The sequence below is a fragment of the Collinsella sp. OM06-18AC genome (assembly GCF_003438785.1).
GTDB lineage: Bacteria > Actinomycetota > Coriobacteriia > Coriobacteriales > Coriobacteriaceae > Collinsella.
On record NZ_QSTX01000010.1, the window covers coordinates 1 to 95,539 of the forward strand.

The window sequence follows — 95,539 nt, forward strand, 5'->3', positions numbered from 1 at the left end:
AAAATACGTTGGTGAAAATGGTGAAAAATATATTGACGCTAACATCTTCTCCTCCAGCGGCAGCGCGAGCTGGAGCCTGCTGGGGCGGTGCAGCAGCGTGAGCAGGCAGGCGCCGTCCTCCCGGGCCCCCTCGACGGTGTCCATCTCCCAGGCCGCGGCGCACGCGTCCTCCCCGAGGGCGAGGAACGCGGCATGTGACCTGCGGGCGGAGTGGCGGGTCGCCGCCCGGCACGCGGCGCGCTTCCTCGGCCTGTAGCCGACCTTGCGCCTGAGCTCCATGTTGGTCATGCCGTCGTAGCCCGCCGAGACCCAGCGGTAGATGGTCGACGGCGACAGGTCCACCGGGCCGCCGTTGCGCGCCGCCATCTGCTCGGGCGACAGCCCCCGGCGCAGGCAGTCCCTTATCGCCTCCAGCCTGGCCGCCGCGGCGGGCTCGTCGGCGTCTATCCCGCGCCTGGACGAGACGAGGACCGAGTCCGCGCACAGCTGCGCGGCGCGGGCGTCGTAGAAGACGTGCGGGCGGCGCTTGCAGCCGATCGCGCGGTACCGCCCGCACCCGTTGCAGCAGCGCGGCCACGCGGCCAGGCGCGGGCATGCCGCAGACAGGTCGGCGGAGGCGTCCACGCGCTCGCCGCGCCTCTCCCTCGGCGCGGTCACGAACCTGTGCGACGCCACCTCCGAGCACACCGTCGAGGGCGACCTGCCCAGCTCCCTCGCGATCTGCCTGCACGAGGCCCCGCGCTCCAGCATCCTCTGGACCGTGTCCCGCTCGTGCCTCGTGAGCCTTCCGTAGGCCCTCGGGACCGCCCTTGCGGAGCCCCTTTTCTTCTTTCCGGACATGCCGTCCTCCGATCTCCCGGGGCCGGCCGATCCGGCCCTCAGGGTATCGGGTTCCCACATTCATCCGTACATGTACGGATGAATGTGGGAGGTGTTCGGATAAAGTCGATAATCAAGGTTCGTATGGACGGCCCGGTCGATGAGGTATGCAAGGCATACCGCGAACAGTTCAAGTAGGTTATACTTATTTGTGCTTGGCGGGCTCGCGCTTGCTTGGCGTGCGGTTATTTGCTCCATTAGCTCAGTTGGATAGAGCAGGGGACTTCTAATCCCAAGGTCGACGGTTCGAATCCGCCATGGAGCACCTTTTGTTTAATAAGCTCAGCTTTTGCTGGGCTTTTTTGTTCACAAATGCGAAGTTGAGCTACTCTGTTTCTGCGGGCTCCACGATTTATGAGTTATGTAGCAATTCCAGATTCTAAGACAGGGGTCGTTTGCGTTTGGCGGCTAGCCATCGACATCCTTACACTAACGCTGACTCGAAAGGCCTTATCTCCTGCCCATTTTTCTCTGCACAATTGAAGTCTGAAGTGGTTGGCTATAATGCTGCTAACTGAGAATTGACGCACGATTTTCCACTCGATTGGCTACTAACATAATTCACGGGAGGCTATCGTGAGCTTCGCTAACGCTGCGTTGCAAATTAAGAAACTGAAGATAACCAACTTCCGTAAGTTCGAATCATATTCAATTGAATTCGATCGTCAGCTTACCGTTTTGGTCGGCGATAACGGCACGGGTAAAAGCACGCTTATCGATGCAGCTTGCATTGCGCTGGGGACGTTGTTCCAGAAAATTCAGAACGCTGAAGCTCTGGGCATAGTCCCAGATGATTCTCGCGGAGCGGTTATCAAACAGGGCGACATGTTCGACATTCAGTCCCAGTACCCGGTGTCAGTTGAGGCATCGGGCATTGTCCTGGGGGAAGAGGTGGGCTGGCTGCGATCGTTGAAGAGTGCTAAGGGACGCACCACGCAAGCCGATGCCGGACGTGTGATTGATGCTGGCGAACACCTGCAAGAGCTTGTCGGTAAAGGTAATGAAGTCGTTCTGCCTGTTCTTGCCCGCTACGGGACTGATCGACTGTGGAAACAAGCGGCGTCAAAAGATAAAGCAACGCCCAATAGAACGCGCGGTTACGAGGGCGCTCTGCGGGCATCTGCGAATGAAGCCCGTATGAATGCGTGGTTTAAGTCTCAATCGATTTGGGAATGGCAGGATAGGCGAGAGAGCGCCTTATTCACTGCGGTTAAGAAGGCGCTCGCGTCTTGCTTTGATGCCGCCGCGACAACCAAGGGCGCCATGGTCGACTACGACGTCGAGCTTAACCAACTTGTGTTTATATACACCACTGCTGAAGGTGTTTATCACCGCAATAGAATGCATTCTATGAGCGATGGCTATCGTGGGACGCTGAGCCTATTCGCAGACATCGCGTACCGCATGGCAACGCTCAATCCGGCTTTGGGCTCTAATGTGCTCGAGACGCCCGGTGTTGTTATGATCGATGAGATTGACCTTCATTTGCATCCCCGCTGGCAGGCCAGGATTCTCGAGGACCTTGTTCGCATATTTCCCAACGTTCAATTTATAGTTACAACGCATTCACCTGTTGTGGTTGCGTCGGTGCCTCGCGGTAACATCCGCATTCTTGGAGAGGACGCTGCAACGGTGCCTGCTATGGAAACGCGTGGACGCGATGCCGGGGATATTCTCAACACCGTTCTGGGCGCATTCTCTCGACCTGAAGAGGCGGCTCGATTGTTCGATTTATTTAATTGCGCCGTTGATGAAGAGCGCTTTGACGACGCTAGGCTTGCGCTCCAAAAGCTTGAGGAGTTTGTGGGCGTGGACGACCCCGATGTTGTTGCCGCTAAGACGACCCTTGAGCTTGAGGAGCTGCTGTCGTGATTCCGATCGTTAAGGCTAAAGAGCCTCCGGCACTTACCAAGGCCAAGAGAGCCATACGCAATACCCCCGATACGACGTTTGATTACACAGCGTTGCGCGGAGAGAACAAGCGAGAGGTTCTGGAGGCCTTGCTTGCAGAGCAGGATCATCTCTGCGCTTATTGCACATGCAGGATCGGCGTTGGTGATCATCCGGCTACGATCGAACATTTGATTCCGCAAAATCCTGAGGACTCTGCAGCGGATGGCGAATTGAGTCTCGATTATCACAACATGGTTGCTGTCTGTGACGGACGTGGCGGGGCAACGTGTGACAAACGACGTGGTAACAAGTCTCTTACGGTTGATCCGATCAAGCCTTATACGCTCGACAGCATTTTCTATCATCGCGACGGGCGTATTGATGCTGCTGATAGGAGCGTGCGGTACGATCTTGAGGTTACGCTCGGGCTCAACGCGTCGGGTACCAACTTGTGCGGCAATCGTTCCAAATCTATGGAAGCAATTGAGAAATCCATCGACCGTGCTATCAAGCGCAAGGGTGCCGAGGAAAACAGAGCTGTAAAGAAGGCTATTTGCGTAAAGGTTCTCAAACTGTTTGAACATCAGGCGGATATGAAAGACGAGTATTTGGGCGCCAAGTTATATAAGGCGCGCAAACTCGTCTCAAAGTATGCTTAGTGTCCTTTTGCTGCTGTGGTGGCATGTGGCTCTCACATGACAGTGCGCCGCCCAGCCGTACCAGCGAGGCCGTCGGGGGGCTTTATTGTCCCCGAGCTGCACTTTATCTCGCGGTGTGTCCAAACTATTGTTTCGATGGGTTAATTTCGCCTGAATGTATTCTCTATTAACTGAATTCTCTTCAGATTATCGATTGTTTTTATAGCTATTTATAAAGTTTTATATAGCTATATAACTATTTATAAAGCTATATAAACGAAGCAGGGATGAGATTCTATCGAGGTATTAGAGCTCCGGAGCTCCAGATTAAATATTCGAGATTAAATGTACAGCGATTAAGGGCGATTCACGGTAACATGCCGTGAATCGCCCTGTTCGATTTGCTCTTGTTTGCGATAACCCGCTTTGTCTACTCCTCCGTCGGCTCCACACCGAGCTCGTTGCGCACCAGCTCAAATGCCGCGGCGATGGCCTTGTCCATGTCGTAGTATTTGTAGCCGCCCAGGCGACCGGCGAAGATCACGTCGCCTTCCTGTGCCGCTAGCTCCTCGTACTGCTTGTAGAGGGCCTCGTTCTTGGCGTCGTTGATGGGGTAGTAGGGCTCGTCGCCGGGCTTCCAGTCCGCCGGGTACTCGCGCGTGATGACGGTCTTGTCCTGCGTGCCGAACTCGAAGTGCTTGTGCTCGATGATGCGGGTGTAGGGGACCTCGCGCTCGGTGTAGTTGACCACGGCCACGCCCTGGTGGTCCTGCTCGTCGAGCGTCACGGTCTCAAAGCGCAGGCTGCGGTACTCCAGCGTGCCCAGCTTAAAGTCGTAGAACGCGTCGATGGGGCCGCAGTAGATCGTCTTGGCGGCGATATCGGGCTCGGCGGCGATCAGCTCCTTGTACTCCACGCCGCAGCGCACCTCGACGCCCTCGAGCATGTTGGCGACCATCTTGGTGTAGCCGCCCATGGGGATGCCCTGGTAGCGGTCGTTGAAGTAGTTGTTGTCGTAGGTGAAGCGGCAGGGGAGGCGCTTGATGATGCTCGCGGGCAGGTCGCGGCAGTCGCGGCCCCACTGCTTCTCGGTGTAGCCCTTCACGAGCGTCTCGAAGATGTCGCGGCCGACGAGCGACAGCGCCTGCTCCTCGAGGTTCTGCGGCTCGCCGATGTTCTCGGCGGCCACCTGCTCGGCGATCTTGGCCTTGGCATCGGCCGGCGCGACGACGCCCGGCCACATCTTGGCGAAGGTGTTCATGTTGAAGGGCATGTTGTACATGTCGCCATGGAAGTTGGCTACCGGCGAGTTGACGTAGTTGTTGAACTCGGCGAAGCGGTTGACGTAGTCCCAGACGTCCCTCATGGAGGTGTGGAAGATATGCGCGCCGTAGCGGTGGACCTGGATGCCCTCGACGTCCTCGGTGTAGACGTTGCCGGCGATGTGGTCGCGGCGATCGATGACCAGGACCGACTTGCCGGCGCGCCTGGCGGCATTGGCAAAGACGGCGCCAGAGAGGCCGGCGCCGACGACGAGGTAATCGTACTGGGACATGGATGTGCTCCTTTGTATGTAATCAAACAGTTACTTAAGATTTGGGACAAATAAACCTGATAATTCTGTTCCAAGGATTAGTGTACCAGGCGTGTTGTAGGCTTTCTTTCAGCGGCTTCAGCTCATGTGCATAGCCCCGGTTTCTAGATGATTTAAAGAATCTGCTAATTCGTCTTCAAACACTCCGGTAAGACTTTCGATACGGCATTCATTGCCTGCGGCTTTAGGTACTGCTCGTTGAGTCGCGCCTTTTTGTAAGCGTAGCGAGTGTCTGCTGAGTATTTGACCAGCACGTCGGTGAAGAACCGCTCCCAGCTTAAATAATCGCGACTTTCGATATAGCTTGAGGGGTCCTCGAGGATTTTGGGAATGTCGCTGCTGGGTATGAGCTCGGAGCGCAGGAGTGTCCACTCAAACGATTCCGGGAGGAATAGGCGAACGTTCTTGTAAACGCGCTGTCCGAGCACTTTTTCGATGTAGGGACCAAACGCTGCGCCGTCTCCTATGGCAAGAACGTTTTGCTCGGGGCATTCGTGAATCGTACGTTTTAGATTCGCAACGCCGGTGGCCGTATAGCAGGGGATTCCGAGCCGTTTGCAAAGAGCGTTGTAAAACTGATAACCAGACTTGCTGTCCTCCACAACCACGGCATCGGGTATTTCGAATCCAACATTTAGGTCCTGATATAGCATGCTTGCCGTGTGGCTGTATATCGGTTTTGTTACCGAGTAGAAGCGTTTATCGCTCTTTCGGCCATTGATTGTTTTACTCGTGGTGTTTACCAGCTTTAGGATTTCGTCGACACTGTAGGGGAGTTCGCTGGCGTCTCGACGAGATATCAGGACAAAATAGTTGGATGAGCCGTTTACGGCTTTGGCGAAGTCCTTTGAGTAGATAAACTCGTTGCCCTCATCTAGAAAGACGATTGAATCTTCGATGATCGACAGCTCGCGCTCCCAGCGTCTGCCGGAAAGCGTTTCGCAAGGCACGTCGGAGCTAAGTGCAACGCCGCTTTCCGGTCCTCGGTCGTTGTAGTCGCGAATCATCGAGATGAGCGTCGTTTTGCCCGTGCCGCTGTTGCCACGGATGAAGGAAATATTGCGTTTAAAGGTGAGCGTGTATTTGACTTTTGCGCGCTCCACGACAACAGTGTGTGTTCCCTTCATTACTCATCAACATCCAAAAAGTCATTCGTGGCGCCGACAAACTCCTGCATGTTTCTAACGATGCGGCCATCGTTATTAATGCGAATCTCAAAATGCCTCCAGGGGAATTTCATGATGTGGTAAAGGGTTACCAGCACATCCTGTTCTTTGCCAATTTTGAGCAGCCAGCGGGCGCAGTTATCTCCGCAAGTGGATGCATTGAACACCATGTTTGGGAGATTGCGCACCAGAAGTAGCGTTTTAACGCCGCCGGAAAGCTCGAGGGGCGTAATCGAACCGAGCTGTTTGCTGATGATGTTGTGGGGGCCGATGAGCTCTGAACCGTCAACGCCTTTAATCATCTGCGCTGCCATAGGGTCCTCGAACCAGGAATCCAGGTATGAGTTCCTAAAATAGGTTTCGGTATCGTAGATGGAACGGGGGTAATCTCCCAGATGGATGCTTAACATGAGCGTCTCCAGACGTTTTGTGACTGCAACGATTATATGTCAGTAATAAAGTGCCGCCAGTAGTGAGGTTGCTGCTGGCGGCACTGGCATTATTGGCGTGCGAATCGCGTTGATGGATTTGCTCGCGAGGCTACTTTTCGAGACGCTCTTTCAGCAGCTCCAACGCGTGGGCGTAGCCTTGGAGGCCTTCGCCGGTGATGGTGGCGAAGCAGGCCAGGCGTGCATAGCTCACCTGGCGGAAGTCCTCGCGTGTCTCTACGGCGCTGATGTGGACCTCCACAGCCGGGATGGCGACGGCCTTGAGGGCATCGAGGATCGCCACGCTCGTATGCGTATAAGCGGCCGGGTTGATGACGATGCCGTCGACCTTGCCGTAGGCCTCCTGGATCTTGTCGACGATGCTGCCCTCGTGGTTAGACTGGAAGACCTCGATCTCGTCGAAGCCCTGTGCGGCACCTGCCTCCTGGCAGATCTGCACTAAGCGGTCGTAGTTGTCGCTGCCATAGATGCCCGGCTCGCGAATGCCGAGCATGTTGAGGTTGGGGCCGTTGATGACGAGTGCTTTCATGGTTGCTTCCTTTGCGATTGGAAAACCACCACAAAGGCGCCTGTCCCCTTTGTGGTGGTTTTGGTTAGAGAGCGGGTGGGAGGGTGTCGAGGAGGGCTTGGGCGGTGTTGGCGGCGCAGTCGCGTGAGTCGATGATGTAGTCGGCCCAGGAGCGGTAGCGCGGCATGCGCTGCTCGGCGAGCTTGTCGATGCCATCGCGCGCCGTGATGGGGCGGCCCTTGTGGGCGAGCTCGTCGAGCTTGCGGTTGAGCATCACGATCTGGCTGTTCTGGTGCAGCAGCGGGTAGTTCTCGTCGCGCGTGACCACGCCGCCGCCGGTGGAAAGCACCAGGCCGCTGCGCTTGGAGATGTCGGCCAGCGCCGCCGTCTCCTGTTCGCGGAACGCCGCCTCGCCGCGCTCGACGATAAAGTCGGCGCAGGGCATGCCCAGGCGCTCCTCGAGGGCGCGATCCAGATCGATGTGCTCTCGCCCCGTGAGCAGGGCAATCTGCTCGCCCACACGGGTCTTGCCCGAGCCCGGCATGCCGATCAGCGCGATGTTCTGTTCGCGGCGTGACAGGCGCTCCGTTACGTCCAGAATGCGCTCACGCGAAGTGACCTGGCCGGTGTAGCGCTCAACGGCTTGCGCCGCCTGGGCCACGAGCATCAGCAGGCCGCCGATGCAGGGGATGCCGCGGCGCTCGGCCTCGAGCATGAGTCCCGTGCGAGCGGGGTTGTAGACAATGTCGATAACGCCCTCGAGCGCATTGAGCCCCTCGAGTGTGCAGGGGGCGTCGGGACAGTGGGGGAACATGCCGGCGGGCGTGCAGTTGACGAGCAGTGCGGCGTCGGACTGCTGCGCGATGTTGTCGTAGTTGACTTCGCTCGTGCGGCCGACCGGCACGACGATGGCGCCCAGGTCGCCGAGCACCATACTTGCCGTGGTGCCGGCGCCGCCGGTGGCTCCGAGCACGAGGGCCTTCTTGCCGGCAACCTCTACGCCCAACTCCTCGACCAGGCTCTGAAAACCGAAGTAGTCAGTATTATCGCCGCGCAGGCGCCCGTCGGGTAGGCGCGTGATGGTGTTGACGTTGCCCATGCGCTCGGCGAGCGGGCTCAGTTCGTCCAGGTAGTCCATTACGGCGCGCTTGTAGGGGATGGTCACGTTGGTGCCCTCCCACTCGTCGCCGGTCATAAAGGCCGCGAGGTCCTCGGGCTCGCGCTCAAACCGCACGTACTCGAGCCCCGCGAGCTCCTTGTAGATGGCCGGTGTGTAGCTGTGGCCCAGCACACGGCCCAGCACGCCGTAGGGACGGGTTGCAGCGATATCGGTCATCTAGAGCACCTCCGTGTAACTGCCAAAGTAGGTGAAGCTCTCGCACACGTCGTCGATGGAATCAAGCAGGTCGTCGAGGGCCTTGCTGCCAAAGGGGCAGTCCAGGTCAAAGTAGAACATAAACTCAAAGTCGCGGCAGGGGATGGGGCGGCTCTCGAGCTTGATGAGGTTGATATTGAGCGCGTAGAAGCGCTCGAGTACGCGATAGAGCGCACCCGGCTCGTTGGCCGTGGTGATCATGAGCGAGGTACGGTTGGCGCCGGGGTAGACGCGCGGCTCGCGGCTGATGACGACAAAGCGCGTGTAGTTGTTGTCCGAGTCCTGAATGTTGGGCTCCAGCACCTCCAGGCCATACAGCGTGGCACAGCTGCGCGAGGCGATGGCGGCGACGTCGGTGCGCTCGGAGTTGGCGACCATCTCGGCCGACATGGCCGTGTTTGGGTACTTGGTGGCGTGCAGGTCGTGGGACTCGATAAAGCCGGCACACTGGGCAATGGCTTGGCCGTGGCTGTAGACCTCGCGTATGTCCGCGAGCTTGGTGCCGGGCTTGACGAGCAGGTTGTGATCGATCTTGAGGCGCAACGAGCGCACGATATGGAAGTCGAACTGGGCGAGCAGGTCGTAGACGGCGTTGACTGAGCCGGCGGTGGAGTTCTCGATGGGCAGCACGCCAAACTCGCAGAAGCCGTCGCGCACGGCGCGCATAACGCCCTCGAAGGTCTCGAAGAACGCAATGTCGGGCACGTCGAAGAGCCTGCACGCGGCAATTTGGCTATAGGCGCCCTCGACGCCCTGGCAGGCGACGCTAGCCGTCTGGGGGAAAGGCGTGTCAAAGGCTGCAGCCGTGGCGTGGGCCTTTTGTGAGACGGTGATGCCCTTGAGCTCGTTGATGTAGCGCTGTTGCTCGGCCTTGCTCATGCTCATGAGGAGGCGGAACAGGGTGATGGCTTGGGCCTCGTAGCGCTCGGGCACGCGGCTGGCGAGATTGTTGAGCTTGGAGCGCTCACGGGCGGGGTCGAAGACGGCCTTGCCCATCTCGATTTTAGACTTGGCGACCTCGGTGGCAATGTCCATGCGCTCGACAAAACTGTTGAGGAGCGTGGTGTCGATGCCATCGATGGCCTGGCGGATGTCAGCAAGGTCCATGGAGACCCCTTTCACGTGTCGGGGGATGTTGAGGGGTGGGTAGTTAGCGCTGGGCGGCGTCTTCGAGGAGGGCGTCCCAGATGGCAAGGGCGGCGGCTGCCTCGGCTACGGGGACGGCTCGGGGGACGATGCAGGGATCGTGGCGGCCGTGGACCGAGAGCTCGGCATTTTCCATAGCGTCCATGTCCACCGTCTGCTGCTCGCGGCCAATTGAGGGCGTCGGCTTTACGGCCATGCGCCACATGACGGGCGCGCCGGTCGAAATACCGCCCAGGATGCCGCCGGCGTTGTTGGACTCGACCTCGATCTCGCCGGTCTCGGCATCGATGCGATACGGATCATTGTTCTCGCTGCCGCGCATGGCGGCCACGGCAAAGCCCATGCCAAACTCCACGCCCTTTACGGCGGGAATGCCAAACGCGATCTGCGCGATGCGGTTCTCGATGCCGTCGAACATGGGGTCGCCGATGCCCGCGGGAAGCCCATAAATGCCGCACTCCACGATGCCGCCGATGCTGTCGAGTTCGTCGCGTGCGGCTAGGATCTCCTCGCGCATGCGGCCGGCTGCGGCGGCGTCAATGCAAGGAAGATCGTTCGTTTGGATCGCTTTGCGGTCGGCCTCGCGATAGACCATATCGTCCATCGGCAGGTCGGAGATACCGCCGATCTGCGCGACGTGCGCCATTACTTTAATGCCGCGGGCCTCGAGTGCCTGCAGCGCAATGCCGCCGGCGATGCACAGGGGTGCCGTTAGGCGGCCGGAGAAGTGCCCGCCACCGGCGACATCGTGCATGTTGTGATACTTCACGCGCGCAGGGAAGTCCGCATGTCCGGGGCGGGGCTTGCGGCGCAGCTCGGAGTAATCCTTGGAGCGCGTGTTGGTGTTCTCGATAATCGCGGCGATGGGCGCGCCGGTGGTATGTCCATCGACCACACCGGCGATGATGTGGGCGGCGTCGGCCTCGCGGCGTTTGGTCGCGGTCTCGTCGCGACCGGGGGCACGACGGTCAAGGAAGGCCTGCAGCCGCCCCTGGTCAACAGCGATGCCCGCCGGAATGCCATCGAGGGAGCAGCCGATGGCGGGGGAGTGCGACTGGCCGAAGATGCTTAAGTGCAAGACGTTGCCAAAGGTCGAGGACATGCTATTCCTCCTCGAGTGTGACCTTGCCGCCCAGCAGGCGGTAGTGGTCGAAGAAATCGGGATAGGACTTGTTGACGGCCTCGGCGCCGTGGATCACGACCTCGCCGGTGGCGCGGCTCGCGGCGATCGCGGCCATCATGGCGATGCGATGGTCGTTGTGCGAATCGACTTCGCCGCCGGTGAAGGCATCGACACCCTTGATGATGAGGTCATCGCCGGCAATGCGCACCTGCGCGCCCAGCGCGGTGAGCTCGCGGGTGGTCGTGACCAGGCGGTCGGATTCCTTGATGCGCAGACGGGCGCAATCGCGGATAAAGGTGCGGCCCTGCGCCAGCGAGGCTACGGCCGAGATGACGGGCACCAGGTCAGGAATGTCGTGGGCGCTCATCTCAAAGCCGGCGAGCTTGTCGGACTTCACGGTGGCGGCGTTGGTGGAGCGCACGATGCGGGCGCCAAAGCGCGAAAGCGCGGCGAGCACGTTTCGGTCGCCCTGCGCGGAGCTTAGCGACACGCCCTCCACGGTGATGGGGTCGGCGCCGATAGCGCCGGCGCACAGCCAAAAGGCGGCGTTGGACCAGTCGCCCTCGACGGCTACGCTGCCGGGCGTGCGGTACGAGCCGCTGCTCACGCGGAAGTTCGTGACTTCGGGCTGGCCGTCCTTGGCCGGAATACGCTCGACGTTGACCTCGACGCCAAAGGCCTTCATGGCCTGGATCGTCAGGTTGATGTAGGGACGGCTCTCAATGAGGCCGGTTACCTGCACGCAGGAGGGCTGGGCCAGCAGCGGGGCTGCCAGCAGCAGGCCGGAGATATACTGCGAGCTCACGTTGCCCGGAAGCACAAAGGTGCCCGGGCGCATGCGTCCGCTCGTCTTGAGCGGAAAACCGCCCAGACCCTGTAGGTCGCAGCCGGCGGCGATGATCTCGTCCGAGAGCGGGGAGAGCGGGCGGGCGCCCAGGCGGCCCTGGCCTACGAAGGTGGCATCCGCACCCAGAGCGCAGACGACAGGCAGCATAAAGCGGAGCGTGGATCCACTTTCGCCGCAGTCAAGCGTGCCGCCGGCAAGGGCCTTGAGCAGGCCAAACTCAACACTCTTCATGGTGGGGTGGACCTGGAAGCCGTCCTCGACGGTCTCGATGCGAGCACCCAGGGCCGTAAGGCAACGCACCGTAGCCTCGATGTCGGCGCAGGTGGTATTGCAGGTGACGTGTGTCTCGCCGTTGGCAAGCGCAGCGCAGATGATCAGGCGATGCGCCATCGACTTGGACGCGATGGCGGGAACGGTGCCCTTGAGCGGGGACGGGGTGATGCGGGCTAGCATGCGGAAGCGTCTCCCTTCTGGCCGAGGCCCTCGGCAATTAAATCGTGGAAGGTGGAAAGCGGCGTGCGGTCGATGCTGCAACGGCCAATGCCGTGCGGAATTACCAGGTCAATCGTGTCACCGGCGCGCTTTTTATCGTGCAGTGCTTCGGCAAAGACGGCGTCGGCCGAAAGCTCGCAGCGGGTCTTGAGACCGTGGCGTGCGCAGAGCTCCTCGATGCGGCCCGGCAGCTCGGCGTCGCAGGTGCCATGAAGCGCCGCGGCGCGCGTGATGATACCCATGCCGATCGACACGCAGTTGCCGTGTCCCAGCTCAAAGTGCTCGCAGGCCTCGACGGCATGTCCGGCACTGTGTCCAAAGTTGAGGAGCTTGCGCTGGTTGGTTTCGCGCTCGTCGGCGACGACCACGGCGCGCTTGATGTCGATGTTGCGGGCGATGATGAGCGCTACGCGAGCCACGTCCTGGTTGAGCAGCTCCAGCGTGAGCGGGGTCTTCTCCAGCTCGGCGAAAAGCTCCGGGTCGGCGATTACGGCGTGCTTGACGACCTCGCCGCAGCCGTCGGCGAACTGCTCGGGCGTGAGGGTGGCCAGGCACCCCACGTCGGCGATAACCACGCTCGGCTGCCAAAAGGCGCCGGCCAAGTTCTTGCCGGCAGCCAGGTCTATGGCGGTCTTGCCTCCCACCGACGAATCCACCATGGCGAGCAGGCTCGTGGGGATCTGCACAAACTTGCAGCCGCGCATGTAGGTGGCGGCCACAAAGCCCGCCACGTCGCCCACGACGCCGCCGCCGAGTGCCACGATCACGTCGGAGCGCGAAAGCTCGTGCTCGGCCACAAACTCCAAAATGGCAACGTAGGTCTCGGCGCGCTTATGGGCCTCGCCGGCCTCGAAGGTGCAGATGCTCACCTCGTAGCCTGACGCCTCCAGGCTCTGCTTAACGGGCATCTGGTAGAGCGGGCCCACGTTGGTGTCTGTCACGATGACGGCGCGGGTGCCGCCGGCGGTGGCGCGCACGAGCGGCCCCGCCTGCTCCAGCAAAAACGTGCCCACATGCACCTGGTAGGGGCGTGCGGTGTCGATATCGATAGTAATCGCCATAAGCTTCGGTCCTTTCGACCTGGCGTGATGGGTGGTCTAGTGGGAGGCCTCGTCGTCGAGCGCGCGCTTAATGCGGTCGCCCTCGGCAAGGAGATTCTCCAGATAGCGCTGGTCGCGGTCCTTAAGGGCGCGGCTGTAGGCGCCAAGCGATTCGATCAGATGGTCGATCTCGAAGGCGAGCGCATCGGCGTCGTCGATCATGAGCTCGGACCACATCTGAGGATTGAGGTGTGCCACGCGGGTGAGGTCGCGGTAGCTGCCGGCCGAAAAGCCGTGGTGGACCTGAGCGGTCGGGCTCTTAACATAGGCGTTGGAGACGACGTGCGCGAGCTGGCTCGTAAAGGCGATGACGCGGTCGTGCTCGGCGGCGCTCGTTACGCTGAACTTGCCAAAGCCCAGGGGACGTACCATCTCGCGCACCTGGCCCAAAAGCTCCAGCTTGAGTGCGTCGTCCACTGCGGGCGGTACAAGCACGAGCGGTGCGTCCTGGAACAGGTCGGCGCGGGAATGCGCGTAGCCCGAGAACTGCGTGCCCGCCATGGGGTGCGCGCCCACAAAGTAAAAACCGTGCTCGCGGGCAAGCTCAAAGGCGCGCTCGCACACGATGCCCTTGACGCCTACGGTGTCGATCACCACGGGGCCCATGATGGCCTCGGTGTCAGTGGCGTCGGCGAGTGCCTGGGCGTGCGCCTCGAGCCACTCGATGCAGGCCTCGGGGTAGCATGCCAGGACGATGATGTCGCACTCGCCGAGCGTCTCGTCGTTGAGCTCGCCGGCAACGGTGCCCATGCTGGCGGCCGTCATGACGTCGTCATCGGGGTCCCAGGCCAGCACACGGACGCCCGCCTGCGCATAGCCGCGGGCAAAACTGCCGCCGATGAGGCCCAGGCCCACGATGCCGGCGCACTTGGGGCCACCCTGGTTAACGCGTGCGTTTCTCACCGTGCCCATGGGCTACTCCTGAACGGTCTCTTGGCAGACGACCTCGCGGATGGCGCGGATGCGGCGCATGGTGTCGTCGAACTGATCGGGGGTGAGGGCCTGAGCGCCGTCGGACCATGCGCGGCTGGGCTCGTCGTGGACCTCGATCTCTAGGCCGTTGGCACCGCAGGCGGTCGCGGCGAGCGCCATGGGCTCAACGTAGCGGGTGTAGCCGGTGGCGTGGCTGGGGTCGGCGACGACGGGCAGGTGCGACAGGTGGTGCAGCACCGGCACGGCATTGAGGTCGAAGGTGTTGCGGGTGCGGGTCTCGAAGGTGCGGATGCCGCGCTCGCACAGGATGACGTTGTCGTTGCCCTCGCTCATGATGTACTCGGCGGCCATGAGCAGCTCATCGATCGTGCCGGACATGCCGCGCTTAAGCAAGATCGGAGTCTTGGTCTTGCCGACCTCTTTGAGCAGGGGGAAGTTCTGGGCGTTGCGGGCGCCGATCTGCATGACGTCGATCTTCTTGTCCAGGAAGACCTGCACGTCGCGCGGGTCCATGATCTCGGTGACGATCGGCATGTCGAGCTCGGCAGACGCCTCGCACAGCAGGTCCAGACCGGCGGGGCCCATGCCCTGGTAGGCGTACGGGGAAGTGCGGGGCTTGTAGGCACCGCCGCGCAGCATCGTGGCACCGGCGGCCTTCACGCGGCGGGCGATGCGGATGAGGTTCTCGCCCTCGACGGAGCACGGGCCGGCGATGACCTGGAACTGATCGCCGCCGATCTTGACGCCGTGGCCGCAGTCGATGACGGAGTCCTCGGGGTGGAACTTGCGGTTGGCGCGCTTGAACGGCTCGGAGACGCGCTGCACGCGCTCGACGACATCCATGGACTCGAGCAGGAACGGGTCGATCTTGGTCGTATCGCCCACCAGGCCGATGATCGTCTCATTCTCGCCGCGCGAGACATCGGTCTTCAGGCCCTTTTTCTCAATCCAGCTGACGATATGGCTGACGGCCTCGTCGCTGGCGCTCTCTTTTAAAATTGCAATCATGGTGTGCCTCTCACCTCGATGGATAACCCTTGCAAAAACGGCCCGCATCGCGAGCCGTGTACATATGGTGCATGAGAGTTTATACTATCTGACTCGCTTTTGCCTTCTAAAGTGGGCCGTTGAGCCGCGTCTTCCTCGGAATTGCAAAGCTTTTTCTTTTATTTTGATAGCCCGTGGTGCACTTGGGTATAATGCCAAACGTTGGCCCTATTAGCTCAGGGGATTAGAGCGTCTGCCTCCGGAGCAGAAGGCCGTTGGTTCGAATCCAACATGGGGCACCATCGAACGTGAGACCGTCCGAACCTCGCATGGTCCGGGCGGTTTTTCTTATACCGACGCGACGTGATGGGACGTGGTATGGCAGCAACGGATATCGAGCGCGGACTCTCGACCGCCGAGGTCGAGGAGCGCATCGCCGCCGGTAAGATCAACCGCAACATGGAGCTCAAGACCAAGTCGGTCAAAGAGCTCATCATCGAGAACCTCTGCACGCTGTTCAATTTGATCAACGTGATTTTGGCGTTCCTAGTCATTTTGACCGGTTCGTTTAAGAATCTGACGTTCCTGTTCGTAGTGTTCCTCAATACTGCTATTGGCGTCATCCAGTCCATGCGTTCCAAGAAGATGGTCGATAAGCTCACGCTGCTGACCTCCAAGAAGGCCATTGCGGTGCGCGACGGCGCCGAGGTGGAGCTCGACCTGGACCAGATCGTGCTCGACGATATCATCCGCCTGGGGCGCGGCGACCAGATTCCCGCTGACGCCGTGGTGGTTTCGGGCGAGGCGCTCGTGAACGAGAGCCTGCTGACGGGTGAGAGCGACCTCATTAAGAAACAGCCCGGTTCCGAGCTCATGAGCGGCAGCTTTATCGACTCGGGCCTGCTGCGCGCCCGCGTGATCCATGTCGGCGCCGACAACTACGTGGCCAAAATTAATAACGAGGCGAAGTACGTCAAAAAGGTCAATTCCGAGATCATGAACGCGCTTAACGCCATCGTGCGCTTTGCGAGCATCATCATGATCCCGCTCGGTTTGACGTTGTTTGCCTCGAGCGTGAGCGAGCTGTGGGATGCCGCGGGAACCCCAGGCAACAGCGCGCTTTCGTGGTGCTTCTCCGAGCTGTTGGCTGGTCATGTGCCTTCGTCGGCGCTGCTGTCCACGGTGGGCGCCCTGCTGGGCATGATCCCGCAAGGCCTGGTGCTGCTGACCTCGTCGGTGCTCGCCATCGCCACGGTGCGCCTGGCCCGCCGCAAGGTACTCGCGCAGCAGCTCTACTGCATTGAGACGCTCGCGCGCGTCGACGTGCTGTGCCTGGACAAGACGGGCACCATCACGTCGGGCCGCATGGAGGTCGAGGGTACCTATCCGCTGCCGGTCGAGGGTATGGGTGCGGGGGAGGGCGACGCCGCCGTTCCCGTCGATACCACGGTGCTCGATTTTGCGCTGGCTAACGTCGCACGTGCGACCTCGGCCGATGCCAACGAGACCTGTCAGGCGCTGCTCAACTATTACGCCGACCGTCCGGTCGAGGTGTCCGAGCCGCTGTCGGTCATTCCGTTCTCGTCTTCCAAAAAGTGGAGCGGCGCGTCGTTTGCACAGGGCTCATATGTGATGGGTGCGGCGCAGTTTGTGCTCTCTGATCGTGCGTTTGCCCAGGTCGAGAACCGTGTCGCCGAGCTTGCCGATACCTGCCGCGTGCTCGTGGTGGCGCGCGTTGACGGCTTTACGCCCGATGGCGATATGGTGGGCGAGGCCGAGCCCGTGGGCTTTGTGACCATACGCGACGAGATCCGTACCTCGGCGGCCGAGACCATCGGCTACTTTAACGAGCAGGGCGTGACTCTCAACGTGATCAGTGGCGACGACCCGCGTACGGTGTCGTCGATCGCGCGCGTGGTGGGCGTGCCGGGGGCGGACGCTTATGTGGACGCCACGACGCTCGATACGCCGGCCAAGCTCGATGCCGCAGTGGACCGCTACCATGTCTTTGGTCGTGTGACCCCGCAGCAGAAGCGCGAGCTCGTGCAGGCGCTCAAGCGCCGCGAGCACACCGTGGCCATGACAGGCGACGGCGTCAACGACGTGCTGGCGCTCAAGGAGGCCGACTGCTCCGTGGCCATGGCGGCCGGCTCCGATGCCGCGCGTAACGTGGCCGAGATCGTGCTCGTCGACAACGACTTTGCCTCGATGCCCGCCGTGGTGGCCGAGGGCCGTCGCTCCATCAACAACCTGCAGCGTTCGGCTTCGCTGTTCCTGACTAAGACGCTGTTCTCGATGGGCCTGGCGGCGCTGTGCATCGCACTGCCGCCGTACCCTTTCGAGCCGATTCAGATGACGCTCATCAACTTCTTCTGCATTGGCGCGCCGGGCTTTGTGTTGGGCCTGGAGCCCAACAATGCTCGCGTGAAGGGGTCGTTCCTGACGAACGTGCTCAAGCGGGCACTGCCGGCGTCGCTTGCGGTCATTTTGGCCGCGGCGCTCGATATCTTTGTGGCGCGCGTGTTCGGCTTTAACCAGCTCACGCTGTCTACGATGTGCCTACTTACGTCGTGCGCGGCGAGTGTCAGCCTGATCTGGCGTATCTCGCAGCCCCTCACGCCCTTACGTGTGGCGCTCTTTGTGTTTGTAGTTGCCGGCATCCTGACGGGCGTTATCGGATTCCCGAAGCTGCTGTCTATTGCCAACCTGTCGATGGGCCAGATGGTTATCTTGGCTGTCATCGTGGTCATCACCTGCTCGGTGTTCTTTAAGCTCGCCACGATGATGGATTCGCTCAAGCCGCGTCGTCGTCATGCCGCAACTGGTTTTGGCCGCGGTGTGCGCGTCCGCTTGGGTCGCGGTGGCGGCAAGGTGAGCTCGACGGGTTCGACGGCCGAGCGTTTTGCCAAGCGCGTCGCCGCCGACATGGCGCAGCGCCGCGAAGCTCGCACCGTTCGTGAGGCCGAGGCCCGCGCACTCGAGGGCATGGCCCAGGCCCAGCCCAAGAAAAAGAAGAGTACCGGAGTCAAGCGCTCCCGCGTAACCAAGTCCGCCCAAGGCATCAAAGTCTCGATGTCGAGCAAAAAGAAGAAGTAACTACGCGCCCTGGCGATGTTGAATTGGTGCCTTGCTCCTGTGGGGCCGTGGCGATGTTATGCTCTAACCTCGATTATTTGAATTGCTTCGAAAAGAGGATGCCGTGATCTGCCCGCATTGCCTTAAGACTATCGAGGACGGCGCCTCGTTCTGCCCCTACTGCAACGCCTATGTGGGTCCGGGCGATGGTCCCGAGCACACCGAGTTCGTGTTCTGTGAGGGCTGCGGTGCCCGTCTTTCTCCGCATGATCGTACGTGCCCCAAATGCGGACGCCCCGCTCCGGGTATCCTCTCCGAGGATGCGGCAGCATCCGACCTGGCAGCGGGCCGCACGGCGGGCTTTCCGCGCCTAACGCAAGAGCAGATCGATACCGAGGTGCCGCATGCGCCGGCCTCTGCCGCTGCGGTGCTTTCGGACGCCGCCGACCCCAATGAGACCTGCGTGCTGCCGGCTTTCGATAAGGATTTCGGTATCCCCAAGGTCGATATTCCCATGCCCGTTTCCCTGCATGACGATGCTCAAAAACCCAAGCGCAAGATGCACCCCGACGAGGACGCCTATCACAAGCACAAGCGTCATATTCCCAAGCCGCTTATCGTAATCGCGGTCCTTGCCGTCGTTTGCGGCGGTGCCTATTGGTTCGTGACGACCGATCCCATGGGTGTTATGCCCGGCTTCTACGACCAGTTTGGCCAAGCTGCACAGACCACCTTCCCCACGCGCCAAAAGGGCGAGGCCACTGAGGACGATACCAAGCAGGACGATTCTGCGGAGGTGGTCCAGGAAGAAACCGTGCTCACCGATGATCAGCTCTATACCAGGCTCGACGGTCTGTATCAGACCATCGTGTCCTACGCTGACGAGGACCAGATCGGCGAGGTCATCGATTCCTTTAACAACGGCTATCTCCGAACGCCGCTGTCCACCCGTCAGGAGCTGTCGCAGAGTGCCTACGCCCTGCGCGACCAGATCAAAAAGACGCAAGATGAGCTTAACAACCTGAAAGTACAGGACGATACGGTCTATGCGGATGACATCGCCCACTTAAAGCAGCTTGCCGAGTGGATGTATGAGCGCGTCGACGTGATCTGCCAGAGCTGGGATATCTCGCTGGCCATTCCCGATGGCGAGTCGATGAGTTCCCACCAAAGCGAGATCCTGGCGCCCATCGCGCAGGGCGGCAACAGCGCGCTGAACCAGTACGATGCCAATGTGGGTTCCTGGAAGCCGCAGCAGCGTTCCTTAAATTAGTTCGCCATAGTCGGCATAACCTACGTGCGCAATTGATGTAAGCCCGTGCTTATTGCTACAATTCGTACAAATATGCTTTAAACGCACGAGGAAGGAACCACATGTTTGGTTTTAAGAAAGAGCTCTACACGCCCGGGTATCAGCTTGTCGGCGACGAGTGTGCCGTAATCGAGACGTCGAAGGGTACCATCAAGGTCAAGTTTGACGGCGAGGGCGCTCCCATTCATGTCGCGAACTTCTGCGAGCTTTCCACGATGGGCTTCTATGATGGCCTTAAGTTCCATCGCTATGTGCCCGGTTTTGTTATCCAGGGCGGGGACCCCAATACCCGCGACATGTCCGGCGCCGACGTCGCTGCCGGTCTTGAGGGCCCCGACGGCATGCCCGGTACCGGTGGCCCCGGCTACTGCATCAAGGGCGAGTTTGCCACCAATCCGCGCAACAGCCATGTCGATGGCGCCCTTGCCATGGCACGCTCCATGGACCCCGATTCCGCGGGTTCGCAGTTCTACTTCTGCCTGGGTGCCCAGCATAATCTCGATTCCGGTTACACCGTCTTTGGTACCACGGTCGAGGGTCTCGATGTGATTTCGCAGCTGCGTGCCGGCGACGAGATCGTTCATGTCGAGATCGTTCACGAGTAAAGGGGACTTCCTTGAATAGCCAGCTGATCCAACAGGGCCGCGCCGCTTACCGCGCGGGTGATTTTTCCGCTGCAGCCCAGATGCTTGGGGCGGCAAAGACTCCCGATGAGATTATGGGCGAGGCCGATCACCTTCGTGGCAACGCCTTGATGCACCTGGGCATGTATGCCGAGGCCGCCGAGGCCTATGCCGCCGCCCTCAACGACGGTACCTACGGCAAGCGCGGCGCGCTGCTCACCAACCGCGGCAAGGCGCTCGCCGCCGTGGGCGACTACACGACGGCCGCTCAGGCTTTCTCTGCCGCTACGCAGGATGCTTCCTATGCCACGCCGTTCAAGGCCTATCTGGGCCTGGGCAATGCGCTGTTCCAGTCGGGCGACTATGCCAACGCGGGAACCGCCTTCCGTCAGGCTGCCATCGACGGCGCCAATCCGGCTCCTGCCGCCGCACTCGGCGAGCTCGGTCGTTGCTTCATTAAGCTCGGCCGTCCGGCGGATGCCGTGGAGACCTACCGCACGGCTATCGACTTCGCCGGCCCCCGCGACGACACGCGTGCGCTCAACGCCGGCATGGGTCAGGCGCTTTCTGCCGCCGGCCGTCCCTCCGACGCACTCGACGCCTTTAACGCCGCTACTGCCGATGGCATCTACCAGCTCACCTCCGAGCAGGCCGATGAGCTTGCCCGCGTGCAGGATTCGCTTGCTGCGCTGTCTGCCCAGACGGCTATGGCCACGGCTCCGGCGCCCGCGATGGACGCTCCTGCCGTCGATCCGCTCGATCCTACGGGCGCGACCGGTCAGTTTATGCCCGATCCCTCGGACACCGGCTTCTTTACGCTGTCCGAGTCCGAGATGGTCCAGCAGGACCGTCAGGATCGTAAGCAGGCCAAGGTCCGTCGCCGCCATCGCCACACGGGCCTCAAAGTCTTCATCGTGCTGCTTCTGCTCATTTTGATCGCCGCGGGCGGTCTGGGCTTTGCCTACACGCGCGGCTTTGGCTTCCCGTCTCAGGAGTCTGTCGTTACCGATCTGTTCCAGGCTGCCGGTGACGGTGACACCGCAAAGGCCGAGTCTTGCCTGGCCTCGAGCCTGTCCGAGGACGCTAAGTCGATGATCATCTCCTCGATTCCGCAGGGTGCCACCGTGTCCGTCGAGGGCATGGATCAGTCCATGACCGAGACGACCGCTAAGGTGAAGGCATCGCTGTCCAAGGGCGGCGAGCAGGAGTACACCGTCAAATTCGTGCGCTCCGACAACCATATCGGCTGGGCCGTTTCTTCGCTTGATATGGATTTCTCGGCTGCTGACAACCAGTAGTGACCTTATGGGATTTAGCTTTGCCCGGCGCTTCACCGCAAGTGAGGTGCCGGGCTTGCGCTAGTATGATGAGCTAGTAGTTTTCCAGCAATCATCCAACACATCAGGAGTTGCGTTGTTTTCTTTGATGGATATGTTCTTCGGTAGCTATGCGGGCGATCTTGCCATCGACCTCGGCACCGCCAATACGCTTGTCTCCGTGCGCGGCAAGGGCATCGTCATTCGCGAGCCCTCTGTTGTCGCCATCGACAAGAACGACGAGCGCATCTTGGCGGTCGGTATCGAGGCAAAGCGCATGCTCGGCCGTACGCCCGGCAACATCGTGGCCGTTCGTCCCCTGAAGGACGGCGTCATCGCCGACTTCGATGTTACCGAGGCCATGCTTCGCTACTTTATCGACAAGGCGTCCGAGAAGCGCTATCCGTGGACTCCGCGTCCGCGTGTTGTCGTCTGCGTTCCCTCCGGTGTCACGTCGGTCGAGAAGCGCGCTGTCTTTGAGGCCACGATCCAGGCCGGTGCCCGCCAGGCCTATCTGATCGAAGAGCCCATGGCGGCTGCCATCGGCGCCGACCTGCCCGTCGAGGAACCCACCGGCTCCATGGTCATCGACATCGGTGGCGGTACCACCGAGGTTGCCGTTATCGCTATGGGCGGCATCGTCGTCTCGCAGTCCATCCGTATTGCCGGCGATGAGTTCGATCAGGCCATTCTCACGCACGTTCGCGATGCCTACAACCTGGCCATCGGCGAGCGTACGGCAGAGGACATTAAGATCAAGGTCGGCTCCGCCGTGCCGCTCAAGGACGAGCTCGACGTCGAGGTCAACGGCCGCGACGTGATCACCGGTCTGCCCAAGACCGTGCGCATCGAGAGCGAGGAGATTCGTCGCGCGCTCAACAAGCCGCTCGACGAGATGGCCAAGGCCGTCAAGGACGCACTCGACGCTACGCCTCCCGATCTTGCCTCGGACCTTATGTACTACGGCATTTTGCTGACCGGTGGCGGCGCGCTGCTGCGCGGTCTCGACGTGCGCCTGCGCGATGAGACCGGCGTTTCGGTCAACGTCAGCCCCACGGCGCTCGATAACGTCGTTAACGGCTGTGCCCGCGTGCTCGAGGCCAATGCGTTTGATGGCGGCTTCGTCCAGACCAATGCTTAATTTCCAAAAGGTGGATTCCATTTGGCACGATCTTCGGGTTTCTCCACAAATCTGAATACCAAGCGACAATCAACGGGTATGCGCCCGTTGATTGTTTTCAGCCTGATTTCGGTGTTGCTGCTCACGTTTTACATCCGCGAGGGCGAGGCAGGACCGATTCATGCCGTGCGCTCGGGCGTGACGACGATTACCTCGCCGGTGCGCTTTGTGGGCTCGGCTGTGGCGGCTCCCTTCAATGCGATCGGTAACGTGTTCTCTAACCTTACGGCGTCGCAGGACACGCTTGACGAGCTTAAGAAGCAAAACGAGGAACTGACCTCTAAGGTTGCCGAGCTCTCCGAGGCTCAAAAGACCGCCGAGCGACTGGAGGGGCTGGTCGGCCTGCAGTCGACCTACAACCTCAAATCAACCGCAGCTCGTATCGTCGGCGCTTCGGGCGATGCCTGGACCTCGACCGTCACCATCGATAAGGGTTCTGCCGACGGTCTTACCATCAACATGCCTGTGACGAGTTCTGCCGGTGTCATAGGCCAGATTATCGAGGTCTCGGCCAAGACGTCCACCGTGCGCCTGATTGGCGATGAGAACTCGGGCGTGTCCGCTATGGTGCAGGACACGCGCGCCCAGGGCATGCTGCAGGGTCAGGCTGACGGCACGCTGCGTCTTGAGTACGTGAGCGTCGATTCCGACGTTAAGGTTGGCGACATCATCGTGACCTCGGGCATTGGCGGTGTGTTCCCCAAGGGTCTACCGCTCGGCACCGTCTCGTCTGTTGAGAAATCGGCTAACGACGTGTACTACACCATTGTGGTGCGCGCCCAGACGACGGCCGAGAACAACGAGGAAGTGCTGGTCATTACCTCGCTGACCGACGAACAGTCGGCCTCGGATGAGGACGTGAACACGGCCAACAGCACGCCGCAGGGAACGTCGCGCGATGCTGCGACCAAGACGAAGGACGAGAGCCCGGATGACAGTTCCGACACGTCCGAGACGACCGATTCCGGCTCGAGCGAATAGGGGGCATGTCCATGGATCTACACGAGCAGGGGATGAGCTCCCGCACGTTTGTAATCGCCGCCATTGTGTGCGTGCTGCTGCAGGCAGGCCTGGCACCGCAGATCTCCATTGCGGGCGGTCGCGTCAACTTTATGATTATCCTGGTGTGCCTAAGCGTGTTCTCGGGCGACCCGACCCGTGCCGTCGTGTGCGGTTTTTGCAGCGGCTTGTTCTATGACCTTTCCGCTGCCGTGCCGGTGGGCGTTATGTCGCTCCTGCTGACCGTGGGTTCTTTTGCCCTGGTGCATAGCGCCGCCGGTCAGACGGGCGGTACCCCGAGCGCGCGCGGCATCACTGTGGGTGCCTTCGCGCTTGTCATTAATGTGATCTACAGCATCATCTTGCTGTTTATGGGTTTGGAGACGAGCTTTGTCGTGGCGCTCTTCGGCCATGCGCTGCCGTCTTCGATCCTGACGGGTCTGGTTGCCATTCCGTTTTTGATGTCCGGCGTCGTGCCGCAGTCCGGTTATGGATTCTCCGCACGTGGCGGACGCCAGACGGGCATGCGCTTTAAGCCCAAGACCCGTAAGCTCAAATAGGGGAGGCCTGTAGATGTCTTCCCAGATGACGGTTATTATCGCCGGTATCGTGCTGGTAGTGGCCATCGTGGTCGCGCTGGTCATCATGCGTCGCGGCGATTCTCGTTTTACCTACGATACGCAGCATGGAACGGCCCCGCGCGCCACCGAGGGCGAGGGCAATACCGCGGCGACCGCCTTTAAGGGCCGCTTCTCCATCCTCACCACGGGTGTGGGCGCGATGTTCGCGGCGCTTGCCGTCAAGCTGTGGGGCATGCAGATGGTCTCGTCGGACTATTACGAAAAGCAGGCTAATAGCAATCAGACGCGCACCGTTACCACACCCGCTGTGCGCGGCCGCATCCTCGACCGCAATGGCGTGGCACTTGTCCAGAACCGTCCCTCACTTGCTGTCGTGGCCTACCGCGACCTTGCCGAGGATGAGGTTCTGGTTCGCCATCTTGCCAACGTGCTCGGTATGCCCTACGTGGCGGTTCTGCGCAATATTCAGGACAATTCCGAGGGTGCTCAGAGCCTGCATACCATCGCGACGGACGTCCGTCGCTCCACGGTTGCCTATATTCAGGAGCACGCCGGCGAGTTCCCGGGCGTCAAGATTGCCGAGCGTACCGAGCGCCAGTATCCATATGGCGAGACGGCATGCCATATCTTGGGCTATACCGGCACCATTACCTCCGAGCAGCTCGAGGCCCAGAATAAGAAAACCTCTGGCGATGATGATGCTTCTGCTGGCCGGATTACGTACCAGTCGGGCGATATCGTGGGCCAGGCGGGTGTTGAGAGCTACTACGAAAACCTGCTGCAGGGTATTCGTGGCGAGCAGACCGTCAAGGTCGATGCCTCGGGCAATGTGACCGGTCAGGCCGGCGCCGTGCCTGCCAAGGCCGGCTCCGACATTAAGCTCACGCTCGACCTTAAGATCCAACAGGCCTGTGAGACGGCGCTGGCGAGCGCCATCGAGCTTGCCAAGACCACTGGCTACAGCAATGCCGGCAACGGCGCTGTGGTGTGTCTCGATCCCAACAATGGCGAGATCCTGGGCATGGCGAGCGAGCCCAAGTTCGATCCTTCCGTCTTTATCGGCGGCGTCTCAAATGACGTGTGGACCGAGCTCAATGATGACAAGGGTTCGCACCCGCTGCTCAACCGCGCCATTAGCGGACAGTACATGTCGGCCTCGACCATCAAGCCGCTCTCGGCACTGGCCGGTCTTGAGTTTGGAACCTACACTTCAACACAGACAACCAACTGCACGGGCTATTGGACGGGCTTGGGCAAGGCTTGGGGCAAGCGCTGCTGGTTGACGTCTGGCCACGGCACCATGACGCTGCAGTCGGGTATCGCCAACTCGTGCGACCCCGTCTTCTACGACATGGGCAAGGCGTTCTTTTATGACGAGCAACATTCCGAGGGGCTGCAGGAGGTCTTTCGTCGCTGGGGCCTAGGCAAGACCTGCGGTATCGATCTGCCGAGTGAGGGCGCGGGCCGTATTCCCGATGCCGAGTGGAAGGAGTCGTACTTCACCGACGCCTCTGCCGAGGACCGCAAGTGGAATGCCGGCGATATGACCAACATTGCTATCGGCCAGGGCGACATCCTGGTGACGCCCCTGCAGATGGCGTGCGCCTACATGGGCCTTGCCAACGGCGGCAAACAGTACGTGCCTCACGTGTTTTTGTCTGCCGTGTCGCGCGATGGCGACGGCGATGCCTATAAGTACAACGGCAAGGGCAAGAAGAAGCGCCTGGAGGCCAAGATCAACAGCGATTCGGATTTGGCTCTTGTTCGCAACGGCATGCACGACGTGATATACACGGCATCGACGTCCCTGGCGGCTCACTTTGGCACCCTGACGCCGCAGGTATACGGCAAGTCGGGCACGGGCGAGAAAAGCGGCGAGGACGAATACGCGTGGTTTTGCGCCTATGCACCGGCCGATGATCCCAAGTATGTCATCGCTACTGTCCTGGAGCAGGGCGGCGGTGGCTCAGATACCGCGATGCATGTCGTGCGCGACGTGCTCGGCGTGATTTATGACGAGCCCGATACCTCTTCGGCCTCGGGCGATTCTTCGGTTCGATAGGAGGTTGCGATGGATTTTTCTCCGGCGGATCTGTTCCGTTCAACCAAGACCGGCTCTCGCAGCAGCCTGGACCGCGTCAACAAGCAACTTTCGGCCTCGCGCGGCACGTTTCGCCAAAAGGTGCATATCGGTGTGCTCGTGGCTACAGTGGCGCTCGTCGCCTACGGTGCCATCATTATCTGGTCGGCTTCGCAGTTTAAGGCCGATGCCTCGTTCTCACGTCATCTTCTGGGAATTGGCATCGGGGCGGTGCTGGCGGTGCTGGTCTGGCGTACCGACCTGCGCGGTATTTCCAATTTCTCGACGGCGTTGCTCGTCATCGACCTGATCGTTATCTTCTCGCCCAAGATTCCGGGTCTGTCCTATACGGGCGGTCTGGGCATGACGGGCTGGATCAAGATTCCCGGTATCGGCTTGACATTCCAGCCGGTTGAGCTTGCCAAGCTCATCACCATCTTCTTTATCGCCACGCTTGGCTCGCAGTATAACGGCCGCATCGATACCGTTCGCGACTACGTCAAGCTCTGCGGCATGCTGTCCATCCCGTTTTTGGCCGTCGTTGCCATGGGCGACCTGGGCTCGGGCCTGGTCGTGCTGGTCTCGGGCGCCATCGTCATCTGCATGAGCGGTGCGCGCCGCGAATGGGTGCTGTCGACCCTGGCCCTGCTTGTGGGCCTGGTGGCCCTCGTCCTGGCGCTCGATTCGGTCTTTGATTCGTTGCTCGGCCACGATGTGCTCATCAAGCAGTATCAGATGAACCGTCTGACGGTCTTTATCGACCCCGATAATGCCGATTCGGACGATGCCTACAACCTGCAGCAGTCGCTTATCGCCGTTGGCTCGGGCGGCTTCTTTGGTAAGGGTTTGGGCCATGCGACGCAGTCGGCCGGCGGCTTTCTGCCCGAGTTCCACACCGACTTCGTCTTCGCCTTCCTGTCCGAGACCTTTGGCTTTTGCGGTTCCTTTTTGCTCCTGTGCCTCTACGTGCTGCTGATCTTTTCGACGATTCGCGTCGCCTTTAAGTGTGAGTCGCTGTTCTTGCGCCTATCGTGTGTGGGCATCGTTGGCATGTGGGCGTTCCAGACCTTCGAAAACATCGGCATGTGCATCGGCATGATGCCGATTACCGGTATTCCGCTACCGTTTATTAGCTTCGGTTCGTCTTCGATGATGATTCAGCTGCTGACGGTGGGTATCGTACAATCCATATGGCGGCATCGTTCGGGCGCCGCGTAACCGCTGGAGGGGTTTGCTATGAAAATTCCCGTAGATAAGCTGACGCGCGCTTTTAAGATGGGCGCGTCCGTTAAGAAGGATTCCGATACGCCGGTGCGCGTCTCGGTCTATTTGGATTCGTCCGCCTCGCGCTTTCTGGCCGAGACGGTGCGTGACGCCTTTGTACCGCAGACGACCTCGGGCATTGTGCGCGTCGAGCGTCTGGGGGAGGAGCGAATTGCTCCAAAGACCGATACCGATGTGGTGCTGGTGCTCTCGTGCGGCTCCGACCGCTTGGAGAGTGCCGTGCAGGAGCTCGTGATCGCCGGCGCCCCCGTGTGCGTGCTTGCCGAGTCTGCTGTGGAGGTGCCGTTTATCGAGGAGTCCACGCCTGTGCTCGGCGTGGTAGCGGCAACCGATAAGACGTATCTGCTCGAGACGCTTGCCCGCTGGATTCTCGATCGCACCGAAAAGGAAACGGCTTTTGCGGCGAACTTTGCCTTCATGCGTATCGCGGCGGCCAATCGTATCATCACCTCGTGCGCGCTCACCAATATGGCGACCGGTGCGCTGGTGTTTTTGCCGGGCGCCGATTATCCCGTTATGGCGCTGGCGCAGGTGGGCATGCTCTTTGAGCTCGCTGCCGTCTTTGGACGCGGCATTAAGCCTGAGCGCGGCTACGAGGTCGCGGGCGTGCTTGTCGGCGGTCTTGTGATCCGCGCGGTCACCCGCGCGCTCGTCAAGCAGACGCCGCATATTGGGTTTGCCGTCAAGGCGCTCACTGCTGCCGCGGGCACCTATGGCATGGGCCGTGCGCTCGTTTCGCTCTACGAGCGCGATGTCGACTACAGCCGTGCCAACGAGGTGGTTACTGCCACGTTCTCCCGCGTTCGCGATCTGGTGACCACGGTCGCGGGCGCTACCCGTCCTATGGCGTCCTATCAGGACGCATCCAATCTCGCTGCTTAGGGGTTTTCCGTTGCGCGTTCCGTATCAAGACTGTTTTCATTTAATTGAGCCGTTGCTCGCCAAGGTCGAAAAGCCGAGCCGCTATATCGATCACGAGTGGGGCACGCTTTCCAAGGCCGATGCCGACTACCGTTGCTGCCTGATCTACCCGGATGTGTACGAGGTTGGTCTGCCCAACCAGGGTATCGCCATCCTCTACAACATCCTTAACCAGGCCGAGGGCATCTCCTGCGAGCGTGGCTATGTGCCGTGGCCCGATATGGGTGACGCTATGCGCGAGGCAGGCATTCCGCTGCTCTCGCTCGAGGGTGCAGCGCCGGTCGCTTCGTTTGATATCGTCGGCCTGCATGTGCCGCACGAGATGGCGGTGACGAACTTCCTTGAGGCACTCGATCTCGCTGGCATTCCGCTGTTAGCGGCCGACCGAGGTGAAGACGACCCCATCATCATCGCCGGCGGCCCCTCGGTGTACAACCCCGAGCCGTACGCGGCCTTCTTCGATGCCATCCTCATCGGCGAGGGCGAGGAATCGCTGCTCGAGACCTGCCAGCTGCATCGCCGCCTGCGCGACGAAGGAGTCCCGCGCGCGCAGATTGTTGAGCAGCTTGCATCCATTGCCGGCAACTACGTGCCGTCGCTCTATGAGGTTCGTCACGACGAGCCCTGCTCGCCGCACGGCTACACCGTGCCGCGCGAGGGCAAGGATGCGCCGACCGTGGTCTACAAACGCGTCGTCGAGGATTTCGGCGCCACGAATCCGCTGTCGCAGTCGTGCGTGCCCTATGCGCAGCTGGTTCACGACCGCCTGTCTATCGAGATCCTGCGCGGCTGCGCTCGCGGCTGTCGTTTTTGCCAGGCCGGCATGACGTATCGCCCGGTGCGTGAGCGTTCGGCCGACCAGATCGTCTCGTCGGTGATTCAGGGTCTGGAAAAGACCGGCTATGACGAGGTGTCGCTGACCTCGCTCTCCACGACCGACCACTCCTGCATTCGTGACGTGCTTGGCAGGCTCAACCGTCGCCTGGAAGATACGGGTATTCGCGTGTCTATTCCGTCGCAGCGCTTGGATTCGTTTGGCGTGGATATGGCCGAGTCGGTCGCCGGCGAAAAGAAGGGCGGCCTGACGTTCGCGCCCGAGGCCGGCAGCCAGCGCATGCGCGACATCATTAACAAGAACGTGACCGAGGAGGACTTGGACCGTGCGGCCAAGGCGGCCTTCGAGGCCGGCTGGAACCGCATGAAGCTCTACTTTATGATGGGCCTTCCCGGCGAGCGCGACGAGGACATCGTGGCCATCGCCAATCTGGCCGATCACGTGCTTGAGCTCGGTCGTTCCGTGGTGCCCAAGGCTCGTCGCGGCTCGATCTCGGTGTCGATCTCGGTTTCGGTCTTTATTCCCAAGGCTGCCACGCCGTTCCAGTGGTGCCCGCAGCTCGACTACGACGACGTCAAGCGTCGCCAGAAGCTGCTTATCACGAGCGTTCGCAACCGTGCCGTCCGCGTGCATTACCACGATGCCGAGACCTCGCTCATCGAGGCCGCGCTCTCCCGCGCCGGTCGCGACATGACGCCCGTCATCATCGATGCTTGGCGCTCGGGGTCTCGCTTTGACGCCTGGGTAGAGCATTTCTCGCTCGATAACTGGAAGGAGGCTGCTGCCAAAAACGGCATCGACCTCAATGAGCTCGTGCACCTGCCCTACGAGTTGGACTGGCGTCTGCCGTGGGAGCATGTGAGCCCCGGCTGCACGCGCGGCTTCCTCGAGCGCGAGTACCGTCGCTCGCTCGAGGGTGTCACGACTCCCGACTGCACCCGCACGTCGTGCACCGGCTGCGGAATCTGCCTCACGCTCCACGCCAAGAATGTACTGATGGGTGATCGCGCATGAGTGAGCGCCTGACCGACAGCCCCACGCTCTTTAGACTTCGTGTTCGCTATGGCAAACGCGATCGCCTTAAGTACCTGGGCCATCTCGAAGTAATCCATACCATTGAGCGCATCGTGCGCCGTGCGGGACTTCCCTATGCCGTCACGCAGGGCTTCTCTCCGCACATGCGCGTGGGCTTCTCTTCGGCGCTACCGGTGGGTACGTCGTCGACCTGCGAGTGGTATGACCTGTTTATGACCGAGTTCGTGGCGCTCGACGAGGCGTTTGGGCGCCTGGCTGCGGCCTCTCCGGCCGATCTGGCGCCCATCGAGGCGGCGTACATCGACGTGCGCACGCCGGCGCTCACGGCTCAGCTTACGCGTCTGTCGTACCGTATCGACTTGCACCTGGACCCCGAAGCCCCCGTGAGCGCCGACGAGGTGCGTCGTGCGATCGACACGCTGCGCGCGGGTCATGGTATTGACTATGCGCGCGGCAAAAAGAGCAAGCGCTTAGACCTTGACCACACACTGGTGGGCTATGAGATCACGGCGGGGGAGCGTCCGGACCATCTGGTGCTCATGCTCGACACCCATGCCGACAACGAGGGCTCCATGCGTCCGGAGATTTTGCTTTCTGCTGCTGATGTTTTGTTGCAGGGCTTGACCCCGGGCGTCGATGCACCTATTGTTTCCACCGGTATGCAAGACCTCGTGACCATCTGCTCCTACGATGTCGAGCGTCAGAATCAAGCATGCGAGGACGACGAGGGCCGACTCGTCAGCCCCATACCTGTGCGAACTTGTGGATTTGCTCCACATACTCGTTGACGGGGGTATTTTCGCCTGCTACTATATTCGGCTGTTGCACTAACTGATGCATGAAGGGCAAGTAAACATGTACGCAATCGTTAACACGGGCGGCAAGCAGTACAAGGTCGCCACCGACGATGTCATCACCGTCGAGAAGATCGAGGGCAATGAGGGCGACAAGGTCACCCTGCCGGTCATCTTCCTCAACGATGGTAAGAAGATCGTCACCGATCCCGACAAGCTGGCCAAGGCCAAGGTTACCGCTCAGATCGTTGAGCAGTTCAAGGGCGAGAAGCAGCTGGTCTTCAAGTTCCACAAGCGTAAGCGCTATCGTCGTCTGAAGGGTCACCGTCAGCAGCTCACCAAGCTGAAGATCGTGAAGGTCCAGGCTACGTCCCGCGCCAAGAAGGCTGTCAAGGCAGAGGCCGAGGCTGTTGCCGAGGCTCCCGTCGCCGAGTAGATTACACTCGTAACGAAAGAGTAGGTATACACAATGGCACACAAAAAAGGACTCGGTTCCTCCCGTAATGGCCGTGACTCCCGCGGTCAGCGCCTTGGCACGAAGCGCTATGCCGGCCAGACGGTAACCACGGGCACGATTCTCGTCCGTCAGCACGGCACGCACATCCACCCGGGTGAGAACGTTGGCCGTGGCAAGGACGACACGCTGTTCGCGCTGGTCGACGGTACCGTTGAGTTCCACAAGGGTATCAAGCACAGGGTCAGCGTACGCCCGCTCGCGAACGCGTAATTCACCCTTCATAGAGCACATATGTGGGAGGCACTTGAGTTTTAGGATTCAAGGGTCTCCCTCTTTTTGTAGGAGGCGATTCTGTTGTCACAGTTCACCGATATCAGCCGCATTAACGTGTGCGGCGGCGACGGCGGAGCCGGATGCATGTCGTTTAGGCGCGAGGCATTTGTCCCCAAGGGCGGCCCCGATGGCGGCGACGGCGGTCGTGGCGGCAATGTCGTCATCCAGGCCGATGCTCAGCTGTCTTCGTTGATCGATTACCGCTTTAAGCATCACTTCCGCGCCGAACGCGGCACGCACGGGCAGGGTGCCCGTCGTAACGGCAAGAGCGGCGAGGACCTGATCCTGAAGGTTCCCATGGGCACCGTGGTGCGCGAGCTCGACCCCGAGACGCAGACCCCGATGTTCGAGATTGCTGACCTGGTGCACGATGGCGAGCGCGTTGTCGTGGCGCCCGGCGGTGCCGGTGGCCTGGGCAACACGCACTTTGTGACGTCGGTGCGCCGCGCGCCCGCGTTCGCTCAGCTGGGCGAACCGGCCGAGGAGCACTGGATTGAGCTCGAGATGAAGCTTATGGCCGATGCCGCGCTCGTGGGCTTCCCCTCGGTGGGCAAGTCCTCGCTCATCGCGCGCATGAGTGCCGCCCGACCCAAGATCGCCGATTATCCGTTTACCACGCTCGTGCCCAATCTGGGCATGGTGCGTGCCGGTGAGTATTCTTACGTTGTTGCCGACGTTCCTGGTTTGATCGAGGGCGCGAGCGAGGGCAAGGGTCTGGGCCACCAGTTCCTGCGCCACATTGAGCGTACGGCCCTGATCATGCATGTCGTCGACATGACGGGCGGTTTTGGGGATCGCGACCCGGTTGAGGATTACCGCATCATCAACCGTGAGCTCGAGCAGTATGGCGCCGAGCTTTCGGAGCGTCCGCAGATTGTCGTCGCCAACAAGTGCGATGCGCCGGGCACGGCCGACAAGATTGCCGACCTCAAGCGCGCCGCGCTCGACGATGGACATATGTTCTTTGCCGTGTCCGCCGTGACGGGCGCCGGCCTCAACACGCTGATGCTTGCCGTGGGCGAGCAGGTGGCTAAGCTGCGTGCCGAGTTGGCGGTCTCCGCTGAGCCGGTCGATCTGCGCGACGAGGAGTGGGAGCGCCGCCGTCTGCAGCGCGAGAAGCGTTTCCGCATTGTCCAGGAGGAGCCTGGTGCCTTCCGTGTGGTTGGTCGCGCGATTGAGCGCATGGTCATCCAGACCGACTGGGAAAACGAGGAAGCTGTCATCTACCTGCAGCATAAGTTTGCGTGCATGGGTGTCGACGATGCGCTCGAGAAGGCCGGCTGCCGTGCGGGCGACGAGGTCCGCATTTGCCAGCGCGCCTTTGACTTTGAGGGCGCTGAGGACTTCTCGGAGTACGAGGAGCTCGAGGACGCTGGCGAGGACGCTGGCGAGGACGTTGCCGTTGAGGCCCTTGACGTGACCGATGCTCCGGATGAGGGCGTCGAGGTTGTCGATGCGGCGGATGTCGCGGACGATGCCGAGACCTCGGAGGGCGAGTAAGCCATGTCGCTGCGCGGTGGAATCGGTTTGCCCGAGCTGCCCATAAAAGAGGGCAAAGAGTTTCGGCTTGGCATTATGGGCGGCACCTTCGACCCGATTCATTACGGGCACCTGGTGACTGCCGAGCAGGCGCGCGAGTCGCTCGACTTGGACGCTGTGCTCTTTATGCCGGCGGGCTCTCCCGCCTTTAAACTCGACAAGCCGGTGACGCCTGCCGAGGACCGTTATGCCATGACGGTCCTCGCCACCGCCGCGAACCCGGCCTTTTTGGCGAGCCGGTTCGAGATTGACCGTCCGGGCATAACCTATACGGCCGATACGCTTCATGCCCTTCGCGACTTTTACCCGCCGCAGGTAAAGCTCTACTTTATTACGGGCGCCGACGCGATTATCGATATTGTGACCTGGCATGATGCCGAGCGAATCGCTGAGCTTGCTACCTTTATTGCGGCGACGCGACCGGGTTTTGATATCGATACGGCGCGTGCCCGAATCAAAGAGTCGGGGCTGCCGTTCGATGTGCGCTATATTCAGATTCCGGCGCTGGCGATCAGCTCGACGAACATTCGTAAGCGAGTTGCCCGCGGCATGAGCGTGCGCTATCTTACGAGCGAGTCTGTGCTCGGCTACATTCGCAAGCGCAGGCTATATGCCGATTTGGGACAAGAAGATTTTGAGTGATGGGGGCTACGTTGTCGGTAGAGGATCAGTTTGAGGGCGATGAGCGCGCGCTGCTCAAGCGCATTCAAGAGCTGCTCGATGTTCGCATGAAAGATAAGCGCAAGCGCTATGTGCATTCGCTGGGTGTTGCCGAGACCGCACTTCATCTGGCCGAGGTCTACGGCGTTGACCGCTTTGATGCGGCTGCCGCCGGCTTAATTCACGATTGGGACAAGGTTCTTTCCGATGACGAGCTCGTGGCCCGCGCGCTTCACTATGGCATCAAGGTTGCCGGCTCTCCTTCCGCCGCGACGCCGCTTTTGCATGGCCCTGTTGCCGCCTATGAGCTTCCGCAGCTTTTCCCCGAGCTGTCGCCGGCTGTTTTCCAGGCTGTCGACCGTCACACCGTGGGTGCCTGCGACATGACGCCGCTCGATATGGTGGTCTTTGTGGCCGATGCCATCGAACCCAACCGCCATGGTGATTATGCCCACGCGCTGCGCAAGATGGTGGGGGAGTCGACGCTTGACGAGTTGTTCTTCTCCTGTTTTGCGCAGGGTCTGGTCTATGTGATCCAGTCCGGGCGCTATCTTTATCCCACGGCTATTACGATTTACAACCATTACGCCCAGCTGCGCTAGCTCGGGCTATCTAGAAAGAGGTATTCCATGGCCGACGAGACCATGACCGACGAGCAGATTCTTGAAGGTGTGGAGCACAAGAGTTTCGTTGCCACGTCCGACCGCACTGTCGCCTCGCTGTCCGCGAGCGGTGTCGCCGCCGAGGATGTCGCCCGCGCCGCCGCGCAGGCCGCCTACGACAAGAAAGGCGAGGACGTTCAAGTGCTCGACCTGACTGAGCTTTCCGATGTGTGCGACTACTTTGTCATCGCTACCGGCACCAACAACCGTCAGGTTGATTCGATCGTTGACGAGATCGAGGAGAAGGTCGCCGAGGCTTGCGGCGAGCATCCGTTCTCCATCGAGGGCCGTGAGCAGAAGACCTGGATGCTCATGGACTACGGTTCGGTTGTCGTCCACGTCTTCACTCCCGAAGCCCGCGACTTCTACCGCCTCGAGAAACTCTGGGGAGACGCTCCCCAGCTCCCCCTCAATCTCCTCTAGTAGCTCATTTGAGACGGGGGTTTTAGCTACCCTCACGCATATCGCCGGGCAGTTGCGGTTTTCCGCACCTGCCCGGCTTTCTTTTTGCCCAAAGGCGGTTAATCGTTGAAGCGGGATTGGCGGCCGAAGGATAGGGCGGTGTCGCCGAACTTGTCGCGGACGGCGTCAATTGCGACGGAGAGGTCGCGTCGGTCGCTGGATTGGGCCCCGCGGTCATCGACTTCGCAGAACAGGTCGGTTTGGATACCGCCTTGGTGGTTGAAGTCGCTCATGCCGATACCTGCCAGACGCACGTGCATGCCTTCTTGCCAGATATTGTCGAGCAGCTCGAGCGCCACGGCAACAAAGATATTCTCGTCGTCGGTGGGGTGGGGAAGCCGCCGCTGCGCCGTTCGCCCGCTTCCATACGAATACTTGAGCTTGAGCGTCACCGTGGCGCCCGTTAGTCCCTGACGGCGCAGGCGGCGTCCCACTGACTCTCCCAACAACGCAATCGCCGCTTCGATGTCCCCACGCTCAGTCAAATCTTTCGCAAAGGTGCGCTCATTGCTCACCGATTTAACCTCGCGTTCCTCGTCCAGACTCGTGACTTCGGAAACCTCGAGTCCCAGCGCACGCTGGCGCATGCGTTCGCCGTTGACACCAAAAATAGAGGCCAAGGTTGATTCCGGTGCACGTGACAGCTCGCCGAGCGTGTAGATGCGCATGCGGCGCAGTCGCTCCTCGGCCGAGCGCCCGATGCCGCTCATGGCAGATACCGGCAGCGCGGCCAAAAAGCGCTGCTCGGTTCCGGGGCGCACGATGGTCAGCCCAAACGGCTTATCCCGCTCGCTTGCGATCTTTGCGACCGTCTTGTTGCAGCCCACGCCAATGGAGCAGGTCACTCCCAGCGCTGCCACGCGGTCGCTTATGCGCCGCGCAACCAGCAGCGGGTCTTCGGGCGCAAAGCGGCCCGGTGTGATATCGATAAAGGCTTCGTCGATGGATACGCGCTCCACGCGCGGCGTCTCCTCGGCGAGAATCGCCATGACCTGCGCGCTGACCTCACGATAGCGATCAAAATGCCCATGCGTCCAAATGGCTTGCGGACAGAGGCGCCGCGCCTCGGCCGAGGGCATAGCGGAGTGCACGCCAAAGCGACGTGCCTCATACGAACACGTGGACACGACGCCACGCGAATCGGCATCGCCACCCACGATGAGTGGCTTTCCGCGCCATTCGGGATGATCGAGCATTTCCACGCTCGCAAAAAACGCATCGAGGTCCATCAGGCCCACCGCCGGACCCGTCCAGGGAGGCGGCGTGACGCCCATGGCATCCTCATAACCGTATGTATGTTCGCGTCTTTCCATGTCATGAGTATACCGCGCAGCTCATGTGGGGTGCGTGTATGTGCTTGCAAATCCCGAATTCTTGTCTAAGATATGGATTTGCCCTCGACTACACCGAAGAAGTTGGTCTCACGGACTTCACCTGCCCGCGTCGATGGCGTATTATGTTCAACTGTTTGTTTGTAGTTGCAGCCTAAAGCTGCTTGGTTGGAGGAGTTTCCTTTGGCAGTCAAGATTCGCCTTGCTCGTCACGGCGCTAAGAAGCGTCCGTACTACCGTGTCGTCGTCGCCGATTCCCGCGCCCCGCGTGACGGTCGTATCATCGAGGAGGTTGGCCGCTACAACCCGATGACCGCCCCCAAGACCATCAACCTCGACCTCGAGAAGATCGCCGACTGGCAGTCCAAAGGCGCTCAGCTCACCGACGCCGTCGCCGCTCTGGTCAAGGCCGCCAACGAGGGCGAGAAGACCGAGACCGTCGTCAAGAAGTCCAAGAAGCAGCTCGCCAAAGAGGCCGAGGCCGCTAAGGCTGCCGCTGAGGCCGCTGAGGGCGCCGAGGAGTAAATCGTGCCTGAGGTTGACGCTGCACAGCTCGAGGGTGAGGCAATGCTCTCAGATCGCATCGCCGATCTCGTCGAATATCTCGTTGTTCAGATCGTCGACGACCCGGATTCCGTGAGCCTTGAGGTCATCGATGGTGACGACACCTCTACGATCGAGGTTTCTGTCGCCGAGGATGACGTCGCTAAGGTCATCGGCCGTCGTGGCCGTACCATCAAGGCCATTCGCACGCTCGCCCGTGCACTGGCCGCTCGCCTCGACACTGCAGTCGAGGTAGAGGTTCTGGGCTAGGACCTTGAGGTCCCAGTACAAAAACATCGCCCGTGTGGTCAAGCCGCACGGAAGGAAGGGGGAGGTCCTCGCGCAGCCGCTGCGGGGGCTTCCTTCTGTATTAGAGCCGGGTATGCGCGTCGCCCTGACGCCGCCGGCGCTCAAGCGCGACCGCTTTTGCACGGTCGTGTCCGTCACCGATACGGGCGATGGCGATCTGGTCTCGTTTGAGGGCATTGACGACTTGACGGCCGCCGAGGGCATCACGGGATGCTATGTGCTGGCAAATCGTGACGACTTTGAGCTCGATTCGCTCGACGCCGCCTATACCGACCTGATGGGTCGCGAGGTGGTCGACGAGCGCTTCGGTTCGCTCGGCACGATCGTCGAGATCATGTCGACGCCCGCTAACGATGTTTGGGTTGTCGAGGGTGATCGGTACGGCGAGGTGCTGATTCCCGTGATCGAGCAGGTTGTGCTCGATCTTCCCGACACAGGAACAATTTCCGTCCACGTTATGGACGGCCTGATCGATATGGACAAGTAGGGAGGACAACATGCTGATTGAGACCCTTTCGGTCTTTCCCGAGATGTTTGAGCCTGTCATGTCCACATCGATTTTGGGCCGCGCCCGCAAGGCCGGCCTTTTTGATTTTAAGGCGTATAACCTGCGCGACTGGACGCACGACCGCCATCGTACCGTCGATGACGAGCCGTACGGCGGCGGGCAGGGCATGCTCATGAAGGTCGAGCCTATTGCCGAGGCCATCGAGGCTATTAGCTCCGAGGGTCCCAAGCCCACCGTGGTGTTCTTTACGCCCTGTGGCGAGCCCTTTACGCAGCATGTGGCCGAGCGCCTGCTCAAAAGCGAGCGCCTGCTGTTTGTGTGCAGCCGTTACGAGGGTGTCGACGAGCGTGCCTATGCGTATGCCGACGAGCGCCTGTCGATCGGCGATTACGTGCTCACGGGCGGCGAGCTTCCCGCTATGGTCGTTGCCGATGCCGTCGTACGCCTGATTCCCGGCGCCCTTGGTGACGAGATGAGCAACGTCGACGAGTCGTTCTCGACCGCCGAGGACGGAGGCCTGCTCGAGTATGCGCAGTACACTCGCCCTGCTGAATTCAACGGCGAGGGCGTGCCGCCGGTGCTCGTGAGCGGTGACCATGCCAAGGTTGACGCCTGGCGCCGTAAGAATGCCATCGAGCGCACCTGCCGCTGGCGTCCCGACCTGATCGAGACGGCGCGCCTTACGCCCCAGGAGCGCGCATACGCGCAGGAGATTCTGGACGCTTCGTATTCGCAGAGCGAGGAGTGAGAATGGTTCCATCGCAGCATTCCGCGTTGAGGGGCGCTTTTGAGTGGGTCGCGGTCATCGCGATCGCGCTCGTGGCCACCTTCCTGATCCGCACCTTTGTGGTCGAGCCCTTTGTGGTACCCACCGGCTCCATGGAGGACACGATCGAGATTGGCGACCAGATCCTGGCACAAAAGGTGAGCCTCGAGCTCGGTCAGCCCGTCAAACAGGGCGATATCGTGGTGTTCCACAACCCCGATGTCACTTCCGAGCATGATGTTCTTGTCAAGCGTGTTATTGCCACGGCCGGCCAGACGGTCGACCTGCAGGACGGCAAGGTGGTCGTTGACGGCCAGGCGCTCGATGAGGACTATACGACGGGCATGAGCTGGCCGCTTTCGGTCCAAGCGCCTGGCGCCCAGGTGAGTTATCCCTACACCGTTCCCGACGGGTGCGTGTGGGTGATGGGCGACAACCGCGAAAAGTCTGCCGACTCGCGCTACTTTGGTCCCGTCGATCGCTCTGATTTGATCGCTGTGGCGCTTGTGCGCTACTGGCCGCTCAACCGCATCGGCGCTATCGACTAAAAACCGCTATAGTACAGTACCTAACCGTGTAATCGTTTCGACGAGGGGATATTAGAGGCATGAACGCTTCATCGCTTTCCTTCCAAGACATCATCCTGCGCCTCCAGCAGTACTGGGGCGAGCAGGGCTGCGTCATTATGCAGCCCTATGACTCCGAGGTCGGTGCCGGTACCTTCCATACCGCGACCACGCTGCGCTCGCTCGGTCCCGCCGAATGGCGCACCTGCTATGCGCAGCCCTGCCGCCGTCCCGCCGACGGCCGCTACGGCGAGAACCCTAACCGCATGCAGCACTACTATCAGTTCCAGGTGCTCATTAAGCCCTCTCCGGTTAATGCTCAGGAGCTTTACCTGGGGTCTCTTGCTGCCATTGGCCTGGACCCCAACGACCATGACGTCCGTTTTGTCGAGGACGACTGGGAGAGCCCGACGCTGGGCGCCTGGGGCCTTGGCTGGGAGGTCTGGCTCAACGGCATGGAGGTCACGCAGTTCACGTACTTCCAGCAGGTGGGCGGTATCGAGGTCGACCCCGTGCCCGTCGAGATCACCTATGGCCTGGAGCGTATCGCCATGTACGCTCAGGGCGTCAACTCGGTCTACGATCTGGTGTGGAGCTATCTGCCCGACGGCACGCCCATGACCTACGGCGACGTGTTCCTCGAGAACGAGCGCGAGTTCAGTGCCTATAACTTTGAGGTCGCCAACGTCGAGATGATGCGTCAGAAGTTTGACGACTACGAGGCCGAGTGCCATTCCTGCCTGGAGCGCAAGCTGCCGTTGCCGGCGTACGACTGTGTCATGAAGTGCAGCCACGCCTTCAACCTGCTCGATGCCCGCGGTGCCCTGTCCGCGGTCGAGCGTGCCAACTACATCCTGCGCGTCCGCGCCGTCGCCAAGGCGTGCTGCGAGGCCTACATGGCCGAGGTCGCCGGAGTCAACGAGAATGCCGACCAGGAAGGCGAGGTGGCGTAAGCCATGGCAGACGCTAAGGATTTCCTGTTTGAGATCGGTACGGAGGAAATGCCCTCTGCACCGCTGAACAATGCCGTCAAGCAGCTTGGTACCATGATCGCCAAGGGTCTCGACGAGGCCGGTCTGGCCCACGGCGAGGTCCGCGTGATCTCGAGCCCGCGTCGCCTGGCTGCGCTCGTTGCCGACGTTGCCACCGCGACCGATGAGGTTCACGAGGTCAAGCGTGGCCCCGCGGCAAACATCGCCTTCGACGCTGACGGTAACGCCACCAAGGCCGCCCAGGGCTTCGCCCGCAAGTGCGGTGTGGCTGCCGAGGACCTGGTCCGTCGTGAGGATACCGACGGTCGCGAGTATGTCTTTGCCGAGAAGAACATTCCCTCCGCACCGGCAACCCCGATCCTGACGGCCCTGTGCGAGAAGACCATTGCCGGCCTGCAGTGGCCCAACTACCGCTCCCAGCGCTGGGGCCACGAGCACGCGACGTTCGTGCGTCCGGTCCGCTGGATTTGCTGCCTTCTGGGCGAGGATGTTGTGCCCGTGTCGTTTGCCGACGTGACGAGCGGCAACACCACGCGCGGCCATCGCGTGCTCGGCCCCGGTGACCACGTTGTCGCCAGCCCCGCCGCCTACGAGCAGGTACTCGAGGACGCCGGCGTGCTTTCTGCCGAGCGCCGTCGCGAGGCCATCCTTGCCGGTATCTCCGAGGTCGAGGCCGCTCGCCCCGGCTGCCATGTCGATACGCCCAAGAAGGTCTTTGAGGAGGTCATTAACCTCTGCGAGTGGCCGACGGTGTTCGTCGGTACTTTCGACGAGGAGTTCCTCAAGGTCCCGCACGAGATTATCTGCGAGTCCATGCTCACCAACCAGCGCTACTTCCCGATCTATGACGGCGAGGGCAAGCTGACGCGTGAGTTCGTGGTCGTCTCCAACAGCAAGCCCGAGAACGCCGAGCGCGTGATCGACGGCAACGAGCGCGTCGTGCGCGCCCGTCTGGACGACGCTAAGTTCTTCTACGAGGAGGACCTGAAGATCTCCCTCGACGAGTTCCGTGAGCGCCTGGCCAAGGTCGCCTTCCAGGAGAAGCTCGGTAGCGTGCTCGCCAAGTCCGAGCGTATTGAGCAGCTCGCGCTCGCTATTGCCCGCGAGGCCCATCTGGGCGCCCATCTGGCTGCCGATGCCGCTCGCGCCGCGCACCTGTGCAAGGCCGACCTGGTGTCCAACGCCGTCATCGAGTTCACGAGCCAGCAGGGCGTGATGGGCGGTTACTACGCGACCGCGATGGGGGAGAACGACGAGGTCGCTCATGCCATTCGCGATCACTATCGTCCCCGCTTTGCCGGTGACGAGCTGCCCGAGGGCACCGCTGGCTGCATCGTGGCCTGCGCCGACAAGCTCGATACCATCGCCGGTATCTTTGCCATCGGCGAGCCCCCGACCGGCTCCTCCGACCCCTACGCGCTGCGTCGTGCCGCTATCGGCATCATCAACATCCTGCGCGACCGTCTGCCGATCGATCCCACGTCGCTCATCGACTTCGCCCTTGAGCTCTACAGTGAGCAGGGCATTGAGTTCGACGCCGCCGAGGTCGCCCAGCAGGTTCGCGACTTCTTCCATGGCCGCCTGGTGAGCATGGCCCGCGACGAGAAGATCCCGGCCGATACCGTTGCCGCCGTCTCCGCGGTGCACATCATTGCTCCGTCCGTCTTCTTCGCCCGCTGCGCCGCCCTCGACGAGGCCCGCAAGAACGACGCTGAGACGTTCGATAACCTGGCGACCGCCTATGCCCGCGCCGCGCACATCTCCAAGCCCGAGCTGGGTGCGGAGTACGACCGCGCCCTGATGGGCGAGGTTGAGCTCGCGCTTGCCGACGCCTCCGAGGCCGCTCGGACCGCCGTCGATGCTGCTCTCGCTGTCGAGGATTACCCGGCCGCATTTGCTGCCCTCGCCGCCCTGCGTGCCCCCATCGACCGCTTCTTCGACGAGGTCATGGTCATGGACAAGGACGAGCAGCTTCGCGATAATCGCCTTAAGCTGCTCAACCGCTTCGAGGCCGTTTTCTCCGGCATCGCCAACATCGGTGAGCTTGCCCGCAAAAAGTAAGCTAGCCTGCGCGTAAGCGCAAAAGGAGCCCCGCATGGATTGCCCGGTCACCGCTCGTCCCAACGTTATCGTTATCTCCGACTCGCTCGGCGATACCGCTTGTGAGGTGGTGCTTGCGGCGTCCGGGCAATTTGATGAAGGGGCTTTTCGTCTCTTGCGCCTGTCCAAGGTGACCTCGGTAGAGCAGGTCAAGTCGTTTGTGGGCCCGCGCGTCGATGCCGACCATCGCGATATTGCCGTGTTCCATACCATTGTCGATCCGACGCTTCGCGCCCGCGTGCTCGATTACCTGGGCATGCTGCATATTCGTTCAGTCGACCTGATCGGCCCGACGCTCGCCGTGCTGTCGTCGCTCATTGGCGTGCCGCCCAAGGGCGTTGCGGGCGTGATTCACAAGACCGATGACCGTTACTTCCATCGCATCGAGGCCATGGAGTATTTTGTTGAGCACGATGACGGGCGTGGTTGCGACGATCTGTCGAGTGCCGATATCGTGCTGCTGGGTGTGTCGCGTACATCCAAGACGCCGCTGTCGATGTATTTAGCCTATCAGGGTTACAAGGTTGCCAACGTCCCTCTGGCGCACGGCATGGAGCCGCCCAAGTCGATTTACGAGGTCGACCCGATGCGCCTGTTCGGCCTGATTTCGACCGTCGATGTGATTTCCGAAATTCGCGATAGCCGCTTGGGCGATGACTACGCTCGTGCCGTTGCCGGCTCCTATGCCGAGCCCGAGAGCGTGCGCGGCGAGCTTGAGGAAGCTCGTGCCCTCATGAAGCGCTTAGGCTGCTTTGTTGTGCGTACCGACGGCAAAGCCATCGAGGAAAGCGCTGCCGAGATCATTGCTCACCTCGAAGAGATTCAAGAGGCAAGAGCCCGCCGTGCCGTCCGCCGCGCTCAACAAAAGTAGCTCACTTGGGACAAGGTTGTTTGGGTAGCTAATTTGGGACGGGGCTCTTTTAGCTAACCAAAGAGAATACTTGGAAATAATGCTGATAAATGGTAAAGCGATTTAGCAAAAACATCGCATCCGACCTGCACTTTCCTTGTAGTGGTATCTTCATAAGGTAACCACCTTTACCTACCGTTTACCGCCTGTTTTAGCACGTTTACCAAACCGCGTATCCTCTGCTCAAGCCCGTTCATATCCCGCCGTATAGTTCCCTCACGGCCCGCATCCGGCGGGTCGATTCGTTACCACGGTCGTGCGCGAGAGCGCATGGAAGGGGAAGTATCGTGAGCGATTGCAAGAGGGTTTACCGTTTTGGAACCGATGCCCAGGGCATTTGTGTCACCGAGGGCGACAAGTCCATGAACTTTGTGCTTGGCGGCAAAGGCGCGAACCTTGCCGAGATGAGCCGCATCGGCCTGCCGGTTCCCGGTGGCTTTACCATTACCTGCCAGACTTGCGTTGAGTACTCCGGCGCCGGCAACGTATGGCCGGAGGGCGCGCTCGACGAGATCGTTGCCGCCGAGGTCGACCTCGAGGCCCGCTGCGGCAAGAAGCTCGGCGATGCCTCCGATCCGCTGCTCGTGTCGGTCCGCTCGGGCGCTCCGTTCTCCATGCCCGGCATGATGGACACGGTTCTCAACCTGGGCCTCAACGACGATTCCGTCCAGGGCCTTATCGCCCAGACACAGAACCCGCGTTTTGCCTGGGACAGCTATCGTCGCTTTATCCAGATGTTCTCCAACGTCGTCATGGGTGTCGATGCCGACTTGTTCGAGAATGCCCTGACCCAGGCCCGCCTGGTCGCCGGCGTTCGCGTCGATTCCGATCTTTCGGCCGAGGACCTGCAGGAGCTCGTCGAGACCTTTAAGGGCATCTTCTCCGAGAACGTCGAGGCGACCCTGTATCCCGAGCTCGAGGTCGCCGACGGTAAGCCCGTTTTCCCGCACGATCCGGAGCTCCAGCTGCGCCTTGCCATCCAGGCCGTCTTTGGCAGCTGGATGAACGAGCGCGCCTGCATCTACCGCAAGCAGCACGGCATTTCCGACGAGCTCGGCACCGCCGTCAACGTCCAGGCCATGGCCTTTGGCAACAAGGGCGAGACCTCTGCGACCGGCGTCGCCTTTACGCGCAACCCGGCCGACGGCACCAAGGAGTTCTATGGCGACTTTTTGGTGAATGCCCAGGGCGAGGACGTCGTCGCCGGCATCCGAAACACCGAGCCCATCGCCGACCTCAAGACCACCTCGGGCCTCGAGTCCGCAGGCGAGGAGCTCGAGCGCGTGTTCCTGACGCTCGAGGATCATTACCGCGATATGTGCGATATCGAGTTCACCATCGAGCAGGGCAAGCTCTGGATGCTCCAGACCCGCGTGGGCAAGCGCACCGCCACTGCCGCCCTGCGCATTGCTATCGAGATGGTCGAGGAGGGCCTGATCACCCGCGAGGAGGCTGTGAGCCGCATCGATCCCGCGCAGCTCGACCAGCTCCTGCACCCGCAGTTCGACGCCTCCAAGAAGTACGAGGCCCTGGCCAGCGGCCTTAACGCCAGCCCTGGTGCCGCCGTGGGCGAGGTCGTGTTCTCGAGTGATGACGCCGTCGCGCGCGCCAACGAGGGCCACAAGGTCATTCTGGTCCGCTGGGAGACCAACCCCGACGACCTGAAGGGCATGGTCGCCGCCGAGGGCATCCTGACCAGCCATGGCGGCAAGACGAGCCATGCCGCCGTTATCGCCCGCGGCATGGGTACGCCCTGCGTCTGCGGTGTCGAGCGCTTCCATATCGACGCTGCCGAGAAGGTCGTGCACATCGAGGGCAGCGACCGCGTGCTGCGCGAGGGTGATGTCATCTCCATCGACGGTACCCAGGGCATCGTCGTCGACGGCGCCGTCGACCTGGTTTCGGCCGAGCTCACCGGCGACCTGGACACCATCCTGTCCTGGGCCGATGAGATCCGTTTGGACGAGACCGACGGTCACGCCAACCACGTGCGCGTCAACGCCGACAACCCCGAGGATGCCGAGCTCGCTCTTGAGTTTGGCGCCGAGGCCATCGGTCTGTGCCGCACCGAGCACATGTTCCTGGGCGATCGCAAGAACATCATCCAGAGCTTTATCCTGTCTGACGATGAGGCCGTGAAGCAGCAGGCCCTGGCCGACCTGCTCAAGGTTCAGACCGAGGACTTCCTGGCGATGTTCAAGACCATGTCCGGTCGCGATGTGGTCGTCCGCCTGCTCGATCCGCCGCTTCATGAGTTCCTGGATAATCCTCGCGAGCTCGAGGTCGCCATCACCAAGAAGGAGGCCGCCGGCGCTCCTGAGGAGGAGCTCACTGCCCTGCGCGCCCGCCTGCGTCGCATTGACAGCATGGTCGAGTCCAACCCCATGCTGGGCCTGCGTGGTGTGCGCCTGTCCGTCGTCTTTAGCGATCTGCCTCTCATGCAGGTTCGCGCCGTTGCCACGGCTGCTGCCCGCCTTATCAAGGAGGGCGTCGACCCACGCCCCGAGATCATGGTTCCGCTCGTTTCCATCACGGCAGAGCATGTCCAGACCCGCGAGGTCATTGAGCGCGTAATCGCCGAGGTTTCCGCCGAAGAGGGCGTCGAGCTCAACATTCCCGTGGGCACGATGCTCGAGCTGCCGCGCGCCTGTATGGTCGCCGACGAGATCGCCCATCATGCCGACTTCTTCTGCTTTGGCACCAACGACCTCACGCAGACGACCTTCGGCTTCTCTCGTGACGATGCCGAGGCCAAGTACATCCCGCTGTACATGCACAAGAAGATCCTGAAGGACAATCCCTTCGAGACCATCGACACGGCGGTGCTGGAGCTCGTGCGCTTGGCCGTCGAGAAGGGCCGCGCCACCAATCCCGACATGCACTTTGGCGTGTGCGGCGAGCATGGCGGCGACCCCAAGTCCATCAAGGGCCTGTTTAACGTGGCCGACGTGGACTACGTGTCCTGCTCGCCCTATCGCGTGCCCCTCGCGCGCCTGGCTGCCGCTCAGGCCAAGCTCGAGGCCAAGCGCAACGCCTAGCCCCCTGCGCATCGACGCCTAGCGTAGCGCCCCTTCATACCGCCCGTCTCATTCTTGAGGCGGGCGGTTATCATGTGCGGGTTTTTGTCTTTTTGTCTGCGTAAAAAATTGTTCTTGCAGTGCAAACCCGCGCGTGTATACTCGAATACGTTTGTTCAACTACGTGCCGGCCAAGGTGGTACGGCACCTCTAGAAGAGTAAGGAATTGCACATGGATTACATCCGCGCAATCGAGCGTCAGCAGATCCGCGAGGACATTCCTCAGGTTCGCGTCGCCGACAACGTCAAGGTTCACTACCGCATTAAGGAAGGCGACCGCGAGCGCATCCAGGTCTTCCAGGGCGACGTCATCCGCATGGCCGGCGCCGGTGCCCGCGAGACCTTCACCGTCCGCAAGATGTCCTTCGGTGTCGGTGTTGAGCGTACCTTCCCGCTTCACAGCCCCAAGATCGCCAAGCTCGAGGTCGTTCGTCATGGTCGCGTCCGTCGCGCCAAGCTGTACTACCTCCGCGACAAGGTGGGCAAGGCTGCTCGCATCCCCGAGAAGCGCTAAGAAGATCGCAGCGTCTGTCCACTCGTTTGGACACAAGGGTCACCTTCGGGTGGCCCTTCTTTTTATCTGATTTGCATGCAAGGAGGGCCTGGTATGGCCAATATGACGAGCTCGGTTTCGGCATCGCAGGTTGCCGGTGAGTTGGCGAGCGCTACGTTTGAGGAGATCCCCGCCCTCGTGGAGCATTATCGCGAGGACCCGCGCCAGCAGGTGATCAAGGCTTGCGAGCGTGCTCTTAAGCGCCATGCCAAGGAACTTGCCGAGCGCGAGCGCGTCAATGACATGTACGAGCTTATGCATGAGCTTGGCGGCGATGGGGTAGTCGTTGGTGTCGACGAGGTGGGTCGCGGATCGGTGGCCGGTCCTTTGACGGTATGCGCCGTCTGCCTTCCTATGGAGCCGCGCGTCTGGGGCATCAACGATTCCAAAAAGCTCACGCCGGCGCGCCGCGAGTTGCTCTCAGTGAAGATTGCCGAGGTGGCGACGGCAATTGGTTTTTGCCATATCGCGCCTAAGGATATCGATGAGATGGGCATGGCCCGCGCCATTCGAGCCGCTGTCGCGGGCGCCGTGGCCGATACGGGGCTCGAGCCCGATTGCGTGCTTATGGACGGTAACCCCTTGGGCGCCGTTCCCAACGAGCGCGACGTGGTGAAGGGCGATGCCAAGATCGCCTGTATCGCCGCGGCGTCCATCATGGCCAAGGTCACGCGTGACGAGATGATGGTCGAGTACGACGCCGAGTATCCCGAGTACCATTTGGCCGAATCGAAAGGCTACGCAAGCCCCGAGCACATCGAGGCCATTCGCAAACATGGACTTTGTTCACTGCACCGCGTGAGCTTTTGCGGAAACTTTCTGCAGACTGAGCGCCTTTTCTAGGTCAATTGTGGAGACAGGGACCTCAGGGGTTTTATAAACCTGCTGGTAGCGGGCCGTATGCAACATCATTGCTGCGTACGGCCCGTTTTTTGACGGCATTTGGTCAGCTTTTGGTTTGCTTCCGGTACTTACCCGCATGAAAGGTGCCCTCATCATCGGGGCAATGCAGCGTGCGGGAAAGGAGACCCCATGAGTGCCGCAAGCAAAAAGAGCAAGACGCAGCAGCTCAAGGAGCGTTGGGAAAACGGCGAGCTCGACTGCGGGGCGATGACGCCCGAGTTTATCAAGGGACTCAGTCCCCGCGAACTGGGCATGCTGGGCGAGCTGATCACCATCGACTACTTTAACGAGCGCGGCTACACCTTGCTGGAGCAGGGTTATCGTTGCACCGAGGGCGAGGCCGATCTGGTGCTGCTCGATGAGCTCGACGATGTCGTGGTGATGGCCGAGGTCAAGACCAGACGCGTTGCACTGGATTGCAGCACGCGGGTCTTTCCCGAGGAGGCCGTGGACGCTCAAAAGCAACGCCGCTACCGCCGCATCGCAAGTTGCTATCTCATGGAGCATTATCCGCTCAAGGCGATTCGCTTCGATGCCGTGGGTGTCACCATTCGTGGCGGGCATATCGCCGAGATCGAGCATCAGTACAACGCGTTCGATTGGCAGGTGTCGTGATGGCGTTCGAGACGTTTGCCGTTCACGCGGCCTGCATCCGCGGCGTCGAGGCGATTCACGTCACGGTCGAGGTCTCGCTTGCCGGTGGCGTTCCGGGCATCCAAATGCTCGGCATTCCGAGTATGGAGGTGATGGAGTCACGCGGTCGTATTCGCTGCGCGATGCGCTCCGCCGGGTTCGAGATCCCACGCTCGGGCATTACGGTCAATCTGGCGCCCGGCGATATTCGCAAGACCGGTAGCGGCTTTGATCTGCCCATCGCCATCGCGGTTCTGGCGGCCGATGGGCAGATTCCCCGTGACAACCTCGATCGCTGCCTTATCGCCGGCGAGCTCGGCTTGGACGGTACGGTGCTTCCCGTCAAGGGCGAGGTGGCGTTTCAGCTGCTGGCTCGCGACATGGGGCTGTCCTTTATCGCCGGCAGGTCCGATCAGCATGTGCCGCTTGCGGGCGTTGATTGCGGCTTTATCGATCATCTGTCTCAGCTTGCTCGCGGCATGGGCGATGCCGTGCGTCATTATCTGGATTCCGAGGGTGTTGAGGCGACCTTTGAGCCCGAACTCGACTATGCCGATGTGCTGGGGCAGGAAGTCGCCAAGCGCGGCATGGCGCTTGCGGCCGCCGGCGAGCTCGGTTTGCTTATGATTGGGTCCCCGGGATCGGGCAAGACGATGCTCGCCCGTCGTATGACCGGCATCCTGCCCGAGCTTTCCGTTGAGGATCAACAGGAGGCGCTGTGCATCCATTCGGTCTTGGGTGAGAACATCGATGGCTTGTTGGCGGGGCACCGGCCCTTCCGCAGTCCCCACCACAGTATTTCGACCGCAGGCCTTATCGGCGGCGGGCGCCCGGTGCACCCGGGTGAGATCAGCCTTGCTCATGGCGGCGTGCTCTTTTTGGACGAGCTTGCCGAGTTTCCCACGGGTGTGCTGCAGACGCTGCGTCAGCCCATCGAACGCGGCTATGTGAGGATCGTGCGCGTCGACGGGGCCTTTACCTTCCCGTCGCGCTTTCAGCTGCTGGCTGCGAGTAACCCTTGCCCCTGCGGCTTCTTGGGTGATCGCGAGGTGCCGTGTCGCTGCTCGGCGGCGATGGTCGAGCGCTATCGGTCTAAACTGCGCGGTCCTTTGGCCGACCGTATCGACATGATGATCGATGTGACCCGTCCCGACCCCCAAGTGATTATCGAGGGTGCGGAGGGTATGTCGTCTGCCGAGTTACGTGACTACGTTGTGCGCGGTCGCGCTTTTCGCGCTTGGCGCGAATCCCGTATGGACGATGCGGATGCCGAGGCCGAGGATGACGAGACACGGTCCATTGACGGCGTCGTTTCGACCTTTGAGCTCGATGATGCGGCAGAGAAGTGTGTGCTCGGCCTGTCGAAGCGCACACATCTCACGGGTCGCGGCATCGTGCGACTGGTGCGTATCGCGCGTACAATCGCCGACGTCGCCGAGAGCGAGCAAGTGACGCAGGACCACGTGCTCGAGGCAGCGATGTACCAGGGAAGGAGGGACCAATGATGGCCGAGGGGACCTACGAGCTGCATCCAGGTGATGCGTTGTATCCCGAGATCGTTTTGGAGCTTTCTGATGTACCCCAGACGCTCTATGTGCGCGGCAACCCCGAGGTGCTTTCGACGCCCGCGGTCTCCATCATCGGCGCGCGCAAGGCCTCGCCGTATGGTCTTGCCGTGGCAGAGCTTGCGGCAAAGGTGGCGGTCGAGGCGGGAGTGACGGTAGTTTCGGGCGGCGCGGTCGGTTGTGACCAGGCCTCGGGTTGGGCTGCGGTCAACGCTGGCGGCAAACACGTCGTGGTGCTGGGGACGGGCGCCGACGTGGTCTATCCGCGCTCGAGCGCGGGGCTTATTACGCGCACGCTCGATACGGGTGGCGCGGTCGTGTCGATCTCCCCGTGGGGCATGGGTCCGCGCAAGTTTGCCTTTCCGCGCCGCAATCGCGTGATCGCGGCCCTGTCGCAAGCCCTCTTTGTATCCGAGGCGGGTATGCCTTCCGGGACGTTTTCTACAGCCGAGGCTGCTATGGATTTGGGGCGAGAACTTCTCGCTGTGCCGGGGTCGATCCTATCGCCCGAGTCGCGTGGCACGAATTACCTCATTGCGAACGGTGCCTGTTGCATCATCGACGAGGAATCTATCGAGATGGCTATCTCACGCATCTACGGCACTCTGCGCTACTCGCGCCCCGATGCTCCCGGCATTGCCGACCTGGATCAAACACAGCAGACCGTGATGCATGCGCTCATTGCCTCTCCGCTCAAGGTCGACGACATCGCGGCGCTCGTCTCGCTCGATACTGTCGGCGTACTCAAACTCTTGGGTTCGCTTGAACTCGAGGGCCTTATCGAGCGCATGATGGATGGAAGGTATGCGCCCTCCAAGTTTGCCCTTCACGCCCAGACGCCCTTCGGTCACAATGGAAAACGTGTCAATTAGAAAGGTGTTTGCAGATGCAGTTCGATCAGGTGACGGTTATCGGTGGCGGTCTGGCGGGTTCGGAGTGCGCGATTCAGCTGGCAGACCGCGGGTTTGCCGTAAAGCTGCGCGAGATGCGCCCCCAGGTGAGCTCCCCGGCCCACCATACCGATCACCTGGCAGAGCTCGTCTGTTCCAATTCGTTTAAATCGACCCGTCCGGACTCTGCGGCGGGCTTGTTAAAGGCCGAGCTTGAGCGCATGGGTTCAGTCCTGCTCGATTGCGCCCATCGCGCGGCTGTTCCCGCCGGTGGCGCCTTGGCGGTCGACCGCGTCAAGTTTTCCGAGCTTGTCGAGGCCGAGGTTGCCGCCCGTCCCAATATCGAGGTCGTGCACGGCGAGGTCACGCAGATTCCCGAGGGCCACGTGGTCATTGCCGCGGGCCCGCTGTGTTCACCGGCGCTGAGCGAAGAGGTCATGAAGCTCGTCGGTGGCGACGCCCTTGCGTTCTTCGATGCCGCGGCGCCGATCGTCGATGCCTCCACGCTCGATATGGACGTGCTGTTTTCGCAGTCGCGCTACGAGGAGCAGGGGAGCGGCGACTATCTCAACGCTCCGCTCAACAAGGAGGAGTACGAGGCCTTTATCGAGGCACTTACCACGGCCGACCGCGTGGTGCTCAAAGACTTTGAGGGCGGCGATCTGTTTCAGGCCTGCCAACCTGCCGAGGAAGTTGCGCGCACCGGCAAGGACGCCATTCGCTTTGGCGCCATGAAGCCCGTCGGCCTCACCGACCCGCGTACCGGACGTCGCCCTTGGGCGGCGATTCAGCTGCGTGCCGAGAACAAGGAGAAGACCGCCTATAACCTGGTGGGCTTCCAGACCAACCTGACCTTTGGCGAGCAGAAGCGCGTCTTCCATATGGTGCCGGGCCTGGAGAACGCTGAGTTCTTCCGCTACGGTGTCATGCACCGCAATACCTTTGTCGACGCCCCGCACGTGCTCGATGGCACTTTTGCCGTGCCTGGTACCGGCGTGCGCCTGGCCGGTCAGATCACCGGCACCGAGGGGTACATGGAAGCCGTGGCGACCGGTCTGCTCGCGGCGCTCAACACCTATGCCGAGGCTATCGGCGCCGCGGGCGTCGAGTTGCCCCGCGTGGGCGCCCTGGGCGCGCTCGTGGGCTATGCTACCGATCCGGCCACGGTGGGCTATCAGCCTATGCATGTCAACTTTGGCCTGGTGCCGCCACTCGAGGATGGTAAGCGCCGCAGCAAGCGCGACCGCTACCAGGCCTATGCGGACCGTGCGCTCGAGGCCCTTGATGCCTATCTGGCCACTCGCCCCGATCTGTTTGGAGGCGACCGGTCATAGCCTTTGACCTGTACGACACCGTCGACTCGTTTATCGCCTATATCGCACGTGTCGAGGGGCTTTCTCCCAATACGGTGACGGCCTATGGCTCGAGGCTGGAGCGCTTTGCTGCCTGGTGCGAGCGCGAGGATATCGATGCTTTCGCTGCCGACGTGCGCACCATTCGTCGCTATCTTGCCGAGCTTTCGCGTGAGCAGGTGGCTCCCCGAACGCTTGCGGCGCATCTGTCGGCTATCCGATCGCTCTATCGATGGATGGCTGCCGAGGGGGTCGTGGAGGGCGATGTGGTCTCGGCAATTTCCTCGCCCAAGCTTCCGCGCGATCTACCCGGTGTGCTGACGACCCAACAGGTGGAGGCGCTGCTCAAGACGCCTGATACCTCAACACCCGCGGGACTGCGCGATGCGGCGATGCTCGAGCTGCTCTATGCCTCGGGCGCCCGTATCTCTGAGCTCGCAGCACTCAATGTGGAGTCCATTGCGTGGTCCGAACGCACGCTGCGCCTGTGGGGCAAGGGGAGCAAAGAACGTATCGTCCCTCTGTATCGTCGTGCGCTCGAGGCGACGCGTCTCTATATTGAGGAGGGAAGGCCGGAGTTGCTCGCTCAGGCAAAGCGTCGTGACCCCGTTACCGGGCCGCATCCGCTGCTTATATCGGCGCGCGGTAATCGCATGAGTGCCGCCATGCTCAGGCGGCGGTTTCATACGCTGGCGACGCTCGCCGGCATGCCTGCCGACATCGCCCCGCATGCGATGCGCCATACCTTTGCGACCGACTTGCTCGAGGGCGGTGCGGACCTGCGCTCGGTTCAAGAGCTGCTGGGCCATGCGAGCCTGTCCACGACGCAGATCTACACGCATCTCACACCCGATCGGCTTAAGCGGGCTGTGGCTCAAGCCCATCCCCGCGGCGAATAGTGGCTGGGACGTCCCGCGCCGCGCTCAGGTGTGTGGTTTTGATTGCGGGTTGGCAGGAAGATGCATTCCTGCTATCATTCATCGGGTTGCTTCACGGCAACAGGTTTTTATCACGCACGCGCGGCTACTTCATACCGTGGTGCCCGGGCTTTGGTAGCACATGTCCGGGTTGGTTTTGGAGGATGACCCCGCGCGGAGGCAAACCACAGGAGGTTTAACATGGCTACCAAGATTAATATCCGCACCCTGCTCGAGGCCGGCTGCCACTTCGGTCACCAGACCCGTCGCTGGAACCCCAAGATGAAGCCGTTCATCTTCGGTGAGCGCAACGGCATCTACATCCTCGACCTTAAGCAGACCATCCTTGACGCCGACCAGGCCTACACCTTCGTCAAGAACGTCGCCAAGGGCGGCAACGTGCTGTTCGTCGGCACCAAGAAGCAGGCTCAGGAGGCCGTCAAGAACGCTGCTGAGCGCGCTAATATGCCCTACATCAACCAGCGTTGGCTCGGCGGTATGCTGACCAACTTCGTCACCATCCGCTCCCGCATCAACCGCATGGAGGAGCTCGAGGCCATGGTCGAGGACGGCCGCATGGCAGTGCTCCCCAAGAAGGAGCAGGCTGTGCTCGGCAAGGAGCTCACCAAGCTCCAGACCAACCTCGGTGGCGCCCGCGACATGAAGGGTCTGCCCCAGGCTCTCTTCGTCATCGACACTAAGCGCGAGGAGAACGCCATCAAGGAGGCTCAGCGCCTGAACATCCCCGTCGTCGCTCTGATCGACACCAACTCCGATCCCGACGAGGTCGAGTACGGCATCCCCTGCAACGATGACGCTATCTCCGCTGTCACCCTTATGTGCGAGCTCATGGCTGACGCCTGCCTCGCTGGCTCCGGTAAGGAGCAGGTCTCCGAGGCCGAGATGGCCGCTGAGCCCAAGGCCGAGTAAATCAGTCTTAGTTAATTCTTTTTCATCTCTTTGAAAGGAACCACAATGGCCCAGATTACCGCCGCTATGGTCAAGCAGCTCCGCGAGATGACCGACTCCCCGATGATGGAGTGCAAGAAGGCTCTCGTCGAGGCTGACGGCGACATGGACGCCGCTGTCGACGTTCTGCGTAAGAACGGCCTTGCCAAGGCTGCCAAGAAGGCTGGCCGTGAGACCAACGAGGGCGCTGTCGCCGCGTTCGTCTCCGAGGATGGCAAGACCGGCGCTCTGCTCGAGCTCTCCTGCGAGACCGACTTCGTTGGCTCCAACGCCAAGTTCACCGGCTTTGCTTCTAAGGTCGCTGAGGTTGTCGCTACCACCGAGCCTGCTGACGTCGATGCTCTGCTCGAGAAGCCGATGGGCGAGGAGACCGTTTCCTCCGAGCTCACCGAGATGATTCACATCATGGGCGAGAACATGAAGATCTCCCGCTTCGCTGCCCGCAAGGCCGAGAACGGCGCGCTCGCTTCTTACATCCACATGGGTGGTAAGATCGGCGTCCTCGTCGAGTTCGCCTTCGAGAAGGCCGTGACCGCTCAGGCTGAGTCCTTCAAGACCTTCGCTCACGACGTTGCCCTTCAGGTTGCCGCCGTCGCCCCGATCTGCGCTACCCGCGATCAGGTTCCGGCCGAGACCGTCGAGCACGAGAAGCAGATCTACATGGCCCAGGCTGCCGAGTCCGGCAAGCCCGAGGCTATCCAGGAGAAGATGGCTGTTGGCCGTCTGGAGAAGTTCTACAAGCAGTCCGTGCTCACCGAGCAGGAGTTCATCAAGGACAGCTCCCTCACCATCAAGAAGTACGCTGAGCAGGTCTCCAAGGAGCTCGGCGACACCATTACCGTCGTTGCCTTTGACCGTCTGGTCCGTGGCGAGTAAATAAGCTCTTGTAGCTGGTAATGAGCAGGCTGTGGGTTTTACTCACAGCCTGCTTTTTCATGGCTCTTATCAGAGCCTTTGATATCATATTGAGAGTCTAATTAAAGGAGGATCGCTTTGTCCGACATCCGATATAAACGCGTGCTTCTTAAGCTTTCCGGCGAAGCACTGATGGGCGACGGCCAATATGGCATCGACCCCAAGGTTACCGATCATCTTGCCAAGCAGGTCAAGGAGCTGCTCGCCGTTGACCATGAGGTCGGCGTCGTTGTCGGCGGCGGCAATATTTTCCGCGGCATGGCAGGCGCTGCCGGTGGCATGGAGCGTGCTCAGGCCGACTACATGGGGATGCTGGCAACCGTTATGAACGCGCTCGCCCTGCAGGATGCCTTCGAGCACAACGATGTTCCTTGCCGCGTGATGAGCGCTATCCAGATGAACGAGATCTGCGAGCCCTATATTCGTCGCCGCGCTATCAACCATCTGTCCAAGGGCAACGTCGTCATCTTCGCTGCCGGTTCGGGCAATCCGTACTTTACGACCGACACCGCCGCGGCTCTTCGTGCGTGCGAGATCGGCGCCGAGATTCTGATTAAAGCCACCAAGGTTGACGGCATCTACGACAAGGATCCCGTCAAGTGCGCCGATGCCGTCCGTTTTGACAAGATTACCTATCACGAGGTTCTCGTCCGCGGTCTGCAGGTTATGGATTCCACGGCTACGGCACTGTGCCAGGATAACCGTATGCCGATTTTGGTCCTCAACATCGATGGCGAGGACACCGTCAAGCGCGCGCTCGCGGGTGAGCCCGTCGGCACGCTCGTCTATCAGGAGGATTAAGCATGGCAGAGAACATCACCGCCCATATGGACAAGTCGCTCGAGTCCCTCAAGCATAACTTCTCCAAGGTCCGTACCGGTCGCGCCAACGCCAACATTCTGTCCGACATCACCGTCGATTATTACGGTGTCCCCACGCCGGTCACGCAGGTTGCCGCCGTCAAGACCCCCGAGGCTCACATGCTGCTCATCGAGCCGTGGGACAAGGCGCTCATCAACGCTATCGTCAAGGCCATCGGCGCTTCCGATCTGGGCATTACCCCCAACTCCGATGGCACCGTCGTTCGTCTGCCGTTCCCGGCCCCCACTGAGGAGCGCCGTCGCGAACTCGTCAAGGAGTGCCGCGAGTACGCCGAGCAGGCCAAGGTGTCTATCCGTAACATCCGTCGCGACTTCAACAACAAGCTCGAGCGCGATGAGGAGCTCACCGAGGACGATGTCCGTCGCGAGCAGGCCAAGGTCCAGAAGCACACCGATGAGTATGTCGCCAAGGTCGAGGAGCTTCTGAAGGAAAAAGAAGCCGAGGTCATGGAGATCTAAGGTGCAATACGACGAGCATAAACTGGTCGAGTACTTTGCCGACGCCCCTGCGGGCGTCGGTTTTTCCGACCTTGACCTCAATAACATTCCGCACCATATCTCGTGCATCATGGACGGCAACGGTCGTTGGGCCACGTCGCGCGGTCTTGCACGCACCGAGGGCCACAAGGCGGGTATCGTCTCGCTGCGCGAGATCATTACCGCCTGCGTGCGCCTGGGCGTCGACGTGCTTTCGGCCTATGCATTTTCGACCGAAAACTGGAATCGACCGCAGCACGAAGTCAACGTTCTGATGCACCTGTTTGCCAAGACGTTTATCGACGAGCTGCCGCTTCTGAAGCGCGAAAATGTGCGCGTAGTCTTTTTGGGTGACATTTCCGCGCTGCCCAAGAAGACTCGCGACGTTTTTGAGCGCGGTCTTGCCGAGTGCGCCGATCACACCGGTATGACGCTGGCGCTTGCCGTCAACTACGGCGCGCGTGCCGAGATTACCCGCGCTGTCCGTCAGATCGCATCCGACGCTGCCGCCGGTAAGATCGATCCTGCCGCAATTGATGACGACATGGTGGCTTCCCACCTCTATACCGCCGGTCTTCCCGATCCCGAACTTGTGATTCGCACCTCTGGTGAGCTGCGCCTTTCGAACTATCTGCTGTGGCAGGTGGCTTATTCCGAATTCTACGTCACCGATACCTATTGGCCCGACTTTGATCGTTGGGGCCTTGTCGACGCCATTTTGGCCTATCAGGGCCGTGACCGTAGGTTTGGTGGACTGAGCAAGACCGAGGAGGCTTAATCATGTCCGATCGTCCCAAGGCATCTGCTCCCAAGACGCCAGTTTCCGCGGCGCCTGCGCGAAAGGCTGCCACTGCGGGAGCGCCTGCAGCGAAGAGCGGCACCGGTTCGTGGTTGGCGGGCTTTATTACCCGTGCCGCCGCCGGTATCGTCTACGCCGTTGTCTTTATCCTGTGCCTGGTTTTGGGTATCGTGCCCACGGCCATCTTTGTTTCTGTCATGAGCGGTCTGTGCTGCTATGAGTTTTTCCGTATGACAAGGCTCGATGGCAAGATGGCTAACGAGCGCATGGGTATCGCTGCCGCCGTACTCTTTCCGCTGTCGGCGTTGGGCGATTCGATGTTGCTGAATGCCCTGCTTTTTGCCTTGATGCTCGCTGTGGGCATTTGGTATGTCTGGTCGCCGCGTACCCGCATCTCCGATGTGGCCGTGACGCTCATGGGTCCCATCTACACTGGCTTTATGCTGTCGGCTATCGTGTTGCTGCGCGATGCCGTGCCCGGTTTTGCCGGCGCCCTGCTTTCAGTGGGCGTTTGCGCGTCCCTTTGGGTCTCCGATTCGTTTGCCTACATCGTGGGCAGCCGTATCGGCAAGCACAAGATGGTTCCCAAGATCTCCCCCAAAAAGAGCTGGGAGGGGTTTGCCGGCGGCATCTTGGGCTCGGTTTTGATTTGGCTCATCCTGTGGGCGACGCACTTCTACAAGCTCAGCCTGCCCTATGCGCTGCTGTGCGGCGTGGTCGTGTCCATTCTGGGCGTTATCGGCGACCTTATCGAGTCGCGCATCAAGCGCGGTGTGGGCGTCAAGGATTCCGGCAACCTTATCCCGGGCCACGGCGGAATGCTCGATCGTAGCGATTCGCTTATCTTCGGTTGCATCACCGCACAGCTGTTGCTGATGATTGGAGGCGTGCTGTAATGTCCTTCCAGACGACGTATGGCCCCGATGGACGCCTTCGCGTTGCCATCCTGGGTTGTACGGGCTCTATCGGCACCCAGGCGCTCGATGTGTGCCGCCAGCATGCCGATCGCCTGCAGGTGACGGCGCTGTCCGTTAATTCCAGCACCTCGGAGCTCGTTGCCGCTGCCCGCGAGTTCTCGGTTCCGGCGGTTGCCGTTGCCGATGTCGCTCATGGCGATGACGCCGTGCTGCAGGAGTTGCCCGAGGGCACACAGCTCGGCGTTGGCGCGCAGGCGGTTTGCGAGCTCGCGCGTCGCGACGATGTCGACTGCGTGCTCGTCGCTATTGTGGGCGCCGCCGGTCTCGAGGCGAGCCATGCGGCCTTGACCTCGAATAAGCGCCTTGCCCTTGCCAACAAGGAGTCCCTCGTCGTCGGTGGCGACTTGCTTATGCCGTTGGCGCAACCGGGCCAGCTTATTCCGGTCGACTCTGAGCATTCCGCCATCTACCAGTGCTATCTGGGGGAGAACCCGCGCGAGGCCCACTGCATTTGGCTCACCTGCTCGGGCGGTCCGTTCTTTGGCCGCACGCGCGACGAGCTCGATCGCGTGACGCGCGCCGATGCCCTCGCGCATCCCACGTGGGCCATGGGTGCCAAGATCACCATTGACTCCGCCACCCTCATGAACAAGGGCCTGGAGCGCATTGAGGCCATGCATCTGTTTAACTGCGACCTCGATTTCATTAACGTGGTCGTGCAGCGTCAGTCCAAGATTCACTCTATGGTCGAGTTCGCCGACGGCTCCGTGATGGCGCATCTCGGTGCATCCGACATGCGTATTCCCATCCAGTTCGCGTTCTCGTATCCCGAGCGTTGGGATACCCCGGCGCCTCGTATCGATTTCCGCGAGCTGGGGCAGCTCACGTTTGATGCTGCCGACATGGATACCTTCCGCTGTCTGGCACTGGCCGAGCGTGCCGGCAAGACGGGCGGCACCATGCCGTGCGTGCTCAATGCCGCCAACGAGGTTGCCGTCGATGCCTTCCTGCACGATGGCTGCAGCTTTACCGATATCGATCGCATTGTGGAATCCTGCATGGACGCCCACGATATGCAGGCGGTCGATTCGTTTGAGCAGCTTCGCGACATCGATGCGTGGGCGCGTGAAAAGGCTGCGCAGGTGCTCGCCGCAACCCGTTCCTAACCCATAAGGATTGCTTTTTCGTTTTATGGATACTGTTCTGAGCGTTCTCTCATCGGTCTTTTGGGGCCTGCTGGTGCTTTCCGTCCTCGTGTTTTTGCACGAGGGCGGCCACTTTTTGGCGGCGCGTGCCTGCGGCGTCCGTGTGACCGAGTTCTTTTTGGGTCTGCCGTGCCGCTTTGACATCCATTACACGTCGCGTCGCATTGGAACCAAGTTTGGCGTGACCCCGCTGCTGCTGGGTGGCTACGCTGCCATCTGCGGTATGGATCCGACCGATGTTTCGTGCGCCGATCGCGTGCTCGCGGCTATCTATCGTCATGGTCGCGTGACCGTGGCCGACCTTGCTGTCGAGCTCGAGCTTTCCGAGGAGGTTGTGCTCGAGGCATGCGCCCTTTTGCTGGGCTGGGGCTCCATCGCGCCCTGGTATGAGGAAGGGGAGAAGCCCTCGCCGAGCTACTATCCCACCAAATATCAGACGTTGCCGCGAGACACGGCAGGCTATACCACCTTTGATGGTCGCCGTTTCGATCACGAACATGCGACTGCCGAGGGCGATGTGTGGGAGCTGCCGTTCGGCGAGGCCGAGCTCCTTGCGCAAGAGCGCTCGCACACCTATTTGGGCCAGGGCTTTGTCAAGCGTGCCTTTATGCTGCTTGCGGGCATTATCGTCAATATCCTGACGGGTTTTTTGCTCCTTATGAGCATCTATTCCATCGCAGGTGTCACCGTGCCGGTGGATACCAATGTGATTGGCAAGGTTGACGAAGGCTCGATTGCCGCCTCGGCGGGAATCGAGGGCGGCGACGCGATTCTTTCGGTCGACGGAGTATCGTGCTCTACCTGGATGGACGTTTACGATGCCATCGGCAAGGCTGCCGGTAAGGACGATATCGCCATTGAGTACGAGCGTGACGGCAAGCAGCATTCGACCACGGTTGCGCTCAAAGAGGACGATCGCCTAGGTGTGTATGCCTCTACGCAGGTGGTCCGTTTAGACCCCATCACGTCGGCTCGCCTGTCGTTCTCCTATGTTGTGCAGACAGCGGAGGGCGTGATGCGCCTGCTCCAGCCGCAGCATACGATGGAGATTCTCGATCAGTCCTCTTCGATCGTGGGTATTAGCGTTATGTCCTCACAGGCTGCTGCTGCCGGCCCTGCCACGTTCCTTTCGTTTGCCGCCCTCATTTCATTCTCGCTTGGCTTTATGAACCTGCTGCCCATCCCGCCACTCGATGGCGGCAAGCTAGTCATCGAGATCATTCAGAAGATTGCGGGCCGCGAGCTTCCGCTCAAGGTCCAGACGATTGTGAGCTATGTGGGCATCGCGCTCTTTGCGCTGCTGTTTGTCTATATGCTTCGTTCCGACATCCTTCGATTTATTCTGTAGGGGAGTGTTTGGATTGTCTTTATCCCATCCTTTGCCTCGCGAGCTGACGCGCCCCGTGCATGTGGGCGGCGTGCAGATCGGTGGCGGCGTGCCGGTGGTGGTCCAATCTATGACCTGCACCGATACCGCTGATGCCCAGGCAACGCTTGCGCAAGTGTGCGCGTTGGCGCAGGCTGGCTGCGATATCGTGCGCGTGAGCGTGCCCTCCGAGGCCGCGCTTGAGGGCTTCCGCACCATCTGTGCCGAGTCTCCGGTGCCGATTGTCGCCGATATCCACTTTAACCATAAGCTCGCCATTGGTGCCGTTGAGGCCGGTGCCGCCAAGCTGCGCATCAATCCCGGCAATATCGGCGATTGGGCCAAGGTTGACGCGGTGATCGATGCTGCGGGTGCCTCGGGCTGTGCGATTCGCATTGGCGTGAACGCGGGCTCGCTTGAGCAAGATATTGCCGAGCGCGACGACCTCACGCAGCCCGAAAAGCTCGTGATGTCGAGCGAGCGCTTCGTCAAGCACTTTGAGGATCGCGGCTTTACGAACATTGTGCTTTCGGCCAAGGCCCATAGCGTGCAAACGACGCTCGATGCCTATCGAGCCCTGTCACGTGAGATTCCCCACGTTCCGCTTCACCTGGGCGTGACGGAGGCGGGGACCAAGCTTCAGGGCACCATCAAGAGCTCTGTAGGCTTGGGTATCTTGCTTTCCGAAGGCATCGGCGACACCATGCGTGTGTCGCTCACGGCCGATCCGGTTGAGGAGCCGCCGGTCGCCTGGGGAATTCTACAGTCGCTGGGCCTGCGTCGCCGTGGTCCCGAGATTGTCTCGTGCCCCACGTGCGCCCGCTGCCAGGTTAACCTCATTCCCATCGCCGAGGAGGTCACCGAGCGGCTTAAGAACTATTCCGCGCCGCTTTCGATTGCCGTCATGGGATGTGCCGTTAATGGCCCCGGTGAGGCTTCTGATGCCGACCTAGGCGTTGCTTGCGGACGTGGTCAGGCCTTGCTCTTTTCGCATGGCCAGATCATTGGTAAAGTAGCTGAGGACCAAATTGTCGACGCGCTTATGGCAGAGGTCGACAAGCTTATTGAGGAGAAATAAATGACCCGAGCAATGTATATGTCTAAGCTCTATGCGCCGACGCTTAAAGAGGATCCGGCGGACGCTGAGCTCGCCAGCCACCGCCTGCTGCTCCGTGCCGGCATGATCCGCAAGGAGGCCGCCGGTCTGTATTCCTACCTGCCGCTCGCATGGCGCTCGATTCGCAAGATTGAGAACATCGTGCGCGACGAGATGGACGCCGCTGGCGCCCAGGAGCTTATGATGCCTATCATGGTCGATGCCGAGTTGTGGCGTGAGTCCGGCCGTATCGATGCCTATGGCAAGGAGCTTGTGCGCTTTGACGACCGTCATGGTCGCGAGTTCGTGCTGGGCCCCACGCACGAGGAGACCGTCACGGCCCTGGTGCGCAACGAGCTGCGCTCCTATAAGCAGCTGCCAGTGAATCTCTATCACATCCAGGATAAGTTCCGCGACGAGTTCCGTCCCCGTTTTGGCCTGATGCGCGGTCGCGAGTTCATCATGAAGGATGCCTACAGCTTCTCCGCCACGCAGGAGAGCTTGCAGGAGGAGTATGACAAGATGAAGCAGGCCTACGCTAACATTTGCGAGCGCTGCTACATCAAGGCCTTGCCCGTCGTTGCCGACTCCGGCGAGATCGGTGGCGATACCTCCGTCGAGTACATGGCTTTGGCCGACGCCGGCGAGGCTTCTCTCGTCTACTGCGACGATTGCGGCTTCGCTGCCGATGATGAGGCCGCAAGCACCAAGGTCGTCGTGACCGAGGGCCCCGGCGACGGTACGCTTACCAAGGTCGAGACTCCGGGCATGGGCACCATTGAGGCCGTTGCTAAGTTCTTTGGGTTCCCCGAGAACGGCACGCGCAAGTCCCTGGCGCTCATCGATGCCGAGGGCAAGCCCGTCGTGGCCATCGTCCCGGGCGATCATGAGCTCAACGACTGCAAGGCCGAGCATGTCTTTGGCAAGGGTTATCGCATGATGACGGACGAGGAGCTCCAGACCTACGGTCTGCACAAGGGCTTTATCGGACCGGTTAACTTGCCCGAGGGCATCCGTCTGGTGTGCGACGAGAGCCTGCGCGAGTCCAAGCAGTGGGCCTGCGGTGCCAACGAGGTCGATTATCACTTTACCGGTGCCTGCCCCGAGCGCGACTTTACCGTCGATGAGTGGGCAGATCTGGTCACCGTCGTTGCCGGCGATCCCTGCCCGCACTGCGGCAAGCCGCTCTCTGCTGCTCGCGGCATCGAGGTCTCGCAGGTCTTCCAGTTGGGTACCAAGTATTCCGAGGCCATGGGCGCCACCTTTATGGACGAGGACGGCAAGGAGAAGCCGCTTATCATGGGTTGCTACGGCGTGGGCGTGTCCCGCTCGCTTGCTGCCGTCGTGGAGCAGCACAACGACGAGCACGGTATCGTCTGGCCGGTTTCCGTTGCCCCGTACGAGGTCGCTGTGATTCCGCTCGATCCCAAGAAGGAGGAGTGCGCAACCGTCTGCGACCAAATCGTCGAGGGCTTGTGCGCCGAGGGTATCGAGGTCGTCGTCGACGACCGCGACGAGCGTCCCGGCTTTAAGTTTGCCGATAACGACCTTATGGGATTCCCGTATCAGGTGGTGCTTGGCAAGCGTGGCCTTAAGAATGGCACCGTTGAGCTCAAGGACCGTGCCACGGGCGAGCGCGAGGACGTGGCGATTGACGAGGTCGTCGCCAAGGTTGTCGAGCTTGTTAAGGCGGCCCGCCGTTAATCGACGTTTCTGCTATTAGATGTAATTGCGGGACTGCTCCGTATCTCTCTTAGGAAGAGATGCGGAGCAGTCTATTTTGTTGCGTGAATAAACTCGATGGGTAAAGGAAAACCCCACAGCCCATATGAGCTGCGGGGTTTTCTTGTGCCTCCGATGCGAAATAAATCGCTCAGATATTACTGATAATCGACGACGTCGATCCAGTTCTTCAGGAACTCATCGTTCACGTTGCGCTTACGAGCGAGCTCGGAAGCGGCGACGATGCTCGTCCACTGACGCACGACCTGCATGGGCATGTCGGCGCGGTCGCAGTAGAGCTCCAGGTAGGCCTCGGCCTGATCCTTGCTGTTGAGGGCGAAGAGCAGGTAGGTGGTGGCAACGTCGGCAGCAGGGGAGCCCTGGGTGGCGTGTGCCCAGTCGCACACATAGAGCTGGCCGTCGTCGCCGACGATGACGTTGGAGGGGTTGAAGTCGCCGTGGCAGACCTTGAACTCCTTGGTCATGCCGTCCAGACGCTCCTGAAGGTTGTAGCGCGTGGTGGCATTGAGCTGATCAAGGCTGTCGATCATGCGGGCGAACTTGTCGCGCTGACGGTTGAGCAGCGGGGAGGTGTAGCCGTGGATCTCGATCTGGAGGTCGACGAACATCTCGAGATACTCACCAAAGCGCTGGGGCTCGGCAGTCATCTTCTCGGCAAGGGTGGTGCCCGGAACCTTCTCGGTCACGAGCGCCCAGCCGTTGGCGTTCTCGAGCTGGGAAACCTCGAGAGCCTTGGGGCTGCGGATGCCGCACTCATTGATGCGGGCAAGATTCAAAGCCTCGTTGAACACGTCGGAGACAGGCTTGGTCTCGTTAAAGACCTTGACAATCTTGTCGCCCAGGTCGTAAACGACCTTGTTGCCACGGCGGACGAGCTCGGTCTTGGAATCGGGTAGCAGCATGGTTGCATCCTTTCAACGATGCGATAGAAGCGACGGCGGGGGTGTGTGAAACACCCGTGCACCCCCGCCGTTAAAAACCGTGCTAAAACTAGCAGACGGCGTAGTCCTGAGGCTCGCGGCCGTAGTAGGCGTCCAGGTAGAGTTCCTTGATCTCGCTCATGAGCGGGTAGCGCGGGTTTGCGCCGGTGCACTGGTCGTTGAATGCCTGCTCGGTCATCTCGTCGAGGGTGTCGAGGAAGTACTGCTCGTCAACACCGTAGTCGGCGATGGTCTTCTTGACGCCGATGAAGTCCTTGAGCTCCTCGAGCTTCGTGATGAAGTTCTCGAAGACCTCCTTGTCGTCCTTGCCCTCGATGCCGCAGTACTTGGCCATCTCGGCGTAGTTGTGCAGCGCGTTGGGGTAAGGATACTGGGAGAACGTGCCCATCTTGACGGGAGCCTCGGCGGCGTTGTAGCGCATGACGCGGGTCAGGATGACGGCGTTTGCGAGGCCGTGGGGCAGGTGATGGAAAGCGCCGAGCTTGTGGGCCATGGAGTGGTTGAGGCCCAGGAAGGCGTTGGCGAAGGCCATGCCGGCCATGCAGGAGGCGTTGTGCATCTCCTCGCGGGCGTGCGGGTCCTTGGCGCCGTTCGTGAAGCTGGAGGGCAGGTTCTCGAAGACGAGCTTAGCAGCGCGCTCGGAGAGGCCCTTGGTGTAGTCGGAAGCCATGATGGAGACGTAGGACTCGATGGCGTGGGTCATGACGTCGATGCCGGAGGCAGCGGTCAGGCCGCGCGGGGCGGTCATGCAGTTGTCGGCGTCGACGATAGCCATGTTGGGGAGCAGCGCGTAGTCGGCGAGCGGCCACTTGATGCCGGTCTCCTTGTCGGTGATGATGGCGAACGGCGTGCACTCGGAGCCGGTACCCGAAGAGGTCGGGACGGCGACGAAGTAGGCCTTCTTGCCCATCTCGGGGAAAGTGAAGATACGCTTGCGGATGTCCATGAAGTCCATGGCCATGTCCTCAAACTTGCACTCGGGGTGCTCGTACATCATCCACATGATCTTGCCGGCGTCCATAGCGGAGCCACCGCCGACGGCGATGATGACGTCCGGCTCAAAGAGAGCCATCTGCTTGGCGCCGCGACGTGCGCACTGCAGCGACGGATCGGGCTCGACGTCGTAGAAGCAGTCGTGGGCGATGCCCATCTCGTCGAGCTTGGCCTCGATGGCGCGGGTGTTGCCATTCTTGAAGAGGAACTGGTCGGTGACGATGAAGGCACGCTTCTTGCCCATGACGGTACCGAGCTCGTCGAGGGCGACGGGCGTGGAACCCTTCTTGAAGTAGACCTTCTCGGGAGCGCGGAACCACAGCATGTTCTCACGGCGCTCGGCCACAGTCTTAACGTTGATCAAGTGCTTCACCCCAACGTTCTCGGAGACGGAGTTGCCGCCCCAGGAGCCGCAGCCCAGGGTCAGAGACGGCTTCATGCCAAAGTTGTACAGGTCACCGATGCCGCCGTGCGAGGACGGGGTATTGATGACGATACGGCAGGCCTTCATGACGTGCTCGAACAGGCTGATCTTCTCGGCCTGGGCGGGGTGCACGTACAGAGAGGCGGTGTGGCCCGGGCCACCGGCGAGCACCAGGTGCTCGGCCTTGTCGACGGCCTCCTGGAAGTCCTTGGCGTGGTACATGGCCAGGACCGGGGAGAGCTTCTCGTGGGAGAACTCCTCCTTGGCGGGGTCGGTGGAGGTGACCTCGGCGATCAGGATCTTGGTCTTGGCGGGAACCTCGATGCCTGCGAGCTCGGCGATCTTGGCGGCAGCCATGCCGGGGATGCGGTGGTCGAGAGCGCCGTTCTTGAACATGGCGGCACGCAGTGCCTCCATCTCGGCACCCTGCTTGACGAAGTAGCAGCCGCGCTTCTGGAACTCGGCCTTAACCTGGTCATAGATGGTGTCGATGACGGTCACGGACTGCTCGGAAGCGCAGATCATGCCGTTGTCGAAGGTCTTGGAGTGGATGATGGAGTTGACGGCGAGCAGCACGTCGGCGGTGTCGTCGATGACGACCGGGGTGTTACCGGCGCCAACGCCTAGGGCGGGCTTGCCCGAGGAGTAGGCGGCCTTGACCATGCCCGGGCCACCGGTGGCGAGGATGATGTCGACGTCGCGCATGACCATGTTGGTCAGCTCGATGGAGGGGACATCGACCCAGCCGATGATACCCTCGGGGGCGCCGGCCTTGACGGCGGCGTCAAGCACGAGCTTGGCGGCGGCGATGGTGCACTTGGCGGCAGCCGGGTGCGGGGAGATGATGATGGCGTTGCGGGTCTTCAGGCTGATCAGCGTCTTGAAGATCGCAGTGGAGGTGGGGTTGGTCGTCGGGATGACGGCGCCCACGATACCGATGGGCTCGGCGATCTTGGTGATGCCATAAGCCTCGTCGCGCTCCAGGACACCACAGGTCTTGGTGTTCTTGTAAGCGTTGTAGATGTACTCTGCGGCGTAGTGGTTCTTGATGACCTTGTCCTCAAGAACGCCGCGGCCGGTCTCCTCGATGGCCATCTTCGCCAACGGGATACGAGCCTTGTTGGCGGCCATGGCGGCCTCATAGAAGATCTTGTCGACCTGCTCCTGCGTGTACGTAGCAAAAAGCGCCTGGGCCTCTCGCATCTGAGCGAGCTTAGCCTCAAGCGCCTCTACGTTGTCCACAATTGCGGGAGTAGTGTTTTCCGGTGACTTTTTCACCATTTGTGTCTCCTTGCGATCGGAGATTTACCCTACGTCTAGCATGATAGCAAGAAATAATTCGGTAAACGGTAAGATTCCCGTAAAAGGCACACTAAAACGCTTCAATTAACTGAAACGCTTCAACTATAACTTTTAACTTCCCGTTTGCCGCATCGCCCCACTCATTGGGGACAGACTTATATGAGTATTTCAATGGGAAAACGGGGAGAACGGGGCACCTGTTTGACAATCGCTATTCGCGGGTCGCGGTCGAGTCGGACACGCAGGCGGTCCAGTTGCTCGATTATATCCATCTCAATCCTGTGAAAGGCGCGCTCGACTCGCTCGATGCGTACCGCTGGTCAAGCTTCAAGGCATATCAGCTGGGCTATGATTCCTTTGACATCTGTAAACACTCATGTAAGTCTGTCCCCAATGAGTGCAAAAAAGGCGCCCTCCGTGGGGGAGGACGCCTTTGGTAAGTTCTATATGAACGCGAGGTCTTTGACCCGGAGAGTCCGAGGTACTTGTTGGTAAGACCTTATTTAGGAGCGCGCAACCTTGCCGGACTTGAGGCAGGTGGAGCAAACGTTCATCTTGCGACGGTGACCATCGACGACGACGTAAACGCGCTGGATGTTGGGGCGGAACTTACGGTTGGTGACGCGGTGAGAGTGGCTGATGGAGCGACCGGCAACGGGGTGCTTACCGCAAACTTCGCAAACTTTGGACATAACTGACCCTCCTTGGGCGACAAACGAACATGTCGCGTTAACAAACAAGCCTGAACTATAGCACAGAAGCAGCTCCCTGTGCGTAATCTACACAGAGATATTCCTCTTTTGGCGATAGTGCTCACGCCACGGCCCTGGACGTAGATCCGATTTGCGTGCAGCAGAGGGGATTATGCCAGCTCGTGCGTGCGTTTTCAAGCTCGTCCCACAAATATATATAGGTTTATGGAGCATTGGGCTCCGTTTACGGATTGTTCTGTATTTATGCTCGCAATTAAGCTCGAGGTTGGCTACACTATCCCTTGACCATTAAAGGGGTACGAGATACCCACATGGAATTACATAGCTGCCAAAGAGCAGCCCTTCCTGTGGGTGTCTGGTCCGCTTTAAGCGGTCGGGCATCTATTTTTTTGACTGTGTCAGCAGTCAAGACATGTGAGGAAGGAGATCGATGGGCACGACTTCCCCCAAGGCGGTCATCATGGACGAGACCGCCGTCAATCGAGCGATGACCCGCATCGCGCACGAGATCCTCGAGCGCAACGAGGGCTGTGAAGACCTCGCTCTGGTCGGCATCGTCACGCGCGGCGACCTTCTGGCAAAGAAGCTCGCCGAGGAGATCAAGGAGATCGAGGGCGTCGACGTTCCGCTCGGCAGCCTGGACATCAGCTTCTACCGCGATGACTATGCGACCAATTTCGCTCCCGCGATCCACGCTACCAACATTCCCTTCAGCGTCGACGGCAAGCGCGTCGTGCTGGTGGACGACATCCTGTATACGGGCCGTACTATCCGCGCCGCTCTGGACGCCGTTATGGACCTGGGCCGTCCGAGCCGCATCGAGCTGGCAGTTCTCGTTGACCGCGGTCACCGTGAGCTCCCCATCTCGCCGGACTTTGTCGGCAAGAACGTTCCCTCGTCGCATGAGGAGAACGTGCACCTATATATGAAGGAAGTAGACGGCCGCACCGCTGTCGAGATTAACGACGTCGCGCCGGGTTCCCACGTGGGCTCCGCGCCGCTGGGAGGTGAGTAGTACCGTGGCGTTCAACCATAAGCACCTGATCGACATTACCGAGTACTCCGAAGAGGACATCAAGCTCATCCTCGAGACCGCCAAGGCGTTCTCCGAGGTCAACGAGCGTGCGATCAAGAAGGTCCCCACGCTCAAGGGCAAGACCATCGTCAACATGTTCAACGAGCCCTCGACGCGCACCCGCAGCTCCTTCGAACTCGCCGAGAAGCGTCTTTCGGCCGACAGCCTCAACTTTGGCGGCTCCTCGACCTCCACGGTCAAGGGTGAGAGCCTCGTCGACACCGTCGAGACCCTCAACGCCTACAAGATCGACTGCATCGTCGTGCGCGATAAGCACGCCGGTGCTCCCTACATCGTCACGCAGAACTCGCCCGCGAGCGTTATCTGCGCCGGCGACGGCAAGCACAACCATCCCACGCAGGCCCTGCTCGACCTGTACACCATCTGGGAGCACAAGGGTGACTTCCACGGTCTGAAGGTCGCCGTCGTCGGCGATATCGCGCACTCCCGCGTCTGCGGCTCGCTGATCCCTGCCCTTAAGATTATGGGCTGCGAGACCTACGCCGTCGCCCCCGGCACGCTGCTGCCGCCGGCGCCCGAGGTTCTGGGCTGCGACCACGTGACGAGCGACCTCGATTCCGTCCTGCCCGAGCTGGACGTCGTCTATATGCTGCGCGTGCAGCAGGAGCGCCTCGAGGGTGCCCCGTTCCCGACCATTCGCGAGTACCACAAGCTCTTCGGTCTGACCAAGGACCGCGAGAAGCTCATGAAGCCCGACGCGATCATCTGTCACCCGGGCCCCATCAACCGCGGCGTCGAGTTCGACTCCTATATGGCCGACCACCCGCAACGCTCCGTCATCCTGGAGCAGGTCTACGCCGGTATCTGCGTGCGTATGGCTATCCTGTATCTGCTGCTTGGAGGTGCCGATAATGGCCTTGCTTCTTAAGAATGCCCACGTCGTCGACCCGTCCGTCGAGCTTGACGGTGTCGTTGACGTCCTGATTGACGGCGACAAGATCGCCGAGGTCGGCGAGAATCTCGCCGTCGAGGGAGCCGAGGTCCGCGACCTTTCCGGCAAGTACCTCGTCCCCGGCCTGGTGGATATGCACGTTCACCTTCGCGAGCCCGGCTACGAGGTCAAAGAGGACATCGAGAGCGGTACCCGCGCAGCTGCCAAGGGCGGCTTTACCGGCGTGTGCGCCATGCCCAACACCGATCCCGTCACCGATAACGGAACCGTCGTTGAGTTCGTCAAGTCCCGCGCTGCCGAGGTCGGCCACTGCCGCGTCTATCCTTCTGGTGCTATGACTCGCGGCCTTAAGGGCGAGGCTATGTCCGAGATGGGCGATATGGTCGCCCACGGCGCCGTCGCCTTCACTGACGACGGTCGTGGCGTGCAGGGCGCGGGCATGCTCCGTCGCTGCATGGACTACGGCAAGATGTTCGGCAAGGTTTTTATGAGCCACTGCCAGGACGAGGACCTGGTCGGCCACGGCCAGATCAACGAGGGCAAGGTCTCGACCCGTCTGGCCCTCGAGGGTTGGCCGGCCGCCGGCGAGGAGCTTCAGATTGCCCGCGACATCGAGATTGCCAAGCTGACCGGTGCCAAGCTGCACATCCAGCACATCTCCACCGCTCATGGCCTGGAGCTCGTGCGTGCCGGTAAGGCTGCCGGTGTCCAGGTGACCTGCGAGGCCACCCCGCACCACATGTTCCTGACCGAGAACGACCTGGACGAGACCTACAACACCTCGCTCAAGGTCAATCCGCCGCTGCGCACCGACGAGGATGCCGAGGCCATCCGTCAGGGTGTCATCGACGGTACCGTCGACGCTATCGTTACCGACCACGCTCCCCACACCCCGTGGGAGAAGGCCCGCGAGTTCGAGCTCGCGCCCTTTGGAATGATTGGCCTCGAGACTTCGCTGTCGCTCGTGCTCACTGAGCTGGTCAACACGGGCAAGATGAGCGTGAGCCGCATGGTCGAGCTCATGGCCATCAAGCCGCGTGAGATTCTGGGCCTCGATCAGGTTCAGGTCAAGGCGGGCTCTGTCGCCGACCTGACCGTGTTCGACCCCTCCGCAACCTGGACGGTTGGCGAGGACGGTTACGAGTCGCGCGCCGAGAACTCCGGTTTTGCCGGCCGCACGCTCACCGGTCGTGCCACCGATGTATTTGTCGGTGGCAAGCAGACGCTCGCCGACGGCTGCATCTGCTAGCATAGCCTTATCGCTTTTGTGCGCGGCGCCCTTGCGGTGCCGCGCTTTCTGTTCGTTTAGACCATGCAACCGCATGGGGGATTGGAGCGTCTATGCCCACACCTTCCACTGCACGCATGCACGACTTCGAGGTCGTCTCGAACCGGGAGATCGCCGACGGCATCTTCTCGCTCGTCATCTCGGCCCCCAAGCTTGCAAGTGCGCTCAAGCCCGGTCAGTTTGTGAACATCGCCGTCCCCGGCGATGCGTCTTCTCTGCTTCGTGTGCCCTTGAGTTTCTACCGCGCCGACGCCGAGGCCGGCACCGTCGAGCTGTGGTACGCCGTCGTGGGCGACGATACCCGCCGTTTGTCCCAGATGGGCCCCGGCTCCACCTCTAACCTGCTGGGCCCCGGTGGTCGTGGCTGGATGGTACCCGAGGGCACCAGGAAGGCTTTGCTCGTCGCCGGTGGTATCGGCGTTCCGCCTGTGCTTTGTCTTGCCGGTATGCTTGCCGAGCAGGGTGTTGATGTGGACGTGTGCCTGGGCTTTGGCACCGCGTCCAAGGCCGTGGGTGTCGATGAGTTCCGCGCGCTGGGCGCCACGGTTAATGTGTGCACCGACGACGGTTCGCTCGGCACGCACGGTTTTTGCACCGATCCTGCCGCAGAACTGCTTGGCGAGGGCGGCTACGACTACGTGGCCAGCTGCGGCCCCGCCGTCATGATGAAGAAGGTCGCCGCCGCTGCCGCCGAGGCCGGTGTGTACTGCGAGGTGTCGCTCGAGCGCATGATGAGCTGTGGCTTTGGCGCCTGCAACACCTGCAATGTCGAGACGGTCGACGGTATGAAGGGTGCTTGTATGTGCGGCCCCGTGTTCGATGCTTCCAAGGTGGTGGTCTTCTAGTGGGTACCGTGAACATGGCCGTCGATTTCGGCGGCGTCAAGATGCAGAACCCCATCAACACCGCAGCCGGTACCTTTGGCTACGGTTGGCAGTTCCAGAACTTCTTTGATGTTTCCCAGCTGGGCGCCATCACCACCAAGGGTTGCGCTGCCGAGCCCTGGCCCGGCAATCCCGCGCCCCGCATGGCCGAGATTCCCGGCGGTATGATCAACTCCGTGGGTCTTCAGAACCCCGGCGTGGCCGCCTTTGCCCGCGAGTCCGGTCCGTGGCTCGAACAGCTGTCCAAGGACGGCTGCCAGGTCATCTGTCAGGTTGCCGGTCACTCCGTTGACGAGTTTGTCCGCGCACTCGAGATGTATGTCGAGCTGTGCCCCTGGGCTGCCGGCTACGAGATCAACGTGAGCTGCCCTAATATCGCCGCCGGCGGTGCCGCCATGGGCTCCACGCCCGAGGGCGCCTCTTCCGTTATGGCTGCTTGCCGCAAGGTGACCGATAAGCCGCTGTTCGTGAAGATGGCGCCGGTCAACGTCGCCGAGATCGCCAAGGCCCTCGAGGCTGCCGGCGCCGACGGCCTTTCGGTCATCAACTCCATCCAGGGCATGGCCATCGACGTCCATACCCGCAAGTCCCGCGTGGCCAAGCCCAAGGGCGGCCTTTCGGGCCCGCTGTGCCACCACATCGCCGTGCGCATGGTCTGGGAGGTTGCCCAGGCCGTCGATATCCCCATCAACGGTGTCGGCGGTGTCATGACTGGCGAGGATGCGGCTGAGTTTATCCTGGCCGGCGCCACCTGCGTGTCGGTCGGCATGGCCAACTTCGTCGATCCGTGCGCTTCGCTTAAGATCGCGCATGAGCTCGAGGCCTGGGCCGAGTCCCAGGGCGTAAAGGACATCAACGAGCTGGTGGGTGCTTTCGAATGCTAGAGAATGATGCCCGCGACCGTGTTATCGTCGCCCTCGACTGCGACCGTGAGCGCGCGCTCGAGCTCGCCCACGAGCTTTCGGGCCATGCCGCCTGGCTCAAGGTCGGCATGACGCTCTATTACGCTGAGGGTCCCCAGATCGTCAAGACCTTTAAGGACCTTGGCTTTAAGGTCTTCCTCGACCTTAAGTTCCATGACATTCCGCATCAGGTGCGCGGCGCTGCCCGCTCGGCCTCGCTTGCCGGTGCCGACCTGCTTTCGGTCCACGGCCTGGGCTCGGGTGCTATGCTCGCTGCCTGCCGCGAGGGTGCCGAGGAGGCGCGTGAGGACCGCGCCAAGCTCGTCGCCATCACCGTGCTCACGAGCATGAATCAGGATGCCTTGAGCGAGATCGGCGTCGAGTCTCCCGTGGCCGAGGAGGCCGCCCGCTTGGCAAAGCTTGCTCAGGCCAATGGCATCGATGGCATCGTGTGCTCACCGATGGAGGCTCACGACATGCGTGAGCTGCTGGGTCCTGATGCCCTGATCGTGACTCCGGGTGTGCGTCCGGTGGGTGCCGCCCTTGGTGACCAGTCCCGCGTGGCGACGCCTTCCCAGGCTATCGAGCGTGGCGCAAGCCACATTGTGGTGGGCCGTCCCATCACCGGTGCCGACGATCCGGTTGCCGCCTTTGACGCCATCGTCGCCGAGCTGGTCGAAAACGTCGCGTAAAAGATTCCCCTAAGTCACCACTTTTGGGTCTCATTAGCACAAAATAGCCCCTGTGCCTGCGTAAACTTTCCCATCCTTTGTGTGGAATCGCAGGTCAGGGGCTTAACTTTGGGCGCAGTATATTGCACTTTTTGCGGGTATCGTCTAACCTATGGAGCCGCGATTAGGCTTTTTGTGCGTTCTACGTGCTAAAATGCCAATTATTGAATCAGATATAACCCAACTATTTGGAGGTACGAATGGCACTCCCTCAGCTTACCGACGAGCAGCGCAAGCAGGCTCTTGAGAAGGCTGCTGCCGCACGTCACGCCCGCGCTGAGCTTCGCGAGCAGATCAAGAAGGGCGAGAAGTCCCTCGAGTCCGTGCTCAACTCCGATGACCCCATCGCTTCCCGCATGAAGGTTTCCACCCTCATCGAGTCTCTCCCCGGTTATGGCAAGGCCAAGGCCGCCAAGATCATGGAGGAGCTCGGTATCTCCGCTACTCGTCGCGTCCAGGGCCTCGGCGTCCGTCAGCGCGAGCAGCTCCTCGAGCAGCTGACCAAATAAGTGAGCGCTCAGGATTCCAAGCTCTTTGTGATTTCTGGACCGTCAGGCGCAGGCAAGGGTACGCTCGTCACTCGTGTGCGCGAGCGCCGCTCGAACCTGGGTCTGACGGTTTCGGCTACCACGCGAGCACCACGCAAAGGTGAGGTCGACGGCGTCAACTACTTTTTTCTGACGCGCGAGGAGTTCGACCGCCGCGTGGCAAACGGTGAGTTTGTTGAGTGGGCCGAGGTCCACGGTAACTGCTACGGCACGTTGGTGAGCGAGGTTACATCCAAGCTCGCCTCGGGCTCGTCTCTGATTTTGGAGATCGATGTCCAGGGCGCCCTGCAGGTGAAGGAGCGTTTCCCCGAGGCCGTGCTGATCTTTATCAAGCCGCCTTCGCTTGAGGTGCTCCGCGAGCGTCTAGTCGGTCGCGGTACCGAGACGCCCGAGACGATTGAGCTGCGTATGGCAAACGCCGCCGATGAGCTTGCCCTTGCCGACCGCTACGACGACGTTGTGGTGAATGACGATCTCGACCGCGCGACCGATGAGCTCGTTCGCGTTCTCGATATGCATGAAAGGATCTGAGGTCCGTGTCCGTTGTAAAGCCTTGCATTGACGATCTTCTGGAGAAGACCGATCACAACCGCTTCCTGCTCGCTTCGCTTGCCTCCAAGCGCGCCTGCGACATCAATAGCATGCTGCGTGGCCAGCACAACCGCGTGCTTGCCGTCCAGGATGTCGATGACATCACCATCGGGCTTTCCGGTGCCGATACCATCTCGATGGCTATGGACGAGATTGTCGACGGCGACATCTCTTACGACGAGGCCCGTTACGAGAAGGCGCTCGGTCACAAGGTTGCTGAAGCCTAAATGGCAGCTCGCGTCTGCCTGGTCCACTATCACGAGGTTGGACTGAAGGGCAAGAACCGCGCACATTTTGAGCATATCCTCATGGATAACATCAAGGCGGCCTTGGCCGCCTTTTCCGTGAACGCCGTGTCTCGAATTTCCGGTTATATCCTCGTGACCTTTAACGAGCATCAGGCCGACGAGGCGGCGCGTGTCATTCGCACCGTTCCCGGCGTTGCCCGTGTGTCTTTGGCGTATCACACCAACCGCGACCCGCAGGAGTACTGCGCCGCCGCCGTGAAGGCGCTGCGCGAGTTTGGTTCCTTCGATTCGTTTAAGGTGCACGCCAAGCGCTCCAATACCGACTATGAGCTCACCTCGATCGATATCAATCGTCAGGTGGGCGAGGTACTGTGTGAGGCCTTCCCCGATAAAAAGGTTCAAATGCACGACCCCGATGCGATGGTGCACGTACTGGTGGTCCAGGGTAGCGTTTATGTGTACGCGTGCTCCGAGCGCGGCGTGGGCGGTCTGCCGGTGGGTTCTGCCGGCAAGGTCGTGACGCTGCTGTCGTCGGGTATCGATTCTCCGGTGGCGACCTGGATGCTCGCGCGTCGCGGCGCGGTGTGCGTGCCGGTGCATTTCTCCGGTCGTCCGCAGACGCCCGACACGAGTGAATACCTGGTGCAGGACATCATCCGTGCGCTTGAGCCGGGTGTCCAGATCGGCCGCCTGTACGTGGTGCCGTTTGGCGACTGCCAGCGTGAGATTTCGGTCACCTGTCCCAGCAACCTGCGCGTGATCATGTATCGCCGCATTATGTATTCGGTTGCTGAGCGCATTGCACACATCGAGGGTGCCAGGGCCATCGTTACGGGCGAATCGCTTGGGCAGGTTGCCTCCCAAACGCTTGAGAACATCATGGCCGTCAACGAAGCCGTGAAGATTCCCGTGTTCCGTCCTCTCATCGGTTCGGACAAACAGGAGATCATCGCACGCGCCGAGGAGATCGGTACGTTCGATATCTCGACTGAGGCCGCTCCCGACTGCTGCACGCTGTTTATGCCGCGCCGTCCCGAGACGCACGCTAAACTCGATGCCGTGCATGAGGCCTGGGAACTGTTTGATCACGAGGAGATGATTGAGCGTCTGCTCAAGCAGACCGAGTACATCGACTTCGAGAGCAACACGTACAAGGCCCCTAAGACCTTAAAACACAAACATTCTGAGCTTGCTCCGCGTGAGATTTACCAAGATCACGAGTAAATTTGTGCATAGACCGACGATGCGCCTGCATCGTCGGTCTTTTGCTATCTGGGCATTTTGGGGCTAAGTGTTCATTTGCTGACGTGTGCCTGAATAAATGGACATTATTTCGTAAGGTTTTGGTCAGCTTTTGGTTTGACCGCGAAAACCGGTTTTGGGGCGTGGCTGTTGCGGAGCTCCTTTCCTGACACGATGATGTTGGGAGGTTTTGCTATGGCGCAGCGCGAACAACACGAACGAGTCAAAAAGATGGACCGCTGGGCGGGCAAACTGCTCGGTCATAAGGCAGTGGTGATGGCGATACTGGTCGTCATTGCGATGGCGAGTGGACTGGCAATGGCGAACTTTGGCGGCGGTGCCGGCGGTGTGTCGTTTGAGCGCACTGATGGTTCGGGCACGTTAGTGGAGCCGGGATCCGGCGATGCTTCGAGTGGAAAGACATCTGAAGGCTCTTCGCCTAAGGCGTCTGCCGCGGCAGAGGTCTATGTCGATGTTGATGGCGCCGTGGTGTCACCCGGTGTATATCGCCTCAAAGACGGGGCGCGGGTGGCTCAGGCGATTGATGCCGCCGGCGGGCTGGCGCCCGAAGCAGACGTTACGGGGCTTAATCGTGCATCCAAGGTCACTGATGGACAAAAAATTCACGTTCCAACGGTAGGGGAGCAGCAGGTGTCCATTGCGGAAGCCGGTGTTGATGGTGGGACTTCCGCATCATCAGGCGTCGGTGGCGCAACAGGCCTAGTAAACATTAATACGGCAAGCTCGGCAGAGCTGCAGACGCTCTCGGGAATCGGTCCCTCAATGGCACAGTCGATTATCGATGAACGGACAAAGAACGGTGCTTTTGCTTCGGTTGACGATCTGATGCGCGTGTCGGGAATCGGCGAGAAGAAGCTTGCCAAAATCAAAGATTGCATCTGCGTATGAGTACGACCGAGCGAGAGCACGTGATGCCTCCGCGGCCCCTGATTCCGTGGACGATGGCCCTGTGTGCCGGCATGTGCGTGAGCTGCGCCTTGGTGCTCAGCATAGCCGCTGATGCGCTGCTGAGGGAGCGGGCGACGGCGGTCGGGCCGCTATGGGCCATTCCCGTTGCGGCAGCGGTTTTCGTTGTGCTGGCTCACTCTTGTGCGCGGCTTGCCCCTTTGAAGCGGTGGCTGTATGCCGCGTCCGTCGGTCTCGTGGCGGGTGCGGTCGTTTCGGCGTGGTGGGCCGTGGGTGCGCTCAACGCCTCGAAGACGCTCGACGGTCGAGCGGCAAGCGGCCTCGAGTTTGTCGTGCAGGGTGATCCATCCATAAACGACGACGTGTATTCCTATACCTGCGAGGCACGCGCGGACGGTAAGAACTTGGCAACGGTTCGCCTATCGTGTGATCGTGAGCTCAAGGTCGGGGCGCACGTGCGTGTTATCGGTCGCGTTTCACGTTTTGAGAACGATGCGTATGGACGATCGCGCGCGCTCCGAGGCGAGGTGCGCAAGGTTAAAGCCGTTCGGATTTTGTCCGTCGATGAGGGCTCTCCGGGGCCGCTGCTTCGGCTGCGAAATGGGCTGCTTGTGTCCATTGCGCCTGCGACCGAACCGGCGCGTGCGCTCATAGCCGGTGTCGTCTGCGGTCGTTCGGCCGAGCTGCGCGCCCAGCCGGCGGGCGACTGGTTTTCGGTGACGGGAACGGCGCATCTTATCGCCGTCTCGGGCAGCCATTTGGCTATCGTGGGGTTTTTAATCGAGGGTTTATTGCAAAAGACTCGGTGCTCACGTGGTCTTCAGCGGGCGATACTGGCGATAACGCTTGTGGGCTACACTACCTTTACGGGCGCGTCTCCCTCGGCCGTGCGCGCGTGCTGCATGGTGTTCGCGACGCTTGTCGTAAACGGCGCGGGGCGTCGCCGGCACGGTGCATCGGCACTCTTCGTAACCATGTCCATCTTTGTTCTACTGCGGCCGACGGTGCTGTTCGAGATGGGCTTTCAGCTTTCATGTGCCAGCGTCTTTGCCATCCTGTGCTTTTGCCCCTATGCGACCTACGCTTTGGGTGAGCTGGGTGTGCCATCGGGCATTGCCAGCATGCTTTCCGTCACGCTGTGCTCGCAGTTGGCGACGCTCCCCATTACCATTCCTGCCTTCGGTACGTTCTCGCTCATTGCTCCGCTGGCAAATGCGGTCATCGGTCCGGTGGTGAGCGTACTGCTTGCTGTGTCGATCGTGCTGGTTCCCTTTTCGCTCGTGGCACCGTTGCGGACTTGGGTGCTCGCTGTGCCCATGATTGCCGCCCTTTGCGCGCTATTCTTCGAGCAGCTGTTTGCCGCCGTGCCGGGTGCATCCGTGAGTGTGCCGCCCGATAGCATGTGGATTTACCTAGCGCCGTGTTTGCTGGCGGCTCTGCTGGTCAGGTGGCCGCGTCCCCGTGCACGTCCTATGGCGGTGGGGCTTGCATGTCTGGTGCTCTTGGCTGCGATTCCGTACGTCTACTGGGATCGATTCGCTCCGCCTTCGGTGACGGTGCTCGATGTGGGCCAGGCCGATGCGATTCTTATCCGCCAGGGCGGCGCAGTAGCGCTCGTCGACTGCGGGCTCGACGAGCGCGTGGTGGCGGCTTTGGTTCGCAATAACGTGCACCATATCGATGCCGTCTTTGTGACGCATTGGGATGAGGATCACTGGGGTGGTCTTCCCGATGTGCTCGAACAGTTTTCGGTTGGAACGATTGCCGTTGCGGCGGATGCGCTGGAGGATGCTCCTGCCGAGGTATTGAACCGACCTGGCGTGGAGTATCGGCAGGTGCGCCGTGGGGATACGGTCGATATCGGCTCATTTTGCGCCCGCGTGATGTGGCCATTCGAGTCCGTGGATGGCGAGGGAAATGAGGATTCGCTTGTCCTGCTGCTCTCTTATGTTCAGAAAGGCAAGGGCCTGCGTCTGCTCCTCACCGGTGATGCCGAGCTCGACCAAGAACGGGAATTCGTGCAGGAGGTGGGGGATATCGATGTACTTAAACTTGGGCATCACGGCTCCAAGGTTTCAGTCGATGGTGAGTTGCTGGACGTCCTGAAGCCCGAGCTTTCCCTCGCAAGCGCCGGTGAGGGGAATCGATACGGCCATCCGTCCGATGCCTGCATCGATGCCGTTAAGGAAGCGGGTGGTGTGTTCGCGTGTACCATCGAACACGGCGACATTACCGTCGCACCGACTGCGAATGGCTTTGTGATGCGATGCCAGCGACCGTGACGACGTCGTTGGCGTGTGGTGGGCCCCTGGGCTAGAATGGCACGGAACGAATGCGAAGGCCTGCGGGAGGGGAGCGCAATGTCCGAAACCGGTTTGCTGCCGGCATATCTGATCGTCGGTACCGACGGAGTTAAGCGCGATTACGCCGTCTCGCGTATGAAAGCGCGTCTGGAAAAGTCGGGTATGGTCGAGTTCAACCTCGACGAGCGAGACATGACCAAGGACCCCGATATCGAGTCCATTATCGGATCGCTTAACACCTTTCCGATGGGCAGCGAGTTTCGTCTGGTAATCCTCGATGGCTGCTCAAAGCTCGCCAAGGCGGTCTCGGAGCCGCTCGTTGGGTATCTGGCGAGTCCCAGCCCCACTACGGTCTGCCTCATCATCGCCGACTCACTTGCCAAGAATACGCGCCTGTATAAGGCAATCGCCAAGATCGACAAGAAGGCTATCGTCAATTGCTCGGGTACCAAGCGCTGGGAACTGCCGCGCCGTGTTCAGCAGATGGCGACGCAGCGCGGTAAGTCGATTTCGACGGCGGCCGCCGAGGAGCTCGTCTCGCGTTCGGGCGAAAACACGCGCATGCTCGATAACGACTTGGCTAAGCTTGCCCAGATGGTCGAGTCGCCTCAGATTGAACTTGCCGATGTTGAGCGCTGGATTGTCCGTACGGCCGAGGTTCAACCCTGGGACTTCCTCAACGCCGTCTCGGCTCGCGATATGCGGCGATCGCTCGAGCTCTTCAATCTGCTGCCCGTCAAGAGCTATGTGTGGACCTACACGCTGCTGTGCGGTCGCATCCGTGAGCTGATCGTCGCCAAGGCGCTCGATGCGCGTGGACAGGGTCGTGAGCTGGCCGCAACGCTCAAGCTCCAGCCCTGGCAGGTCAAGAATCACCTGACTTGGGCGCGTCGCTTTTCGATGGCAGAGCTCGTCGCAGCGCTCGAGGGTGCGGTCGATGTGGAGCTCGCGCTCAAGGGCTCTGCCGATTCTGAGACCGCGCTTTTGCTCTGGATTACGAACATCTTGAGAAAATCGTGATGATACCTGCCTATTTGACAAATTCGTTCTATTCCTTTGAGGGGGAGCGTGCTATAGTAGGCGCTTGCATGACCTCACCGTGTCTCAGAGGTGTCATACATTTTTTGCAAGGAACTCGAAAGGAACTCCAGAAGTGGCAAACATCAAGTCTCAGAAGAAGCGTATCCGCACCAATGAGGCAGCTCGCATGCGTAACAAGGCTGTCAAGTCCGAGCTCAAGACGCTGACCAAGCACGTCCAGTCCGCCGTCGCCGAGGGCGACGCCGAGAAGGCCCAGGCTGCCCTCAAGACCGTTACCAAGCGTCTCGACATGGCTGCCGCCAAGCATGTTATCCACAAGAACCAGGCTTCCAACCGCAAGTCCGGTCTTGCCAAGCTCGTGAACAGCATCAACGCCTAAGTTGTAAATTTCACACCACACAGATTACGCGCATAAATGGAGCCTGTTTTATGGAACAGGCTCCATTTTTTGTACCGCTCGGGTAAGATAGTCCGCATGAATACTTCAATTGACATTTCCCACATCCGCAACTTCTCAATCGTTGCGCACATCGACCATGGCAAGTCCACGATCAGCGATCGCATCCTCGAGCTCACCCATACCGTCGACGAACGCGACATGGAGTCGCAGCTGCTCGACACCATGGATATCGAGCGCGAGCGCGGCATCACGATCAAGTCCAATGCCGTTCGCGTGTCCTATGACGCCGACGATGGCGAGACGTATCAGTTCAATCTGATCGATACGCCGGGCCACGTTGACTTTACCTATGAGGTCTCGCGCTCGCTGGCAGCCTGTGAGGGCGCGGTGCTCGTTGTCGACGCCACGCAGGGCGTCGAGGCGCAGACTGTCTCCAACGCGACGCTCGCCATGAACGCCAATCTGGACATTGTGCCGGCCATCAACAAGATCGACCTGCCCTCTGCCCATCCCGATGAGGTTAAGACCGAGATCGAGGATGACCTGGCGATTCCCGCCGATGATGCCGTGTGTGTCTCGGGCAAGACCGGCGAGGGCATCCATGATCTGCTGGAGTCCATTGTCTTTTTGATCTCTCCGCCCAAGGGCGATGCGAACGCGCCGCTCAAGGCACTCATTCTGGATTCGTACTTCGACGAGTATCGTGGCGTCGTCGCCACGGTGCGCGTCTTTGACGGCTCCATCAAAAAGGGCGATACCCTGCGCATGATGCAGGCAGAGGGCGACTTTTTGGTCGACGGCGTGGGTGTCAAGCGTCCTGCCGAGACCCCGGTTGACGCGCTGACGGTTGGCGAGGTCGGCTATGTGGTCACGGGCCTGAAGGACCCCGAGGCCGTTCGCGTGGGCGACACCCTTACCTGGGCGTCGAACCCCTGCCCCGAGCCGCTTCCGGGTTACCGCGAGGCCAAGCCCATGGTCTATACGGGCCTGTTCCCAATCGATAACAAGGACTACGAGAACCTGCGTGACGCGCTCGATAAGCTGCACGTTAACGACCCATCGTTGGTGTGGGAGCCCGAGACCTCGGTGGCGCTCGGCTTTGGCTTCCGCGTGGGCTTCTTGGGCCTGCTACACATGGAAGTCGTCAAGGAACGCCTGGAGCGCGAATTCAACCTGGACCTCATTGCCACGAGCCCCTCGGTCGACTATCACGTCTACAAGACCGACGGCGAGATGATCGATGTCCGCAGTCCGCAGGACCTTCCCGAGGCCACCCGCATCGATCGTATTGAGGAACCCTACCTCAAGGCAAAGATCATCTGCCCGCCTGAGTACACGGGTGCCGTCATGCAGCTCGCCATCGAGCACCGCGGCGTCACGACCGACATGATCCACCTGACGAGCAAATCGGTCGAGATGCGCTTTGATATGCCGCTCGCCGAGCTCATCTTGGACTTCTTCGATCAGCTCAAGAGCCGCACCAAGGGTTACGCCTCGCTCGACTATGAGTTCAACGAATATCGCCCCTCTGAGCTCGTCAAGCTCGACATCCTGCTTTCGGGCGACGAGGTGGACGCGCTTTCGTTTATCGTCCATAAGGACAAGGCATATGGCCTGGCCCGTGGCCTGTGCGACAAGCTCAAGGAGATCATCCCGCGTCAGCTGTTCGAGGTGCCCATCCAGGGTGCTATCGGCAACAAGATCATCGCCCGTTCCACCGTCAAGGCCCGTCGCAAGGACGTTCTTGCTAAGTGCTACGGCGGCGATATCTCGCGTAAGCGCAAGCTGCTCGAGAAGCAGAAAGAGGGCAAGAAGCGTATGAAGGCCATCGGATCGGTCGAGGTCCCGCAGGAGGCCTTTATGGCGATCCTCAAGGTGGACGAGTAGGTCTATGGCTCTTTCCGAATATAGTCTGCGGCTGCTGGGCGCCTATGCCGAGCAGCCGTTCCTTATGGCTCCCATGGCGGGCGTGACCGACCCTGCCTATCGCATCATGTGTCGCCGCCGCGGTGCCAACCTTGCCTACAGCGAGATGGTGAGCGTGGCAGGCCTTGCCTATGCCAGTAATAAGACGTGGCGCCTGGTGCTACCGGCCGACGAGGAGCAGCAGATTTGCGTGCAGCTCTTTGGCTCCAAGCCCGATCAGTTTGCGAGCGCCGTCGCCGCCGTCGAGGAGCGCGTTGGCGATCGCCTGTCGCTCATCGATATCAATATGGCATGTCCCGCCCGCAAGGTCGTTACCAAGGGCGAGGGCTCGGCGCTCATGCGCACGCCCGACCTGGCCGAGAAGATCGTCGAGGCCACGGTTGGCGCGGCGCACGTGCCCGTGACCGTCAAGATTCGCAAGGGCTTTTATGCCGAGGACCGCAATGCCGCGACATTTGCCCAGATGCTTGAGAGTGCAGGGGCTGCCGCAGTCGCCGTGCATGGTCGTTGCGCCACGCAGCTCTACACGGGCCAGGCCGATTGGTCGGTCGTCGATGAGGTCGCAGATGCCGTTGAGATTCCCGTGATCGGTTCGGGTGATGTGTTCACCGCCGAGGATGCCGCGGTGCATCTGCGAAACTCGGGTGCCAGCGCGGTGTTTATCGCGCGCGGCATCTACGGGAACCCGTGGGTGTTTGGCGATGCTCGCGCTCTTGCGCTCGATGGCACACCGGTGCCGGCGCGCAGCTCTGTCGAGCGCCTGGACGCCCTGCGTGAGCACCTAACGCTGACGCATGAGCTCCTGCCGCTCATGTCGCGTGCCCGTACGTACGCAAGCTGGTACTTAAAAGGCATGCCCCATGCCGCCGCTTGGCGTGCTCATGTGGTGCGCTGCTCCACGTATGAGGAGTTTATGGCGCTGGTCGATGAGATCGAGCATGATGTGGTGGCCTGCGAGGCTGCCCTTGCCGCCGGCGAATCGGTGCCCCCTCATCCGCTGGAGGCTTAAGGGTGGCCGTTACCGCGCTGTACGTGCACGTGCCGTTCTGTGCCCAAAAGTGCCGCTACTGCGACTTCGACTCGCGCAGCTTTGCTTCGTGTGATTTGGATGCCGCGCTCGATTCCTATTTTGAGCAGTTGTTCGCGCGTCTCGATGCTTTTGGCAAGGCTGGGGCCCTCGACCAGATCCGCACCGTCTATGTTGGCGGCGGCACGCCGTCGCTGGCGGGGGAGCGCCTGGTGGAGCTGGCGCGGCGTATTCGTGCGTGGTGCGCCCCCGTTGAGTTTACCTGCGAGGCCAATCCTGAGTCCCTGACCGCCGAGCTCGCCACCGCGCTTGCCGAGGCGGGTGTCACGCGCATCTCTCTGGGCGTGCAAACCCTCGACAATACCGAGCTGGTTGCTATTGGCCGCATTCACGATGCTAATCGGGCACTCGCGGCTATCGCGACGGTAAAGGACACTGGCCTCGATGTGTCGTGCGACCTTATGTGTGGCCTTCCCGGGCAGACGGCGGCGAGTTGGCAGCGCACGCTCGATGGCGTGTTGGCGGCGGCGCCTCATCATGTGTCGGTCTACCCGTTCACGCTCGAGGAGGGCACGCCACTCTATCGCATGGCGTGCCGTGACGAGTCGCTCGAGCCTGATGAGGATTTTCAGGCCGCCTGCATGGATGTGGCACGCGAGCTCCTGGGTGCCGCCGGCTATCACCCGTATGAGGTGGCGAGCTACGCGCTCGATGGGCATGAATGTGCCCATAATATCGCCTACTGGACTGGTCGGGGCTACCTGGGCCTGGGTCGTTCTGCCGCGGGCATGCTCGACGACGAGGATTTCGACCGCTTGGCTGGACTGTTTCCCGGCGTGGCTCCCCGTGGTGACTTTCACCGCGTGCGTTTGGTACAACGCGACGATGCCGCGACGATGTTTGATGCCGAGTATCTGTCGCGGCGCGAGGCGGCGGCCGAGGACCTGATGCTCGCTTGTCGCATGACGCGCGGTGTTGATTCCGACCTGTTGGTTCGCGCGTCTCGTGTCATCCCTGCCGATGAACTGGCAGCGGCTTGTGATCGCGCTCTTGAGCTTGGGCTTGCCACTTGGGTGCCCGAGCACGGTGATACCCATGCGGGGCCTATCGCCTCTGTCGATGTCATCGCTGGCCGCACCTGTGCCCGTCTGGCGCCGACCCATCTGGGCTGGCTCGATGGAAATGTTCTGTTCGAGCTGTTTTGGGATCTAGCTTAGGCCGCTCGGGTAGAATTACCGGAATATATACGCTGCTTTGAGCAGGAGGTTGCCGCGCATGGCGACGATGAACGAAAAAGATTACTACGAGATTCTGGGTGTCTCCAAGGACGCCACCTCGCGTGATATTCAAAAGGCCTTCCAGCAAAAGGCCCGTAAGCTCCATCCGGACGTCAATAAAGAGCCGGATGCCGAGGAAAAGTTTAAAGAGGTTTCCGAGGCCTACGCCGTGCTTTCGGATGAGCAAAAACGTGCGCGCTACGATGCCATGCGTTCTGGCAATCCCTTTGCCGGTGCTCCTACGGCTTCGCCCTATGGTGGCGGCTACGCCGGCAGCACGGGCTATGGCAATCCCTTTGAGGGCGGCTTTCCCTTTGGTGGCGCCTGGGGCCAGCAGCGTCGCGGCCAGGCTGCCTACAATCCCGAGAACGGCGCCAACGTGGTCGTCGATATCAAACTCGACGCCAAGGAGGCCAAGGGCGGTGCCCGCAAGACCGTCCGCTACACGCGCTTCGATACCTGTAGCAACTGCGGCGGCTCGGGCTCCGTTTCGTCTGAGCATGCCCATACCTGCCCGAGCTGCGGTGGCCGCGGCCACATCGACGTCGACCTGTCCTTCCTGTTTGGTGCGGGCACGTTCCAGTCGGTCTGTCCCGAGTGCGGCGGTTCCGGTAAAGTCGTGGCCGATCCCTGCCCTGATTGCGGTGGCAGCGGTCGTACTCGCGTAACCTCCGAGCAGACGATTGAGTTTCCTGCCGGCACGCACGATGGCGACGAGGTCCGCATTAGCGGCATGGGCCATGCTGGCACTAACGGTGCCGCGGGCGGCGACTTGGTCGGCCGCGCCCATGTTGAGGCCGAGCGCTTGGAAGGCAAGGCCCGTACTGGCTTTTACCTGATGGGCATCGTGGCGCCGTTTTTGGTGCTGTCGGCCATCTCGGGCGTGTTCTCGGCCTTTGCCGTGATGTGCTTTATCCCCTTTACCATGGGCCTGTTCATGGTGCTTTCGGACGGTGTGCTTCATCGCAGCCTGCTGTGGTGGAAGCGCGGTGCGATGCAGTTTGCCAACGGTTTTGCCAACGGCTTCATGTTCGCGCTCGTGTCGGTTTGGTTCGCGAGCTGCTCGCAACGGGCCATGCTTTCGCCGTATCAAATGCAATAACATCAAACCCTTTGTTTGCGGTCGGCCCAGCTTGGGTATAGGACGCACTGTGACAATAATGAAAGTCGGAAGGATTCGGTCGTGTCGGAAAATAGGGATTACTACGAGGTGCTTGGCGTCGACAGGGATGCCGACGCGCGGACGATTAAGCGTGCGTTTCTAAAGAAGGCCCGTACCGTACATCCGGATGTTTCGGACGATCCCGAGGCCGAGGCCAAGTTCAAGGAGCTCAACGAGGCCTATTCCGTTCTTTCCGATGAGCAGAAGCGTGCTAACTACGACCGTTACGGCACCGCGGACGGCCCCGGTGGCTCTGGTTATGTCGACATCAACGATATCTTTGGCGGCATGGGTATGGACGACCTCTTCTCGTCGTTCTTTGGCGGTGGCGCCGGTGGTGGCGCCCGCAGCCGTCGTGAGCGTCGTCGCGGACGTGACATGGCCATCTCGCTTTCGGTGACGCTCGAGGAGGCGGCGCTCGGCTGCAAAAAGACGATCAGCTATGATCGCCTTGCTCCTTGCGAGGACTGCAACGGTACCGGTAGGGCCGAGGGTGCACAGGAAAAGCAGTGCAGTCGCTGCCACGGTACGGGCTACGTCACGACGGTTCAGCGATCGTTTTTGGGCCAGGTTCAGTCTTCCTCGCCTTGCCCCGACTGCCATGGCGAGGGCACGGTTATCGACCATCCCTGCGAGACCTGCGACGGTCAGGGCCGCACGCCTTCGCACGAAAAGATCGACATCGATATTCCCGCCGGCGTTTCGACCGGTCGCCAGCTGCGCGTGAGCGGCTTTGGCGAGGCCGGCCTTCGCGGCGAGCCTTCGGGCGACCTGATTGTCAACGTGCGCGTCGCCGACCATGAGCGCTTTAAGCGCAACGGTGATGACCTGTACCTGGTGAGCGATATCTCGATTGCGCAGGCTGCGCTCGGCTGCGAGATCGAGGTCGAGGGCATTATGCCCGACGAGGTCGTTAAGGTGACGGTTCCCGCCGGCGCCCAGTACGGCGACACCGTGAGCGTCAATAATTACGGCATGCCGCGCATTGGCGGTGGCGGTTCGCGTGGCCGCCTGATCGTGCAACTGCGCGTGGTCGTTCCCACCAATCTTTCCAATAAGCAACGCGAGCTGCTCCGTGCTTTTGCCGATGAGATGGGCGATGACGTCGCTTCCGGTAAGAAGTCGGTGACCGACCGTATCAAGAGTGCCCTCGACGATATCCTCGATTAAGGAGCCCGCGTGCTCGCACCCCATATTTCCGTCGTCAACCTCGGCTGCCGTGTCAACCGGGTTGAGTCTGACCATATCACTGCTGATCTTATGCGCCTGGGCTTTGCTATGGTGGAGCCCCACGATGCCGATCTGATCGTCATTAACACCTGTGCCGTTACGGGCGAGGCCGAGGCCAAGACCCGTAAGGCCGTCCGTCATGCGCTGGCCCATCCAAACGAGCCCTATGTGGTCGTGACCGGATGCGTGGTCAATTTGCATCCCGAGGAGCTGTTGGAGCTTTCGGATCGCGTGATCGCCGAGCCGTCCAAGATCGATGTCGCCGAACGTGTCTGCGAGGTGCTGGGCGTTGAGTCCGATAGCGTTCCCGCCTGCAGCGATGACGAGGTGGTCGATGCGCTCGGTCGCTCTCGCCTGGGCGTGAAGATCCAGGACGGCTGCAACCATCGCTGCACCTATTGCATTGTGTGGAAGGCGCGCGGCCCCGAGCGCTCCGTGCCCGTCGAGTCCGTGCTTGAGCGAGTTCGCGAGGCCCAAGAGGCCGGCGTGCCCGAGGTGGTGCTGACCGGTGTGAACCTGGGTGCCTACGATGGCAAGAGCGCGACCGACGAGCATGTCGAAATCGATGAGCTGCTCGAGGCCATCATGGAGCGCACGACTATTGCGCATGTGCGCATTTCCTCGGTCGAACCCATGGATATCTCTGAGCGCCTGCTTAAGGTTATGGCGCGCTATCCGCAGCGTATTGCCCCGTTTTTGCACCTGCCCGTGCAGTCCGGCTGTACGGCGACGCTGCATCGCATGGGTCGTCCCTATAGTGCCGAGGCCTTTGAGGACACGGTGCGCATGATTCGCGCCATCCTGCCGCAGGCGTCTCTTTCGTGCGACGTCATCGTCGGTTTTCCTGGTGAGACGGACGAGGAGTTCGAGGAGTCGCTGGCGCTGTGCCGCCGTGTGGGTTTCTCGCGTATGCACGTGTTCCGCTATAGCAAGCGTCCCGGTACCCTTGCTGCCGACATGCCCGACCAGGTGCCGCCCGAGGTTATGGCCGAGCGCAGCCGTCGTATGCGAGACACGGCGCAGGAGCTCGCTATTGCCGATGCTCGTCGTCGCGTGGGCACTGTCGAGCGTGCCGTGCTCGAGTATGGTGACAGCCTGACGCTCGGTTCGTTCCATCATGCCCGTCTTGACGATACCTGTGGACTTACAGCCCCGTGCCTGCTCGATGTTGCTATCATCGGAGTCGATGATTCCGGCTTGGTCCATGCGCGCAGGGAGGTCCATGGAAGCCTCGAAGATTAGACTTACCGTTCCCGAGGGAATTGATCCCTCGTGCGTTTTGGGCGCCGGCGACGGCGTCCTTCGTGCACTCGAGAGCTTGGTTCGCGCCCATGTGGTCGCCCGTGGCGATTGCATCGCCGTGAGCGGTGACCCGGACGAGGTCGAACTCGTGGCTCGCTTTTTCGAACATGCTTTTCGCGAGGCGGCGGCCGGTCGTACCCTGTCTGCCGACGATGTCTCTCGCTGCCTGGCCGTCTTGCGCGATGGTGAGCACGAGGCTACGTCGCTTCGCGATGACGTGCTGCTTTCGTATCGCGGTCGCGTCATTCGCCCCAAGACGCTCGGGCAAAAGCGCTATGTGGATGCCATCCGCTCGCATACCATCACGTTTGGCCTGGGTCCAGCCGGTACCGGTAAGACTTATCTGGCCATGGCGCTCGCCGTTGCCGCGCTCAAGCGCCACGAGGTGGGCCGTTTGATCTTGACGCGTCCGGTTGTCGAAGCAGGGGAGAACCTGGGCTTTTTGCCCGGCACCCTCGAGGAAAAGATCGATCCGTACATGCGTCCGCTCTACGACGCCCTTTTTGACATGATGGATCGCGAGCGCACCGATGAGCTTATGGAGCGCAGCGTGATCGAGATCGCCCCGCTTGCCTATATGCGCGGTCGTACGTTGAGCGATGCCTTCGTGGTGCTCGACGAAGCGCAAAATACCACGCCCGAGCAGATGAAGATGTTCCTGACACGACTTGGATTCAACTCCAAGTTCGTGATTACCGGCGACCTCAGCCAGCGCGACCTGGTGGGTCGTCGTGGTGGCTTGGCGGATGTCGAGAAGATTTTGGGCCGTGTCGACGATGTGGCGTTTGCACACCTGGAGCGCGCCGATGTGGTGCGCCATGCCCTGGTGGGTCGTATCGTCGAGGCATACGATGCTTATGATGACGTGCGTGAGCAGCGCTCGCGCGACCGAAAGGAGTCCCGTTGAGTGTATTGATCAGCAACGATGCCGAGCTCGATACGCTGCTCGACGCGCAGGAGGTGGAGCACATTTGCGAGGTTGTGCTTGCCGCCGAGGACGTTGAACGTGAAGTCGAGATTTCCCTTTCGTATGTCGACGAGGACGAGATGCACGAGCTCAACCACGAGTGGCGTGGCATCGACCGCACCACCGATGTGCTCTCGTTTGAATGCGACTCGGCCTTTGACGAGGATATTCCCGCCGACGAGACGCTCGAGCTCGGCGATATCATCTTGGCCCCGCAGGTCATTGCCCGTCAGGCCCCCGGCTTTGGCAATAGCCCTGCCGACGAGTGCCGCCTGATGCTCGTACACGGCATGCTACACCTGCTGGGGTATGACCATATCGAGGACGACGAGGCCGAGGTCATGGAGGCCCGCGAGGACGCCATCCTGCGCGATCTGGCGCTCGAGCGCGGCGAGGACCCCAAGCTAGTCCACGTCGGCCCCATCACCAACCACGCCCACGACTAGGAGCCGTCTATGATTCCCGGATCGAACAAGGACCATCCGTCCTTCTTAAAGTCCTTTTCCTACGCCATGGAGGGCTTCGTCACCGCCGTCAAGACCGAGCGCAACATTAAGGTCATGCTCGTGGCGGGCGTGTGCACTGTCATTGCCGGCTGCATTGTGGGGCTCGACATTGCCGAGTGGGCTACGATTATCATCTGCTGTGGCCTGGTGATTCACGGCGAGCTGTGCAACACCGCCATGGAGGCGATTGTCGATCTGGCGACCCAGGAGCTCCATCCGCTGGCAAAGCGTGCGAAGGATATCGCCGCCGCCTCTGTATACGTTCTTTCCATCACCGCCGCGATTGTGGGCTTGCTGGTATTTGCCCACGCGCTCTGCTTTATTTAGAAAGGGATTCCCATGTCCGACAATATGCAGCCTACCGATGAGGTTCTGGACGACGTGTCCCTGGACGCGGTGGATACCGAGGAGTTCGAGGAAGTCGAGGAGTTCGACCCGTTTGAGGGCATGAGCGATGAGGAACTCGACGCCCTGTACGACGAGGACAACGGTCCTATGGGCTTTGGTGACGTGGAACCCGGTTTCCGCAGCGGCTTCGTGGCCCTGGTCGGTCGCCCCAACGCAGGCAAGTCCACGCTACTTAATGCTTGCTACGGCAAAAAGGTCGCCATCACCTCACCGGTGGCACAGACGACCCGCCGCCGTATGCGCGCCGTCGTCAATCGTCCCGGCTACCAGCTGGTCTTTGTCGATACCCCGGGTATTCATAAGCCCAAGGATGGCCTGGGTTCCGAGCTCAACAAGAGCGCGCTGTTCGAGCTGAACGATGTTGACGTCGTCGCGTTTTTGATTGACGCCACCAAGCCGATCGGCAGGGGAGATGCCTGGGTTGCCGAGCGCGTCAAGAGCGCCCGCTGCAAGAAGGTCCTGGTGCTCACCAAGGCCGATGAGGCCGACTCCGCACAGGTCATGGAGCAGCTGAAGGCTGCCCATGAGTTGATGGACTATGACGACGAGATCGTGACGTCGTCGGTTAAGAACTTTAACGTCGATGCCTTCATCGATACCGTTGCGCACTTTTTGCCCGAGGGCCCGCGCTGGTTCCCGGAGGACATGGGTACCGATGCTTCCGACGAGACGCTCGTTGCCGAGTTTGTGCGCGAGAAGGTCTTGCGCCGCACCCGTGATGAGATTCCGCACTCCGTTGGCGTTATTTGCGATGCGCTCGAGCAGACCAAGAAGGTGCTGCGTGTGCACGCCACCATTTATGTCGAGCGTGAGGGCCAAAAGGGCATCATCATCGGCAAGGGCGGCGAGATGATCAAGCATATCGGTATCGACGCCCGTCGCGATCTTGAGCGCATCTTTGGCATGCAGGTCTTTTTGGATTTGGACGTGAAGGTCAAGGCCGGTTGGCGCGACGACGAGGCTCAGATTCGCCGTTTTGGCTACAACGCCGAGGACTAAGGACGCGCAGCGCGCATGGCAGGCTCCCGGACATATCGCACGAAGGTGCTCGTGCTCGACAAGACCAAGCTCAAAGAGACCGATCTGATTCTGACGATGCTTGACGAGCGGGGTCGCCAGGTTCGTGCCGTGGCAAAGGGGGCCCGCAAACCCGGTGGGCGCTTGGCGGCGCGCTGCGAGATGTTCTGTACCGTTGATCTGCTGCTTGCGCATGGACGGTCGCTCGACGTGGTTTCCCAGGCCGAGCTTATGGAGGCGCCGCTCGGCGCTGCTCCCGATTACGAGATGACATGCGCCGCAAGCGCGATCGCCGAGGTCGCGCGCGTGTGCTCGTTCGAGGACGCCGAGGACCCGTTTACCTTTGCCATAACGCAGCGAGCGCTTGCCCTGGTGGGCAGCGGGCTCGACGCGGCGCATATGGATCTACTTGTGGCGGCATATGTCTTTAAGCTGCTGTCGCACGTTGGCTATCGACCCGATTTTTCGGCCTGCGTGCTGTGCGGAGACCCCATGCTGTCGTATTTTTCGCCCCAGGCGGGCGGTCTCATGTGCGGGTCGTGTGCGTCGAGCGTTTCGGGTGCCGAGCTGGTTTCGACCGGCGAGGTCGCATGGCTGCGCGCCCTCATGTCCATGACCTTCGATGTGCTTATGACCGAGAGGATCGACCCCCATACAGCAGCTTTTTTGCTCGGGCTTTCGCATGTGTGGGCGGCGACGCATACCGACCAGCGCCTCCGTGCGATGGAATTCATGTTGGGTCGGTGATGATGCGCATGGGCGGTCTGCTTGTGGTAACATACCGACCTGTTGGTACCTCGACCTTGGTTGCTCGCTCCACCGGCGGCTTCCCAGTCCGAGGCGAATCGAGTCGCCCGTGGGCGACGCAAAACGAAAGGTGAAACAATGACTGTTTCCAAAGAGCGCAAGGCGGAGCTGACTGCCCAGTTCGGTAACACCCCGGTCGATACCGGCAACCCCAAGGTTCAGGTCGCCATCCTGACCGAGCGCATCAAGGAGCTGACCGAGCACATGAAGTCCCACCAGAAGGACTTCCACACCCGTCGTGGCCTGCTCATGCTCGTCGGCCGTCGTCGTCGTCTTCTCTCCTACATCAAGAAGAACGACATCGTCGAGTACCGTGAGCTCATTAAGGCTCTGGGCATCCGCGACAACATCCAGTAAGGATTTGTACATGCTAAGAGCGTCCTGCGCAGCGGGGCGCTCTTTTTGTGTAAGGGCGTGAACAATCGCGCTCTGAAGCGTGGCGGGGGCAGGGGGCCCGCGTCACATGAGAAGCCCGCAGGCAAGGGGTCTGCGGGGTAAAGGAGAACAATGACACTCGTATCCAAGACCTTTGAGCTGTACGGCAAGACCTACACCTTTGAGTCGGGCGAGCTTGCCAAGCAGGCCACCGGCGCCTGCCTGGTCAAGCAGGGCGACACCACGATGCTCGACACCGTGGTCGTCTCCAAGGAGCGCAAAAACTACGACTTCTTCCCGCTGACCGTCGACTTCAACGAGAAGATGTACGCCGCCGGCCGCATCCCGGGTGGTTACCTCAAGCGTGAGGGCCGTCCCAGCGAGAAGGCCACGCTCACCGCGCGCATGATCGACCGCCCGATTCGTCCGAGCTTCCCGGACGGCTTCCGCAACGAGGTGCACATCGTCGCTACCTCGCTCGTCGCCGACCAGGTCAACCCCTTCGACGTCATCAACGTGATGGGTGCTTCCCTGGCCATGACGCTCGGCGGCGTGCCCTTCGAGGGCCCGCTTGCCTGCGTACGTATCGGCCGCAACGTGGAGACCGGCGAGTTTATCGTCAACCCCACCTATGAGGAGCGCGAAAACTCCGACCTGGACCTGGAGCTGGGCGGCTCTGCCGACTTCATCTCGATGGTCGAGGCTGGCGCCGAGGAGATTTCCGAGGACGACATGCTCGCCGCCATGAAGTTTGGCCAGGAGGCCCTTGCCGCCTTCTGCCGGGCTCAGGACGAGTTTGTTGCTGAGTGGGAGCAGGTCAACGGCGCCATCGTCAAGAAGGAGTACCCGCTCGACCAGCCCGTCGAGGAGGTCCAGGAGCGCATCTTCGCCCACTACGACGAGATGGCCGCCGCCCTTCGCGATGCCGACAAGCTCTCCCGTATCGGTAAGGTCGAGGCTCTGAAGGAGTCCATCCGCGCCGAGTTCACCGAGGAGGAGCAGGCCGCTTGGGAGCGCGAGATCCCCGTGGCGCTCAAGAAGCTCGAGAAGAAGGCCATGCGTACCATGGTCGTCGAGACCGGCGAGCGCGTCGACGGCCGTGCCGCCGACGAAATCCGTCCCATCATGGTGAAGGACAATTACCTACCGCTCGTTCACGGCTCCGGCCTGTTCCAGCGCGGTCAGACCCAGGTGCTCTCCGTCCTGTCGCTCGGCATGCTCAACGAGGGCCAGCGTCTGGATACCATCGAGCCCACCGAGGGCAAGCGCTACATGCACCACTACAACTTCCCGCCGTTTTGCACCGGCGAGACCGGCCGCATGGGCAGCCCCAAGCGTCGCGAGATCGGTCACGGCAACCTGGCCGAGCGCGCCCTGCTCCCGGTGCTCCCCGATGAGAACGAGTTCCCCTACGCTATTCGCGTGGTCTCCGAGGTCATGGAGTCCAACGGCTCCTCTTCGATGGCTTCGACCTGCGGCTCCACGCTCGCCCTTATGGACGGCGGCGTGCCCATTAAGCGCCCGGTCTCCGGTATCGCCATGGGCCTGATCCAGGAGGAGGGCAAGACCGTGGTCCTGTCCGACATCCAGGGTCTCGAGGACTTCCTGGGCGACATGGACTTTAAGGTCACCGGTACCACCGAGGGCATCACCGCCCTGCAGATGGACAACAAGGCCACCGGTCTTACCTTCGACATCTTGGCCCGCGCCCTGCAGCAGGCCAAGGAGGGTCGCGCCTTCATCCTGCAGAAGATGCTCGATGTGATCCCCGAGCCGCGCCACACCACGCGCAGCACCGCTCCGCGCATCGTCTCCATCCAGGTTCCGACCGACAAGATCCGCGACGTTATCGGTTCCGGCGGCAAGGTCATCCGCGGCATCCAGGACGAGACCGGTGCCTCGGTCGACATCCAGGAGGACGGCACCGTCTTTGTCGGCGGCACCGGCGAGTCCGTCGACCAGGCTGTCGAGCGCATCAAGCTCATCATCAAGGTTCCCGAGCCGGGCGAGGAGTACACCGGTCGCGTTGTCTCCATCCAGCCCTTCGGTGCCTTCGTGAACCTTCTGCCCGGTAAGGACGGCCTGCTCCACATCTCCCGCGTCGCCAAGGGCCGCGTGGAGAAGGTCGAGGATGTTCTCAACGTGGGCGACGAGGTCAAGGTCGTCGTCATCGAGGTCGACGACCGTGGCAAGATCTCGCTCGATCGTCTTGACAAGCCTGAGGCCCCGGCTCGCGCCGAGGGTGCCTCCGAGGGCGACGGCGAGCACTTCCAGCGTCGTGAGCGTCCGCGTCGCGAGCGCTCCGAGCGCAGCGACCGTCCGCGCCGTCCCGGCGACAACGGAGGCCGCAAGCCCCGCCGTCACCACGACGCCGAGTAACAGCCGTACATAACCAGCACCGCAAGGGCGACTCCGGACAGGGGTCGCCCTTTTGCTGTTCCCGGCGGGGGCCGCGGGTAAAGTTTCCTGCTCTACAGTCCTGCTCACGACGGAGGCCACATTAAGTGG

Annotated in this window: 89 protein-coding genes and 2 tRNA genes; 75 read left to right on the forward strand and 16 right to left on the reverse strand. The window is 61.0% G+C overall.

Features of this window, described 5'->3' with window-relative positions; genetic code table 11:
* Positions 1-900: transposase (locus DXB86_RS07085; RefSeq protein WP_369831483.1), on the reverse strand; the 900-nt coding region annotated here is incomplete at its 3' end.
* Between the two features lie 170 nt (positions 901-1,070).
* Here DXB86_RS07085 and DXB86_RS07090 point away from each other — a divergent pair.
* The 3 genes from DXB86_RS07090 (at position 1,071) to DXB86_RS07100 (ending at position 3,431) form a co-directional block, all read left to right on the forward strand.
* A tRNA-Arg gene (locus tag DXB86_RS07090) sits at positions 1,071-1,144 on the forward strand.
* 311 nt (positions 1,145-1,455) lie between these two features.
* Positions 1,456-2,751 (forward strand): AAA family ATPase, encoded by a 1,296-nt coding sequence (locus DXB86_RS07095; protein WP_117736647.1) that lies wholly within the window; start codon positions 1,456-1,458, stop codon positions 2,749-2,751.
* Positions 2,748-3,431: a hypothetical protein gene (locus DXB86_RS07100; RefSeq protein ID WP_117736648.1), complete on the forward strand. Its 684-nt coding sequence runs from the start codon at positions 2,748-2,750 to the stop codon at positions 3,429-3,431. Before DXB86_RS07095 ends, DXB86_RS07100 begins: the two co-directional genes overlap by 4 nt.
* Before the next feature lie 409 nt (positions 3,432-3,840).
* On the opposite strand, the gene glf is transcribed toward DXB86_RS07100, so the two are convergent.
* The 11 genes from glf to aroF all read right to left on the reverse strand — a co-directional run bounded on the left by glf (position 3,841) and on the right by aroF (position 15,151).
* On the reverse strand, positions 3,841-4,965 hold the full coding sequence (glf, locus tag DXB86_RS07105) for a UDP-galactopyranose mutase (protein WP_117736649.1): 1,125 nt from the start codon (positions 4,963-4,965) through the stop codon (positions 3,841-3,843).
* A gap of 164 nt (positions 4,966-5,129) precedes the next feature.
* Positions 5,130-6,131 carry a translation initiation factor 2 gene (locus DXB86_RS07110; protein ID WP_117654849.1) on the reverse strand — a complete coding sequence of 334 codons (1,002 nt, stop codon included), beginning with the start codon at positions 6,129-6,131 and terminating at the stop codon, positions 5,130-5,132.
* Positions 6,131-6,580 (reverse strand): DUF4869 domain-containing protein, encoded by a 450-nt coding sequence (locus DXB86_RS07115; RefSeq protein ID WP_117654848.1) that lies wholly within the window; start codon positions 6,578-6,580, stop codon positions 6,131-6,133. The genes DXB86_RS07110 and DXB86_RS07115 overlap by 1 nt, the downstream gene beginning before the upstream one ends.
* Positions 6,581-6,710: 130 nt before the next feature.
* Positions 6,711-7,148, reverse strand: coding sequence for a type II 3-dehydroquinate dehydratase (gene aroQ / locus DXB86_RS07120; protein ID WP_117736650.1), 438 nt, complete (start codon positions 7,146-7,148; stop codon positions 6,711-6,713).
* A gap of 64 nt (positions 7,149-7,212) precedes the next feature.
* Positions 7,213-8,463, reverse strand: a complete 1,251-nt coding sequence (locus tag DXB86_RS07125) for a shikimate kinase (RefSeq protein WP_117736651.1) — start codon at positions 8,461-8,463, stop codon at positions 7,213-7,215.
* Positions 8,464-9,609, reverse strand: a complete 1,146-nt coding sequence (gene pheA / locus DXB86_RS07130) for a prephenate dehydratase (RefSeq protein ID WP_117736652.1) — start codon at positions 9,607-9,609, stop codon at positions 8,464-8,466.
* A 43-nt stretch (positions 9,610-9,652) separates the two neighbouring features.
* Complete coding sequence (aroC, locus tag DXB86_RS07135) at positions 9,653-10,750, reverse strand: chorismate synthase (RefSeq protein ID WP_117654844.1); 1,098 nt, start codon at positions 10,748-10,750, stop codon at positions 9,653-9,655.
* A 1-nt stretch (position 10,751) separates the two neighbouring features.
* Complete coding sequence (gene aroA / locus DXB86_RS07140) at positions 10,752-12,071, reverse strand: 3-phosphoshikimate 1-carboxyvinyltransferase (RefSeq protein ID WP_117736653.1); 1,320 nt, start codon at positions 12,069-12,071, stop codon at positions 10,752-10,754.
* Complete coding sequence (gene aroB, locus DXB86_RS07145; RefSeq protein ID WP_117736654.1) at positions 12,065-13,171, reverse strand: 3-dehydroquinate synthase; 1,107 nt, start codon at positions 13,169-13,171, stop codon at positions 12,065-12,067. The genes aroA and aroB overlap by 7 nt, the downstream gene beginning before the upstream one ends.
* Before the next feature lie 36 nt (positions 13,172-13,207).
* Positions 13,208-14,122, reverse strand: a complete 915-nt coding sequence (locus DXB86_RS07150; protein WP_117635289.1) for a prephenate dehydrogenase/arogenate dehydrogenase family protein — start codon at positions 14,120-14,122, stop codon at positions 13,208-13,210.
* A gap of 3 nt (positions 14,123-14,125) precedes the next feature.
* Complete coding sequence (gene aroF, locus DXB86_RS07155) at positions 14,126-15,151, reverse strand: 3-deoxy-7-phosphoheptulonate synthase (RefSeq protein ID WP_117736655.1); 1,026 nt, start codon at positions 15,149-15,151, stop codon at positions 14,126-14,128.
* A 204-nt stretch (positions 15,152-15,355) separates the two neighbouring features.
* Between aroF and DXB86_RS07160 the strand changes: the two genes are divergently transcribed.
* From DXB86_RS07160 to rsfS, 19 genes are all read left to right on the forward strand, one after another.
* Positions 15,356-15,432 (forward strand) — tRNA-Arg (locus DXB86_RS07160).
* A 76-nt stretch (positions 15,433-15,508) separates the two neighbouring features.
* Positions 15,509-18,226 carry an HAD-IC family P-type ATPase gene (locus DXB86_RS07165; protein ID WP_117736656.1) on the forward strand — a complete coding sequence of 906 codons (2,718 nt, stop codon included), beginning with the start codon at positions 15,509-15,511 and terminating at the stop codon, positions 18,224-18,226.
* 103 nt (positions 18,227-18,329) lie between these two features.
* Complete coding sequence (locus DXB86_RS07170) at positions 18,330-19,478, forward strand: zinc ribbon domain-containing protein (RefSeq protein ID WP_158555299.1); 1,149 nt, start codon at positions 18,330-18,332, stop codon at positions 19,476-19,478.
* 101 nt (positions 19,479-19,579) lie between these two features.
* Positions 19,580-20,122: a peptidylprolyl isomerase gene (locus DXB86_RS07175; RefSeq protein WP_117736658.1), complete on the forward strand. Its 543-nt coding sequence runs from the start codon at positions 19,580-19,582 to the stop codon at positions 20,120-20,122.
* Positions 20,123-20,133: 11 nt separating this feature from the next.
* Complete coding sequence (locus DXB86_RS07180) at positions 20,134-21,438, forward strand: tetratricopeptide repeat protein (RefSeq protein ID WP_233503136.1); 1,305 nt, start codon at positions 20,134-20,136, stop codon at positions 21,436-21,438.
* A 127-nt stretch (positions 21,439-21,565) separates the two neighbouring features.
* Positions 21,566-22,597, forward strand: a complete 1,032-nt coding sequence (locus tag DXB86_RS07185) for a rod shape-determining protein (protein ID WP_006236061.1) — start codon at positions 21,566-21,568, stop codon at positions 22,595-22,597.
* A gap of 78 nt (positions 22,598-22,675) precedes the next feature.
* Positions 22,676-23,617 carry a rod shape-determining protein MreC gene (gene mreC / locus DXB86_RS07190; protein WP_117564242.1) on the forward strand — a complete coding sequence of 314 codons (942 nt, stop codon included), beginning with the start codon at positions 22,676-22,678 and terminating at the stop codon, positions 23,615-23,617.
* Positions 23,618-23,628: 11 nt separating this feature from the next.
* On the forward strand, positions 23,629-24,195 hold the full coding sequence (locus DXB86_RS07195; RefSeq protein WP_117736659.1) for a hypothetical protein: 567 nt from the start codon (positions 23,629-23,631) through the stop codon (positions 24,193-24,195).
* A 13-nt stretch (positions 24,196-24,208) separates the two neighbouring features.
* Positions 24,209-26,278 carry a penicillin-binding protein 2 gene (gene mrdA / locus DXB86_RS07200; protein ID WP_117736660.1) on the forward strand — a complete coding sequence of 690 codons (2,070 nt, stop codon included), beginning with the start codon at positions 24,209-24,211 and terminating at the stop codon, positions 26,276-26,278.
* A gap of 9 nt (positions 26,279-26,287) precedes the next feature.
* Positions 26,288-27,514: an FtsW/RodA/SpoVE family cell cycle protein gene (locus DXB86_RS07205; protein WP_022094759.1), complete on the forward strand. Its 1,227-nt coding sequence runs from the start codon at positions 26,288-26,290 to the stop codon at positions 27,512-27,514.
* 18 nt (positions 27,515-27,532) lie between these two features.
* Complete coding sequence (locus DXB86_RS07210; RefSeq protein ID WP_117736661.1) at positions 27,533-28,462, forward strand: YcjF family protein; 930 nt, start codon at positions 27,533-27,535, stop codon at positions 28,460-28,462.
* A gap of 10 nt (positions 28,463-28,472) precedes the next feature.
* The gene (locus DXB86_RS07215) at positions 28,473-30,350 is read left to right on the forward strand and encodes a TIGR03960 family B12-binding radical SAM protein (RefSeq protein ID WP_117736662.1); all 1,878 of its coding nucleotides are present in this window, start codon (positions 28,473-28,475) and stop codon (positions 30,348-30,350) included.
* A complete protein-coding gene (locus DXB86_RS07220; RefSeq protein ID WP_117736663.1) occupies positions 30,347-31,159 on the forward strand; it encodes a TIGR03936 family radical SAM-associated protein in 813 nt (270 codons plus the stop codon). Before DXB86_RS07215 ends, DXB86_RS07220 begins: the two co-directional genes overlap by 4 nt.
* Positions 31,160-31,226: 67 nt before the next feature.
* Positions 31,227-31,601, forward strand: coding sequence for a 50S ribosomal protein L21 (gene rplU, locus DXB86_RS07225; protein ID WP_035138585.1), 375 nt, complete (start codon positions 31,227-31,229; stop codon positions 31,599-31,601).
* 33 nt (positions 31,602-31,634) lie between these two features.
* Positions 31,635-31,892: a 50S ribosomal protein L27 gene (gene rpmA / locus DXB86_RS07230; protein WP_006236075.1), complete on the forward strand. Its 258-nt coding sequence runs from the start codon at positions 31,635-31,637 to the stop codon at positions 31,890-31,892.
* An 84-nt stretch (positions 31,893-31,976) separates the two neighbouring features.
* Positions 31,977-33,455 (forward strand): GTPase ObgE, encoded by a 1,479-nt coding sequence (gene obgE / locus DXB86_RS07235; protein ID WP_199411016.1) that lies wholly within the window; start codon positions 31,977-31,979, stop codon positions 33,453-33,455.
* Between the two features lie 3 nt (positions 33,456-33,458).
* Entirely contained in the window at positions 33,459-34,136 is a 678-nt protein-coding gene (nadD, locus tag DXB86_RS07240; RefSeq protein WP_117564249.1) for a nicotinate-nucleotide adenylyltransferase, read from the forward strand.
* Positions 34,137-34,222: 86 nt separating this feature from the next.
* A complete protein-coding gene (yqeK, locus tag DXB86_RS07245) occupies positions 34,223-34,756 on the forward strand; it encodes a bis(5'-nucleosyl)-tetraphosphatase (symmetrical) YqeK (RefSeq protein WP_192924102.1) in 534 nt (177 codons plus the stop codon).
* A 27-nt stretch (positions 34,757-34,783) separates the two neighbouring features.
* Positions 34,784-35,239: a ribosome silencing factor gene (gene rsfS / locus DXB86_RS07250; protein WP_117736665.1), complete on the forward strand. Its 456-nt coding sequence runs from the start codon at positions 34,784-34,786 to the stop codon at positions 35,237-35,239.
* A gap of 98 nt (positions 35,240-35,337) precedes the next feature.
* Here rsfS and dinB read toward each other — a convergent pair whose 3' ends face one another.
* Positions 35,338-36,591, reverse strand: coding sequence for a DNA polymerase IV (gene dinB, locus DXB86_RS07255; protein ID WP_199408845.1), 1,254 nt, complete (start codon positions 36,589-36,591; stop codon positions 35,338-35,340).
* 201 nt (positions 36,592-36,792) lie between these two features.
* Between dinB and rpsP the strand changes: the two genes are divergently transcribed.
* From rpsP to DXB86_RS07385, 26 genes are all read left to right on the forward strand, one after another.
* Entirely contained in the window at positions 36,793-37,134 is a 342-nt protein-coding gene (rpsP, locus tag DXB86_RS07260) for a 30S ribosomal protein S16 (RefSeq protein ID WP_022094749.1), read from the forward strand.
* 42 nt (positions 37,135-37,176) lie between these two features.
* Positions 37,177-37,422 (forward strand): KH domain-containing protein, encoded by a 246-nt coding sequence (locus DXB86_RS07265; RefSeq protein WP_192934524.1) that lies wholly within the window; start codon positions 37,177-37,179, stop codon positions 37,420-37,422.
* A 4-nt stretch (positions 37,423-37,426) separates the two neighbouring features.
* Positions 37,427-37,948, forward strand: coding sequence for a ribosome maturation factor RimM (gene rimM, locus DXB86_RS07270; protein ID WP_055309865.1), 522 nt, complete (start codon positions 37,427-37,429; stop codon positions 37,946-37,948).
* Between the two features lie 10 nt (positions 37,949-37,958).
* A complete protein-coding gene (gene trmD, locus DXB86_RS07275; RefSeq protein WP_055250008.1) occupies positions 37,959-38,717 on the forward strand; it encodes a tRNA (guanosine(37)-N1)-methyltransferase TrmD in 759 nt (252 codons plus the stop codon).
* A 2-nt stretch (positions 38,718-38,719) separates the two neighbouring features.
* Positions 38,720-39,283, forward strand: a complete 564-nt coding sequence (gene lepB, locus DXB86_RS07280; protein WP_117736667.1) for a signal peptidase I — start codon at positions 38,720-38,722, stop codon at positions 39,281-39,283.
* 59 nt (positions 39,284-39,342) lie between these two features.
* Complete coding sequence (locus DXB86_RS07285; protein ID WP_006236091.1) at positions 39,343-40,254, forward strand: glycine--tRNA ligase subunit alpha; 912 nt, start codon at positions 39,343-39,345, stop codon at positions 40,252-40,254.
* 3 nt (positions 40,255-40,257) lie between these two features.
* Entirely contained in the window at positions 40,258-42,354 is a 2,097-nt protein-coding gene (glyS, locus tag DXB86_RS07290; RefSeq protein WP_117736668.1) for a glycine--tRNA ligase subunit beta, read from the forward strand.
* A 34-nt stretch (positions 42,355-42,388) separates the two neighbouring features.
* Positions 42,389-43,264, forward strand: a complete 876-nt coding sequence (locus tag DXB86_RS07295) for a pyruvate, water dikinase regulatory protein (RefSeq protein WP_117736669.1) — start codon at positions 42,389-42,391, stop codon at positions 43,262-43,264.
* A 326-nt stretch (positions 43,265-43,590) separates the two neighbouring features.
* Positions 43,591-46,341 (forward strand): pyruvate, phosphate dikinase, encoded by a 2,751-nt coding sequence (gene ppdK / locus DXB86_RS07300; RefSeq protein WP_117736670.1) that lies wholly within the window; start codon positions 43,591-43,593, stop codon positions 46,339-46,341.
* A gap of 211 nt (positions 46,342-46,552) precedes the next feature.
* Entirely contained in the window at positions 46,553-46,894 is a 342-nt protein-coding gene (gene rplS / locus DXB86_RS07305; RefSeq protein ID WP_006236098.1) for a 50S ribosomal protein L19, read from the forward strand.
* A gap of 93 nt (positions 46,895-46,987) precedes the next feature.
* On the forward strand, positions 46,988-47,776 hold the full coding sequence (locus DXB86_RS07310; protein WP_117736671.1) for a ribonuclease HII: 789 nt from the start codon (positions 46,988-46,990) through the stop codon (positions 47,774-47,776).
* A gap of 189 nt (positions 47,777-47,965) precedes the next feature.
* Positions 47,966-48,451 carry a YraN family protein gene (locus DXB86_RS07315; protein WP_035138570.1) on the forward strand — a complete coding sequence of 162 codons (486 nt, stop codon included), beginning with the start codon at positions 47,966-47,968 and terminating at the stop codon, positions 48,449-48,451.
* Positions 48,451-49,974 carry a YifB family Mg chelatase-like AAA ATPase gene (locus tag DXB86_RS07320; RefSeq protein ID WP_117736672.1) on the forward strand — a complete coding sequence of 508 codons (1,524 nt, stop codon included), beginning with the start codon at positions 48,451-48,453 and terminating at the stop codon, positions 49,972-49,974. The genes DXB86_RS07315 and DXB86_RS07320 overlap by 1 nt, the downstream gene beginning before the upstream one ends.
* Positions 49,971-50,906, forward strand: a complete 936-nt coding sequence (locus DXB86_RS07325) for a DNA-processing protein DprA (RefSeq protein WP_369831484.1) — start codon at positions 49,971-49,973, stop codon at positions 50,904-50,906. The genes DXB86_RS07320 and DXB86_RS07325 overlap by 4 nt, the downstream gene beginning before the upstream one ends.
* Positions 50,907-50,920: 14 nt before the next feature.
* A complete protein-coding gene (trmFO, locus tag DXB86_RS07330) occupies positions 50,921-52,258 on the forward strand; it encodes a methylenetetrahydrofolate--tRNA-(uracil(54)-C(5))-methyltransferase (FADH(2)-oxidizing) TrmFO (RefSeq protein WP_117736673.1) in 1,338 nt (445 codons plus the stop codon).
* Positions 52,259-52,266: 8 nt separating this feature from the next.
* The gene (locus tag DXB86_RS07335; protein ID WP_334202455.1) at positions 52,267-53,175 is read left to right on the forward strand and encodes a tyrosine recombinase XerC; all 909 of its coding nucleotides are present in this window, start codon (positions 52,267-52,269) and stop codon (positions 53,173-53,175) included.
* 219 nt (positions 53,176-53,394) lie between these two features.
* On the forward strand, positions 53,395-54,123 hold the full coding sequence (gene rpsB / locus DXB86_RS07340) for a 30S ribosomal protein S2 (RefSeq protein ID WP_006236109.1): 729 nt from the start codon (positions 53,395-53,397) through the stop codon (positions 54,121-54,123).
* Positions 54,124-54,168: 45 nt separating this feature from the next.
* Positions 54,169-55,038: a translation elongation factor Ts gene (gene tsf, locus DXB86_RS07345; RefSeq protein WP_117736675.1), complete on the forward strand. Its 870-nt coding sequence runs from the start codon at positions 54,169-54,171 to the stop codon at positions 55,036-55,038.
* A gap of 117 nt (positions 55,039-55,155) precedes the next feature.
* Positions 55,156-55,878 (forward strand): UMP kinase, encoded by a 723-nt coding sequence (gene pyrH / locus DXB86_RS07350; RefSeq protein WP_117736676.1) that lies wholly within the window; start codon positions 55,156-55,158, stop codon positions 55,876-55,878.
* A 2-nt stretch (positions 55,879-55,880) separates the two neighbouring features.
* Complete coding sequence (frr, locus tag DXB86_RS07355; protein WP_006236112.1) at positions 55,881-56,417, forward strand: ribosome recycling factor; 537 nt, start codon at positions 55,881-55,883, stop codon at positions 56,415-56,417.
* Position 56,418: 1 nt separating this feature from the next.
* Positions 56,419-57,213, forward strand: a complete 795-nt coding sequence (locus tag DXB86_RS07360) for an isoprenyl transferase (RefSeq protein ID WP_117637242.1) — start codon at positions 56,419-56,421, stop codon at positions 57,211-57,213.
* Between the two features lie 2 nt (positions 57,214-57,215).
* Positions 57,216-58,130: a phosphatidate cytidylyltransferase gene (locus DXB86_RS07365; protein ID WP_233502344.1), complete on the forward strand. Its 915-nt coding sequence runs from the start codon at positions 57,216-57,218 to the stop codon at positions 58,128-58,130.
* Positions 58,130-59,317, forward strand: a complete 1,188-nt coding sequence (gene dxr / locus DXB86_RS07370) for a 1-deoxy-D-xylulose-5-phosphate reductoisomerase (RefSeq protein WP_117736677.1) — start codon at positions 58,130-58,132, stop codon at positions 59,315-59,317. The genes DXB86_RS07365 and dxr overlap by 1 nt, the downstream gene beginning before the upstream one ends.
* A 25-nt stretch (positions 59,318-59,342) precedes the next feature.
* Complete coding sequence (locus DXB86_RS07375) at positions 59,343-60,704, forward strand: RIP metalloprotease (protein WP_117736678.1); 1,362 nt, start codon at positions 59,343-59,345, stop codon at positions 60,702-60,704.
* 13 nt (positions 60,705-60,717) lie between these two features.
* The gene (gene ispG, locus DXB86_RS07380; RefSeq protein ID WP_117736679.1) at positions 60,718-61,800 is read left to right on the forward strand and encodes a flavodoxin-dependent (E)-4-hydroxy-3-methylbut-2-enyl-diphosphate synthase; all 1,083 of its coding nucleotides are present in this window, start codon (positions 60,718-60,720) and stop codon (positions 61,798-61,800) included.
* Positions 61,801-63,522: a proline--tRNA ligase gene (locus DXB86_RS07385; protein WP_233504177.1), complete on the forward strand. Its 1,722-nt coding sequence runs from the start codon at positions 61,801-61,803 to the stop codon at positions 63,520-63,522.
* Between the two features lie 176 nt (positions 63,523-63,698).
* Here DXB86_RS07385 and DXB86_RS07390 read toward each other — a convergent pair whose 3' ends face one another.
* From DXB86_RS07390 to rpmB, 3 genes are all read right to left on the reverse strand, one after another.
* Positions 63,699-64,463, reverse strand: coding sequence for an aminoglycoside phosphotransferase family protein (locus DXB86_RS07390; RefSeq protein ID WP_006236119.1), 765 nt, complete (start codon positions 64,461-64,463; stop codon positions 63,699-63,701).
* Between the two features lie 88 nt (positions 64,464-64,551).
* Positions 64,552-67,200, reverse strand: a complete 2,649-nt coding sequence (gene adhE, locus DXB86_RS07395) for a bifunctional acetaldehyde-CoA/alcohol dehydrogenase (RefSeq protein WP_055250041.1) — start codon at positions 67,198-67,200, stop codon at positions 64,552-64,554.
* Positions 67,201-67,724: 524 nt separating this feature from the next.
* Positions 67,725-67,913: a 50S ribosomal protein L28 gene (rpmB, locus tag DXB86_RS07400; RefSeq protein WP_022094725.1), complete on the reverse strand. Its 189-nt coding sequence runs from the start codon at positions 67,911-67,913 to the stop codon at positions 67,725-67,727.
* A gap of 451 nt (positions 67,914-68,364) precedes the next feature.
* On the opposite strand from rpmB, the gene pyrR reads away from it, so the two are divergent.
* The 27 genes from pyrR to DXB86_RS07535 all read left to right on the forward strand — a co-directional run bounded on the left by pyrR (position 68,365) and on the right by DXB86_RS07535 (position 95,410).
* Positions 68,365-68,949, forward strand: coding sequence for a bifunctional pyr operon transcriptional regulator/uracil phosphoribosyltransferase PyrR (gene pyrR, locus DXB86_RS07405; protein ID WP_117654814.1), 585 nt, complete (start codon positions 68,365-68,367; stop codon positions 68,947-68,949).
* 4 nt (positions 68,950-68,953) lie between these two features.
* Positions 68,954-69,898, forward strand: coding sequence for an aspartate carbamoyltransferase catalytic subunit (locus DXB86_RS07410; RefSeq protein ID WP_035138537.1), 945 nt, complete (start codon positions 68,954-68,956; stop codon positions 69,896-69,898).
* The gene (locus DXB86_RS07415) at positions 69,882-71,171 is read left to right on the forward strand and encodes a dihydroorotase (protein ID WP_117637247.1); all 1,290 of its coding nucleotides are present in this window, start codon (positions 69,882-69,884) and stop codon (positions 71,169-71,171) included. Before DXB86_RS07410 ends, DXB86_RS07415 begins: the two co-directional genes overlap by 17 nt.
* A 116-nt stretch (positions 71,172-71,287) precedes the next feature.
* Complete coding sequence (locus tag DXB86_RS07420) at positions 71,288-72,055, forward strand: dihydroorotate dehydrogenase electron transfer subunit (protein ID WP_117736693.1); 768 nt, start codon at positions 71,288-71,290, stop codon at positions 72,053-72,055.
* 14 nt (positions 72,056-72,069) lie between these two features.
* Entirely contained in the window at positions 72,070-72,978 is a 909-nt protein-coding gene (locus DXB86_RS07425) for a dihydroorotate dehydrogenase (protein WP_006236128.1), read from the forward strand.
* Complete coding sequence (pyrF, locus tag DXB86_RS07430) at positions 72,972-73,688, forward strand: orotidine-5'-phosphate decarboxylase (RefSeq protein WP_117564271.1); 717 nt, start codon at positions 72,972-72,974, stop codon at positions 73,686-73,688. Before DXB86_RS07425 ends, pyrF begins: the two co-directional genes overlap by 7 nt.
* A gap of 239 nt (positions 73,689-73,927) precedes the next feature.
* Positions 73,928-74,236, forward strand: a complete 309-nt coding sequence (mihF, locus tag DXB86_RS07435) for an integration host factor, actinobacterial type (RefSeq protein WP_006236130.1) — start codon at positions 73,928-73,930, stop codon at positions 74,234-74,236.
* Positions 74,237-74,806 (forward strand): guanylate kinase, encoded by a 570-nt coding sequence (gene gmk, locus DXB86_RS07440; protein ID WP_099431806.1) that lies wholly within the window; start codon positions 74,237-74,239, stop codon positions 74,804-74,806.
* Between the two features lie 5 nt (positions 74,807-74,811).
* Positions 74,812-75,093, forward strand: a complete 282-nt coding sequence (locus tag DXB86_RS07445) for a DNA-directed RNA polymerase subunit omega (RefSeq protein ID WP_035138532.1) — start codon at positions 74,812-74,814, stop codon at positions 75,091-75,093.
* Complete coding sequence (thiI, locus tag DXB86_RS07450) at positions 75,094-76,338, forward strand: tRNA uracil 4-sulfurtransferase ThiI (RefSeq protein ID WP_117736680.1); 1,245 nt, start codon at positions 75,094-75,096, stop codon at positions 76,336-76,338.
* A gap of 213 nt (positions 76,339-76,551) precedes the next feature.
* Complete coding sequence (locus DXB86_RS07455) at positions 76,552-77,265, forward strand: helix-hairpin-helix domain-containing protein (protein WP_158550964.1); 714 nt, start codon at positions 76,552-76,554, stop codon at positions 77,263-77,265.
* Positions 77,262-79,565, forward strand: a complete 2,304-nt coding sequence (locus DXB86_RS07460; protein WP_117736682.1) for a DNA internalization-related competence protein ComEC/Rec2 — start codon at positions 77,262-77,264, stop codon at positions 79,563-79,565. The genes DXB86_RS07455 and DXB86_RS07460 overlap by 4 nt, the downstream gene beginning before the upstream one ends.
* A 78-nt stretch (positions 79,566-79,643) precedes the next feature.
* Positions 79,644-80,606, forward strand: a complete 963-nt coding sequence (holA, locus tag DXB86_RS07465; RefSeq protein ID WP_117736683.1) for a DNA polymerase III subunit delta — start codon at positions 79,644-79,646, stop codon at positions 80,604-80,606.
* Between the two features lie 133 nt (positions 80,607-80,739).
* The gene (gene rpsT, locus DXB86_RS07470) at positions 80,740-81,006 is read left to right on the forward strand and encodes a 30S ribosomal protein S20 (protein ID WP_022094714.1); all 267 of its coding nucleotides are present in this window, start codon (positions 80,740-80,742) and stop codon (positions 81,004-81,006) included.
* Positions 81,007-81,102: 96 nt separating this feature from the next.
* Positions 81,103-82,914, forward strand: coding sequence for a translation elongation factor 4 (gene lepA / locus DXB86_RS07475; protein ID WP_089573391.1), 1,812 nt, complete (start codon positions 81,103-81,105; stop codon positions 82,912-82,914).
* Positions 82,915-82,918: 4 nt separating this feature from the next.
* Positions 82,919-83,962 (forward strand): tRNA dihydrouridine synthase DusB, encoded by a 1,044-nt coding sequence (gene dusB / locus DXB86_RS07480; protein WP_117564277.1) that lies wholly within the window; start codon positions 82,919-82,921, stop codon positions 83,960-83,962.
* Positions 83,963-83,964: 2 nt separating this feature from the next.
* Positions 83,965-85,197, forward strand: a complete 1,233-nt coding sequence (gene hemW, locus DXB86_RS07485; protein ID WP_117736684.1) for a radical SAM family heme chaperone HemW — start codon at positions 83,965-83,967, stop codon at positions 85,195-85,197.
* A gap of 58 nt (positions 85,198-85,255) precedes the next feature.
* Positions 85,256-86,359: a DnaJ domain-containing protein gene (locus DXB86_RS07490; RefSeq protein ID WP_199408033.1), complete on the forward strand. Its 1,104-nt coding sequence runs from the start codon at positions 85,256-85,258 to the stop codon at positions 86,357-86,359.
* 81 nt (positions 86,360-86,440) lie between these two features.
* Positions 86,441-87,589: a molecular chaperone DnaJ gene (dnaJ, locus tag DXB86_RS07495; RefSeq protein WP_117635252.1), complete on the forward strand. Its 1,149-nt coding sequence runs from the start codon at positions 86,441-86,443 to the stop codon at positions 87,587-87,589.
* Positions 87,590-87,598: 9 nt separating this feature from the next.
* Positions 87,599-88,891, forward strand: coding sequence for a MiaB/RimO family radical SAM methylthiotransferase (locus DXB86_RS07500; protein ID WP_117736685.1), 1,293 nt, complete (start codon positions 87,599-87,601; stop codon positions 88,889-88,891).
* Positions 88,872-89,858: a PhoH family protein gene (locus DXB86_RS07505; RefSeq protein WP_117736686.1), complete on the forward strand. Its 987-nt coding sequence runs from the start codon at positions 88,872-88,874 to the stop codon at positions 89,856-89,858. Before DXB86_RS07500 ends, DXB86_RS07505 begins: the two co-directional genes overlap by 20 nt.
* A complete protein-coding gene (gene ybeY / locus DXB86_RS07510; protein ID WP_117736687.1) occupies positions 89,855-90,364 on the forward strand; it encodes an rRNA maturation RNase YbeY in 510 nt (169 codons plus the stop codon). Before DXB86_RS07505 ends, ybeY begins: the two co-directional genes overlap by 4 nt.
* 9 nt (positions 90,365-90,373) lie before the next feature.
* A complete protein-coding gene (locus tag DXB86_RS07515; RefSeq protein ID WP_117736688.1) occupies positions 90,374-90,751 on the forward strand; it encodes a diacylglycerol kinase family protein in 378 nt (125 codons plus the stop codon).
* A gap of 12 nt (positions 90,752-90,763) precedes the next feature.
* Positions 90,764-91,831: a GTPase Era gene (gene era / locus DXB86_RS07520; protein WP_199411017.1), complete on the forward strand. Its 1,068-nt coding sequence runs from the start codon at positions 90,764-90,766 to the stop codon at positions 91,829-91,831.
* A gap of 15 nt (positions 91,832-91,846) precedes the next feature.
* Entirely contained in the window at positions 91,847-92,596 is a 750-nt protein-coding gene (recO, locus tag DXB86_RS07525; RefSeq protein WP_117736689.1) for a DNA repair protein RecO, read from the forward strand.
* A gap of 138 nt (positions 92,597-92,734) precedes the next feature.
* On the forward strand, positions 92,735-93,013 hold the full coding sequence (rpsO, locus tag DXB86_RS07530; protein WP_099431792.1) for a 30S ribosomal protein S15: 279 nt from the start codon (positions 92,735-92,737) through the stop codon (positions 93,011-93,013).
* A 150-nt stretch (positions 93,014-93,163) separates the two neighbouring features.
* On the forward strand, positions 93,164-95,410 hold the full coding sequence (locus DXB86_RS07535; protein WP_117736690.1) for a polyribonucleotide nucleotidyltransferase: 2,247 nt from the start codon (positions 93,164-93,166) through the stop codon (positions 95,408-95,410).
* Positions 95,411-95,539: the final 129 nt, after the last annotated feature.

What these genes read in the sequence shown, in the direction of transcription:
- DXB86_RS07320 (WP_117736672.1), top strand. Translation starts at nt 48,451, where the DNA reads ATGGCGTTCGAGACGTTTGCCGTTCACGCGGCCTGCATCCGCGGCGTC.
- DXB86_RS07515 (WP_117736688.1), top strand. Translation starts at nt 90,374, where the DNA reads ATGATTCCCGGATCGAACAAGGACCATCCGTCCTTCTTAAAGTCCTTT.
- nadD (WP_117564249.1), top strand. Translation starts at nt 33,459, where the DNA reads ATGTCGCTGCGCGGTGGAATCGGTTTGCCCGAGCTGCCCATAAAAGAG.
- holA (WP_117736683.1), top strand. Translation starts at nt 79,644, where the DNA reads ATGTCCGAAACCGGTTTGCTGCCGGCATATCTGATCGTCGGTACCGAC.
- lepB (WP_117736667.1), top strand. Translation starts at nt 38,720, where the DNA reads ATGGTTCCATCGCAGCATTCCGCGTTGAGGGGCGCTTTTGAGTGGGTC.
- DXB86_RS07390 (WP_006236119.1), bottom strand. Translation starts at nt 64,463, where the DNA reads ATGCTGCTACCCGATTCCAAGACCGAGCTCGTCCGCCGTGGCAACAAG.
- DXB86_RS07150 (WP_117635289.1), bottom strand. Translation starts at nt 14,122, where the DNA reads ATGGGCACGGTGAGAAACGCACGCGTTAACCAGGGTGGCCCCAAGTGC.
- thiI (WP_117736680.1), top strand. Translation starts at nt 75,094, where the DNA reads ATGGCAGCTCGCGTCTGCCTGGTCCACTATCACGAGGTTGGACTGAAG.
- adhE (WP_055250041.1), bottom strand. Translation starts at nt 67,200, where the DNA reads ATGGTGAAAAAGTCACCGGAAAACACTACTCCCGCAATTGTGGACAAC.
- recO (WP_117736689.1), top strand. Translation starts at nt 91,847, where the DNA reads ATGGCAGGCTCCCGGACATATCGCACGAAGGTGCTCGTGCTCGACAAG.
- DXB86_RS07415 (WP_117637247.1), top strand. Translation starts at nt 69,882, where the DNA reads ATGGCCTTGCTTCTTAAGAATGCCCACGTCGTCGACCCGTCCGTCGAG.
- DXB86_RS07325 (WP_369831484.1), top strand. Translation starts at nt 49,971, where the DNA reads ATGATGGCCGAGGGGACCTACGAGCTGCATCCAGGTGATGCGTTGTAT.
- DXB86_RS07110 (WP_117654849.1), bottom strand. Translation starts at nt 6,131, where the DNA reads ATGAAGGGAACACACACTGTTGTCGTGGAGCGCGCAAAAGTCAAATAC.
- era (WP_199411017.1), top strand. Translation starts at nt 90,764, where the DNA reads ATGTCCGACAATATGCAGCCTACCGATGAGGTTCTGGACGACGTGTCC.
- DXB86_RS07385 (WP_233504177.1), top strand. Translation starts at nt 61,801, where the DNA reads ATGACCCGAGCAATGTATATGTCTAAGCTCTATGCGCCGACGCTTAAA.
- pheA (WP_117736652.1), bottom strand. Translation starts at nt 9,609, where the DNA reads ATGGACCTTGCTGACATCCGCCAGGCCATCGATGGCATCGACACCACG.
- rsfS (WP_117736665.1), top strand. Translation starts at nt 34,784, where the DNA reads ATGGCCGACGAGACCATGACCGACGAGCAGATTCTTGAAGGTGTGGAG.
- mrdA (WP_117736660.1), top strand. Translation starts at nt 24,209, where the DNA reads ATGTCTTCCCAGATGACGGTTATTATCGCCGGTATCGTGCTGGTAGTG.
- rpsB (WP_006236109.1), top strand. Translation starts at nt 53,395, where the DNA reads ATGGCTACCAAGATTAATATCCGCACCCTGCTCGAGGCCGGCTGCCAC.
- rpmB (WP_022094725.1), bottom strand. Translation starts at nt 67,913, where the DNA reads ATGTCCAAAGTTTGCGAAGTTTGCGGTAAGCACCCCGTTGCCGGTCGC.
- glf (WP_117736649.1), bottom strand. Translation starts at nt 4,965, where the DNA reads ATGTCCCAGTACGATTACCTCGTCGTCGGCGCCGGCCTCTCTGGCGCC.
- dusB (WP_117564277.1), top strand. Translation starts at nt 82,919, where the DNA reads ATGGCTCTTTCCGAATATAGTCTGCGGCTGCTGGGCGCCTATGCCGAG.
- trmFO (WP_117736673.1), top strand. Translation starts at nt 50,921, where the DNA reads ATGCAGTTCGATCAGGTGACGGTTATCGGTGGCGGTCTGGCGGGTTCG.
- dxr (WP_117736677.1), top strand. Translation starts at nt 58,130, where the DNA reads ATGTCCTTCCAGACGACGTATGGCCCCGATGGACGCCTTCGCGTTGCC.
- DXB86_RS07490 (WP_199408033.1), top strand. Translation starts at nt 85,256, where the DNA reads ATGGCGACGATGAACGAAAAAGATTACTACGAGATTCTGGGTGTCTCC.
- aroF (WP_117736655.1), bottom strand. Translation starts at nt 15,151, where the DNA reads ATGATTGCAATTTTAAAAGAGAGCGCCAGCGACGAGGCCGTCAGCCAT.
- aroA (WP_117736653.1), bottom strand. Translation starts at nt 12,071, where the DNA reads ATGCTAGCCCGCATCACCCCGTCCCCGCTCAAGGGCACCGTTCCCGCC.
- DXB86_RS07535 (WP_117736690.1), top strand. Translation starts at nt 93,164, where the DNA reads ATGACACTCGTATCCAAGACCTTTGAGCTGTACGGCAAGACCTACACC.
- DXB86_RS07210 (WP_117736661.1), top strand. Translation starts at nt 27,533, where the DNA reads ATGAAAATTCCCGTAGATAAGCTGACGCGCGCTTTTAAGATGGGCGCG.
- DXB86_RS07265 (WP_192934524.1), top strand. Translation starts at nt 37,177, where the DNA reads ATGCTCTCAGATCGCATCGCCGATCTCGTCGAATATCTCGTTGTTCAG.
- lepA (WP_089573391.1), top strand. Translation starts at nt 81,103, where the DNA reads ATGAATACTTCAATTGACATTTCCCACATCCGCAACTTCTCAATCGTT.
- rpsO (WP_099431792.1), top strand. Translation starts at nt 92,735, where the DNA reads ATGACTGTTTCCAAAGAGCGCAAGGCGGAGCTGACTGCCCAGTTCGGT.
- DXB86_RS07185 (WP_006236061.1), top strand. Translation starts at nt 21,566, where the DNA reads ATGGATATGTTCTTCGGTAGCTATGCGGGCGATCTTGCCATCGACCTC.
- DXB86_RS07505 (WP_117736686.1), top strand. Translation starts at nt 88,872, where the DNA reads ATGGAAGCCTCGAAGATTAGACTTACCGTTCCCGAGGGAATTGATCCC.
- DXB86_RS07365 (WP_233502344.1), top strand. Translation starts at nt 57,216, where the DNA reads ATGTCCGATCGTCCCAAGGCATCTGCTCCCAAGACGCCAGTTTCCGCG.
- aroB (WP_117736654.1), bottom strand. Translation starts at nt 13,171, where the DNA reads ATGGCGATTACTATCGATATCGACACCGCACGCCCCTACCAGGTGCAT.
- rplU (WP_035138585.1), top strand. Translation starts at nt 31,227, where the DNA reads ATGTACGCAATCGTTAACACGGGCGGCAAGCAGTACAAGGTCGCCACC.
- aroQ (WP_117736650.1), bottom strand. Translation starts at nt 7,148, where the DNA reads ATGAAAGCACTCGTCATCAACGGCCCCAACCTCAACATGCTCGGCATT.
- DXB86_RS07205 (WP_022094759.1), top strand. Translation starts at nt 26,288, where the DNA reads ATGGATTTTTCTCCGGCGGATCTGTTCCGTTCAACCAAGACCGGCTCT.
- DXB86_RS07220 (WP_117736663.1), top strand. Translation starts at nt 30,347, where the DNA reads ATGAGTGAGCGCCTGACCGACAGCCCCACGCTCTTTAGACTTCGTGTT.
- rpmA (WP_006236075.1), top strand. Translation starts at nt 31,635, where the DNA reads ATGGCACACAAAAAAGGACTCGGTTCCTCCCGTAATGGCCGTGACTCC.
- DXB86_RS07195 (WP_117736659.1), top strand. Translation starts at nt 23,629, where the DNA reads ATGGATCTACACGAGCAGGGGATGAGCTCCCGCACGTTTGTAATCGCC.
- rplS (WP_006236098.1), top strand. Translation starts at nt 46,553, where the DNA reads ATGGATTACATCCGCGCAATCGAGCGTCAGCAGATCCGCGAGGACATT.
- DXB86_RS07295 (WP_117736669.1), top strand. Translation starts at nt 42,389, where the DNA reads ATGGATTGCCCGGTCACCGCTCGTCCCAACGTTATCGTTATCTCCGAC.
- pyrR (WP_117654814.1), top strand. Translation starts at nt 68,365, where the DNA reads ATGGGCACGACTTCCCCCAAGGCGGTCATCATGGACGAGACCGCCGTC.
- DXB86_RS07165 (WP_117736656.1), top strand. Translation starts at nt 15,509, where the DNA reads ATGGCAGCAACGGATATCGAGCGCGGACTCTCGACCGCCGAGGTCGAG.
- frr (WP_006236112.1), top strand. Translation starts at nt 55,881, where the DNA reads ATGGCAGAGAACATCACCGCCCATATGGACAAGTCGCTCGAGTCCCTC.
- DXB86_RS07115 (WP_117654848.1), bottom strand. Translation starts at nt 6,580, where the DNA reads ATGTTAAGCATCCATCTGGGAGATTACCCCCGTTCCATCTACGATACC.
- aroC (WP_117654844.1), bottom strand. Translation starts at nt 10,750, where the DNA reads ATGTCCTCGACCTTTGGCAACGTCTTGCACTTAAGCATCTTCGGCCAG.
- DXB86_RS07175 (WP_117736658.1), top strand. Translation starts at nt 19,580, where the DNA reads ATGTTTGGTTTTAAGAAAGAGCTCTACACGCCCGGGTATCAGCTTGTC.
- DXB86_RS07375 (WP_117736678.1), top strand. Translation starts at nt 59,343, where the DNA reads ATGGATACTGTTCTGAGCGTTCTCTCATCGGTCTTTTGGGGCCTGCTG.
- DXB86_RS07425 (WP_006236128.1), top strand. Translation starts at nt 72,070, where the DNA reads ATGGCCGTCGATTTCGGCGGCGTCAAGATGCAGAACCCCATCAACACC.
- DXB86_RS07460 (WP_117736682.1), top strand. Translation starts at nt 77,262, where the DNA reads ATGAGTACGACCGAGCGAGAGCACGTGATGCCTCCGCGGCCCCTGATT.
- DXB86_RS07310 (WP_117736671.1), top strand. Translation starts at nt 46,988, where the DNA reads ATGGCCAATATGACGAGCTCGGTTTCGGCATCGCAGGTTGCCGGTGAG.
- dinB (WP_199408845.1), bottom strand. Translation starts at nt 36,591, where the DNA reads ATGGAAAGACGCGAACATACATACGGTTATGAGGATGCCATGGGCGTC.
- DXB86_RS07315 (WP_035138570.1), top strand. Translation starts at nt 47,966, where the DNA reads ATGAGTGCCGCAAGCAAAAAGAGCAAGACGCAGCAGCTCAAGGAGCGT.
- mihF (WP_006236130.1), top strand. Translation starts at nt 73,928, where the DNA reads ATGGCACTCCCTCAGCTTACCGACGAGCAGCGCAAGCAGGCTCTTGAG.
- pyrF (WP_117564271.1), top strand. Translation starts at nt 72,972, where the DNA reads ATGCTAGAGAATGATGCCCGCGACCGTGTTATCGTCGCCCTCGACTGC.
- DXB86_RS07125 (WP_117736651.1), bottom strand. Translation starts at nt 8,463, where the DNA reads ATGACCGATATCGCTGCAACCCGTCCCTACGGCGTGCTGGGCCGTGTG.
- tsf (WP_117736675.1), top strand. Translation starts at nt 54,169, where the DNA reads ATGGCCCAGATTACCGCCGCTATGGTCAAGCAGCTCCGCGAGATGACC.
- DXB86_RS07420 (WP_117736693.1), top strand. Translation starts at nt 71,288, where the DNA reads ATGCACGACTTCGAGGTCGTCTCGAACCGGGAGATCGCCGACGGCATC.
- trmD (WP_055250008.1), top strand. Translation starts at nt 37,959, where the DNA reads ATGCTGATTGAGACCCTTTCGGTCTTTCCCGAGATGTTTGAGCCTGTC.
- DXB86_RS07285 (WP_006236091.1), top strand. Translation starts at nt 39,343, where the DNA reads ATGAACGCTTCATCGCTTTCCTTCCAAGACATCATCCTGCGCCTCCAG.
- glyS (WP_117736668.1), top strand. Translation starts at nt 40,258, where the DNA reads ATGGCAGACGCTAAGGATTTCCTGTTTGAGATCGGTACGGAGGAAATG.
- DXB86_RS07455 (WP_158550964.1), top strand. Translation starts at nt 76,552, where the DNA reads ATGGCGCAGCGCGAACAACACGAACGAGTCAAAAAGATGGACCGCTGG.
- mreC (WP_117564242.1), top strand. Translation starts at nt 22,676, where the DNA reads ATGCGCCCGTTGATTGTTTTCAGCCTGATTTCGGTGTTGCTGCTCACG.
- yqeK (WP_192924102.1), top strand. Translation starts at nt 34,223, where the DNA reads ATGAAAGATAAGCGCAAGCGCTATGTGCATTCGCTGGGTGTTGCCGAG.